The sequence below is a fragment of the Cupriavidus plantarum genome (genome assembly GCF_905397285.1).
GTDB classification, from domain to species: Bacteria; Pseudomonadota; Gammaproteobacteria; order Burkholderiales; family Burkholderiaceae; genus Cupriavidus; species Cupriavidus plantarum.
Genome location: NZ_CAJPUX010000002.1, coordinates 746,862 through 862,204, shown reverse-complemented (window position 1 = coordinate 862,204; position 115,343 = coordinate 746,862). Strand labels below are relative to the sequence as shown.

Annotated in this window: 98 protein-coding genes, 1 tRNA gene and 1 pseudogene (1 of these 100 only partly in view); 61 read left to right on the top strand and 39 right to left on the bottom strand. The window is 66.9% G+C overall.

Features of this window, described 5'->3' with window-relative positions:
• Nucleotides 1–19: 19 nt before the first annotated feature.
• The 4 genes from KHP16_RS12585 (at nt 20) to KHP16_RS12570 (ending at nt 2,550) form a co-directional block, all read left to right on the top strand.
• Nucleotides 20–238, top strand: a complete 219-nt coding sequence (locus tag KHP16_RS12585; protein WP_115953041.1) for a hypothetical protein — start codon at nt 20–22, stop codon at nt 236–238.
• A gap of 76 nt (nt 239–314) precedes the next feature.
• Nucleotides 315–770 carry a CesT family type III secretion system chaperone gene (locus KHP16_RS12580; protein WP_109583032.1) on the top strand — a complete coding sequence of 152 codons (456 nt, stop codon included), beginning with the start codon at nt 315–317 and terminating at the stop codon, nt 768–770.
• A gap of 26 nt (nt 771–796) precedes the next feature.
• A complete protein-coding gene (locus KHP16_RS12575; protein ID WP_109583033.1) occupies nt 797–1,300 on the top strand; it encodes a hypothetical protein in 504 nt (167 codons plus the stop codon).
• Between the two features lie 47 nt (nt 1,301–1,347).
• Nucleotides 1,348–2,550 (top strand): NAD(P)/FAD-dependent oxidoreductase, encoded by a 1,203-nt coding sequence (locus KHP16_RS12570; protein ID WP_244835776.1) that lies wholly within the window; start codon nt 1,348–1,350, stop codon nt 2,548–2,550.
• Here the strand turns inward: KHP16_RS12570 and glgX are convergent.
• From glgX to KHP16_RS12550, 4 genes are all read right to left on the bottom strand, one after another.
• A complete protein-coding gene (glgX, locus tag KHP16_RS12565; protein ID WP_211960291.1) occupies nt 2,547–4,727 on the bottom strand; it encodes a glycogen debranching protein GlgX in 2,181 nt (726 codons plus the stop codon). The two genes, KHP16_RS12570 and glgX, sit on opposite strands and share 4 nt — an antisense overlap.
• 162 nt (nt 4,728–4,889) lie before the next feature.
• The gene (locus KHP16_RS12560) at nt 4,890–5,471 is read right to left on the bottom strand and encodes a lipocalin family protein (protein ID WP_109583037.1); all 582 of its coding nucleotides are present in this window, start codon (nt 5,469–5,471) and stop codon (nt 4,890–4,892) included.
• A 25-nt stretch (nt 5,472–5,496) separates the two neighbouring features.
• Nucleotides 5,497–6,597 (bottom strand): mechanosensitive ion channel family protein, encoded by a 1,101-nt coding sequence (locus KHP16_RS12555; RefSeq protein ID WP_109583039.1) that lies wholly within the window; start codon nt 6,595–6,597, stop codon nt 5,497–5,499.
• 87 nt (nt 6,598–6,684) lie between these two features.
• On the bottom strand, nt 6,685–7,575 hold the full coding sequence (locus KHP16_RS12550) for an AraC family transcriptional regulator (protein WP_109583041.1): 891 nt from the start codon (nt 7,573–7,575) through the stop codon (nt 6,685–6,687).
• A gap of 169 nt (nt 7,576–7,744) precedes the next feature.
• Here KHP16_RS12550 and KHP16_RS12545 point away from each other — a divergent pair, with 169 nt between their 5' ends.
• Entirely contained in the window at nt 7,745–8,512 is a 768-nt protein-coding gene (locus KHP16_RS12545; RefSeq protein ID WP_109583043.1) for an SDR family NAD(P)-dependent oxidoreductase, read from the top strand.
• Nucleotides 8,513–8,545: 33 nt separating this feature from the next.
• Here KHP16_RS12545 and KHP16_RS12540 read toward each other — a convergent pair whose 3' ends face one another.
• The 3 genes from KHP16_RS12540 to gudD all read right to left on the bottom strand — a co-directional run bounded on the left by KHP16_RS12540 (nt 8,546) and on the right by gudD (nt 12,114).
• Nucleotides 8,546–9,577 carry a LacI family DNA-binding transcriptional regulator gene (locus KHP16_RS12540; RefSeq protein WP_115953046.1) on the bottom strand — a complete coding sequence of 344 codons (1,032 nt, stop codon included), beginning with the start codon at nt 9,575–9,577 and terminating at the stop codon, nt 8,546–8,548.
• A gap of 77 nt (nt 9,578–9,654) precedes the next feature.
• Complete coding sequence (locus tag KHP16_RS12535; protein ID WP_218891889.1) at nt 9,655–10,701, bottom strand: Bug family tripartite tricarboxylate transporter substrate binding protein; 1,047 nt, start codon at nt 10,699–10,701, stop codon at nt 9,655–9,657.
• Nucleotides 10,702–10,767: 66 nt separating this feature from the next.
• Nucleotides 10,768–12,114: a glucarate dehydratase gene (gene gudD, locus KHP16_RS12530; RefSeq protein WP_211960290.1), complete on the bottom strand. Its 1,347-nt coding sequence runs from the start codon at nt 12,112–12,114 to the stop codon at nt 10,768–10,770.
• A gap of 238 nt (nt 12,115–12,352) precedes the next feature.
• Here gudD and KHP16_RS12525 point away from each other — a divergent pair, with 238 nt between their 5' ends.
• Nucleotides 12,353–13,507, top strand: coding sequence for an acyl-CoA dehydrogenase family protein (locus KHP16_RS12525; RefSeq protein WP_109583047.1), 1,155 nt, complete (start codon nt 12,353–12,355; stop codon nt 13,505–13,507).
• Here KHP16_RS12525 and gcvA read toward each other — a convergent pair.
• The 3 genes from gcvA to KHP16_RS12510 form a co-directional block, all read right to left on the bottom strand.
• Nucleotides 13,504–14,409 carry a transcriptional regulator GcvA gene (gcvA, locus tag KHP16_RS12520; protein ID WP_211960289.1) on the bottom strand — a complete coding sequence of 302 codons (906 nt, stop codon included), beginning with the start codon at nt 14,407–14,409 and terminating at the stop codon, nt 13,504–13,506. The genes KHP16_RS12525 and gcvA overlap by 4 nt on opposite strands.
• 95 nt (nt 14,410–14,504) lie before the next feature.
• Complete coding sequence (locus KHP16_RS12515; protein ID WP_109583049.1) at nt 14,505–15,281, bottom strand: aldolase; 777 nt, start codon at nt 15,279–15,281, stop codon at nt 14,505–14,507.
• Between the two features lie 53 nt (nt 15,282–15,334).
• Nucleotides 15,335–16,324 (bottom strand): Bug family tripartite tricarboxylate transporter substrate binding protein, encoded by a 990-nt coding sequence (locus KHP16_RS12510; RefSeq protein WP_244214554.1) that lies wholly within the window; start codon nt 16,322–16,324, stop codon nt 15,335–15,337.
• Between the two features lie 182 nt (nt 16,325–16,506).
• Here KHP16_RS12510 and KHP16_RS12505 point away from each other — a divergent pair, with 182 nt between their 5' ends.
• The 10 genes from KHP16_RS12505 (at nt 16,507) to KHP16_RS12460 (ending at nt 25,679) form a co-directional block, all read left to right on the top strand.
• Nucleotides 16,507–17,109 (top strand): helix-turn-helix domain-containing protein, encoded by a 603-nt coding sequence (locus tag KHP16_RS12505; protein WP_109583051.1) that lies wholly within the window; start codon nt 16,507–16,509, stop codon nt 17,107–17,109.
• A 94-nt stretch (nt 17,110–17,203) separates the two neighbouring features.
• Entirely contained in the window at nt 17,204–18,370 is a 1,167-nt protein-coding gene (locus KHP16_RS12500) for a methyl-accepting chemotaxis protein (protein WP_109583052.1), read from the top strand.
• Between the two features lie 20 nt (nt 18,371–18,390).
• The gene (locus KHP16_RS12495; RefSeq protein WP_109583053.1) at nt 18,391–18,759 is read left to right on the top strand and encodes a response regulator; all 369 of its coding nucleotides are present in this window, start codon (nt 18,391–18,393) and stop codon (nt 18,757–18,759) included.
• Entirely contained in the window at nt 18,756–19,064 is a 309-nt protein-coding gene (locus tag KHP16_RS12490; protein ID WP_211960288.1) for an STAS domain-containing protein, read from the top strand. The genes KHP16_RS12495 and KHP16_RS12490 overlap by 4 nt, the downstream gene beginning before the upstream one ends.
• Nucleotides 19,061–21,082, top strand: a complete 2,022-nt coding sequence (locus KHP16_RS12485; protein ID WP_211960287.1) for a chemotaxis protein CheA — start codon at nt 19,061–19,063, stop codon at nt 21,080–21,082. The genes KHP16_RS12490 and KHP16_RS12485 overlap by 4 nt, the downstream gene beginning before the upstream one ends.
• Nucleotides 21,079–22,710, top strand: a complete 1,632-nt coding sequence (locus KHP16_RS12480; protein ID WP_167468455.1) for a methyl-accepting chemotaxis protein — start codon at nt 21,079–21,081, stop codon at nt 22,708–22,710. The genes KHP16_RS12485 and KHP16_RS12480 overlap by 4 nt, the downstream gene beginning before the upstream one ends.
• An 18-nt stretch (nt 22,711–22,728) precedes the next feature.
• Complete coding sequence (locus KHP16_RS12475; RefSeq protein WP_109583701.1) at nt 22,729–23,277, top strand: chemotaxis protein CheW; 549 nt, start codon at nt 22,729–22,731, stop codon at nt 23,275–23,277.
• Nucleotides 23,278–23,289: 12 nt separating this feature from the next.
• Nucleotides 23,290–24,096 (top strand): CheR family methyltransferase, encoded by an 807-nt coding sequence (locus KHP16_RS12470; protein WP_115953052.1) that lies wholly within the window; start codon nt 23,290–23,292, stop codon nt 24,094–24,096.
• Nucleotides 24,093–25,193 carry a protein-glutamate methylesterase/protein-glutamine glutaminase gene (locus tag KHP16_RS12465; RefSeq protein WP_211960286.1) on the top strand — a complete coding sequence of 367 codons (1,101 nt, stop codon included), beginning with the start codon at nt 24,093–24,095 and terminating at the stop codon, nt 25,191–25,193. The genes KHP16_RS12470 and KHP16_RS12465 overlap by 4 nt, the downstream gene beginning before the upstream one ends.
• Nucleotides 25,194–25,265: 72 nt before the next feature.
• Nucleotides 25,266–25,679: a PaaI family thioesterase gene (locus KHP16_RS12460; RefSeq protein ID WP_115953054.1), complete on the top strand. Its 414-nt coding sequence runs from the start codon at nt 25,266–25,268 to the stop codon at nt 25,677–25,679.
• Between the two features lie 36 nt (nt 25,680–25,715).
• On the opposite strand, the gene KHP16_RS12455 is transcribed toward KHP16_RS12460, so the two are convergent.
• The 7 genes from KHP16_RS12455 to KHP16_RS12425 all read right to left on the bottom strand — a co-directional run bounded on the left by KHP16_RS12455 (nt 25,716) and on the right by KHP16_RS12425 (nt 33,443).
• Nucleotides 25,716–26,420, bottom strand: coding sequence for a cysteine hydrolase family protein (locus tag KHP16_RS12455; RefSeq protein ID WP_115953055.1), 705 nt, complete (start codon nt 26,418–26,420; stop codon nt 25,716–25,718).
• Between the two features lie 106 nt (nt 26,421–26,526).
• On the bottom strand, nt 26,527–27,108 hold the full coding sequence (locus KHP16_RS12450) for a TetR/AcrR family transcriptional regulator (RefSeq protein WP_211960285.1): 582 nt from the start codon (nt 27,106–27,108) through the stop codon (nt 26,527–26,529).
• Between the two features lie 86 nt (nt 27,109–27,194).
• Nucleotides 27,195–28,019 carry an enoyl-CoA hydratase gene (locus KHP16_RS12445; RefSeq protein ID WP_121491470.1) on the bottom strand — a complete coding sequence of 275 codons (825 nt, stop codon included), beginning with the start codon at nt 28,017–28,019 and terminating at the stop codon, nt 27,195–27,197.
• 49 nt (nt 28,020–28,068) lie between these two features.
• Nucleotides 28,069–29,484, bottom strand: coding sequence for an aldehyde dehydrogenase family protein (locus tag KHP16_RS12440; RefSeq protein ID WP_244835775.1), 1,416 nt, complete (start codon nt 29,482–29,484; stop codon nt 28,069–28,071).
• On the bottom strand, nt 29,481–30,275 hold the full coding sequence (locus tag KHP16_RS12435) for an enoyl-CoA hydratase/isomerase family protein (protein ID WP_211960283.1): 795 nt from the start codon (nt 30,273–30,275) through the stop codon (nt 29,481–29,483). Before KHP16_RS12435 ends, KHP16_RS12440 begins: the two co-directional genes overlap by 4 nt.
• Nucleotides 30,272–32,452 carry an acetate--CoA ligase family protein gene (locus tag KHP16_RS12430; RefSeq protein WP_244835774.1) on the bottom strand — a complete coding sequence of 727 codons (2,181 nt, stop codon included), beginning with the start codon at nt 32,450–32,452 and terminating at the stop codon, nt 30,272–30,274. The genes KHP16_RS12435 and KHP16_RS12430 overlap by 4 nt, the downstream gene beginning before the upstream one ends.
• Nucleotides 32,445–33,443 (bottom strand): Bug family tripartite tricarboxylate transporter substrate binding protein, encoded by a 999-nt coding sequence (locus KHP16_RS12425; protein ID WP_211960282.1) that lies wholly within the window; start codon nt 33,441–33,443, stop codon nt 32,445–32,447. Before KHP16_RS12425 ends, KHP16_RS12430 begins: the two co-directional genes overlap by 8 nt.
• Nucleotides 33,444–33,571: 128 nt before the next feature.
• On the opposite strand from KHP16_RS12425, the gene KHP16_RS12420 reads away from it, so the two are divergent.
• Entirely contained in the window at nt 33,572–34,477 is a 906-nt protein-coding gene (locus tag KHP16_RS12420; RefSeq protein ID WP_211960281.1) for a LysR family transcriptional regulator, read from the top strand.
• A 28-nt stretch (nt 34,478–34,505) separates the two neighbouring features.
• Here the strand turns inward: KHP16_RS12420 and KHP16_RS12415 are convergent, their stop codons facing one another.
• Nucleotides 34,506–35,963 carry a PepSY-associated TM helix domain-containing protein gene (locus tag KHP16_RS12415; protein WP_211960280.1) on the bottom strand — a complete coding sequence of 486 codons (1,458 nt, stop codon included), beginning with the start codon at nt 35,961–35,963 and terminating at the stop codon, nt 34,506–34,508.
• A gap of 365 nt (nt 35,964–36,328) precedes the next feature.
• Between KHP16_RS12415 and KHP16_RS12410 the strand changes: the two genes are divergently transcribed.
• From KHP16_RS12410 to KHP16_RS12380, 7 genes are read left to right on the top strand one after another with little or no spacing between them, the layout of a single operon-like run.
• On the top strand, nt 36,329–37,711 hold the full coding sequence (locus KHP16_RS12410; protein WP_211960279.1) for an LLM class flavin-dependent oxidoreductase: 1,383 nt from the start codon (nt 36,329–36,331) through the stop codon (nt 37,709–37,711).
• A 42-nt stretch (nt 37,712–37,753) separates the two neighbouring features.
• Nucleotides 37,754–38,299, top strand: a complete 546-nt coding sequence (locus KHP16_RS12405) for a carboxymuconolactone decarboxylase family protein (protein WP_109583069.1) — start codon at nt 37,754–37,756, stop codon at nt 38,297–38,299.
• Between the two features lie 19 nt (nt 38,300–38,318).
• Entirely contained in the window at nt 38,319–39,563 is a 1,245-nt protein-coding gene (locus KHP16_RS12400) for an ABC transporter substrate-binding protein (RefSeq protein ID WP_109583070.1), read from the top strand.
• Nucleotides 39,564–39,574: 11 nt separating this feature from the next.
• Entirely contained in the window at nt 39,575–40,390 is an 816-nt protein-coding gene (locus KHP16_RS12395) for an ABC transporter ATP-binding protein (protein ID WP_208648227.1), read from the top strand.
• Entirely contained in the window at nt 40,387–41,121 is a 735-nt protein-coding gene (locus KHP16_RS12390) for an ABC transporter ATP-binding protein (RefSeq protein WP_109583072.1), read from the top strand. Before KHP16_RS12395 ends, KHP16_RS12390 begins: the two co-directional genes overlap by 4 nt.
• Nucleotides 41,118–41,987 carry a branched-chain amino acid ABC transporter permease gene (locus tag KHP16_RS12385; protein WP_211960278.1) on the top strand — a complete coding sequence of 290 codons (870 nt, stop codon included), beginning with the start codon at nt 41,118–41,120 and terminating at the stop codon, nt 41,985–41,987. The genes KHP16_RS12390 and KHP16_RS12385 overlap by 4 nt, the downstream gene beginning before the upstream one ends.
• Nucleotides 41,984–42,925 carry a branched-chain amino acid ABC transporter permease gene (locus KHP16_RS12380; RefSeq protein WP_109583074.1) on the top strand — a complete coding sequence of 314 codons (942 nt, stop codon included), beginning with the start codon at nt 41,984–41,986 and terminating at the stop codon, nt 42,923–42,925. The genes KHP16_RS12385 and KHP16_RS12380 overlap by 4 nt, the downstream gene beginning before the upstream one ends.
• Before the next feature lie 180 nt (nt 42,926–43,105).
• Here KHP16_RS12380 and KHP16_RS12375 read toward each other — a convergent pair whose 3' ends face one another.
• A complete protein-coding gene (locus KHP16_RS12375; protein ID WP_109583075.1) occupies nt 43,106–43,489 on the bottom strand; it encodes a hypothetical protein in 384 nt (127 codons plus the stop codon).
• Nucleotides 43,490–43,747: 258 nt separating this feature from the next.
• Between KHP16_RS12375 and KHP16_RS12370 the strand changes: the two genes are divergently transcribed.
• Nucleotides 43,748–44,020, top strand: a complete 273-nt coding sequence (locus KHP16_RS12370) for a hypothetical protein (protein WP_146208430.1) — start codon at nt 43,748–43,750, stop codon at nt 44,018–44,020.
• Between the two features lie 94 nt (nt 44,021–44,114).
• On the opposite strand, the gene KHP16_RS12365 is transcribed toward KHP16_RS12370, so the two are convergent.
• Nucleotides 44,115–44,459, bottom strand: a complete 345-nt coding sequence (locus KHP16_RS12365; RefSeq protein ID WP_109583077.1) for a DUF4148 domain-containing protein — start codon at nt 44,457–44,459, stop codon at nt 44,115–44,117.
• Nucleotides 44,460–44,745: 286 nt separating this feature from the next.
• On the opposite strand from KHP16_RS12365, the gene KHP16_RS12360 reads away from it, so the two are divergent.
• The 3 genes from KHP16_RS12360 to KHP16_RS12350 are packed head-to-tail and all read left to right on the top strand — an operon-like array spanning nt 44,746 to nt 47,266.
• Nucleotides 44,746–45,840: an acyl-CoA dehydrogenase family protein gene (locus tag KHP16_RS12360; protein WP_211960277.1), complete on the top strand. Its 1,095-nt coding sequence runs from the start codon at nt 44,746–44,748 to the stop codon at nt 45,838–45,840.
• Nucleotides 45,837–46,556, top strand: coding sequence for an SAM-dependent methyltransferase (locus KHP16_RS12355; protein WP_167468419.1), 720 nt, complete (start codon nt 45,837–45,839; stop codon nt 46,554–46,556). Before KHP16_RS12360 ends, KHP16_RS12355 begins: the two co-directional genes overlap by 4 nt.
• A complete protein-coding gene (locus KHP16_RS12350) occupies nt 46,553–47,266 on the top strand; it encodes a glycosyltransferase family 2 protein (protein WP_179593755.1) in 714 nt (237 codons plus the stop codon). Before KHP16_RS12355 ends, KHP16_RS12350 begins: the two co-directional genes overlap by 4 nt.
• A 54-nt stretch (nt 47,267–47,320) precedes the next feature.
• On the opposite strand, the gene KHP16_RS12345 is transcribed toward KHP16_RS12350, so the two are convergent.
• Nucleotides 47,321–48,316 (bottom strand): LacI family DNA-binding transcriptional regulator, encoded by a 996-nt coding sequence (locus KHP16_RS12345; RefSeq protein WP_109583080.1) that lies wholly within the window; start codon nt 48,314–48,316, stop codon nt 47,321–47,323.
• A 201-nt stretch (nt 48,317–48,517) separates the two neighbouring features.
• Between KHP16_RS12345 and KHP16_RS12340 the strand changes: the two genes are divergently transcribed.
• The gene (locus KHP16_RS12340) at nt 48,518–49,669 is read left to right on the top strand and encodes an L-talarate/galactarate dehydratase (protein WP_179593757.1); all 1,152 of its coding nucleotides are present in this window, start codon (nt 48,518–48,520) and stop codon (nt 49,667–49,669) included.
• 41 nt (nt 49,670–49,710) lie between these two features.
• Nucleotides 49,711–50,676 (top strand): Bug family tripartite tricarboxylate transporter substrate binding protein, encoded by a 966-nt coding sequence (locus tag KHP16_RS12335; RefSeq protein ID WP_109583082.1) that lies wholly within the window; start codon nt 49,711–49,713, stop codon nt 50,674–50,676.
• Between the two features lie 102 nt (nt 50,677–50,778).
• Here the strand turns inward: KHP16_RS12335 and KHP16_RS12330 are convergent, their stop codons facing one another.
• Nucleotides 50,779–51,795: a 1-aminocyclopropane-1-carboxylate deaminase gene (locus tag KHP16_RS12330; RefSeq protein WP_109583083.1), complete on the bottom strand. Its 1,017-nt coding sequence runs from the start codon at nt 51,793–51,795 to the stop codon at nt 50,779–50,781.
• A gap of 168 nt (nt 51,796–51,963) precedes the next feature.
• Between KHP16_RS12330 and KHP16_RS12325 the strand changes: the two genes are divergently transcribed.
• The 6 genes from KHP16_RS12325 (at nt 51,964) to KHP16_RS12300 (ending at nt 70,229) form a co-directional block, all read left to right on the top strand.
• Nucleotides 51,964–52,473 (top strand): Lrp/AsnC family transcriptional regulator, encoded by a 510-nt coding sequence (locus KHP16_RS12325; protein WP_121491481.1) that lies wholly within the window; start codon nt 51,964–51,966, stop codon nt 52,471–52,473.
• A gap of 105 nt (nt 52,474–52,578) precedes the next feature.
• On the top strand, nt 52,579–53,805 hold the full coding sequence (locus tag KHP16_RS12320; protein ID WP_211960276.1) for an NAD(P)/FAD-dependent oxidoreductase: 1,227 nt from the start codon (nt 52,579–52,581) through the stop codon (nt 53,803–53,805).
• A gap of 375 nt (nt 53,806–54,180) precedes the next feature.
• Nucleotides 54,181–65,286: an Ig-like domain-containing protein gene (locus KHP16_RS12315; protein ID WP_211960275.1), complete on the top strand. Its 11,106-nt coding sequence runs from the start codon at nt 54,181–54,183 to the stop codon at nt 65,284–65,286.
• 173 nt (nt 65,287–65,459) lie between these two features.
• On the top strand, nt 65,460–66,755 hold the full coding sequence (locus KHP16_RS12310) for a TolC family protein (protein ID WP_115953072.1): 1,296 nt from the start codon (nt 65,460–65,462) through the stop codon (nt 66,753–66,755).
• Nucleotides 66,756–66,771: 16 nt separating this feature from the next.
• Complete coding sequence (locus tag KHP16_RS12305; RefSeq protein WP_211960274.1) at nt 66,772–69,060, top strand: type I secretion system permease/ATPase; 2,289 nt, start codon at nt 66,772–66,774, stop codon at nt 69,058–69,060.
• Nucleotides 69,057–70,229, top strand: a complete 1,173-nt coding sequence (locus tag KHP16_RS12300; RefSeq protein WP_211960273.1) for an HlyD family efflux transporter periplasmic adaptor subunit — start codon at nt 69,057–69,059, stop codon at nt 70,227–70,229. Before KHP16_RS12305 ends, KHP16_RS12300 begins: the two co-directional genes overlap by 4 nt.
• Nucleotide 70,230: 1 nt before the next feature.
• Here KHP16_RS12300 and paoC read toward each other — a convergent pair whose 3' ends face one another.
• The 5 genes from paoC to KHP16_RS12275 all read right to left on the bottom strand — a co-directional run bounded on the left by paoC (nt 70,231) and on the right by KHP16_RS12275 (nt 75,458).
• Nucleotides 70,231–72,432 carry an aldehyde oxidoreductase molybdenum-binding subunit PaoC gene (gene paoC, locus KHP16_RS12295; RefSeq protein WP_115953075.1) on the bottom strand — a complete coding sequence of 734 codons (2,202 nt, stop codon included), beginning with the start codon at nt 72,430–72,432 and terminating at the stop codon, nt 70,231–70,233.
• A 3-nt stretch (nt 72,433–72,435) separates the two neighbouring features.
• Nucleotides 72,436–73,386, bottom strand: a complete 951-nt coding sequence (locus KHP16_RS12290; RefSeq protein WP_179593763.1) for an FAD binding domain-containing protein — start codon at nt 73,384–73,386, stop codon at nt 72,436–72,438.
• On the bottom strand, nt 73,383–74,081 hold the full coding sequence (paoA, locus tag KHP16_RS12285) for an aldehyde dehydrogenase iron-sulfur subunit PaoA (RefSeq protein WP_211960272.1): 699 nt from the start codon (nt 74,079–74,081) through the stop codon (nt 73,383–73,385). The genes KHP16_RS12290 and paoA overlap by 4 nt, the downstream gene beginning before the upstream one ends.
• Nucleotides 74,082–74,272: 191 nt before the next feature.
• Nucleotides 74,273–75,028, bottom strand: coding sequence for an SDR family NAD(P)-dependent oxidoreductase (locus KHP16_RS12280; RefSeq protein WP_211960271.1), 756 nt, complete (start codon nt 75,026–75,028; stop codon nt 74,273–74,275).
• 34 nt (nt 75,029–75,062) lie between these two features.
• A complete protein-coding gene (locus KHP16_RS12275; protein ID WP_211960270.1) occupies nt 75,063–75,458 on the bottom strand; it encodes a tautomerase family protein in 396 nt (131 codons plus the stop codon).
• Nucleotides 75,459–75,573: 115 nt separating this feature from the next.
• Between KHP16_RS12275 and KHP16_RS12270 the strand changes: the two genes are divergently transcribed.
• Nucleotides 75,574–76,455 (top strand): LysR substrate-binding domain-containing protein, encoded by an 882-nt coding sequence (locus KHP16_RS12270; RefSeq protein WP_211960269.1) that lies wholly within the window; start codon nt 75,574–75,576, stop codon nt 76,453–76,455.
• 18 nt (nt 76,456–76,473) lie between these two features.
• Here the strand turns inward: KHP16_RS12270 and pip are convergent, their stop codons facing one another.
• On the bottom strand, nt 76,474–77,427 hold the full coding sequence (gene pip / locus KHP16_RS12265) for a prolyl aminopeptidase (RefSeq protein WP_211960268.1): 954 nt from the start codon (nt 77,425–77,427) through the stop codon (nt 76,474–76,476).
• Between the two features lie 192 nt (nt 77,428–77,619).
• On the opposite strand from pip, the gene KHP16_RS12260 reads away from it, so the two are divergent.
• The 4 genes from KHP16_RS12260 (at nt 77,620) to KHP16_RS12245 (ending at nt 81,288) form a co-directional block, all read left to right on the top strand.
• Nucleotides 77,620–78,042 carry a mechanosensitive ion channel protein MscS gene (locus tag KHP16_RS12260; protein WP_109583097.1) on the top strand — a complete coding sequence of 141 codons (423 nt, stop codon included), beginning with the start codon at nt 77,620–77,622 and terminating at the stop codon, nt 78,040–78,042.
• A gap of 171 nt (nt 78,043–78,213) precedes the next feature.
• Nucleotides 78,214–78,738: a cytochrome P460 family protein gene (locus tag KHP16_RS12255; protein WP_115953079.1), complete on the top strand. Its 525-nt coding sequence runs from the start codon at nt 78,214–78,216 to the stop codon at nt 78,736–78,738.
• Between the two features lie 169 nt (nt 78,739–78,907).
• Entirely contained in the window at nt 78,908–79,546 is a 639-nt protein-coding gene (locus tag KHP16_RS12250) for a biliverdin-producing heme oxygenase (RefSeq protein WP_244835773.1), read from the top strand.
• Nucleotides 79,543–81,288 (top strand): PAS domain-containing sensor histidine kinase, encoded by a 1,746-nt coding sequence (locus KHP16_RS12245; protein ID WP_244214559.1) that lies wholly within the window; start codon nt 79,543–79,545, stop codon nt 81,286–81,288. The genes KHP16_RS12250 and KHP16_RS12245 overlap by 4 nt, the downstream gene beginning before the upstream one ends.
• Before the next feature lie 39 nt (nt 81,289–81,327).
• On the opposite strand, the gene KHP16_RS12240 is transcribed toward KHP16_RS12245, so the two are convergent.
• Together KHP16_RS12240 and KHP16_RS12235 are read right to left on the bottom strand one after the other, a co-directional pair.
• Nucleotides 81,328–81,765 carry a response regulator gene (locus KHP16_RS12240; RefSeq protein ID WP_109583100.1) on the bottom strand — a complete coding sequence of 146 codons (438 nt, stop codon included), beginning with the start codon at nt 81,763–81,765 and terminating at the stop codon, nt 81,328–81,330.
• Nucleotides 81,740–84,190, bottom strand: coding sequence for an ATP-binding protein (locus tag KHP16_RS12235; protein ID WP_244835772.1), 2,451 nt, complete (start codon nt 84,188–84,190; stop codon nt 81,740–81,742). Before KHP16_RS12235 ends, KHP16_RS12240 begins: the two co-directional genes overlap by 26 nt.
• Before the next feature lie 178 nt (nt 84,191–84,368).
• On the opposite strand from KHP16_RS12235, the gene KHP16_RS12230 reads away from it, so the two are divergent.
• Nucleotides 84,369–85,478 carry an SGNH/GDSL hydrolase family protein gene (locus KHP16_RS12230; RefSeq protein WP_211960267.1) on the top strand — a complete coding sequence of 370 codons (1,110 nt, stop codon included), beginning with the start codon at nt 84,369–84,371 and terminating at the stop codon, nt 85,476–85,478.
• Between the two features lie 34 nt (nt 85,479–85,512).
• Here KHP16_RS12230 and KHP16_RS12225 read toward each other — a convergent pair whose 3' ends face one another.
• Nucleotides 85,513–85,983 carry an RrF2 family transcriptional regulator gene (locus tag KHP16_RS12225; protein ID WP_109583706.1) on the bottom strand — a complete coding sequence of 157 codons (471 nt, stop codon included), beginning with the start codon at nt 85,981–85,983 and terminating at the stop codon, nt 85,513–85,515.
• A 215-nt stretch (nt 85,984–86,198) separates the two neighbouring features.
• On the opposite strand from KHP16_RS12225, the gene fdnG reads away from it, so the two are divergent.
• From fdnG to KHP16_RS12165, 12 genes are all read left to right on the top strand, one after another.
• Nucleotides 86,199–89,264 (top strand): formate dehydrogenase-N subunit alpha, encoded by a 3,066-nt coding sequence (fdnG, locus tag KHP16_RS12220; RefSeq protein WP_147306188.1) that lies wholly within the window; start codon nt 86,199–86,201, stop codon nt 89,262–89,264.
• Between the two features lie 8 nt (nt 89,265–89,272).
• Entirely contained in the window at nt 89,273–90,253 is a 981-nt protein-coding gene (fdxH, locus tag KHP16_RS12215) for a formate dehydrogenase subunit beta (RefSeq protein WP_109583104.1), read from the top strand.
• Complete coding sequence (locus KHP16_RS12210) at nt 90,237–90,887, top strand: formate dehydrogenase subunit gamma (protein WP_109583105.1); 651 nt, start codon at nt 90,237–90,239, stop codon at nt 90,885–90,887. The genes fdxH and KHP16_RS12210 overlap by 17 nt, the downstream gene beginning before the upstream one ends.
• 82 nt (nt 90,888–90,969) lie before the next feature.
• Entirely contained in the window at nt 90,970–91,947 is a 978-nt protein-coding gene (fdhE, locus tag KHP16_RS12205) for a formate dehydrogenase accessory protein FdhE (protein ID WP_109583106.1), read from the top strand.
• Nucleotides 91,937–93,382, top strand: coding sequence for an L-seryl-tRNA(Sec) selenium transferase (gene selA / locus KHP16_RS12200; RefSeq protein WP_244835771.1), 1,446 nt, complete (start codon nt 91,937–91,939; stop codon nt 93,380–93,382). The genes fdhE and selA overlap by 11 nt, the downstream gene beginning before the upstream one ends.
• On the top strand, nt 93,379–95,367 hold the full coding sequence (selB, locus tag KHP16_RS12195; protein WP_211960266.1) for a selenocysteine-specific translation elongation factor: 1,989 nt from the start codon (nt 93,379–93,381) through the stop codon (nt 95,365–95,367). Before selA ends, selB begins: the two co-directional genes overlap by 4 nt.
• Nucleotides 95,346–95,441: transfer RNA gene (locus tag KHP16_RS12190), tRNA-Sec, on the top strand. Before selB ends, KHP16_RS12190 begins: the two co-directional genes overlap by 22 nt.
• 147 nt (nt 95,442–95,588) lie before the next feature.
• Nucleotides 95,589–96,731, top strand: a complete 1,143-nt coding sequence (locus KHP16_RS12185; RefSeq protein ID WP_109583708.1) for a transglutaminase-like domain-containing protein — start codon at nt 95,589–95,591, stop codon at nt 96,729–96,731.
• On the top strand, nt 96,732–97,802 hold the full coding sequence (gene selD, locus KHP16_RS12180; protein WP_244835770.1) for a selenide, water dikinase SelD: 1,071 nt from the start codon (nt 96,732–96,734) through the stop codon (nt 97,800–97,802).
• A gap of 180 nt (nt 97,803–97,982) precedes the next feature.
• Complete coding sequence (locus KHP16_RS12175; protein WP_109583108.1) at nt 97,983–98,183, top strand: DUF3311 domain-containing protein; 201 nt, start codon at nt 97,983–97,985, stop codon at nt 98,181–98,183.
• Nucleotides 98,180–99,670 carry a monocarboxylate uptake permease MctP gene (mctP, locus tag KHP16_RS12170; RefSeq protein ID WP_109583109.1) on the top strand — a complete coding sequence of 497 codons (1,491 nt, stop codon included), beginning with the start codon at nt 98,180–98,182 and terminating at the stop codon, nt 99,668–99,670. The genes KHP16_RS12175 and mctP overlap by 4 nt, the downstream gene beginning before the upstream one ends.
• Nucleotides 99,671–99,844: 174 nt before the next feature.
• Nucleotides 99,845–100,714 (top strand): alpha/beta fold hydrolase, encoded by an 870-nt coding sequence (locus KHP16_RS12165; protein ID WP_115953086.1) that lies wholly within the window; start codon nt 99,845–99,847, stop codon nt 100,712–100,714.
• Between the two features lie 47 nt (nt 100,715–100,761).
• On the opposite strand, the gene KHP16_RS12160 is transcribed toward KHP16_RS12165, so the two are convergent.
• Nucleotides 100,762–102,756 (bottom strand): alkyl/aryl-sulfatase, encoded by a 1,995-nt coding sequence (locus KHP16_RS12160; RefSeq protein WP_211960265.1) that lies wholly within the window; start codon nt 102,754–102,756, stop codon nt 100,762–100,764.
• Between the two features lie 250 nt (nt 102,757–103,006).
• Between KHP16_RS12160 and KHP16_RS12155 the strand changes: the two genes are divergently transcribed.
• A complete protein-coding gene (locus KHP16_RS12155; RefSeq protein ID WP_211960264.1) occupies nt 103,007–103,771 on the top strand; it encodes a bestrophin-like domain in 765 nt (254 codons plus the stop codon).
• Between the two features lie 69 nt (nt 103,772–103,840).
• On the opposite strand, the gene KHP16_RS12150 is transcribed toward KHP16_RS12155, so the two are convergent.
• A complete protein-coding gene (locus tag KHP16_RS12150; RefSeq protein ID WP_167468421.1) occupies nt 103,841–104,278 on the bottom strand; it encodes a helix-turn-helix transcriptional regulator in 438 nt (145 codons plus the stop codon).
• On the bottom strand, nt 104,247–104,693 hold the full coding sequence (locus KHP16_RS12145) for a hypothetical protein (protein WP_211960263.1): 447 nt from the start codon (nt 104,691–104,693) through the stop codon (nt 104,247–104,249). The genes KHP16_RS12150 and KHP16_RS12145 overlap by 32 nt, the downstream gene beginning before the upstream one ends.
• A gap of 289 nt (nt 104,694–104,982) precedes the next feature.
• On the opposite strand from KHP16_RS12145, the gene KHP16_RS12140 reads away from it, so the two are divergent.
• Genes KHP16_RS12140 through KHP16_RS12130 form a run of 3 tightly spaced genes read left to right on the top strand, consistent with a single transcriptional unit; the run spans nt 104,983 to nt 107,829 of the window.
• Nucleotides 104,983–105,960 carry a Bug family tripartite tricarboxylate transporter substrate binding protein gene (locus tag KHP16_RS12140; protein WP_179593772.1) on the top strand — a complete coding sequence of 326 codons (978 nt, stop codon included), beginning with the start codon at nt 104,983–104,985 and terminating at the stop codon, nt 105,958–105,960.
• 38 nt (nt 105,961–105,998) lie between these two features.
• Nucleotides 105,999–107,033: an amidohydrolase family protein gene (locus tag KHP16_RS12135; protein WP_211960262.1), complete on the top strand. Its 1,035-nt coding sequence runs from the start codon at nt 105,999–106,001 to the stop codon at nt 107,031–107,033.
• 22 nt (nt 107,034–107,055) lie between these two features.
• Nucleotides 107,056–107,829 (top strand): IclR family transcriptional regulator, encoded by a 774-nt coding sequence (locus KHP16_RS12130; RefSeq protein ID WP_211960261.1) that lies wholly within the window; start codon nt 107,056–107,058, stop codon nt 107,827–107,829.
• Here KHP16_RS12130 and KHP16_RS12125 read toward each other — a convergent pair.
• Nucleotides 107,804–109,036: a lactonase family protein gene (locus tag KHP16_RS12125; protein ID WP_211960260.1), complete on the bottom strand. Its 1,233-nt coding sequence runs from the start codon at nt 109,034–109,036 to the stop codon at nt 107,804–107,806. The genes KHP16_RS12130 and KHP16_RS12125 overlap by 26 nt on opposite strands.
• Nucleotides 109,037–109,340: 304 nt before the next feature.
• On the opposite strand from KHP16_RS12125, the gene KHP16_RS12120 reads away from it, so the two are divergent.
• The gene (locus KHP16_RS12120) at nt 109,341–110,276 is read left to right on the top strand and encodes a Bug family tripartite tricarboxylate transporter substrate binding protein (RefSeq protein ID WP_211960560.1); all 936 of its coding nucleotides are present in this window, start codon (nt 109,341–109,343) and stop codon (nt 110,274–110,276) included.
• A gap of 82 nt (nt 110,277–110,358) precedes the next feature.
• Nucleotides 110,359–111,345 (top strand): Bug family tripartite tricarboxylate transporter substrate binding protein, encoded by a 987-nt coding sequence (locus KHP16_RS12115; RefSeq protein WP_211960259.1) that lies wholly within the window; start codon nt 110,359–110,361, stop codon nt 111,343–111,345.
• Between the two features lie 21 nt (nt 111,346–111,366).
• Here the strand turns inward: KHP16_RS12115 and KHP16_RS12110 are convergent, their stop codons facing one another.
• From KHP16_RS12110 to KHP16_RS12100, 4 genes and pseudogenes are all read right to left on the bottom strand, one after another.
• Nucleotides 111,367–112,176 (bottom strand): amidohydrolase family protein, encoded by an 810-nt coding sequence (locus KHP16_RS12110; RefSeq protein WP_211960258.1) that lies wholly within the window; start codon nt 112,174–112,176, stop codon nt 111,367–111,369.
• Nucleotides 112,107–112,250, bottom strand: a pseudogene (locus KHP16_RS28620) (amidohydrolase family protein); the annotation flags it as partial. The pseudogene KHP16_RS28620 and the gene KHP16_RS12110, both read right to left, overlap by 70 nt.
• A gap of 33 nt (nt 112,251–112,283) precedes the next feature.
• Nucleotides 112,284–113,507 (bottom strand): alpha-hydroxy acid oxidase, encoded by a 1,224-nt coding sequence (locus tag KHP16_RS12105; protein WP_183084757.1) that lies wholly within the window; start codon nt 113,505–113,507, stop codon nt 112,284–112,286.
• A gap of 263 nt (nt 113,508–113,770) precedes the next feature.
• Entirely contained in the window at nt 113,771–114,658 is an 888-nt protein-coding gene (locus KHP16_RS12100; RefSeq protein ID WP_244835768.1) for an IclR family transcriptional regulator, read from the bottom strand.
• Nucleotides 114,659–114,785: 127 nt separating this feature from the next.
• Here KHP16_RS12100 and KHP16_RS12095 point away from each other — a divergent pair, with 127 nt between their 5' ends.
• Nucleotides 114,786–115,343, top strand: the 5' portion of a protein-coding gene (locus KHP16_RS12095; RefSeq protein ID WP_211960257.1) for an alpha/beta fold hydrolase. The gene runs 447 nt beyond the window's last position; the window shows 558 of its 1,005 coding nt (coding positions 1–558); it begins with the start codon at nt 114,786–114,788; its stop codon lies off the right edge, out of view.

The following is a 115,343-nucleotide window of genomic DNA, read 5'->3' as shown; positions in this document are numbered from 1 at the left end:
CACTACCAAGGAGTTTGTCATGGCAGACAAGATCAGCGGCGGCAACACGGCCTACAACGTCGGCGGTGCGGCCGGCGACTACGCGAATTCGAAGGTCGGCATGGACGGCAATACCGCCAGCGCCATCGCGCAGATCAATGCGGCGGCGGAAGCAATGAACGCCATCAACCTGGCGACCACGCTGGCCCAGCTGAAGGAAGCGGGGCCGAAGAACGCAAAGTCGCTCACGCAGGGCTGACGTCTTGCGATCGTCCCGGCGGCTTCGGCCTCCGGGACTCCCTTTCCAATTTCCAACCTTTCGCAACGAGCGCGTCATGAGCCTGGAACGCCGAAACGAGCTGATCGTCGATCTCTGCGAGGAACTCGATATTCCCGACGCCGACGCCATCGTCCAGGCCGGCGTGCTGAACGCGAACGGATTCGATCTCGCCATCGATTTCTTCGAGGAAGACCCTCAGGCGATCTACCTCAACTTTGACTACGGCATCGTCAGCAGCGGCCGCACGCTACGGATCTTCCGCCTGCTGCTCGAAGCCAATCTGACGATCTACGCGCAGGACCAGGCCCAGCTTGGCCTCGACCCCGACACGGGCGGCATCGTCCTGTTGCTGCGCGTCCCGTTGGGCGACGACGTGGATGGCGCCTATCTCGGCGAGCTCGTCGACCATTACGTCGAACACGGCCGCTATTGGCAGAACAATATCGTCGGCTCCTCCGACGAGATGTTCGAGAACCTCGCCAGCGGCGACTACATGTGGATCCGCGTTTGATCGCACCGTGCGCGCGGTACCGATGCATGAGACAACCACCAGAACAGACATCGCCTCCCGACGGCGAGGAAACACCGGAAGGCGAGGCGACTCCGGACAATCGGCTCCGCAAGCTGCGTCACGATGCCTTCCGCCTGCTCAGCGGCAGCGCCGAAGAAGCGCGCCATGCGAGCGGAGACGGCATGCTGATGGTGGATGGCGCCTTCGTCGCCGTCGCCCCGCGTGCGCGTCGTCATGGCGCCATCGCCCATGACGAGCCGGGCATGATGATTACCGCCGAGGCGAGCTACCGCGTGGAATCGGCAACGCTCCCCCGCGTCCGGGCCTCGCTGGCCCTCGCCGGGGAACTGCTGCTGCGCTTTGGCGCATCCATCGGCTGCAATGCACAGGGCGGCATCACGCTGAACCGCTGGCTCGCGGCCCGGCATCTGACAGTGGACCGGCTCGCGGCCGAGATCACGGCCACGCGCCAGCTGCAGCGCCTCATCGAAAGCGCGCCGGAGGGCGGCGACGGTTCATCCTTGCGCTGAACCCGTTGGCTCCTATGATGGGTGGGTTGGCGTCAGGGGAGCGGCACATGGACGGTATCGCGCGCATCGTGGTGGTGGGGGGCGGATTCGCCGGCCTGTGGAGCGCGGCCGCCGCGGCGCGGACCGCGGACGAACTGCGTGTGCCGGTAAGGATCACGCTAGTGAACCGGAACGACCAGCACAGTATTCGCGTGCGCAATTACGAGGCGGACCTCGCGGCGACGCGGGTGCCGCTGCATGGCGTTCTCGATCCGATTGGCGTGTCGCTGGTCGTTGGAGACGTGACCGACATCGATACGGCTCGGCATGCCGTGCATGTCGGGGATACCGTGTTGGCTTACGACAAGCTCATCCTTGCCAGCGGCAGCGAACTCGCGCGCCCAGCGCTGCCCGGCGCCGAGCACCTGTTTGATATCGACACGTACGCCGGCGCCATGCGCTTGCAGGCCCATTTTGCGGCACTGGCGGCACTGGCGGCACTGCCCGGGCCACACGCGCCGCCCGCGCGGCCGGGGCGATGGACGGTCGTGGTGGTCGGGTCCGGCGCGACGGGCGTCGAGCTCGCGTGCGAGTTGCCCGCCCGGTTGCGCGCGCTATTGGGTGAGGGCGAAGGCGAGGGTAAGGGTGAGGGTAAGGGCGAGCGTGCGTGCCGGGCCCTCGGCATCGAACTCATGCCGCGCACGTCGCTTGCCGCCGTCGCGGCGGATGGGGTCACGCTCACGAATGGCACGGTCATCGCCGCGGCCACGGTCGTCTGGTGCGCGGGCATGCGTGCGAGCGGACTCACCGCGCGCGTGCCGGGAGACCGCGACACGCAGGGACGCCTCCTGGTCGACGCGTATATGCGCGTGCAGGGCGTGCCCGACGTCTTCGCGGCCGGCGACGTCGCGCATGCCTCGATCGACGGCGTGCATCCCTCGGTCATGTCGTGCCAGCACGCAAGGCCCATGGGGCGCTATGCAGGGTACAACGCCGTTTGTTCGATTGCCGGGACCGCCATGCGGGCGCTCGATATCGATTGGTATACGAACATCATCGACCTCGGGCCGCTGGGCGCGGTGTACGCGCAGGGTTGGGATCGTGTCGTCGTGGACGATGGCATGCGCGCCAAGGCCACCAAGCAGGTCATCAACCGCGAGCGGATCTATCCGCCACGCGATGGGGATCGCGCGGCAATATTTGCCGCGGCCGCGGCGGAGGTACAGCGGCCCCCGGCGCTCAAGCCGCTGGGGCCCGACGCCGCACGTTAGCTCTTCAACTCACGCTCGAGCCGATCGAACACGCGCTGCGTGGATCCCGTTGCCTCCAGCGAGAAGACCAGCACGGAGCGGCCCGTCACCTGATAGACATCGCCCGACGTAAACGTCGGCAGCGTGTCCCGCACCGGCATATTGGTGTCGATCAGGCACGTCCACCGATCCGTCCCCGGAATCTCCGGCAGCTGAAAGTCCACCACGTCATGGTGCGCGTTGAACACGATCAGCACCGTGGCGTCAGACGCGGCGCGCCGGATGCCGGTGGCGCGCGCGCGGCCATCGAGCACCAGGCCGAAGCAACGCATGTTCGGATCGCCCCACTGTGCCTCCGTCAGGTCGCTACCGCCCGCATCGATCCACCGCACGTCGGCCACCTGCAACGCTTCGTCGAGCGTGCCATTGAGAAAGCGCGTCCGGCGCAGCACGGGCAGAGCCTGCCGCAACGTGATCATGTTCTGCACGAACGCCGTCAGCGCCGCGGCCGTCTCGGTGCGGTTCCAATCGACCCAGCTGATCTCGTTGTCCTGGCAGTACGCATTGTTGTTGCCCTGCTGCGTGCGCCCGAACTCATCGCCCGCGCAGATCATCGGCGTGCCCTGCGACAACAACAGCGTGGCGAGCATGTTCCGCTTCTGGCGCTCGCGCAGCGCGAGGATCTCGGGGTCGTCCGTCTCCCCCTCGGCGCCGCAGTTCCATGAAATGTTGTCCGAATGGCCGTCGCGGTTCTCCTCGCCATTGGCGTCGTTGTGCTTGTCGTTGTACGACACCAGATCGTGCAGCGTAAAGCCGTCGTGCGCGGTCAGGAAGTTGACGCTGGCCCATGGACGGCGTCCCCGATGATCGAACAGGTCGGCCGAACCAGTGATCCGCGTGGCCAGTTCCGGCACCACGCCCTCCTCGCCCTTCCAGAACTTGCGCACCGTATCGCGGTACTTGTCGTTCCATTCGGCCCATCCGGGCGGGAAGTTACCGACCTGATAACCGCCGGGGCCGCAGTCCCACGGCTCGGCGATCAGCTTCACGCTGGAGAGAATCGGATCCTGCCGGCACGCCTTGAGGAAGCCGCTTTCGTAGTCGAAGCCGTTGGGCTCGCGCGCGAGAATGGTGGCCAGGTCGAAGCGGAAGCCATCGACCTGCATCTCGGTCACCCAGTACCGCAGGCTGTCCGTTACCATCTGCAGCACGCGCGGATGCGAGAGGTTCAGCGTGTTGCCCGTACCCGTGTCGTTGATGTAATAGCGCTTCTGGTCGGGCATCAGCCGATAGTACGACGCATTGTCGATGCCGCGGAACGACAGCGTCGCGCCCCGCTCGTTGCCCTCGGCCGTGTGGTTGTACACGACGTCGAGCAGCACCTCGAGGCCCGCCTCGTGGTAGTTGTCGATCATCTGCTTGAGCTCGGCGAGTTCGCCCGCCTTGCGCGCGTCGTTGCGCGCGAAAAAGCGCGGATCCGGAGCAAAGAAGCCAATGGTGTTGTAGCCCCAGAAGTTAGTCAGCCCCTTGTCGAGCAAATGGCTGTCGTTCAGGTACGCATGGATAGGCAGCAGTTCCACCGACGTCACGCCGAGGCTGCGGATGTAGTCGATGACCGCGCGCTGTCCGAGCCCCTCGAACGTGCCGCGCAGTTTCTCAGGCACATCGGGATGCCGCATCGTATAGCCGCGCACGTGCGTCTCATAGACGATGCTGCGGTCCCAGGGCACGCGCGCGGCGAGCGGATGGCTCCAGCCGAATTCCTGATCGACGACCACGCACTTCGGCACGAAGGGGGCGCTGTCGCGTTCGTCGAAGGTCAGGTCTTCGCCCTCGGCGCCGATGGTGTAGCCGAAGACGGCATGGTCCCAAGTCAGTTGCCCGATATACGACTTGGCGTAGGGGTCGAGCAGGAGCTTGTTGGGATTGAAGCGATGGCCGTTCTCGGGATCGTACGGACCGTGCACGCGATAACCGTAGACGGTACCCGGCCCCAGGCCATCCACGCGCACATGCCAGACCTCGTCCGTGAACTCGGGGAGCTCGATCCGTTCGGTCTCGGTCTTGCCCTCCGGATCGAACAGACAAAGCTCGACGCGCGTGGCGTTCGCCGAGAACAACGCGAAGTTGACGCCACTGCCGTCCCACGTGGCGCCAAGGGGAAAAGGATGTCCTTCGCTGATGCGATGATCGCGCATGATGGGCTGTCGCTCGGTCGTTTGGAATGGAGGCCTTGAAGCACGACCCATGCCGGAGCGACGCCCATTGGATTCACCGGCTTTCGCGAGGTTCCCCCGCGCTGCAATTTGTACACGTTGCCGCCGGCTTTGCAAATTTTGCCGCAGCGCCGCATCAACGCCCTATTGCGCCGTCATGCGCAGCATCGAGGTGTCATAGCCCAGTGCCCGCGCGCGGTCGATCAGGGCCTTGCCCTCGGTGGCGGACGGTTTCGGCTGACGCGTGAGAATCCACAGGAAGCGGCCCGACGGTTCGCCGACGATCGACCACGAATAGTCGTCCGCGTGGTCGAGCACCCAGTAGTCGCCGACGTAGAACGGCCCGAAGAAGGACACCTCGAGCTTGGCATTGCCGCTGTCCGGCACCACGCGCGCGCGGCCTTCGGAGGTCTTACCCGTCTCGCCAGGACGGGCGCCGCACGTATTGCGCACGGACACCTTGCCGTCGTCGCGCTTGCCGTATTCCGCCGTGACATAGTCGCAGTCGCGCTCGAAGCGGTTCTCGTAGCGCGCGTACTCATACCACTTGCCAAGATAGCGTTCAAGGTCCACGGACTTGGCCGGCTGCGGGACGGCGTCATTGCCGCGCTTGCCGCCCGCGAAGGCGCCGCAGGCTTGCAGCAGGAGGGTGGTGCCAATCAAGGCGGCACCGAAGACGACGCCCCTTGCGAGCGTCGCGCCAAATCTTGTCGTTGGGCGTTGCATGGATTTGCTCCGTTGTTGTTAGTGTTCAAGCCGGGGCGCCTTCCGGACCCCGGGCGGGGCCGTTGGCGACGTCCCCTTTATGGTCGACGTCCCCTTCAATACGCAGCCGGGGCAGGAACTGCGGATACTCGCGCTGCATGAAATCGATGAGGCCCTCGCGGACCACGCAACGCAGGTCCCATGCCAGGCCTGACGATGCAGCCGTGCAGAGCACGCGCAGCTGCATCGTGCGCTCGGTCGTGTCGGCCACGACGAGGTTGAAGAAGCGCTGGTCCCACTCGGGCGCGGCGCGGACGATGCGCTCGAGTTCCTTGCGCAGCGGTGCCAGCGGCATGCCGTAGTCGACATAGAAGAAGACGGAGCCCATCAGCGCCGAGTTGTTGCGCGTCCAGTTCTGGAACGGCTTCTCGATAAAGTATTGCAGCGGAATGATCAGGCGCCGTTCGTCCCAGATCTTGAGAACGACATAAGTACCGGTAATTTCCTCCACCCTGCCCCACTCGCCCTCGACGATCAGCACGTCGTCGAGCCGGATCGGCTGCGTGAGCGCGAGCTGCAGGCCCGCGATCATGTTGCTGAAGACGGGCTTGGCCGCGAAACCGGCGATCAGACCGACGACCCCGGCCGATGCCAGCAGACTCGCGCCGACCTGCCTCGCGCCCGGAAACGTCATGAGGAGCATGGCGGCGCCCATCACCATCACCAGAGTCATCGCGATGCGCGATAGCACGCGCGTCTGCGTATGGATGCGTCGCGCGGCGACGTTGTCGGCCACGTCCACGGGATGCCTGAGCAGGATGCCTTGCGCGAAGCCCGCGATGATTCGCACGATCAGCCACGTCACCGCCGCGATCATCAGCAGGCCATTGACATGGCGCACGTTGTCGATCCAGCGGAGGTCGTCCGGCGCGGCCTGCCATACCGTCTGCAAGGCCAGCAGCGGCAGCACGAACTTCGCCGGCGTGCGGATCTTGGTCAGGATGGCGCCGAGTACCGGCGAATGGCGCGCGATGCGTAGCAGCAGCAGCCCGCCGAGCTTGTGCGCGATGAGCGCGACCACGACGGCGATGAGCGCGACGGCCCAAGTGTTGAACCACGGATGGTAGATGAGGAAATCGATGTCCATGATCTTAACGACACACCGGTGGCGTGGAAGTTTCGCGGCAAGGCCTACGTGGCGAACTGACTCGGCGCGAACTGAAGCGGGTCCAACCTAGGCGGCGGCCACGGCCCCGCGCAGCGTCTCGGCATCCCGGGCGGGCGGCAGCCCGAACATGCGGCGGTACTCGCGCGTGAACTGCGGCACGCTCTCGTAGCCGACCGCGAAGGCCGCATCGCTCGCGGTCAGGCCATCGGCGAGCATCAGCCGCCGCGCTTCGATCAGGCGCAACTGCTTCTGAAACTGCAAGGGCGACAGCGACGTGACGGCCCGAAAGTGCTGATAGAACGAGGACGGGCTCATGCCCGCCACGCTGGCCAGCCGCTCCATCGGCAGCGGCTGCGCGAATGCCTCGCGCAGCACGGCGACCGCCCGCGACACGCGGCGCGCATTGCCCTCGGGCCAGCCGAGCCGGCGGATCGCCGCGCCATGCCGCCCTTCGAGCAACCAGTAATGGAGTTCGCGCACGCGCTGCGCGTGGAGCACGGGCACGGCCTCCGGCCGTTCGAGCAAGCGCATCAGCCGGAGCGCGGCGTCAGCCACCTCGCCATCGGTGGGTTCGAAGCGCACGGCCAGACTATCGGACACCGGGGCGGATTGCATCTGCAGGCTCAGATCCGCGATCACCGCGGGGTCGAGGTCCAGCACGAGCGACAGATAGGGCCGCGCCGCGCTGGCGGCCGTCACCTGGCTCACGGTCGGCACGTCGGCGGTGATCAGCAGCGAGTCCCCGGGCCGGAACGTGAGCGTTCGCGCGCCCATGGTCACCTGTTTGGTCCCCTGTAGCACCAGGCATACGAGGGGACGCGCGATGGCATAGAGCAGCCCGCTCGGCGAGGTCGAGCGGATCGTGGTCAGGCCGGGCACGGGCGTGCGGGCCAGACCGTCGGCATCGGCGTACGTGTCCGTGTAACGGCGGACGGCATCGAGCAGGGCGTCGTTCATGCCAGCGATGGTAGCCCCATCCCGCGCGTCGTCGCTACCCCTCCCTCACCCCTCGGTGTCGTGGATTCGGAGGATCAGGCAAGCAAGGGAGAGGAATTGACTAAGGCTATCGGGCGGCGAACTCCAATAATTCGACGCACCAACCCGCAACCCTTTCAAGGAGCCAGACATGACCCAAGCCACCACCCCGATCGCCCTCGTTACCGGCGCCAGCCGCGGCCTCGGCCGCAATACCGCGCTCGCTATCGCCCGCAGCGGAAGCGACGTGATCGTGACCTACCAGCGCAACGCGGCGGAAGCCGGCGCCGTGGTCGCGCAAATCGAAGCCATGGGCCGCAAGGCGCGGGCGCTGCAGCTCGACGTGGGCAACGTCTCCACGTTCCCCGCCTTTGCCGCGCAGCTGCGTACCGCGCTGCGCGACACGTGGCGGCGCGAGACGTTCGACCACCTCGTCAACAACGCGGGGCACGGCGAATACGCGCTGATCGCGGACACGACCGAGGCCCAGTTCGACGGCCTCGTCAACGTGCACTTCAAGGGCGTCTATTTCCTGACGCAGGCGCTGCTGCCGCTGATCGCCGATGGCGGGCGCGTCGTCAACCTGTCGAGCGGCCTGACGCGCGTTTCCTTTCCCGGCTACGGTGCGTATGCGGCGGTCAAGGCCGCGGTGGAAGTGCTGTCGGTCTATATGGCCAAGGAACTTGGCGCGCGCGGCATTGCCGTGAACACCGTCGCGCCGGGCGCGATCGAGACGGACTTCGGTGGCGGCGCGGTGCGCGACAACCCCGAGATCAACAAGCTCTTCGCCGACATGACGGCGCTCGGCCGGGCTGGCGTGCCCGACGACATCGGGCCCATGATCGCGAGCCTGCTGTCGGAGAGCAATCGGTGGGTGAACGCGCAGCGGATCGAAGTGTCCGGTGGGCAAGGCATCTGAGCTTCGGTCGCGGCCTGAGGCCAGCGAGATGGCTCAGGTGCTTTCCCGTTCGACGATCGTGAAGCCGACGTCGATGATGCGTTCGTCGAGCGGTTCGCCGAGGGCACGGGTCACGATGCAATGGGCGGCGAGTTCGCCAATGCGCGGACCGTCGATGCGGACCGTGGTGAGGGCCGGGTCCAGCTGCGCGGAGAAATTGAGGTCGCCGAAGCCCACCACGGCGAGCCGCTTCGGGACGTCGATGCCCTGCGCGCGGGCTTCGATGAGCACGCCCAGCGCCAGCGCGTCGGAGCTGCAGAAGATGGCGTCTATGTCCGGGGCGTCGTCGAGCAGGGCGCGCAGCGTTTCTCTGCCGTGGGCAAGCGTTGTTGGCGCCGGGACGAAGCGGGCCACCGGTGCATCGGCACCCAGCGCGCGCGCGGATTTGGCGAAGGCGTTCCACCGGCGTTTCGACCGGACGTCATCGCCCCCGATCAGCGCCAGCCGTTTGCGGCCCTTGCCGACGAGAAAGCGGCTCACCTCGCGGCCGACGGCTTCATGCGAGAAGCCGATCAGCACGTCGAGCGGTTCGGGCGTCAGGTCCCATGTCTCGACGATAGGGATGCCCGATGCCAGCAGGCGGCGCCGGCCTTCGTCGGTATGCACCACGCCCGTGAGCACGATACCGTCCGGGCGGCGCGAGATGATGTCGGTGATGAGCTGGTCTTCCCCGATCGCGCTGTAGCCGCTCTGGCCGACCATGAGCTGGTATCCGCGTTGCGCCAGCGCCGCGGTGAGCGCGCCGATGGTGTCGAGGAACACCGAGCCCGTGAGCGTCGGGAGGACCGCGGCGATGAGCCGGCTCTTGCTCGAACGCAAGGCTTTGGCGGCGCTGTTTGGCACATAGCCCGTGCTCGCAATGGCTTCGCGCACCCTTGCCACCGTCGCGGCGGAGATGGTCTCCGGCGCGTTGAGCACGCGCGAGACCGTCATGGCCGACACGCCCGCCACGCTCGCGACGTCCTTGAGGGTAACGCGGATGTTGGCGCCGGGAGGATGGGAACGGGTGAGAGGGGTGCGGGACATGCGGTGATTGTAATGGAGGCGGGAGGCGGCGCCTCCCCTTCTTGCCACCCCCTCCGTCGATGCCCCAGGCCCCCTCATCACTCCATCGTAATCCCGCCCTTCTCGATCACTTCCTTCCAGCGCTTGAGTTCCTGCTGCTCGAACTGCGCGAATTGTTCGGGCGTGTTGGCCACGACCTCGAAGCCCTGTTCGCTCAGTTTCTTCTGCATGCCCTCTTCCTTCAGCGCCCCCACGATCGCGCCGTGCAGGCGGGTCTTGACGTCAGCCGGCAGGCCCTTCGGCGCCGCGGCAGCCTGCCACGAATACACTTCCACGTCCTTCACGCCGCCCTCGGCCATCGTCGGCACGTCCGGTAGCACCGCCGAACGTTTTTCCGACGTGACGGCCAGCGCCTTGAGCTTGCCCGACCGAATATGCTGCAGCACCGCGTTCACGTTCTGGAACGAGACGTCGACCTGACCGGCCAGCAGATCCGAGATCGCCGGCGCGCCGCCCTTGTACGGCACATGCAGCCCCTGCGCCCCACTCTTCTGCCAGAACAGCGCGGCAGTCAGATGGTCCGACGAACCCGCGCCCGAATTGGCGAACGTCACCTTTCCCGGGTTCTTCTTCATATAGGCGACGAGTTCGGGCAGCGTTTTGGCCGGGAAGCCCGGGTTGGCCACCAGCACGTTCGGCGCGCGCACCGCCACCGTCAGCAGATCGAAATCCTTCGCCGGATCGTAGGCAAGGTTCTTCTGCAGGAACGGGTTCACCGCATACACGCCGATGGACGCCACCATCATCGTGTAGCCATCCGCGGGCGCCCGCTTGACGAAGGTCGCGCCAATCGCACCGGTCGCGCCCGGGCGGTTATCGACGACGAACGGCTGGCCGAGCTTCTCGTTGAGCGGCTGCGCCAGCATGCGGGCGATTGTGTCGGTGGAACCGCCGGCCGGGAATGGCACCACGACCGACACGGCCTTGGTCGGCCAGTTCGTCGCGCCGGACGCCTGCGCACTACCAGCGAAACAAGCGGCGAAACCAACGGCGACAGCGCCGGCAATGCCAGCCACCCGCGTGGCGGCGGTGAGCGCGCGGCGGCGCAACGAGGGGTGGCGCAACGAGGGGTGGGAATTTTGCATCTTGTGTCTCCTGGATTGACTGAATTCTTGTAGAAGGCGGACCGTCTGCGGGTCGTCAGCGAGTCATTAGCGGACCATGCAGGGCGCCTTGTTGTTGAACTTCCAGTTGGGAATCAGGTACTGCATCGTGATCGCGTCGTCGCGCGCGCCGAGGCCCTTCTGCTTGTACAGTTCGTGCGCGCGGGCCAGCGCATCCATGTCGAGCTCCACGCCAAGGCCCGGGGTCTTGGGCACCTGCACCAGACCGCCCTCGATCCTGAGCGGGTCGCGCGTCAGGCGCTGCCCGTCCTGCCAGATCCAGTGCGTGTCGATCGCCGTCACGCGTCCCGGCGCGGCAGCCGCGACATGCGTGAACATCGCGAGCGAGATGTCGAAGTGGTTGTTCGAATGCGAACCCCACGTCAGGCCCCATTCGGCGCACATCTGCGCGACACGCACGGACCCCTGCATCGTCCAGAAGTGCGGATCCGCGAGCGGAATGTCGACCGAATGCAGTCGCACCGCGTGGCCCATCTGGCGCCAGTCCGTCGCGATCATGTTGGTCGCGGTCGGCAGCCCCGTGGCCTGGCGGAACTCGGCCATGATCTCGCGGCCCGAATAGCCCTCCTCGGCGCCGCAAGGATCTTCCGCATACGCCAGCACGCCGTGCTTGTCGCGGCACAGTCGCACGGCTTCCTTCAACGCCCACGCGCCGTTGGGATCGAGTGTGATGCGCGCCTTCGGGAAGCGCTCCGCCAGCGCCACGATGGCGTCCATTTCCTCGTCGCCGCCGAACACGCCGCCCTTGAGCTTGAAGTCATTGAAGCCATAGCGCTCGTACGCCGCCTCGGCCAGACGCACCACGCCTTCCGGGGTCATGGCTTCCTCGTTGCGCACACGGAACCACGCATTGTCGGCATCGGGCTCGGTGCGGTAGTCGAGCGGCGTGCGCTTGCGGTCGCCGACGTAGAACAGGTAGCCAAGCATCTCCACCGCGTCTCGCTGCTGGCCTTCGCCGAGCAGCGCCGCGACCGGCACCTGCAGGTGCTTGCCGAGGAGGTCGAGCAGCGCCGCTTCCAGCGCCGTCACGGCATGGATCGTGATACGCAGATCGAACGTCTGCAGCCCACGGCCGCCCGCATCGCGGCTCGCGAACGTCTCGCGCACCTTGTTCTGGATGGCCTGATACTGGCCGATCGGCTGACCCACCACGAGCGGCCGCGCATCCTCGAGCGTCTGCCGGATGCCCTCGCCGCCGGGCACTTCCCCCACGCCGACATTCCCCGCGCTGTCCTTCAGGATCACGACGTTGCGCGTGAAGTAAGGGCCATGCGCGCCGGAAAGGTTCATCAGCATGCTGTCCTGCCCCGCGACCGGTACGACGGTCAGTTCGGTCACGACTGGGGTAGCTTGATGCGAGGTCGGTTGCAGCACTGGAAACTCTCCGTTTGACGCTAGGTTTAACGATAACATTGCGGTTCGCATACTAGCACGTCGTGGGAGGAATGCACGGGCCGCCGGACTAGGGTTTTCCCCGGTCCGGAGCATGACGCGCGCTCGCGCCACGCGCTGTGGCATGAGAAAATCGCATGGCTCCCGCCCAAACATGAAGTTCACAAGGCACGCCCGATCGACGATCCTGCTCCGACTGAAACAGGACCGAGAGACCGACATGAATTTCGAACTCAGCGAAGAGCACCAGGCGTTTGCGGAATCGGTGCGACGCTTCGCTCAGGACAAGCTGGCCGCCGGCGCGCTCGAACGCGCGCACTCGCCGCATTACCCGTGGGACGCCGCGCGCATGATCGCGGAACAGGGCTTGCTCGGCATCGCGTTTTCCGAAGAGGACGGTGGCCAGGGCGGCACGCTCATGCATGCGGTCATCGCCATCCAGGAGGTGGCGCTGGTCTGCCCGAAGAGCGCGGACATCGTGCAGGCTGGCAACTTCGGGCCGATCCGCACGTTCGTCGAGTACGCCACGCCCGAACAGAAGCAGCGCTTCCTGCCCGATCTGCTTGCCGGCAGGAAACTGATCGCGCTCGGCATGACGGAACCCGAGGCCGGTTCGGCCGTGACCGAGCTGAAAACTTCGGCCCGGCTCGACGGCGACGAGTACGTGATCAACGGCAGCAAGATCTTCTCGACTCATAGCCCGGAAGCCGAACTGTTCCTGATCTACGTGCGCTTCGGCCCCGGCGTCGGCGGCATCGGGTCCGTGCTGGTGGAACGCGGCGCGCCGGGCTTCCAGGTCGGCGAGCCGTCGAAGTTCATGAGCGGCGAGGAATGGTGCCAGCTGTATTTCGAGGACTGCCGCATTCCGGCGAAGAACCTGCTGCTCGGCGAAGGCGGCTTCAAGCGCCAGATTTCGGGCTTCAACGTCGAACGGCTAGGCAACTCGTCGCGCTCGCTCGCGCTGGGCCGGCATTGCTTCAACATCGCCCGCGAGCATGCAAAGATCCGCAAGCAGTTCGGCCGTGACCTCTGCGAGTTTCAGGGCATCCAGTGGAAGTTCGCCGAGATGGCGCTCAAGCTCGAGTCGGCGCAGCTGCTGCTGTACCGCGCGGCCATGGAAGGCGAGCACGGCCTGCCCTCGGCACACAGCACCGCGATGGCCAAGCTTGCCTGCAATCAGGCCGGATGGGAGTGCGCCAATGAATCGCTGCAGGTGATGGGCGGCATGGGCTATAGCCAGGAATCGATCGTCGAATACTGCCTGCGCCGCACACGCGGATGGATGATCGCGGGCGGGTCGATCGAGGTGCTCAAGAACCGGATCGCCGAAGGCGTGTTCGAGCGAACGTTCCCGCAGCGCGCGCCGAAGGGTTAAGCGGACCGCGTTTTCCCCACGGTCTCCAGCAACCAATCGCGGAAGACGCCCACCTTCCGCGACTCTCGTTGCGCACGGGGACGGATGAGGTAATACGCCATCTCGCGGCGCAACGGCCGCGCGAACGGGCGCACCAGCCGCCCGGCATCGAGTTCGGCTTGCAGCATCGCCGACTGGCCGATGGCAATGCCGAGCCCGTCGAGCGCGGCCTGCCACGTCAGCACCGAACTGTTGAAGCTCATGCGCTCGGTGCGCTGTGCCGCGGACTCGAGACCGGCGAACGCGAGCCAGTCATCCCAATCGCGCCGGCGATAGTGCGAGACCAGCAGACGATGCTGCAGCAGCGCTTCGAGCTTGCCCCGCTTGCCGCGATGCTGTTCCAGATAGGCGGGCGTGCAAACGGGCTCCATCTCGTCGTCGAACAGATGATCGGCCACCACGCGCGGCCAGCGGCCATCGCCGAACTGGATGGCCACATCGGCCGGATCGCGATCGAAGTCGACGTCGGGCGTGGCATTGTCGATGCGCACCTCGATGCTCGGATACTGCCGCTGGAAGTCCGGCAACCGCGGAATCAGCCATTTGGCCGCGAACGTCGTGTACGTGCGCACGCGCAACGCACCTTGCGACGTACTGCGCAGCAGCCTGGCGGTGGCATTCGCCACCGCATCGAAGGCCGGCACGATTTCCTCAGCATACCCCTGCCCCACGCGCGTCAGCGTGACGCCATGCCGCTCGCGCCGGAAGAGCTCCACGCCGAGGTAGGACTCGAGCGTGGCGATCTGCCGGCTGACGGCGGACTGCGAGACATGCAGCTCCTGCGCCGCGAGCGTGAGGTTCTGCGTGCGCGCCACGACTTCGAAGACGCGCAGCGGGTTCATCGGGGGAATGCGCCGGGCCATGTCGGGTCGGGATAGGGATAGGATCGGGATGCAGAGGAGGAATGACTTTTTATTATATCTCCGCGCGACCTCCGTTCATGACTCACCCCACGGGCTCACCCCAGCGGCAGTTCGCGTCTCGCCCGGCGGGAGTAGTACGCGAACGTGGCCTCGAAGCGCTTCTGCGTGCTGGTCCAGCGCTGCGCCTCGCGGCCCAGTTCCGGATCGATCGGCTGGATGTCGCCGGCCGCCATCGCGAGCAGTTGCATGCGCGCCGCGCGCTCGAACATCACGCCAAGCACGCACGCTTCCTCGACCGACGCCCCCCCGACCAGCAGCCCATGGTGCGATAGCAGGATCGCCTTCTTGTCCCCGAGCGCGGTGGAAATGATCTCGCCCTCTTCGTTGCCAACGGGAATGCCGGGCCATTTGCCGAGGAACGCGACCTGGTCGTACAGCACGCAGGCGTCCATATGCGAGATCACCATCGGGACCTCGAGCATGGCCAGCGCGGACGCATGCGGCGCATGGGAATGCACGATGCAGTTGAGGTCCGGGCGCGCGCGATAGAGCCATGAGTGGAAGCGGTTCGCCGGGTTCGGCATGCCCGAGCCTTCCAGCACGCGCAGGTCCTCATCGACGAGCAGCAGATTGTCGGCGGTGATTTCGTCGAAGCCGAGACCCAGCCGCTGCGTCCAGTACGTGCCGGGCTTTTCGGCGCGCGCGGTAATCTGCCCGGACAGCCCGGAGTCGTGCCCGAAGGCGAACAGGATGCGACAGGTCTCCGCCACCGCTTCGCGCAGCGGCATCTTTTCCGCGCGCAGTTCGGTCTGCATTTTCTTGAGTTCGCCGGCGACGATCTCGCTCTTGCTCAGTTGCATGGTATCGGCCATGTCTCGCCTCGTTATGTGTGTGCTGGAGTGAAGGGATTCTAATGTCGTTGTGACTAGTTTTTCGCGTCCGGCTTGAGCAGCGCCGACCAGCGGCGATCCTCGTTGCCGATCATCTGCCGGAACTGCTCGGGCGTGGACGCCGTGGGCTCGGTGCCCTGTGCCACGAGCACGGCCCTGAACTTCGGATTCGCCACCGCGGTGACGATCGCCGTGTTGAGTTTCCTGACGACTTCCGCGTCCAGACCCGCCGGTCCCACCACGCCCGCAACGGAGCCGGACACGATCCCCGGATAACCGAGTTCAGCGGTGGACGGCACGTCGGGCGCCGTCGACAGGCGCTGCGGATTCGCCACCGCCAGCGCGCGCAGCTTGCCCGACGTCACAAATGGCATGACTTGGGGCGAAGCCTCGAACGTCAGGTCGACCTGCCCCGACGCCACGTTGGTTACCGACTCGGAGCCGCTCTTGAACGGCACGTGAAGAAACTGGACCTTCGAGCCCTCTTCCAGGATCTTCATGCCCTGATACGGCGAGCTGCCGACGCCGGCCGTGCCCACGCTCAGCGTGTCCGGCTTCGCCCTGGCGAGTTTGATCAGGTCCGGCAGCGTCTTCGCGGCGACGTTCGGGCCGACGACCAGCACATGGGGCGTGGAGCCGACGAGCGATACGTAGGTGAAGTCCTTCGCGCTGTTGAAGTTGACCTTGACGTCGGTGTGCGGATTCACCGCCAGCAGACCCACGGTCGCGAACAGCAGCGTATAGCCATCCGGTTTCGCGCGCCGCACGTAGTCGGCGGCGATATTGCCGCCCGCGCCGGGCCGGTTCTCGACGACGATGGGCTGGCTCAGTTGCTCCGACAACGCCTTGCCGGTAGCGCGCGCCACGAGGTCCGTAATGCCCCCGGCCCCGAACGGCACGACGAGCGTGATCGGGCGATCGGGGTACGCGCCTTGAGCGGCGGCGGCGCCACTCAGCGTGAAGGCGGCGCATGCCAGCGTGAGGGCCTTGGCAAGGGCGGGCAGACAGGGACGGTGGGGGCGCACTCGACTTCTCCTTCGATGGGTGGGGAATCTCGTCAATCGGGGGAAACTTCATCTGAAACGTCGGTGTCCATCATGACACCATAGTTTCCTAAAGGCAACCAAGTTGCCGAGATGGTGCGCGAACCTTACAATGCTGGTCTGCCCGCACCGATCCCGGGCATGGCCCAATCCGAAACGCCCTCATGACAAGCAAGCAGGATTCCGGCGCTGATACGAGCGCAGCCAACCTCGCCGAGCGACTTGCGGAACTGCGCAAGCTCAACGGCCTGACGCTCGAAGAGCTTGCCACGCGCGCGTCGCTGACCAAGAGCTATCTTTCCAAGCTGGAACGCGGGCTCTCCTCGCCCACCATCGCCACGGTGCTCAAGCTCGCCGAGGCACTTGGCGTGACGGTCGATCAGCTGATCGCCAAGCCCGACCGCGCGAACGAAATCCTGCACGTCACGCCCGCCGATCGCGTTCCCTTCAGTCCTTCGCTCGAACGTGACGGCTATCTCTATGAGGCCATCGCCACCGCGCGCGCGGACAAGACGATGAACCCGTTCCTCATGAGCCCGCCATTCACGATCGACGAGAAGCAACCGCTCGCGAGCCATGCGGGAGAGGAACTCATTTTCGTCGTGCAGGGCGAGATGGAAGTGCTCTTCGAACATCGCACGGTGCGCATGAAGGCCGGCGACTCGCTGTACTTCAACGCATCGATTCCGCATCGCTCACGCTCGGTGGGCAAGAAGCAGGCGCAGGCGCTCGTCGTCGTCGGCGATCGAAAAAGCAAGTCGCAGTGAAGTGAATATTTAAGTATCGAATCTCTCGGTCGTTAAGAGAGGCAATCGCACGGAAGCACAAGCTTCCCACGATGCTTCGACCCTCGAGATTCAAATGATCACTACTGCGCGGCTATTCCAGCCCGTTTATTTTCCCGCCGCGTTCGGCGCCCTGGGCGCGCTCGTCGCGGTCGGCGCATCCGGCGGCAGCGTGGCCGGCATCGCCGGCGCCATTCCCCTCCTTGCCATCGGCGGCGCGGCTTCCTGGCACGCAAGGCGCCAGCAGTCGAATGTCAACGACACCCGGCAAGCGCTACTCGCCGAGATGCATGACTTCAGTGCCGCGCTCTCGCCGGTGTGGGCCGCGCACATCGAATCCTCCCGCAGCCAGATGGAAGACGCGATTACCGCGCTCAGCGCGCGTTTCGCGGGCATCGTCATGCGTCTGGGCCAGACGCTGCAACAGTCGGGCGAAGCACAGGGGAGCACCGCCGACGGCGCCGCCCATGCGGTATATGCGGCGAGCCAGCAGCAACTCCAGGGCGTGGTCGACTCGCTGCGCGATGCGATGGCCGGCAAGGCGCACATGCTGACGAAGATCCAGGACCTGCAGGCCTTCATTGGCGAACTGCAGGACATGGCCGACGGCGTCTCCCGCATCGCGCACCAGACCAACCTGCTCGCGATCAACGCCACGATCGAGGCCGCGCATGCGGGCGAACTCGGCAAGGGGTTCAGCCAGGTCGCGCAGGAAGTGCGAGCGCTGTCGCGCATGTCCGGCGAAACCGGCCGCCAGATAGCGAGCAAGATCTCCGTGATCAATGCCGCGATCGAAGAGACGCGCAAGGCGGCCGATACGTCGCGTACGCAGGAAGATCACGTCATGACGGACTCCGAGCAGCGCATCCAGGACGTGCTGAACCGGTTCGACGGCCTCACCCATACGCTCGCGCAGTCGGCGGAGATGCTGCGCGAAGAGAGCCGCGGCATTCAGGTGGAAATCAATGAAGCGCTCGTGCAGCTGCAGTTTCAGGATCGCGTGAGCCAGATCCTCAGCCACGTGCGCGACAACATCGATCGCGTGCCAGCGGTCGTTCAGGAACACGTGGCGCAGTCCGAACGTGGCGATGAAGCGCCGCTGCGGGCCGATGGGCTGCTGCGCGAGCTCGAGGCGACGTACGCCATGGCGAGCGAGCGCGCTGTGCATCACGGAACGAAGGGCGCCGCACCGGCACCCGCGCCGGCCGCCGCCGCCCAGCACGACGACATTACTTTCTTTTGACGTACCAAGGACCACTCACCATGGCAAAGACCATCCTGATCGTTGACGACTCCTCCTCGGTTCGCCAGGTCGTGGGTATCGCACTGAAAGGCGCGGGCTACGCCGTGATCGAGGCCTGCGATGGCCGCGACGCGCTCGCCAAGCTCACGGGCCAGAAGGTGCACCTGATCATCAGCGACGTGAACATGCCGAACATGGACGGCATCACGTTCCTGAAGGCCGTGAAAGCCCTGCCCGCCTACCGCTTCACGCCGGTCATCATGCTCACCACGGAAAGCCAGGAAGCCAAGAAGCGCGAAGGCCAATTGGCCGGGGCCAAGGCATGGGTCGTCAAGCCGTTCCAGCCGCCTACCCTCCTCGGCGCGGTCGAGAAGCTCGTACTGCCATGAGCGACGCCATACGCTTCGCCCTCGATGGCGAACTGACGATCTACCGCGCGGCCGAGCTGCGCGAAGCGCTGCTGGGCGCTCTGGCCGCAGCACCCGAGTTACCCGCATCTCCATCCTCTACCTCGATGGTCATCGATCTTGCCGACGTCACCGAGATCGACAGCGCCGGCGTGCAGTTGCTGTTCGCCACGCAACGCGCGGGCGCCGCGCTCGGCGTGCCGGTGGCGTTTGCGGACGCCAGCCCCGCCGTGCACGAGGTCCTCGGCTTGTTCCACCTCTCCGCCGAACTCGGGGTGTCCGCATGAACATGGATCAGGCCCTGCAGGCCTTCATCGTCGAGAGCCGCGAGCTGCTCGAAGATATGGAATCCGCGCTGCTGCGCGTGACGCACGAGGCGGACGCGAGCGACTCGATCAACGAGATCTTCCGCGCGGCGCATACCATCAAGGGCTCGGCCGGCCTGTTCGGCCTCGACTTCATCGTCAACTTCGCGCACGTCGCGGAAAGCGTGCTCGATCGCGTGCGCGATGGCGCCCTGCCGATCGACGAAGCCGTGGTGTCGCTGCTGCTGGCGTGTGGCGATCATATTGCCCAGCTGGTGGGCCTTGCGGCCGAAGGCCGGACCTCGTCCACGCCTGAACTCGATGCCGAGGCCGCGCCGTTGCTGGCGCAGCTGCACGGGTACCTCGATGCGCCGGTCGTTGCGGCGGAGCCTGGCGACGGCGCCGCCGAATCCGTGGCGGAGGGCGCCATGCAGTCGTGGCGGATTTCGCTGCGGTTCGGGCCCGACGTGCTGCGGAACGGCATGGACCCGCTATCATTCGTGCGCTATCTGGGCAAGCTGGGCACCATCGCCTCGATCCAGACGTTGACCGATGCATTGCCGCCGCTGGCGGAGATGGACGCCGAATCGTGCTATCTCGGCTTCGAGATCGCGTTGCTGAGCGATGCGGGTCGCGCCGCCATCGAGGGTACGTTCGAGTTCGTCATCGACGACTGCGACGTCACCATCGTGCCGATGATCGACGGCGAGCCGGGCGACGCCGCACCGGACGCCAGCGTCGCCGGTCCCGCGCTCCCGCGGGTCGCGGCCGGCACCGCCGAAGCGATCGGCGAGCGCCCCGCGCGCGACGCCCGCGCGGGCGAGCGCCAGTCGGTGCGCGTCGATGCCGACAAGCTGGACCGGCTGGTCGACCTCGTGGGCGAGCTGATCACGGCGTCGGCCACCGCGATGCAGGCCGGCAGCAAATTGCAGAGTTCGGCGTTGCACGAAGCCCATTCGACGCTCATCGGCCTCGTGCAGGAAGTGCGCGACAGCGCGCTGCAGCTGCGCATGGTCAAGATTGGCGGGACGTTCAGCCGCTTCCAGCGCGTGGTACACGACGTATCGCGCGAGATCGGCAAGGACATCGTGCTCGAGATCAGCGGCGAGGATACCGAACTCGACAAGACCGTTGTCGAGAAGATCGGCGATCCGCTCACGCATCTCGTGCGCAACAGCATGGACCACGGGATCGAACCGGCGGACGTGCGCGCCGCACGCGGCAAGCCCGCGCGCGGCACCGTGCGCCTGAATGCCTACCACGACTCGGGCAGCATCGTGATCGAGGTAGGCGACGACGGTGGCGGACTTTCGCGCGAGAAAATTCTCGCCAAGGCCATCGACCGCGGCCTCGTCGAAGCCGGCAAGGTGCTCGGCGACCAGGACATCTACGCGCTGATCTTCGAGCCGGGCTTCTCCACGGCCGAACAGATCACGAACCTGTCCGGCCGCGGCGTCGGCATGGATGTGGTCAAGCGCAATATCGCCGCGCTACGCGGCACCGTGTCGATCGATAGCGAACCGGGCGTCGGCACCACGGTCTCCGTGCGCCTGCCGCTGACGCTTGCCATCATCAACGGGTTTCAGGTATCCGTCGGCAACTCCGTGTTCGTGCTGCCGCTGGAAGCGGTGGAGGAATGCGTCGAGTTCCGAGAGGACACCGGCCATGACTTCATGGAACTGCGCGGTCAGGTGCTGCCTTTCGTACGGCTGCACACGCTGTTCGATATTCCGGTCAGCGCGTCCGTGCGCCAGAGCGTCGTCGTCGTGCGGCATGCGGGACAGTGCTTCGGCATCATCGTCGACCGGCTCCTCGGCGAAGCGCAGACCGTGATCAAGCCGCTCGCGCCGATCTTCGCGCATCTCCGCGGCATCAGCGGGTCCAGCATTCTCGGCAGCGGCGATGTCGCGCTGATTCTCGACGTCCCCGCGCTCAACCAGATTCTCAGCGTCTCCTCTCGTACCGACATCAACAAGGAAAGATCGTGTTCGCCAACATGAAACTCGCGACGAAGCTGTTCGGCTCGTTCGTCATCGTGCTCGCCCTGATGATAGGGCTCGGCACCTACGCCATCGTGCAGCTGTCCACCGTGAACGCCTCCACCGTGGACATCGCCACCAACTGGATGCCCAGCGTGAAGGACGTGCTGCTGACACGCGGCAACCTGCACCGCGTGCGCGTGCTGGAACTGCGCACGATCCTGACCGACGATGCCAACGAGATCCGCGAGGCCATCTCCGAGTCCACCGACCGCATCGCCACGATGCGCAAGACGTGGGAGGAGTACGGCAAGCTGCTGGCCTCGCCCGAAGAGAAGCAGCTGTACGACCTGGCCAAGCAGGATCTGGACGGGTTTATCGCCGAGCACGACAAGATCGTGACGCTGGGCTCCCAGAACAAGAACGCGGAAGCCCGCGACGTGCTCAACGGCACCTCGCTCAAGCGCTACAACGCGTTCCGCGCCGCCACCGACAAGCTCACGGAGATCAACGTGAATGGCGCCGACGGTGCCGCGCGCACGGCCGCCGAAGTGTTCGCATCGGCGCGTTCGTGGGTGATCGGCACGCTGGTCGGATGCTCGATCCTCGCGCTGGCCATGGCCTTCGTGATTACCCGTTCGCTCGTGCGCCAGCTCGGCGGTGAACCCGTCTACGTGGCCGAGATCGCCAACAGCGTATCGAATGGCGACCTCACGCTGAACATCCAGACGCGTGCCGGCGACGACAGCAGCGTGCTCGCCGCGATGAAGAATATGGTGGGCAAGCTGTCCCATATCGTCAGCGAAGTGAATGGCGGTGCGGAAGCTCTGGCCGGCGCTTCCGAGGAAGTCAGCGCCACGGCGCAGTCGCTGAGCCAGGCGTCGAGCGAACAGGCATCGGGCGTGGAAGAAACGAGCGCGTCGGTGGAACAGATGACGGCGTCGATCTCCCAGAATACGGAGAACTCGAAGGTGACGGACAGCATCGCGACCAAGGCCGCCACTGAAGCGTCCGAGGGTGGCGAGGCCGTGCGCGCCACGGTGTCCGCGATGAAGCAAATCGCGCAGAAGATCGGCATCATCGATGACATCGCCTACCAGACCAACCTGCTCGCGCTGAACGCGGCGATCGAAGCGGCCCGGGCGGGCGAGCACGGCAAGGGCTTCGCGGTGGTCGCGGCGGAAGTGCGCAAGCTGGCGGAACGCAGCCAGGTGGCCGCGCAGGAGATCGGTGACGTGGCGGGCTCGAGCGTCGAGCTGGCCGAGCGCGCGGGCAAGCTGCTGGACGAGATGGTGCCGAACATCCGCAAGACCTCGGATCTCGTGCAGGAAATCACCGCGGCATCCGAAGAGCAATCGTCAGGCGTGAGCCAGATCAACGCCGCGATGACGCAGCTCAGCCAGACCACGCAGCAGAACGCCTCCAGTTCGGAAGAACTCGCCGCGACCGCCGAAGAAATGAGCGGCCAGGCCGAGCAGCTGCGCAACACCATCAGCTTCTTCCGCATCTCGGGCATGGCCGATGCACGCAAGGTACGGACGGCGACACGCAAGCCGGCCAAGCCCGCCGCGCGCAAGGCGGCGCCGGTGCTCGACCTCGCGATGGCGGACGGCGATCTCATCGACGAGTCGTCCTTCGCGCGTTATTGATCGATGGGGACGCAATCGATGACTACCGCAGTGACTCAACCCGTAGCATCGGCCGGTGGCCGGACCGAGACCACCCAGTACCTGACCTTCCAGCTTGGCGGCGAGATGTTCGCGATCGGCATTCTCGCGATCAAGGAGATCATCGAGTACGGCACGCCGACCGTCGTGCCGATGATGCCGCCAACCGTGCGTGGCGTGATCAACCTGCGCGGCGCGGTGGTGCCCGTCATGGACTTGCAGGCACGCTTCGGCGAGCCGTCGAGTCCGGTCGGCAAGCGCACGTGCATCGTCATCGTCGAAGTGCCGGCCGGTGACGAATGCCAGGTGGTCGGCGTGGTGGTAGACGCGGTGAACGAGGTCGTCGATATCGGGCCCGGAGACATCGAGCCCACGCCCTCGTTCGGCGCGCGCATCCGGACGGACTTTATCGAAGGCATGGGCAAGCGGATGGGCAAGGACGGCGCGAAGTTCGTGATCCTGCTCAACCTCGAACGTGTGCTGTCGCTCGACGAGATGACGACCCAGATGGCAGCGCTCGCGCAGCAGCCGCTGGAAGCCGCCGCCTGACCGATACGCGCCATGCAACAGTTCACGCTGTCCGATCAGGACTTCGGCAACTTCCAGCGCTTTATCTTCGAGGCGGCGGGCATCACGCTCTCCCCCGCCAAGAAGGCGCTGGTCTGCGGCCGGCTGGCCAAGCGCGTGCATGCGCGGCAACTGGACAGCTACGCGGCCTACTTCGACCTGCTGCGCAGCCGCCGCGATCTCAAGGAAGTGCAGGCCGCGGTGGATCTGCTGACCACCAACGAGACGTACTTCTTTCGTGAGCCGAAGCACTTCGACCTGCTGCGCGAGGTCGCCGCCGCGCATGACGGCACGCGCCCGTTCCGCATCTGGAGCGCCGCCTGCTCGAGCGGCGAGGAGGCGTACAGCATGGCCATGGTGCTCGGCGACTGCATGGCGGGCCGTGCGTTCGAGGTCATCGGCACCGACATCAGCACGCGCATGCTGGCCCGCGCGCGTACGGGACATTACCCCGACACGCGCGCGCGGCTGATTCCGCCGACGTACCTCAAGCGCTTCTGCCTCAGGGGCCAGGGCGAGCACGAGGGCACGATGCTCGTGGACCGCAGCGTGCGGGCGCGCGTGCGGTTCTCCCATGCCAACCTCAACGACCGGCTGCCCGATGTCGGCATGTTCGACATGGTGTTCCTGCGTAACGTGATGATCTATTTCAACGGCGCCACCAAGCGTCAGGTGGTGGCGCGCGTGCTCGGCCAGCTCCGGCCGGGCGGGCATTTCTGCATTGGCCATTCCGAGACCCTCAACGACGTGAGCGACGCGGTGGAGCAGCTGGCGCCGTCGGTCTATCGGAAGCCGCTATGACCGCGAAGGCAACGCCTATCCGCGTGCTGGTCGTCGACGATTCGGCCGTCGTGCGGCAGGTGTTGGTCGGCCTGCTGGCCGCCGCGCCAGGCATCGAGGTCCTGCACGCGGTCGCCGACCCCCTGCTTGCCATGGAACGCATGCGCGTGCAGTGGCCCGACGTGATCGTGCTGGATGTGGAGATGCCGCGCATGGACGGCATCACGTTCCTGCGGAAGATCATGGCGGAGCGCCCTACCCCAGTCGTCATCTGCTCCACCCTGACCGAAAAAGGCGCCAAGACCACGATGGAGGCCATGGCGGCCGGCGCGGTCTCGATCGTCACCAAGCCGAAGCTCGGGCTCAGGCAGTTCCTGCAGGAGGCGGCCGACGAACTGATCGCCACGGTCCGGGCGGCCGCACGCGCCAATGTGCGACGGCTCGTGCCGCGCGCGGCCCCCCCGGCGCCGCTCGTGCCGACGGTCAAACATTCGGCGGACGTGATTCTGGCCGCCGGCCTGCCACACGGCGCGTCGCGCGCGATGGCGCAGACCACCGAGCGCGTCGTGGCGATCGGCACCTCCACCGGTGGCACGCAGGCCCTCGAACAGGTGTTGACGGCGCTGCCGCGCGTGTCGCCGGGCATCGTGATCGTGCAGCATATGCCGGAGAAGTTCACGGCCGCGTTCGCGGCGCGGCTCGATGCGCTGTCGGCGATCAGCGTCAAGGAGGCGCAGACCAACGACCGCGTGGTGCCGGGCCGCGCGCTGATCGCGCCGGGCGGGCGACATATGCTTCTGCGGCGCAGTGGCGCGCAGTATTTCGTCGAGGTCGTCGATGGGCCCCTGGTGAACCGTCACCGGCCTTCGGTCGATGTGCTGTTCCGCTCGGTGGCCAAGTGCGCCGGGGCCAACGCGGTCGGCATCATCATGACGGGCATGGGCGACGATGGGGCCGCGGGGCTCCTCGAAATGCGCACTGCCGGCGCGCGAACCGTGGCGCAGGATGAGGACAGCTGCGTGGTGTTCGGGATGCCGCGGGAGGCGATCAAACGGGGCGGTGTGGATCGGACGGTGCCGTTGTCAGCCATTGCGCGGGAAATCGGCGCCGCGGCCTAGCGGCACGATAGCCGCGTACGGGGTCAGCGGTTTGGGTCAAAATACCGGTATTGGACAATGCTCCCTGTACCCATGACCGACCCCGCCGTGACCTACCCTACCGACAACCCGCTACTCGACGACCTCGGCATCCGCCTCACCAAGGTCAGCCACGGCGCCTGCGAGCTCGAACTCGATATCGAGCCGCGCCATCTGAACCGACAGGGTTCGCTCCAAGGCGGCGTGAGCGCGACGCTGCTCGATGCCGCCTGCGGCTACGCGGGCCTGCAGGACGAAGACGGCAAGATGGGCAATGCCGTCACGCTGATGCTGACCATCAGCTATCTGGGACGCGTCAGCACGGGCCGCGTCCGCGCCGTGGCGCACGTGACCCGCGCGGGCCGCAGCATCTATTTCTCGTCGGCCGAACTCACCGCTGACAACGGCGACCCCATCGCCACCGCGCAAGGCACCTTCAAGCGCTCACGCGAGCCGGCGATCCGCTGACTGCCCGCTCGTTTTGGCTTCCGGTTCGGCCTCCATTCAGGCTTCGAGCATTGCGACCACCTCGTCGGTGGTCCACAACCCGTTGGCGATGTAGCGGAAGTTGATGAGCGCGGCCAGATAGCCATCGCCCTCGGGCACCTTCGGGCCCGCGATCGCATCGCGCACCACGCCGACCTCGAAGCCCTGCTCGAGCAGATCGCGCAGATGCGACTCCACGCACAGGTTCGCGGCCATGCCGGTGAGGATGACCTGATCGACGTGGCGCTTGCGCAGTTGCAGCGTCAGGTCGTTGACCTGCGGGCCGTACAGCTTGTGCGTCGAACAGATGACGGTCTTGCCGTCCTCGATGTACGGCTTCAGCTCGGGAAGGAAGTCGGCGCCCGAATCGCGGAACCCTTCCAGCGTGAGCGCGCCGGGGCGGTCGAACATGCCGAGCGCATGTTGCAGGATTTCGCCCGGGCCCTGGAATGCGCTCTCATGGTCGTGCGGATAGTAATAGTGCGGCGACACGGCCACGGGCAGGCCGGCCTGCTTGGCGGCGCGGAACAGCCGCGCGAGATTCGGCACGAGGTTCTGCTCGGTCACGCTCTCGCCGACCACGGGCCATGCCGCGCCGTTGGGGCTCATGAAGTCGATCTGCGGATCGATGACGACCAGCGCGGCGCGCCGCGGGTCCAGCTTCATGGTGGGCTTGGGCAGCGCGGCGTTGGCGGGGGCGGCATATTGAGGCAGGTTGCACATGGGATTCTCCGGGTAGGAATACGGCCTGATTATAGATGACCGGTCGTCTTGCTAAAGGTTAAAAAAAGAGACGACATGACATGTCGCCTCACGGGTAGAACGTGAATCAGGCCAGAAGCTTCGGCAGTACGAGCCGCTCGAATCGCAGATACGGTTCGCGGTTCCGCTGCACCTTCGCCCGCAGCACCGCGCCCTCCCATGCTTCGATCAGCACGCCCGCCAGATCGCGTGCGCGGTTGCCGGTGCCGATATGCGACAGCGCGGCGACGCAGTCGGTCAGCGCGTCCTCCCAGCGCTGGAACAGCTGCATCAGCCGGCGGCGGGCGTCATCGCTGTCCGTCGCGAGTTCGAGCGACAGATTGCCGACGAGGCAGCCTTGCGCGTAGTGATGCTGGCCGTGGTCGTCGGCCAGCGCGCGGAAAAAGCGCGCGAGCCGCGTGGCGGGGGCTTGCGAGGCGTCGCGGAGCAGCGGGAAGTGACGGCTTTCGATATTGAGCCAGTACTGCTCCAGCAGTTCGATGGCAAAGGCTTCCTTGCTGTCGAAGTAGTTGTAGAACGAGCCCTTCGGCACGCCGGCCGCCGCCGTGATGTCCTGCACGCCGGAGCCGTTGAAGCCGCGGCTATGGATGACCTGACCGCCGGTGGCGAGCAGCCTGGCGCGCACGTCGGGGTTCGGGGGTCGTGGCATGAGACGCCTTGCTACGGTGGTGGGCAATGTTTAGCAAGATAGTTGGTCATGAATGGAAAGTCAACCCCGCCACCACCGCGCGCACGCTACCGTCCCGTGAACCGGGCGGGGCGGCGTTCGATGAAGTGCGCTACGCCTTCCGTGAAGTCCTCGCTCTGGATGCTCTCGAACATCTCCGCATTGGCCACGCGGGTGGCCTCGGCCAGCGACTGGAACGGTTGCTCCCACAGTTGCCGCTTCATCACGCCGATCGAACGCGGCGAGACGTTTTCGGCCAGGTCGTCCGCATAGGCAATGGTCTCGCGCATCAACGCATCGGCGTCATAGACCCGATCGACGAGCCCCATGCGCAACGCCTCGTCGGCGGGCACCTTGCGCGCCGAGTACAGCAGATCCGCCGCGTGGCCCGGCCCCACGACGCGCGGCAACAACCAGCCGATGCCATGCTCGGCAATCAGCCCCCGCCGCGCGAACGCCGTGCTGAATGCCGCGTTCGCACTCGCGAACCGCATATCGCTGTACAGCGCGAAGACCAGCCCGAGCCCGGCGGCGGCCCCATTGATCGCCGAGATCACCGGCTTCCGCAGCGCGGGAAAATAGCCATACCGCGTCTGATAGTCCGCGCGGCGGTTCATGTCGAACGGCCGCATCCACCGCGCCGCGCGAATGTCGTCAGGCGGGAGGATCTCCAGCGCGTTGATGTCCATCCCCGCGCAGAAGCCCTTGCCCGCCCCGGTCAGCACGATTACACGTACTTCCGCCTCCCGATCGAGCGCCTCCATGGCATCGCGCAGCTCCGTCTCCATGACCTGCGTCAGCGCATTGAGCTTGTCGGGGCGATTCATCGTGACAACGGCCACACGGCCGCTCCGCCCGGCCAGCGTGACGGTCAACTCCTGATACGTTTTCATCGTTTGCCTTCCTCGTTTGCGTCTTCGTTTGCGTCTTCGTTTGCGTCAATCAAGGCAACTGCACCGCACGCGGCTCGACGAACGCCTCGAGCCCATAGACGCCTCCCTCGCGGCCCATGCCCGACAGGCCAAATCCGCCAAATGGCGCCGCCGGATTGAATCGCGCGCCGTTGACATCGACCTGCCCCGCCCGCAAGGCATCCGCCACCGCGGCGCCGGTCGCATCGTCGGACGCCCATACCGTCGCGGCCAGACCGTAAGGCGTGCCGTTGGCCAGCGCGATGGCGTCCTCCACCGCGTCGTAGCATTGCACCGCCAGCACGGGGCCAAACACTTCCTCGTTGGCAAGCCGGCTATCCGCCGGCACATTGCCGTAGACCGTCGGCGCGACGAAGAAACCCCGCGCGGGGACCGGCGCATCGGGTCCGCCCGCGATGCGGTCGAACCCGGCGCGCTCGGCCTCCGCCAGGTGCGCGCGCACCCGCTCGCGTTGCGTCGAGGACAGCAGCGGCCCGATACGCGTATTGGCATCGGCGGGATCGCCGAGCGTCATGGCCGATACCGCCTGCTCGAGCAGCGCGCGGACTTCGGGATATGCGTCCCGCGCGACGATGAGCCGCGTCGTCGCGCTGCAGGTCTGGCCCGCGTTGAGGAAGCACGATGCCACGGTCGCCTTGACGGCCTTCTGCAGATCGGCGCCGGGCAGCACGACCGCGGCGGACTTGCCGCCCAGTTCCATCGACACACGCTTCATGTCGCCGGCCGCGATGGCGGCGACCTTGCGGCCCACGGCGGTCGAGCCCGTGAACGACACCATCCGTACGTCCGGATGCGACACCAGCGCGGTGCCGAGCGCGGCGCCCCCGCTCACGATGTTCAGCACGCCGGCCGGCAGCTTCGCGGCCTCGCAGGCGGCGATCAGATGCAGCGTTGCCGACGGCGCGAGCTCGGACGGCTTGAGCACGACCGTGCAGCCGGCAAGCAGCGCGGGGGCGAGCTTGCCCGTGATCTGATGCAGCGGATAATTCCACGGCGTGATGGCCGCGACCACGCCGGCGGGCGCCATCGTGATGCGGGAATGGCCCTCCTGCCGCACGAATGGAAAGCCCTCGGCGAGCGCGGCGGTGGCGCGCCACGCCGCGATCGGCGCATCCACCTGAATGCGGCGCGACAACTTCAGCGGCATGCCGACTTCGCGGGAGATGTCCTCGGCCAGTTCGGATGCGCGCGCTTCGAGCGCATCCGCCACTGCCAGCAGGTATCGGGCACGCGCTGCGGGCCGCAACGCCTGCCATGCGCGCTCGGCATGCGTTGCCGCACGCACGGCGGCGTCCGCATCCTCCGCCGGGCCGAGTCGCACGTCGACGCGCGGGGCTTCCGTGGCGGCGTCGAGTACGCGCACGAGCTCACCGCCCTCGATCTGACGGCGCGCGCCGTCTATATAGTGTTCCGACAATAGCTTCACTTGGACTCCCGGTTCGAGCGTTGTTCGAGGAATTGCGCCATCACGCGCTGCGGTTCCCCATCGGCATAGCATTCGAGTTGCGCGCGGATGCCCGCCACCACGGCTTCATCGAAGCCGGGCTGTGTCATTGCGCGGAGGCGCTGCTTGGACAGCCTCACCGCCGTCGGCGGCAATGCGGCGAGCGCGCGGGCGCGCTCCATTGCGGCCGGCATCAGGTCGGCTGCGGCGTGGAGCGACGTGACGAGGCCCATCTCGTACGCGCGCTGGCCGTCGACCAGATCGCCCGACAGCGACATCTGCGCGTTGTGCGTGTGGCCCACGTGAAGCGTCATCAGGTACGAGCCGACGATGCTTGCCAGTCCCGCCTTCACCTCGGGCTGGCCCCAGCGGCTGTCCGGCGTGGCGAGCCGGAAGTCGGCACACATGGCGATCTGGAACCCCGCGCCCGCCGCCACGCCTTGCACGGCCACCACCGACGGCGTGTCGAGATCGCGCACCGACTGGTACATCGCGGCTTGCCGCTCCAGCCAGGGGACGATCTGCTGCCAGTGCACTGCCGAGGCTTCGTCCAGGTCTTGCCCCGCGCAAAAGGCGCGATCGCCCGCGCCGGTCAGGATCAGCGCGCGGACGTTGAGGTCGGCGTTGAGCGTGTGTAGCGTGTCGATCAGCGCATTGCGCAGGGCGCTGTTGACCGCGTTCATGCGCGCGGGCCGATTGAGCGTGACGATGGCAATATCGCCGTTTCGCTCGACGCGTATGACGTCGTTGTTTGCGTACGCGGCTTCGTTCATGGCGTTTCTGCCTCCTGCGTTCTCGCATCTTGCAATTGGACAACCGCATCGACGGCGATAACGCCCTCGCCTGCCGCCATCAGCATCAAGGGATTGATATCGACCGAGCGGACCGCGTGCCGGTGGCGGAGCGCCCAGTTCCCGAGGGCGACGGCGGCCGATGCCAGCGCGTCGAGGTCGAGCGCGGGGACGTCGCGATAGCCCGTGAACAGCGGCGCGACACGTAGCCGCGCGCAGGCGGCCCTGACGTCGTCGACAGTGAACGGCGCAAGCAGCGTGACGATGTCCTTGCGCAGTTCGAGCAGCGTGCCGCCTTCGCCGATCATCACGAGGGGGCCGAACATGGGGTCGACGGATACGCCTAGCGCGAACTCGTGCCGACCCTTGACCATTTGCGCGACGACGATCCGGGGTTCGCGGACTTCGAGCTTGCGTAGCGTATCGAGGCAAGCCTGCGCGGCGGCCTCGGATTCGACGCGCGTCGTCAACCGCAGATGCACGAGCCCGTGCTCGCTCTTGTGCGGCACGGACGCCGCGCAGCCCTTCACCACGACGGCGGCACCCGCGCTGCTGGCACGCAGCGCCTCGAACGCCGCGCCCGCTTCGCTTGCGCTGCCGCATAGCCGGTGCGGCACCGTCGGCACGCCCGCCTCGGCGAGCAACGCAAGGCTGCGGGCCTCGTCCTGCAAGCCGTTCCCCGCGAGCGGGAGCGCTGCGGGAACGGCCGACGACGCCATGACCCGGGTGACGCGGGTGACGCGGGCCATGCGCTCCCGGTGCGCGGCGTACTGGGCCAGCGCGGCCACGGCGTCCGCCTCCGTCACGAACGTCGGCACCCCGTGCCGAACGAATACCTCCCGCACGCTTTGCTGCGGCGCGCTGGCCACCAACGGTTTGCGATGCCCGGCACTGAACGCCGCCGCGTCGCGCGCAAGGGCTTCCACGTCGTACCCAGGCCCCGCCACGGGAATGCCGACCATCACCATGTCCGCAGCCGGATCGGCGCCCAGCGCCTCCAGCACGCGCGGAAACATGTCGCCCTTGCCGAGCAGCGCCGCAGTCATGTCCAGCGGATTGTTCGCCGTTCCAAACTCCGGCAGGATCGCCCCAAGCGCGCGTAGCGTGTCGTCCCGCAACGCGGCCAGCGGCAAGCCATGCCGTTCGGCGAGATCGGCGGCCATGACGCCGACAGCGCCGCTATGACTCATCACCACCGTGCGTCCCGCCCCCGGCGCATGGTCCTGCAGATACAGCGGCACCGCCCGCACGAGCTCGCCGATATCCCCCGCGCGCCAGATGCCATGCGCAACCAGGAACGCGTCGATCGCCGCATCGTTGCCGACGAGCGCACCCGTATGCGATGCAGCCGCCTGCGCGCCGCGCGCGCTGTTGCCTGCCTTGATGGCGACGATGCTCGCCCCGCGCGCCCGCGCAATCGCCGCCGCCCGCGCCAGCGCGTCGGGATTCGAAATCGTCTCGAGGTAGACCAGGAGTAACCGCACGTCGGGATCGGCGGCCACAGCCGCCGCGATCGCGCAGGCATCGAGGTCCGCGTCGTTGCCCGTGGCCACGAGATAACGCACACCATGCCCCGCCTGACGCAGCAACGCGTAAGGCATCACGCTCGCGGCACCGCTCTGGCTGATGATCGCGATCGGTCCATCCTGCGGCGCCACCTCCATGAACATCGTCGAGAAGTTCAGCACCGCGCCCGCCGCAAAGTTGGCGGTCCCCTGCGCGTTGGGTCCGACGAGCCGCATGCCGCCCGCATTGGCAACGCGCACGAGTTCCTGCTGCCGCTCGCGGCCCTTCGCACCGGTCTCCGCAAACCCTGACGCCATGATCACGGCGGCCTTCACCCCGGCCTCCGCGCACAGCCTCACCTGTTCGAGCGTGGCATCCCCGGACACCGCGACGATCGCCGCCTCGGGCGTCTTGCCGCACGCAACGAGGTCCGCCACACCGGCATACGCGGGCAGTCCCTGGATGACGTCGCGAGCCGGGTTCACGGGCAGGATCTCGCCCGTATAGCCAAACGCCCGCATGTAGTGGATCGGCCGGCCGCCGACCTTGTTGGGATTGTCCGAAGCGCCGATGACGGCAACGGAAGACGGATGAAACAACGCCGCGAACGCATCGTGCGCCGCGTCGAGCGGCGCGAGCAGAGTCTCAGTCAACGGTCGCTCCCGATTGCTTCACCACGGGGCCCCACTTGGCCGCGTCATGCTGAATCAGCTTTGCAAAATCCGCGGGCGTGCCCGGCAGCGGGCGCGCGCCGAGCGCGGCCAGTTGCGTCTGCACGTCCGCCTGCTTCAGTACGGTTTGCAGTTCGGCGTTGAGCTTCTGGATCGCCTCGGCGGGCGTGCCCTTGGGTGCGGACAGCCCAAACCAGATCGTGACGTCGAACCCGGGCAGTCCCGCTTCCGCGACGGTCGGCACCTTCGGCAGCGCTTCCGAACGCGCGGTGCCCGTGACGCCAAGCGCCTTGACCTTGCCGCTGCCGATGTACTGCACCTGGCTCGACACCGTGTCGAACATCATCGAGATGCGGCCGCCGAGCAGGTCAGTGAAGGCCGCCGCCGAGCCCTTGTATGGCACGTGCACGATATCGATGCCGGCCATCGACTTGAACAATTCACCCGACAGGTGATTGGAGCTGCCGTTGCCCGCCGAGCCGAACGTCAGCGAGCCGGGCTTCTGCTTCGCGAGCGCGATCAATTCCTTCACGTTGTTTGCGGGCAGGCTGTTGGGCACCACGAGAACGTTGACGGTGGACGCGACCGAGCCCACCGCATCGAACGCCTTCACGGGGTCTACCTTCAGCGCGCGATACAACGACGGGTTGATCGCCATCGTGCCCGTGGTGGAGAAGAACAGCGTGTAGCCGTCCGGCGCGGCCTGCGCCACGGCCTCGGTGGCGATCGTGCCGCCCGCGCCGCCGCGATTGTCGATGACGACCGGCTGGCCGAGTTGCTGCGACAGATGCTGGCCGATGAGGCGCGCCATGGCGTCGGTGGGACCGCCCGCGGGAAATGGCACCACGAGGCGGATGGGCTTGACTGGGTAGGCGCCCGATGCGAACGCACTGCCTGCCATCGGCGCGGCGGCGATCAGCATGGCGCATAGCGGGCGGCGCCATGCGCGGAGCATGTGGGTGAAGCGCGGCATTCTTGTCTCCATATCGTTATGCCCTCCTGTTTTCCGGCGGGATGACATCAGTGTATGGAGCTTCCGTGCGATGCAAAAGCGTACAATCCGCGATATCTGATATCGATATTTCGCATGGGTTAGCGCCGATGAACCTCAAGCAACTGGAAACCGTGGCGCTCGTCGCCGAACTGGGCTCCCTGTCCCGTGCGGCGCGGGCGCTGGGGATCGCGCAGTCGCTGGTCAGCCGCGCGATCGCGCAGATCGAGAGCGAATGGGGGGACCGGCTGTTCGAGCGCACCGGGCGCGGCGTCGTGCTGTCCGAGTTCGGACAGCGGATCGTGCCGCACGTGCGGCTGCTGCTCGATCAGTCGGCGCGATTGCAGGACGAGGTCAAGGATGCGGCGGGGATTCCCGTGGGCCTGGTGAAGATCGGCGTGCTGCCTTCGATGGCGCCTCGGCTCGTGCCCGCGCTGTTCGAGGGACTGCGCGCGCAGGCGCCGGGGGTGCGGCTGCATGTGGCCGAAGGATTCAGCGGGCAGCTCGACGAGGCGCTGGAGTCAGGGCATATCGACCTCGCCCTGATCAACCGGTACGGGCCCGGGCCGCGGCAGGACGAGGATGTGCTGGCGCGGGTGCCGACCTACCTGATCTGCACGCCCGCGCATCCGTTCGCGCGGCTGACGCAGTTGCCGTTCCGCAAGCTCGATGGCATCCCGCTGGTGTTGCCGCCATCGCCCAATGGGTTCCGGTCGATACTGGACCAGCATGCGCGGCGGCTCGGCATCGCGCTCGACGTGGCGCTCGAGGTGGAGTCGCTGAGCACCATGCGCGAGGTGGCGCTATCGGGCTGCGCGCTGACGATCCTCCCGCGGCTTGCGGTGGCGCAGGACATGGAGGCAGGACGCCTCGCGGCCGTGGAAATCGTCGACCCACGCATGCCACGGGACATCGCCATGGGCGTCACGCGCCACCACCCCCTGTCGCGCGCGGCGCGGCTCGTGCTGTCACGTCTGCACGACCTTGTGCCAAGGGTGGCGAGCGGGGAGCTCTGACCTGGGAAGGTTGGCGCGCCCGGTTTGACTACGCGGCGACTCTGCGGGCCTGCCGCAGCATGACGCCCCGGTCGAGCAGCCAGACGGCCAGCATCGTCGCCCCCATCATCGGGAAGACGGCCCCGAGGATGCCGAGGCCCACCACCCATGCGCGCATCGGCGGCACCGACGCGGGATATCCCGGCGCGGCCAGCGCGCGGGCGGGCCGGCGCTTCCACCACATCACGAACCCGCTGATGGCCAGGCCCATCAGGCCGAGCGAGATCGCGGCGCACACGATCTGGTTGGCCACGCCGAAATAGCGGCCCATATGCAGCGACGTGCCATACGACACCGCGCGCGCGACGGGGCCGTAGTCCCCATAGGCAATATCGCGCACGATGCGGCCGTCGTGCGGGTCGATATGCAGCGTACGCTCGGCCCTGGGGTCGGCCGGGAAGCACGACACGGTATAAACTGCGCCCGGCTTCGTCGGCAACGCTACCTGACATCCGTTGCCCGTGCCAGCACCCTCTTCGCCCGCACCCTCTTCGCCCGCACCCTCTTCGCCCGCACCCACTTCACCCGCACCCTTTTTACCGGCAATCCGCACGACCTCATCGAGCGTGAGCATCGCGGGCTTGCCGCTGGCCTCCGGCACTCGCGTGAGGCCCGTGGCCCACGGGACCTCGGACAGCGGCAGGGATTCCATCGTGTGGCCCGCGTGCGGATCGTGACTGGAAAGCGCCTGACTGGCATGCGCGTGACTGGCAGGCGCGCCGGGAGCCGGCGTGGCCTGAGCGGGCGCATGCTCCTCATGTCCACCCCCAGCCGCCGGCCGGCCAAGATTGGCCTTCGTCGCCAGCGCCTTGAACTGCTGCCCCCATGACGCCGTCCACGGCAATCCGGACAACACGAAGCCGAGGGCACCGATAGCGAGCCACACGCCCAGCACGCTATGCAGTTCCTTCCACCACCCCCGCTTGCCCGCGGCGGGCGCCATCGCAAACGCCCGGCCGCCGGCCACCCGCAGCCGTGGCCACCACATCGCAAGACCCGTCGCGAGCATCACCAGCACCCAGCAACCGGCCAGCTCCATGAGCAACTCACCCGGCTTCCCGACGAGCAAAGCGCGATGCAGCATCCGCACCTGCTTCATGAATCGGTCTTCGACGCTCAACGTGCCGAGCCGGTCTCCGGTATAGGGATTCAGGTACACACTCTCGCTCCGCCCCGGCGCGAGGCGAAAGACGAATTCCGCACTGGCCCGCGGGTCCGCATTGATGGCATACGTCGTGGCCACCGCCCCCGCCGGCGCGCTGGCACGTGCGCCATCGAGCAACGTCTGCGCCGGCAACCGCTCGCCACCGGGCTCGACGCGCAGCAAGTGGGGATACAGCAGCGGTTCGATCTGCGGCTGAAAACAGTAGATCGTGCCCGTCACGGCCAGCACGACAAGAAACGGCATGACAAACAGGCCGGCATAGAAATGCCAGCGCCACAGCATGCGATATGCGGAAGACGAAGCGGAAGACGCCGAAGCGGAGGATGCCGAACCAGCGGCGGAAGAGTGGCGCGACAAGATACGAAAGCGTGCAGACGAATAATGCGTGGATGCGGGAGAACCAGCCTCTAGCCACCAAGCATACTCAGTTTCAGGTCAGATTTCGCCGTGCCCGAATGTCGCACCCGGCTCATGCGCCAGCAAGTCGCCGTGAGCCGCCGTGAAGCTCCGTGAGCCGCCGTGAGCCGCCCAGTCGCGGCGTCGATCGCATAACCGCATGCGAAAACCATCGTTCCGCTTTGGTGCGTGGCCCCGGACAATGGTTCGCTTTCGCCGAGCTTCAGCGGCCTCTTGCCTCGTTTTCCCGCATGTCACGCCAGATTCGCCTCAATGCCTTCACGATGAACTGCGTGGTCCATCTCGCCCCCGGGCAGTGGACCGCGGAGAGCGACCGGTCTACCGGCTATCTCGATACGGGCCATTGGGTCGAGCTGGCGAAGCTGCTCGAGCGGGGCCGTTTCGACAGTTTGTTTCTCGGCGACATCACCGGGATCTATGACGTCGCCGGAGGATCGGCGGAGATGGCGTTGCGCACGGCCGCGCAGGTCCCGATGAACGACCCCGCGCCGCTGATTCCGCTGATGGCGCATGCCACCGAGCATCTCGGGTTCGGCGTGACGCTGTCCGTGTCCTACGAACACCCCTATCCGCTCGCCCGCCGCCTGACCACGCTCGATCATCTGAGCAAGGGTCGCGTCGCATGGAACATCGTCACGTCGTACCTCGACAGCGGCGCGCGCAGCCTCGGTCTCGACGCGCTTGTCGAGCACGATGCGCGCTACGACCGGGCGGACGAGTTTCTCGACGTCTGTTATGCACTGTGGGAAGGCGGATGGGAGGATGGCGCCGTGGTGCGCGATCGCGAAGCGGGCGTCTATGGCGATCCCGCGCGTATTCACCGCGTGCGGCACGACGGAGAACACTTCCGTACCGATGGCGTCTTCCAGTGCGAGCCGTCGCCGCAGCGCACGCCGCTGCTGTTCCAGGCGGGCGGTTCCGATCGCGGCACGCGCTTTGCCGCGCGCCATGCCGAATGCATCTTCGTGGGCGCGCCGACGCCCGCGGGCCTGCGGCGCACCGTGGACCGGCTGCGCGATGCCCTGCGCCAGGCGGGCCGCGATCCGGCATCGGTGCGCATCTTCGCGATGTTCACGGTAATCGTCGATGAAACCGAGGCGCTCGCGAAGGCGCGGCACGACGCCTACCGCGCGCGCGTGAGCTACGACGGCGCGCTTGCGCTGCTCTCCGGCTGGACGGGCATCGACCTGAGCCGTTACGCGCCGGACGATACGCTGGCGTACGTCGATACCAATGCCGGCCAGTCCGCGCTGGCGTCGTTCAGCAAGCTCGACCCCAGCCGCACGTGGACCGTGCGCGATGCCGTGGAGTTTGTCGGGATCGGCGGGCGCGGTGGCGTCGCCGTGGGCGACCCCCGGCAGGTGGCGGACACGCTCGAGGCGTGGATGGACGAGACCGGCGTCGATGGCTTCAACCTTGCATCGGTCGAGATGCCTCGTACGTTCGAGGATATCGTCGCCCACCTCGTGCCCGAACTCCAGCGCCGCGGCGTCTACAAGACCGAATATGCGGATGGCACGCTGCGGGAGAAGCTCACCGGCACCGATGCGCAACCGGCTTCCGCCACGTTGCAGGCGCCGCATGTTGGCGCGGCGTTCCGGCGTCACACCTAGTCGCCGCCTTCCGACCCTAACCCCAGTATCCCCGGAGTTCCCATGCCCCGCGTTTCCGAGTTGTCCCCCGACACGTTCGATAGCGCCCGCCGCGCCCTGTTCGATGCGTTCACGGGCAATGGCCATCATTTTGCCGACCAGTTCTCGGTGCTCGCGCACGTCGGGCCCGCGGTCGATCATCTGCCGCAGATGCTGCTGGAGCTCAAGGCCCGCAGCGCGGTGCCCTATCGCTTTATCGAGATCGCGATCGTCGTCGTCTCGCTGCTCAACGACTGCGAGTACTGCGTGAGCAACCACGCACCGCGCCTCGCCGTGGAAGGCGTGAGCGAGGAAGGCGCGCGCCGGCTGCTCGATTATGCCGATCATCCCGAGCTTTCCGAGGTGGACAAGCTCGTCGTCGAGTACGCCATCGCGGTCACGCAGCAACCGCAGCGCATCCGCGACAACGTGTTCGAACGGCTGCGTGCCCATTTCTCGGAAGCGCAGATCGTCGAGCTGACGCTCCGCATCGCGCTGTGCGGATTCTTCAACCGTTTCAACCAGGCCCTGCAGATCGGCGAAGACGCCACTGCCGTCCATCCCCTCTAAGCATTCCGAAAGACCGTTCATGTCCCGTCTTCCCTCGGCCCAGCGCCGGGCCCTGCTGCGCGCGCTCGGCGCCGGCACGGCCGCCGCCTCCCTGTCCCAGTTCTCGTCCCTCGCGCTTGCGCAGGACGCCGGCCCGATCCGCATCGGCATTCTTGCGCCGCTGAGCGGCGGCGGCGGTGCCTATGGCGCCGGCATGGTCAACGCCGCGCGCAAGGCCGCGGCGTACATCAACACGCAGGCAGGCGGCGTCCTGGGCGGCCGCAAGATCGAGATCCTCGTCGAGGACGACGAAAGCAATCCGACCGCCGGCGTGGCCGCCGCGCGCAAGTTGCTGGACGTCTCGAAGGTGAGCGCCATCGTCGGCGTGTGGAGCAGCGCCGTGGCCATGGCCGTCAAGCCGCTGACCATCGAGCGCGGCATCCCGCTTCTCGTGACGGGCTCCGGCGACGAGGTCACGCAGGGCGACAACAAGGGCCTCGTCTGGCGCTTTCAGGCACGCGGCAGCGATTGGGGCGCGGTCTTCGCGCATGCCGCGCTGAAGGACGGCGCGCGCAAGGCTTCGCTGCTCGTGTTGCAGACGCCGTTCACGCTCAGCATGGTCGATCCGTTCGTCAACGCGTTCAGGAAGGGCGGCGGCGAAGTGCTCGACACCGTGTTCTACAACCCGAACCAGCCGTCGTACCGCGCCGAGGTGGAGAAGGTTTTCGGCCGCAAGCCCGATGCCGTGTTCATCCCGAGCTATCTGCCCGACCTCTCCGCGATCGCCCGGGAAGTCTATCGCGGCGGCTTCAGCGATACGCGCATTTACGCCAACTCGTCGTCGGCCGATGCGGAAGGCGCCTTCATCAAGAACGTCGGCAAACAGGTGGCCGAAGGCATCCACCATATCCAGTCGATCCCACCCGCGACCTCCACGGCTTACCGCACGTTCGCGAAGGAAGCGGAGATCGCGCCGGGCACGCTCGCCATCTTCCCGTCCAACGTATGGGACGAGATCTCGGTGCTCGCACTCGCCATCGAGCGCGCGGGCAGCGCGGATCCGAAGGTGTTCGCCAAGGCGATTCCCACCGTGGTGAACGGGCCGGGCACGGCGGTGGAGAACCCCGTCGATGGCCTCAAGGCCCTGCGCGCGAAGCAGCAGATCGCCTACAGCGGCGCGGGCTCGCAGTTCCGCTTTACGCCCACGGGCGACCAGCTCAATCGCGAGTACGGTCACTTCGTGATCCGCAACGGCGCGAACCAGCTCGTCGAAACGCTGCGGTGAGCGCGATAGCAGTGAACGCCAATCCAGCGCCGCTTGCCGATGGACTCCGCTGCGAGGACGTGCGCGTGGCGTTCGGCGGCCTCGTCGCGCTCGATGGCGTCTCGCTCGCGCTCGCGCCAGGCCGCATCACCGGCATCATCGGTCCCAACGGCGCGGGCAAGTCCACGCTGTTCAGCGTGCTCGCGGGCACGCTGCGGCCCGACAGCGGACGCGTGCGCCTGGGCGCCGACGATATTACGTCGCTGTCCGTACACCGCCGCGCGCGCCGCGGCGTGGCCCGCACGTTCCAGCTCGCGCGTGAGCTCGACAGCCTCACCGTGCTGGAGAACCTGCTGCTCGCGACGCCCGATCACCCGGGCGAGCGCCTGTGGCCGCTCGTCTTCGCGCGCGGCCGCGTGCGGCGCGCCGAGCGCGATGCGACGGACCGCGCCATGGGTCTGCTCGAACGCGCGCGCCTGCAGCGGCTTGCCAATTCTCCGGCGGGCGCCCTGTCCGGCGGACAGAAGAAGCTGCTCGAACTGTGCCGCGCGCTGATGGCGGATCCCGATATCGTGCTGCTCGACGAACCCGCCGCGGGTGTGAATCCCGTGCTGGTCGAATCGCTGGGCCACTTCATTCTCGATCTGCGCGACGAGGGCAAGACGTTCGCGCTCGTGGAACACAATATGGATCTGATCGCGGCGCTGAGCGACCACGTCGTCGTGCTCGCGCAAGGTGCGACGCTCGCGGAGGGATCGTTCGCGGCGGTGACCGGCGATGCGCGCGTTCGCGCGGCTTATCTTGGCGCGGAATTTGGGGACACCGAGTCCGGAGACGTCGCCGCATGACCGCGCCGCTTATTCTTCACGATGTCACCGCGGGCTACCATGGCAAGGCGATCGTCCATGGCGTTTCGCTCGACATTCCCGCCGGCGGCGCGCTGACCGTCATCGGCCCGAATGGCTCCGGCAAGTCGACGCTGCTGAAAAGCGTCGTCGGCCTCGTGCCGCTGATGTCCGGCCGCCAGCAGCTCGGCGGCCGCGAAATCGGCGCGCTCGATGCGCCGGCCCGCACGCGACTCGGCCTCGCCTACGTGCCGCAGGAACGCAACGTGTTCCCAAACCTCAGCGTGGCCGACAACCTGCGGCTCGGCTGGGAAGCGCTGCATGGCCGCGGCGACCGCGCGAAGGCAACACAGCGGCGCGATGCGGTGCTGGAACTGTTTCCTGAAATCGCCGATCGCCTCGCCACGCCCGCCGGCCTGCTCAGCGGCGGCCAGCGGCAGATGGCCGCGATGGCTGCCGCGCTGATGCAGAACCCCTCGCTGCTGGTGCTCGATGAACCGTCCGCCGGCCTGTCGCCCCGCAATGCCTCCCTGCTGTTCGATCGCATCGCCGATATCCGCAAGACGGGCATCACGCTGCTGATGATCGAGCAGAACGTCCGGCTCGGCCTGCGCGTGGCCGACCATGGCGTCGTGCTCGTCAACGGCGAAATCCGCCTGCGCGCGAGCGCACCCCATCTGCTGCACGAAGCCGACCTGCCGGCCTTGTTCTTTGGCCACGCCCTGCCCACATGACCGATACGCTTCAGATCCTGTTCAACGGCGTGGTGTCCGGCCTGCTCGTCGCCCTGCCCGCGCTTGCGCTCGCCCTCACCTTCAGCGTGCTGCGCTTTGCCAACTTCGCGATCGGCGCGATGCTGACGGCCGGCGCCTATGCGATCTACGCCTTCAATGCCGGCCTCGGCTGGCCGCTGTGGGCCTCGGCGCTCGCTGGTATCGTGCTCGGCGGCATCGTGGCGGTACTCGTCGACCGCGTGGTATTCCGGCCGCTGCGGGACCGCTCGCCGGTGACGCTGCTCGTCGCCAGCATGGGCGTGGCGTTCGTGCTCGAGAACCTCGTGCGGTTCATCGCCGGCAACGCGCCGGTAGGTTATGCGGTGGATCCCGCGCGGCCACTGCGGCTGGCGGGCCTGCGCGTCAATCACGAACAACTGCTGATCGTCGCGATCGGCGCCGCAAGCCTGGCGCTGGTGTGGGGCGTGTTCCGCTTCACCGCGCTGGGCCGGGCCATGCGCGCGGTGGCCGACAATGCCCCGCTCGCCGCCGCGCGCGGCATCGTGGCGGATCGCGTGATCGGCGCCACATGGTTCATCGCGGGCGCGCTGGCCACCACGGCCGGCATGCTGATCGGTCTCGATGCCACCCTCGACCCGCAGATGGGCTGGAACTACGTGATCCAGGTCTTCGCGGCGGCGATCCTCGGCGGCATCTCCCATCCAATGGCCGCTGTGGCTGGCGCGCTCGTACTGGGCGTCAGCGCTGAACTGTCGACCCTCGTCATCGCGCCGCACTATCGCCCGCTCGTCGCCTTCGCCGTGCTGACCCTTCTGCTGCTGATCCGCCCCTGGGGCATCTTCGGCACCGCCCGCCTCGCCAAATGACCAGCTATCTGTTCTCACTCCTCGTGCTGGTGTCGATCGCCGGCATCGCCGCCCTCTCGCTGAACCTCCAGTGGGGCCTGACCGGCATGGTCAACTTCGGTTTGTTCGGCTTCTACATGCTCGCGGCGTACGTTTACGCGCAGGTGGCCGCCAGCGGGGCATCGCCCTGGCTGGCGCTGGGCGCCGCCCTCGCGCTGACCGGCGTGGCGGGTGCGCTCACGAGCCTGATCTCGCTGCGGCTTGCCGATGACTATCTGGCCATCGTCACACTGGGCTTCGCGGAATGCCTTCGACTCGTGGCGATCCACGAGGAATGGCTCACGCGCGGCAGCCTTGGCATTGCCGATATCGCCCGGCCCGTGACTGGCGATGGCGCGTTTCTCGCGCTATGCCTTGCCGCGCTACTGTTGAGCTTTGGGTTGCTCGAGACGATCGCGCGCTCGCCGCTGGGACGCGCGGCGCGCGCGCTGCGCGACGACCCGCTCGTGGCGGCGACGGCCGGCAAGGACGTATTGTGGTTGCGCGTGAAACTGTTTGGCATCGGCGCGGCCGTCACGGGCGTCGCGGGCGCGCTGCATGCGAGCTACTACCAGTACATCGACCCGACGCAGTTCGGGCCGATCCTCACCGCCTACGCGTTCATGGGCGTGATCATCGGCGGCCGCGGCAGCAATCGCGGCGTGATCCTCAGTGCGTTCACCGTGATCCTGCTGCTTGAGGGCACGCGCTTCCTCAACGACCATGTCGGCTGGCTCGCGCCGGCGCAGCTCGCCGCGCTGCGGCTGATGCTGATCGGTGTGGGGCTGATTCTCGCGCTGATTTATCGGCCGCAGGGCCTCGTGCCCGAATATCGGCGCGAAGTGGGGCTGCCCGACGTGCGCCTGCCCGATGGCACGGCCGCCGCCGACGCCGCGCGGCCTGGCGAGCTCGCGCGCTAGGCGGCGCGCGAAGCACGTCCTCTGCCCTGCGGGCCAACTGCGGGCCAACTGCGGGTCAACTGTCGGCCACCTGCCGGCTACATTAGCGGACGTCCGCGCGGCTTGGCGGTTAATTGAAAATTCTCGGACGTGAGCGTGCGCCCCTGCGCGCCGTCTTAGCGCGCCGGCCTGGCGCGCCGCTTAACGCGCGGTCCCCGGCTTGCAGTCCTCGATGCGCCCGATCACCCGGCCCGTGCTCATCAGCGGATGCCATTCATCCGCGCTACGCACCTCGACGTTGGTACCGGCGCGCGCCTGCTGCAGGCTCACCACGTGGAAGTACTTCGACTCCGCCTGGCCGCCATCCGCGATGCGGATGTCCACTCTGCCCGGTTCCGGATAGGCGATCACCGTCGCGTCTTCCCTCAGCCAGCCCTTCAGGCACAACACGAGGTCGCTCACGCTCGCTCTGGACTGGATCACTTTGGGATCGCGCGCTTCGATGGCCGATGGGCCGTGACTGGCGCAAGCCACCAGCAAAGGGCTGGCGAGCGTGGCGATGAAGAATGCCCGGATGCCGTTCATGAAGTCTCCCTGGGATGAGGGCGACATGATATGACATCGCGCGCAGGGGTTTCGATTGCATACCGTGCGCGGCGTGTATCGCAATGTAAATGGCGTGCACGGCGACGACATTTTCATACAACGGGATACGTTGCGCGAAATACCGCCGATACAGGTTGGCAGTCAAATGGGATCAAACGAAAGCGATCGCATCACGCATGGAATAGATGGCGCATCGCGGACGTCCTACTGGACACCAACCGAATGAAGGAACCCATCATGAAACGCCTTGCTCTCTCCACGCTCGCCGCCACGCTGTTCTTCTCCGCCTTTGCCGCGACGGCGCAGGCGAACACGACCGCCAATGCCGCGCAAAACACGTCGCGCGCGTATATCGACGCGGATCTGGATGCCTATGTGAAGTCCGGCCTCTCCGCGCTCAATCGCGGCGATGGCTCGCCGTTCGTATTTGGCACGGAGTATCAGCGCCGTCAGGCGCTGTATCGGAAGCTCCGCGCCGAAAACTTCGCGAAGCTCCAGCAGCAACAGTAAGTATTACGTCTTCTGCTTCCCTGGCGGGGAAGCCTTCGCGCCGCGCGCGGCACGGGGTGTGCGCGCGCGGCGTGGAAGGATGACCGCATCGATATCAGGCCCCGTCGGTGTAGACGCTACGCGCATCGTCGATCCGATAGTGCTGATGGCCCGTGTTGGCGGCGACCAGCGTGAAGCCCGAACGTTGCGGCTGCACCGACGCCTGGCCCAGCGAAGCGACCTGCTGTGCGGCGACCTTTGCTTCGGCGCGCTGGATGTCGACCGGATAGTTGCCGTCCTGTCCCGGGCCGATGTGATAGCCGGCCTTTTCCACACGGATCAGATCTGCGCGGACTTCGGCGCGCGTCAGCGGACCGTTTTGATCCACCGTCTGGGCGAACGAGATGGCGGGGACAGCCAGGGTGCAGGCGATGAGCAGTGTGCGTGCAAGGGTTTTCATGATAGGTACCTCTCTCAAAGTGTTTTTGGTGGCCTTCGCTTCGAAGGTGCATTCATCGTGCGATGAACTTGTACGTAGTATTGGCGCCAGGCACTGTCCCGAGACTGACCGATTCATTACAAAATCGTCACTAACCGGTGTCGGCCGTTTTTGCGCCGCGCGCCGCTGAAAGTGGGATTCCGCTGACACGCGCGCGCGGCGCGCCGCTGCTGCCTGCGGCGTCGCAAGGCTCCTAAGCTCAACTTGATGCCTAAGGCCAAGGCGAGCCAGCCCAGTCGATACCGAAATGGATACCCGCGCGGACTCACCCTCTCCTCCTCTCTCCCTGCGCGCGCTGATCGAACGCTACGTGCCCGGTGCCGATGCGCCGCTGCCCGGATCGGGGCGCACGCTTCAACGCTGGCAACTGCTCGGCCGTGTCGCGCATGCGCATGGCGCGGTGGCGGTCAAGCTCTTCGAGTCGCACCTCGATGCGCTGGCCATCCTCGCGGAGCTTGCCGCGGCGCAGCCCGCAGTCTCCACGCGCTGGGCGGTATGGGCCGCCGAGCCGCCGTTCGCAACGGTGGAAGCAGAGGATGGCGAGGACATCGACGATGAGGTCGTGGATGCGTTGCGGCGCGATGCCGGACTGGCTGCCACCCGAACGGACGAGCCCGATGCCCTCGGTGACCGTGCCCGCGTTGCCACGCAGGCGACGCCCGTCCGGCTCTCCGGCCGCAAGGCATGGTGCTCGGGCGCGCGCGAGGTCACGCATGCGTTGATGACGTGCCGCGATACCGGCGGCGCGCGGCGCCTCGCCATCGTGCCAATCGAACGATCCCCCGGCATCGAGATCACCGACGAAGGCTGGACCGCCGTCGGCATGGCGCGGACGCAGAGCGGCGATGTCCTGTTCCACGACGCCCCCGCCCTCCTGCTCGGCGACGCCGACGCGTACCTGCATCGCCCGGGCTTCTGGCAGGGCGGCGCAGGTATCGCCGCATGCTGGTACGGCGCGGTGCTGCCATTCGCGGACGCATTGCGCGCGTCGCTCAATCGTCGCGCGGATCCTCATGCAGCCGCGCATCTCGGCAGCATCGACGGGCAGCTGCGCGCGGCGGCGGCGCTCTTGCGCGAGACCGCCGCATGGATCGATGCGCATCCCACCGGCGATGCGATGGCCCACGCGCTCCGTGCGCGCACGGTGGTGGAAGCCGCCGTTGCACACACCATGCACCACGCGGGGAATGCACTGGGCGCAGGGCCCCTGTGCCGCGACGCACGGCTCGCGGCGCTCCATGCCGACCTGCCCGTCTTCGTGCGGCAGAGCCACGCCGAGCGGGACCTCGCCGCACTCGGTTCTCAGCTAGCTGCCGATCGCATAACGGAGTGGGCACTGTGAACGCATCCAAACCGCACACCCCGCCGGACGTCGCGCAGCGGGCGGACAAGGCTACCGACAGCGCCACCGACAGGGACACCAACAGGGGCACCAACAGCGCCGCTGAGGCGGCCAGGCCGAAAGCGCCCAAAAACACCGAGTTCGAGGCGATCTTCGCGCTGCCCGACCCCTGGGGCTTCGAATCGCTCTGGTACGAAGCCCGCAAGCGCCATCTACTGCTCGCCGCCTTGCCCCACCGACGCTACGGGCAGGTATTCGAACCCGCTTGCGCGAACGGTCTGCTGACCGCGGCACTCGCCGAACGCGCGGACCATGTGCTCGCGATGGACATCGTGCCCCAGGCCATCGCGCTGGCGACGGAACGACTGGCCGCGCATCGCAACATCACGCTGCAGGTCGGCGCGCTGCCGCGAGACTGGCCCGCGCGGACATTCGACCTCATCGTGCTGAGCGAATTCGGTTACTACCTGTCCGCCGCGCAATGGCGGGACGTTGCGGCGCGCGCCGCCGAATCCGTCAGCGACGATGGCGTGATCGTGGCCTGCCACTGGGCCCGCAATTTTGAAGGCCGCACGCTGTCCACGCGTGCCCTGCATCGATGCATCGGCCGCCAGCCCCGGCTGCATCGCCATGCGCATCACCTCGAACCCGATTTTCAGCTCGACGTCTGGTCCCCCAATCCGCGTCCGCTCCGCAGCCGCGAGGAGGCCCAATGATTGGCGTCGTTGTCCCCATCCATAACGAAGAAGCGGATCTGGAAGCGTGCCTGCACGCTTTGCGAGAGGCTTCGTTGCATCCCGCGCTGAACGGCGAACCCGTGACCATCGTCACCGTGCTCGATGCCTGCGGCGACGGCTCGGCACAGATCGTCGAACGGCACATGGGCCCGTGGCTTGCCTGCCTGACCATCGACGCACGCAATGTCGGCGTGGCCCGCCACACCGGCGCCGAATACCTGATCGCGGCCGGCGCCCGCTGGCTCGCGTTTACCGACGCGGATAGCCGCGTCGCGCCGGACTGGCTCGTCTCTCAGCTCGCCGAGCGCGCCGATGCCGTCTGCGGACTCGTTACGGTGGATGACTGGAGCCACCATCCATCGTCGGTGGCAAGACGGTTTACCGCGCATTATCAGCGCCGCCGCGATCACCGCCATATTCACGGCGCGAACTTCGGGCTCACCGCCGAAGCCTACGCCAGGGCCGGCGGCTTCCCCGCCATCGCCACGAGCGAGGACGTCGCGCTCGTCGAACGCCTGCAGGCGATCGACGCCCATATCGCATGGAGCGCCGCACCCGAGGTGGTGACGAGCAGCCGCGCGACGGGACGTTGCCGTGGGGGCTTTGCCGATTTTCTGTGCCGATTGCGGGACGAGGCTGTGGAGTCTGTGCCCGTTGTGGGCGGGCTGATCGATCGGCCCGACATCTAGGCCAACACTGGTAGGCCAACACTGGTAGGCCAACGCCGCCGCGGCCATTGCGCGTCAGGTCGTGCCGCGTTCGACGATGCGGAAGCCCACATCCACCACGGGCTCCGCGATCGTCGCGCCGTTGCAGCGATCGAGCAGGAGCTTTGCCGCCATCGCGCCGATCGCCGCGCCGTCCACCTGCACTGTCGTCAGCGGCGGGTTCATGTGCGCGGCGAAGTCGGCGTCGCCGAAGCCGCAGATGGCGAGGTCCTCGGGCATGCGCAAACCGCGCGACTGGGCTTCCACCATCACGCCCTGCGCAAGCTGGTCGGAACTGCAGAAGATCGCCTCGATCTTCGGGTCCTGCTCCAGCAACCGCGCCAGCGCGCGGCGGCCGAGTTCCAGGCTGCTGGGCGCGGGGACGACGGCGGTGGGCACGTCGTGCCCGACCGTGGCGATGAAGCCTTCCCGGCGAACCGCGGCACGTTGGTCGTCCCCCGTGGCGATGCCCACTCTGCGGCGGCCCTGATTCAGGAAAAATCCCGCCACCGCGCTGCCGACCTTCACGTGCGAGAAGCCGACCGCCATGTCCACGGGGCGGTCGCTCAGGTCCCACGTCTCCACGACCGGAATGCCCGCGCGGCGCAGGCGGTCGCGGGAGACCTGCGAATGGATCAGCCCCGTGACCACGATGCCATCCGGCCTGCGGCTGATCATCGTGTTGAGCAGCGCTTCCTCGCGCGCATGGTCGTAGCCGGTCTGGCCGAGGATCAACTGGTATCCCGCGGCGTCCAGCGCGTCGGTGAGCGCCTTCACGGTGGGCAGGAACTGCGCGACCGCGATGTTCGGCACCAGCGCGGCGATCATCAGGCTCTTGCGCGACTTGAGTCCGCCCGCCATCAGGTTCGGAAAATACCCCGTGGCCTCGACAGCCTTCCGCACACGCGCGATCGTCTTCTCGGACACCATGCCCGGGTTGCCGAGGGCGCGCGAAGCGGTGATCAGGGAAACGCCCGCCTCGCGGGCGACGTCGTGCAACGTGACAGACTTGGGGGCCTTGTTATTGCTCATGGCTTGGCGATTCGACTCAGGGTAATTCTCTACGGGTACCGGGTTGGAACCGGTTGACCGACGGAAATGACAACGTTAGCATTCGAACCGTTGTCACCAGCAATCTGCGCCGATCGGAAGCTATGCCGATTATACGCCGCCTGAATTGCGCCACAAAATGACAACGTTGTCATACCGCACATCATAGAGAGTCTGCCAACCATGACCGTATCGCCCGCCACCGCCAGCCAGGACGCCATCAGCTGGATCCGCCTGTCCTCCTGCTACCTGCCGCTCGCAACGCCGATCAGCGATGCCAAGGTGCTGACCGGCCGCCAGAAGCCGATGACCGAAGTCGCCATCCTGTTCGCGGAGATCCGCACCGCCAATGGCCACGAAGGCCTCGGCTTCAGCTACTCGAAGCGCGCGGGCGGTCCCGGCCAGTATGCGCATGCGTGCGAGATCGCCCCCGCCCTCCTCGGAGAAGACCCGAGCGATATCGCGAAGCTATGGGACAAGCTTTGCTGGGCCGGGGCTTCGGTGGGGCGCAGCGGCCTGTCGACGCAGGCCATTGGCGCGTTCGACGTGGCGTTGTGGGATCTGAAGGCCAAGCGCGCGGGATTGTCGCTTGCCAAGCTGCTGGGGTCGCATCGCGACGCCGTGCGCTGCTACAACACGTCGGGCGGCTTCCTGCATACGCCGCTGGACCAACTGATGGTGAATGCCGCGGCTTCCGTCGAGCGCGGGATCGGCGGCATCAAGCTCAAGGTCGGCCAGCCCGATGGCGCGCTCGACATCAAGCGGGTGTCGGCGGTGCGCGAGCACCTGGGCGACGCGGTGCCGATCATGGTCGATGCCAACCAGCAATGGGATCGCCCGACCGCGCAGCGGATGTGCCGCACGTTCGAGGCGTTCAACCTCGTGTGGATCGAGGAACCGCTCGATGCGTACGACCACGAAGGGCATGCCGCGCTGGCCACCGCTTTCGATACGCCGATCGCCACCGGCGAAATGCTGACCAGCGCCGCCGAGCACTGGGACCTGATTCGCCATCGCGCCGCCGATTACCTCATGCCCGATGCGCCGCGCGTCGGCGGGATTACGCCGTTCCTGAAAGTGGCCGCGCTTGCCGAGCATGCGGGCCTGATGATCGCGCCGCATTTTGCGATGGAGCTCCATATCCATCTGGCCGCCGCATATCCGCGTGAGCCATGGGTCGAGCATTTCGACTGGCTCGAGCCGCTGTTCAACGAACGGCTCGATATCCGGGACGGCCGCATCGTCGTGCCGACGCGGCCCGGCATTGGCGTGAGCATGAGCGATCAGGCGCGGGGCTGGACGCGCGAACACGCGGAGTTTGGCGCGCGCGCCTGACCCGTTTCCATCCGACAACACAACAACACCGGAGACACACGATGAACAAGCTGCTTGCCACCTTTTGCGCGGGCGTCGCGCTTTGCACCTCGCTTGCCGCGCATGCGGCGTGGCCCGAGAAACCCGTGACCATGCTCGTGCCGTTCCCGCCGGGAGGCTCCACCGACAACGTCGCCCGCATCCTGAGCGCGAAGTTCGCGCAGCAGTTTGGCGGCAGCTTCGTTATCGACAACCGTCCCGGCGCGGCGGGGATGATCGGTGCCGCAATGGCCAAGCGCGCGCCAGCGGATGGCTATACGCTGTTCGTGTCGTCGCTGGGGCCGTTCGTCATCGGGCCGCATTTGACCAAGACGGCGGGGTATGACCCGCTGAAGGACTTCGACTACATCAGCGTGGCCGTGCAGGCGCCGAACGTGCTGGCGGTTCCCGTCAACTCGCCGCACAAGACGATTCAGGACGTGATTGCCTTCGAGAAGGCCAACCCCAACAAGATGACGTTTGCCTCGGCGGGCAATGGCACGAGCGACCATCTGACGGCCGAGCTGTTCTGGCAGCAGACGAACACCAACGGCATCCACGTGCCCTACAAGGGCGGCGCGCCGGCGCTGAACGACCTGATCGGCGGGCAGGTGGATGCGACGTTCATGAACATCAACACGGCGGTGCCGCACATCAAGGCGGGCAAGATCCGCGCACTGGCGATCACGAGCACCGCACGCTCGCCGATCCTGCCGGACGTGCCGACGATGGACGAGGCGGGGATCAAGGGCGTGACGGTCTACTCGTGGCAGGCGATTGCCGCGCCAAAGGGCATTCCTTCGGAGCTGAAGACGAAGCTGCAGGCAGCGGTGGTGTCGGCGCTGAACGACCCGTCGGTAAAACCGAAGCTGCTGGAACTGGGCTTCGAGATCGTGGCCAACACGCCGGAGCAGTTCACGGCCTTCCAGGCGAACGAGTATGCGCGGTGGAAGAAGGTGATCGAGGTGGGGAAGATTACTGCCGATTGATTACCGCGGATTAGTTACCGCGGATTAATGACCGCGGATCGATATTGCGGCGATTGACGAGAGAGCGGGGGCGATGCCCCCACTCTCCCCGCGTGATGCCGATCAACCGTCCTTGAACAGGAAGCTATACGCATTCAGCGCCGGTGCTCCGCCCAGATGGGCGTACAGCACCCGCGACCCCTCCGGAAACTCGCCCAGTCGTACCTTGTCGATCATCCCCTGCATCGACTTGCCCTCGTACACCGGGTCCGTCATCACCCCTTCCAGTCGCGCGCACAGGCGGATGGCCTCGAGCGTGCCGTCCGACGGCAGGCCGTACTCGGGTCCGCCATAGCGCGTATCCAGCACCACGTCCGCTTCGGTGATGTCGCGACCGAGGTCCACGAGGTGGGCCGTGTTCTGCGCGATCCGCAGGATCTGGTCGCGCGTCTGCTGCGGCTTGGCCGAGGCGTCGATGCCGATCACGCGGTCCGCGCGGCCGTCGGCGGCGAAGCCCACGACCATGCCCGCCTGCGTGCTGCCCGTTACCGAGCACACGACGATGTAGTCGAACTTGAAGCCCAGTTCCTTCTCCTGCGCCCGCACTTCCTCGGCAAAGCCGACAAAGCCCAGGCCGCCGAGCGGATGTTCCGAGCAGCCCGCGGGGATCGGATACGGCTTTCCGCCCGCGTCCCGCACGCTCTGCATCGCGTCTTCCCAGCTCGGGCGGATGCCGATGTCGAAGCCATCGGCGACCAGACGCACGTCCGCGCCCATCATGCGCGACATCTGGATGTTGCCGACGCGGTCATACACCGCGTCCGAATAGTTGACCCAGTTTTCCTGCACGAGCACGCACTTGAGGCCCAGGTGCGCGGCCACCGCGGCCACCTGGCGCGTCTGGTTCGACTGGATGCCGCCGATGGACACCAGCGTGTCGGCGCCCTGCGCGAGCGCGTCGGGAATCAGGTACTCGAGCTTGCGCGTCTTGTTGCCGCCATAGGCCAGACCGCTGTTGCAGTCCTCCCGCTTGGCATAGAGCTCGACCTTGCCGCCAAGATGTTCGCTCAGGCGCTTGAGCGGCTGAATGGGGCTGGGTCCGAACGTCAGCGGATGACGCGGAAAACGCTTGAGATTCATGGCAAATGCTCCGTGGGGGACAGGTTCGCTAAGGAGGCGTGGAGGCGAGTGGAATCGCTTTTCCGACAAGGGAAATGGTAGGCATTTGTCCGCGAAACGTGCTTGCAAAGATGGCGAACAAGACCGAACATTACATGTCAGCCTTCCACGGACTCCTTTCAAAATTCCATGGTAACCACCTCACGCGGAACAAAATTTCGTGCCCCGCCCGCCGAGCGGCCCGAGCTCGATCGCACCGACAAGGCCATCCTGCGCGCGCTGCAGAAAGACGCCTCGATCTCCAACGTGGCGCTCGCCGACAAGGTCAATCTGAGCCCGCCCGCATGCCTGCGAAGAGTGGAACGGCTCAAGGCCGGCGGGTTCATCCGTGGGATCGTCGCGCTGCTGGAACCTCGCATGCTCGACGTCGGCATGCTGGTGATCATCGGCGTGGTGCTGGACCGCTCCACCCCGGATTCGTTTGCCGCGTTCGAGAAGGCCGCGCAGAAGATCACGGGCTGCATGGAGTGCCACGAGGTAACCGGCGAGTTCGACTACTTCATGATGATCCGCACGCGCGACAACGACAGCTTCAACAAGCTGCACGCGGAGCAGCTGCTGTATCTGCCGGGTGTGCGGCAGATCCGCACGTTCATGGTGCTCAAGCAGGTCCTGTCCAACACGCAGCTAACGGTGTAAGGGGAAGAGGTAGTGGAGCAGTAGTGGGGTAGATATGGGTTCGGAGCGCGTCAGGAGCGCGTCGGGAGTGGGTCGGGAGCGGCGCCGTTGGTACACTCTCTCGCCATGCATACCTCCACCTCGCCCAATACGTTCGCAGGTCCCTCCCCCACCATCGCCGTGATCGGCGCCGGTATCGTTGGCTGCTGCATCGCGCTGGCGCTGCGCAAGCGCGGCGCCACGGTGACGCTGATCGACCGGCAAGGCCCCGCCGCCGGCTGCAGCTACGGCAACTCGGGTGCGATCAGCGAAAGCTCGGTCGCGCCGCTCGCGATGCCCGGCGTGCTCGCCTCCGTGCCGAAGATGCTGCTCGACAAGGATGGGCCGCTGCATCTGCCGCTCACCTATCTCCCCACCGCCGCCCCATGGCTCGCCCGCTTCGTGCTGTCCGCCACGCCGGGCCGCGTCGAACGCGCGGCCCACGCGCTCGCGGCGATGCATGAGGGCGCCATCGGCAAGCATGCCGCGCTCACGCGCGAGGTGGGCGTGCCTGAACTGTTCCTGCAACGCGGCCACCTTCATCTCTACCGCGACGCGGCCGCGCTCGACGACGATGCCGCCGCGTGGCGGCTGCGCGAGCGCTTCGGCTTCCGGTTCGAACGCCTCGACCGCGCGGGCATCGAAGCCCTCGAGCCGAACGTCGCCGCGCACTACACGGCCGCGATGTACCTGACCGACCATGCGACGATCCTGAACCCCGCGCGCTATACGCAGGCGATTGCCGATGCATTCGTCGCGCGCGGGGGCACGCTGGTACGCGACGACGTCCGCGGCCTGGCCCATCGCGGGACACAATGGACGCTCAGCGGCGCGCAGGACAAATACACCGTGGACCATGCCGTCGTCGCCGCGGGCGCGTGGTCGCGCAAGCTACTGGACCCGCTCGGCATCTCGCTGCCGCTGGAAAGCCAGCGCGGCTATCACGTGCAGTTCAACGGCACCCGCGACGTCGTGTCGCGCACCGTGGTGCTGACGGACCGCAAGATCTTTGTCACGCCGATGGAAGACGGCCTGCGCGTCGGCGGCACGGTGGAGATCGCGGGACTCACGCGCGCGCCCGACATGCGACGCTTCGACGGCCTGGCGGCGATCGCGCGCGATACCTTCGCGGGTCTGTCGAGCGCGACCACGACCTCGTGGATGGGTCATCGACCCTGCATGCCCGACTCGGTGCCCGTTGTCGGCGCCGCCCGCAATCAACCGGGCCTGTGGCTCGCCGTGGGCCACGGCCATCTCGGCCTGACCGACTCCGTCAACACCGCGGACCGTATCGCCGACGCGGTCTTCGCGTAATTCAAACGCCCTTTTGTTTTTCCTTTTAGCGTCAAATACGGCAATGTCAAAAATCGCCGTTTACGCTAAAGTCAAGCCGCAGTCTTTTAAGACACCCGGATCGTCCGATTTAAGAGGTATTTAATCGCAAATTAAATATCTCTTTCTGGACATCTTCCAGTCCTGCGACGTCCCGCGGATTGTCCCCGGACATGGCGCCGGGACTGGCTTTGCGGTGCGCGTCCCGTTGTATCGGGCGTTTGAAACATCGATCATAAAAAGTGCTGGCTTTATTTACCGATGTAATAAAGTCAATTCAAGGCACGGCAATTTTGCAAATGTTTCTTTTTGCTGCGGGGTACGGGATGGTCTGACGACACACCAAGGAGATCGCGCATGGCTTCGCCCGCCGCATTGAATGAGCACAAGGACCTCGCCGTCGCTGCCGGTACCAGCACGGTCACCGCGCCGGACGGACGGACGAACTTTCTCGTCTCAGCCAGCAAGGAGAGCGTTGCCAACTACGCGCGCGAAGGCAATGACCTGATCGTCAGCTTCAAGAACGGGCAGACGCTGCGCATCGAAGGTTTCTTCACGAACGGCGCGCAGTACAACAACCTCGTGTTCGTGCAGGAAGACGGCCGCTGGCTCGCATCGTTCGATCAGGCCATGGTCCCTGGCGGCGATGGCATCGCGGATGGCGCGGTCGCCTATCAGTCGATCGGCATGAGCACGGCGACGAAGGCGCTGCTCGGCGCGCTCGGGCTTGCCGCGGGTATCGGCATCGGTGCGGCGGCAGCCGGTGGTGGCGGCGGCGGTGACGGTGGAAATAATGGCGGCGGAGGCGGTGGCGGCGGGGGCGGTACCACGCCGCCCGGACAAGGCACGCCGCCCAGCCCACCCTCCGTCGCACCCGTGGGCAATGTGATTCCCGGCACCGGCACGCAGTTCACGCGCGATGCCTCGCCCACGCTGAGTGGCAATATCTCGCCGGCCAACGGCAGCGTCCTGATTGCGATCGATGGCCAGCCGCCGGTCCGCGTCACCGCCGACGCGAACGGCAACTGGAGCTATGCCGTGCCGCAGCTCGGCGAAGGCACGCATCAGATCGTGCTGACGCACGTGAACGCGGACGGCACGCAGAGCACGCCCATCGCCATCGACGTCATCGTCGACACCATCGTGCCCGACGCGCCGACGATCGACCCGACGTCCGGCGCGGCGCTCACGGGCACGGCCGAGGCAGGCAGCCTCGTCAGCATCGACCTCGACGGCGATGGCCGGCCCGACGCGACGGTCACCGCGGACGCCAACGGCAACTGGCGCTACACACCCGCGACGCCGCTCGCCAACGGCGCCGTAGTGTCCGTGACCGCGACCGACGCGGCCGGCAATACCAGCGCCGCCACGCCGGGCACCGTCGACGCGTCCGCGCCGGGCGCCCCGATCATCCTGCAGAGCGACACGTCCACGCTGGCCGGCACGGCCGAAGCCGGCAGCACGATCCACATCGACCTGAACGGCGACGGCACGCCGGACGCCACCGTCGTCGCCGATGCCGGCGGCAACTGGTCCTACACCATCGCCCCCCCCGTGGCCGCGGGAGCGGCCGTCAGCGTGACCGCGAGCGACGCCGCCGGTAACACGAGCCCGCCCGCGACGGCCACGCTGGCCGACGTCACGCCGCCTGCCCTGCCGACCATCGCGGCAACGAATGGCGCCTCGCTGAGCGGCACCGCCGAAGCCGGGTCGACGGTCGGCATCGACCTCGACGGCGATGGCGCGATGGACGTCACGGTGACCGCGACCGGCACCGGAAGCTGGAGCTACACCCCCGCCACACCGGTCGCCAACGGTACGGTGGTGACCGTGACGGCGCTCGATGCAGCCGGCAACGCGAGCGCGCCCGCGAGCATCACCGTCGATGCGGCCGCGCCAGATGCCCCGGTGCTTGGCAGCGTGACCGACGACGCCACCCCGGGCACCGGGCCGCTGACCACCGGCGCGAGCACCAACGACGCGACGCCGACGCTCGCCGGCACCGCCGAGGCCAACAGCACGATCGACATCTACAACGGCACCACGCTGCTCGGCACCGTGACGGCCGATGCCAACGGCAACTGGTCCTTCACGCCGGGCGCCGCGCTGCCCGACGGCACCTATGCGCTGACCGTGACCGCGACCGATGCCGTCGGCAATGTCAGCAATCCGAGCACGCCGTTCTCGCTGACCATCGACACCGCGCCACCGGCCGCGCCGACCATCGCCGCGACCAATGGCGGCGCGCTGTCCGGCACCGCGGCCGCGAACAGCACCGTGGCGATCGACCTCAACGGCGACGGCGTGCCGGAGGCGACGGTCACCGCCACGCCTGGCGGCACGTGGTCCTATACGCCCGCCCCCGCGCTCGCCAACGGCACCGTCGTCACGGTGACGACTGTTGACGCGGCCGGCAATGCGAGCACGCCCGCGTCCACGACCGTCGATGCGGCCGCGCCCAACGCGCCCGTGTTCGGCACGGTCACGGACAACGTCGCGCCCGGCACCGACCCTGTCGCGAGCGGCGGCAGCACCAACGATCCCACGCCGACGTTTACCGGTACCGCCGAGCCGGGCAGCACCGTCAACGTGTACAACGGCACGACGCTCGTTGGGACGGCCCTCGTCGACGGCAATGGAAACTGGAGCGTCACGCCCGCGAGCGGTCTGGCCGACGGCACCTACTCGTTCACGGCCACGGCCACCGATCCGCTCGGGAACGTGAGCCAGGCCGGGGGACCCTTCGCGCTGACCATCGACACCGCGCCACCCGCCACGCCGCTGATCACACAGAGCAGCGCGACCACGCTCGCGGGTACCGCGGTGGCCGGGAGCATCATCGCCATCGACCTGAACAACGACGGCACGCCGGACGTCACGGTCACGGCGACGCCGGAGGGCACGTGGTCCTATTCCCCCGGCACGCCGTTTGCAGACGGCACGACCATCGGCGTAAGCGCCGTGGATGCCGCGGGCAACAGCAGCACGCCCGCTACCGTGACGATCGATGCCGCGCCACCCGCGCCGCCAGTCATCGTGTCCGTCGCGGACAACGTGACGCCGGGCACCGATCCCGTCGGTAACGGCGGCAGCACCAACGACAACACGCCGACGATCGCGGGCACGGCCGAAGCCGGCAGCACCGTCCAGATCTTCAACGGCACCACGCTGCTGGGAACCGTCGTCGCCACCGGTGGCAACTGGACTTTCACGCCCCCAGCGGGCCTGGCCGACGGCACGTACACGATCACGGTCACCGCGACGGACGCGGCGGGCAATGTGAGCGCGCCGAGCGCGCCGTATACGATCGTCATCGACACCGCCCCGCCCCCGGCGCCCGTCATCACGGGCGCCAGCGACGACGCGCTGCCCGGTGTGGGCGCCATCGCCAATGGCGGCGCCACCAACGACACCACGCCGACGCTGACCGGTACGGCCGCGGCGGGCGCGGTCATCAACCTCTACAACGGCACCACGCTGATCGGCACGACCACCGCCGATGCCAACGGCAACTGGAGCGTAACGCCGACCGCGGCGCTAGCGGCCAACGCCACCTATGGCCTCACCGTGACGGCGACGGACGCAGCGGGCAACGAGAGCGCACCGAGCCTCGTCTACACGATTACCGTCGATACGGCTCCGCCGCCGACCCCGAGCGTGGCCGCGACGAACGGCACCACGCTGACGGGCACCGCGGAAGCAGGCGCCACGGTCAACATCGATCTCAACAACGACGGCACGCCCGATGCCACCGTCCAGGCGGACGGCAGCGGCAACTGGTCGTACCTACCGGCCACCCCACTGCCCAACGGCACCGTGGTGAGCGTCACGGCGACCGACGCGGCCGGTAATGCGAGCGGCGCCGCGACCACCACGGTCGACGGCAGCATCGTCGATACGACGCCGCCCGCGGCGCCCACCATCGCCGCGACCAATGGCACGGTACTGACCGGCACCGCGGAAGCCGGCAGCACCGTCAACCTCGACCTGAATGGCGACGGCACCGCCGACGTGACCGTGCAGGCGAACAGCGCCGGGACGTGGACCTATACGCCGGGCACACGCGTGCCCGACGGCACCGTGGTGAGCGCCACCGCGACCGATTCAGCGGGCAATACCGGGCCGGCAGGCGCGGCCATCGTCGATGGCGCGGCGCCCGCGCAACCGGCCGTCCTGTTCGCCACGGACCCGAGAGGCCCCATTCTCAGCGGAGGCAGCACCAACGACACCACGCCGACGCTGACCGGTACCGCGGAGGCCGGCAGCACCGTCAGCGTGTACGAAGGCACGACGCTGCTCGGCACCGTGGTCGCCACGGGCGGCAACTGGACCTTCACGCTGCCGACGGGCGCGAACGACGGCAGCCATACCTACACCGTCACCGCGACGGATGCCGTGGGCAACGTCAGCACGCCGAGCCCGGGATACACGGTCGTGGTCGACACCGCGGCACCGGGCGTGCCGACGATCGCGCCGACCAACGGCACGACGCTGACGGGCACCGCCGAAGCGGGCAGCACGGTCAACCTCGATCTGAACGGCGATGGCACGCCGGACACGACCGTCACGGCCACGCCGGGCGGCACCTGGACCTATACGCCCGTGTCGCCGCTCGGCAACGGCACCGTGGTCAACGTGACGGCCACCGACGCCGCCGGCAATACGAGCGGCGCCGCGACCCTCACCGTCGATCGCGCCGCGCCGGCGGCCCCGGCCATCACGAGCGTCACGGACAACGCGACGCCGGTGACCGGGCCCCTCCTCACGGGCGGATCGACCAACGACAACACGCCCACGCTGACCGGGACCGCGGAGGCGAACAGCACCGTCAGCCTCTTCAACGGCACCACGCTGATTGGCACCGCCAACGCGGACGCGAACGGCAACTGGAGCTTCACGCCCGCCACCGGACTGACCGATGGCACCTACACGCTGACCGCCACCGCGACCGATGCGGTGGGCAATGTCAGCGCGCCAACGCCCGCGTTCACGGTCACCATCGACACGGTGCCGCCCGGCGTGCCCACCATCGCGCCGACCAACGGCACCGCGCTCTCGGGAACGGCCGATCCCGGCACGCTCGTGCGCATCGACTTCAATGGCGATGGCGTGGCCGATGCGACGGTCACCGCCACGCCAGGCGGCACGTGGACCTTCTCGCCCGCGCCGCCCCTTGGCAACGGCACCGTGATCACCGTGACGTCCGTGGATGCGGCGGGCAACGTGAGCGCGCCCGCCAGCACGGCAATCGATTCGGCACCGCCGGCACCGCCGGTGTTCACGGGCGCGTTCGACGATGTCGGGCCCGTCACGGGCGCGATCGCGGCCGGCGGCGCAACCAACGATCCCACGCCGACGCTGACGGGTACCGCCGAAGCGAACAGCACGGTGAACCTGTACAACGGCACCACGCTGCTCGGCACGGTGACGGCGAACGGCTCGGGGGTGTGGACCTTCACGCCGACGGCCAACCTGCCCGATGGCACGTACGCCGTCACGGCGACGGCCACCGATGCGCTCGGCAACGCCGGCGCGCCGAGCGCGGCTTTCACCTTCACGATCGATACCGCCCCGCCCGCACCGCCCGTCATCGCGCCCAGCAACGGCAACGCGCTGACGGGGACGGCGGCGGCCGGCAGCACCATCGCGATCGACCTCAACGGCGACGGCACCGCCGATGCGCAGGTCACCGCGAACGCGAGCGGCAACTGGACGTACACGCCGGCCACGCCTCTGCTCAACGGCGTCACGGTATCGGCCGTCGCCATCGATGCCGCCGGCAATGCCAGCACGCCTGCCACGACCGTCATCGATCGCGCGGCGCCATCGGCCCCGATCATCACGGGCGCGACGGACGACGCCGCGCCGATCGTGGGGCCTGTCCCATCGGGCGGCGTCACCAACGACACCACGCCCACGCTCACGGGCACCGCCGAAGCGGGCAGCACGGTGCGGCTGTATAACGGCACGACGCTCGTCGGCACGGCCGTGGCCAATGGACTCGGCGCGTGGAGCATCACGCCCTCGCCCGCGCTCATCGACGGCAGCTACTCGCTGACGGCGACCGCGACGGATGCGGCCGGCAACGTGAGCGGCCAGAGCGCCGCGTTCAACGTCATCATCGACACCACGCCGCCTGCGGTGCCGACGATCAACCCCAGCAATGGCGCGATCGGCGCCGTCCTCACCGGTACCGCGGCAGCGGGCAGCACGGTCAATATCGACCTCAATGGGGACGGCGCCGCGGACGTGACCGTCACGGCCACGGCGGGCGGCACGTGGAGCTACACGCTCGCCGCGCCCATCGCCAACGGCACCGTCGTGAACGTCACCGCCACCGATGCCGCCGGCAATACGAGTACGCCGGCCAGCGTGACCATCGATGGCGTGGCGCCGGCCATACCGGTCATCGTCAGCGTGACGGACAACGCGGGTCCGGTGCTCGGCGCCGTGCTGGCGGGCGGCAGCACCAACGACACCACGCCGACGCTGACGGGCACCGCGGAGCCCAACAGCACGATCAACGTCTTCAACGGCATCACGTTGCTCGGCACGGTCACCGCCGATGTCAACGGCAACTGGACCTTCACGCCCGGCACCGCGCTGGCCGACGGCACCTATACGCTCACGGTCACCGCGACCGATGCCTCGGGCAATACCAGCACGCCGACGGGCACCTTCACGCTGATTGTCGACACGGTCGCACCGCCGCCGCCCATCGTCGCGGCAAGCAATGGCACGACCATCACGGGCACGGCCGCGCCGAACAGCACTATCGCGCTCGACCTCAATGGCGACGGCACGCCCGACGCCACGGTGACGGCGAATGGCGCCGGCGCATGGACCTATACGCCCGCCCCCGCGCTGGCCAACGGCACTACGGTCAGCGTCGTGGCGATCGACGCCGCGGGCAACACGAGCGCGCCCGCCACCACGGTGATCGATGCCGCCCCGCCCCTCGCCCCGGTCATCTCCGGCGTGGCCGACAACACCGCGCCCGTCACGGGGCCGGTGCTGTCGGGCGGCAGCACCAACGACACCACGCCGACGCTAACCGGCACCGCCGAAGCCAACAGCACGATCAACATCTTCAACGGCACCACGCTGGTCGGCACCACGAATGCCGACGCCAACGGCAACTGGACCTTTACGCCGGCGACAGGCCTGCCGGAAGGCACCTATACGCTCACGGCCACCGCGACCGACGCTGTCGGCAACACCGGCGCGCCGAGCGCGGTCTTCACGGTGACCATCGACGTCACGCCGCCCGCGGCGCCCGTCATCGACATCAATACCGCCGCCACGCTCGGCGGTACCGCCGTGGCGGGCACGACGATCGGCCTCGACCTCAACAACGACGGCACCGTCGACACCACCGTCACCACGGACGCCAGCGGCAACTGGACCTACACGCCGGCCACGCCGCTGGCGAACGGCGTGGTCGTCAACGTGACCGCGATCGACGCGGCCGGCAACAGCAGCCCGCCGGCCACCGTGACGATCGATGCCGCGGCGCCGGCCGCGCCGGTGCTCGTGAGCGTGACGGACAACGTCGCGCCCGTCACCGCGCCGATCCTGTCGGGCGGCAGCACCAACGACGGCACGCCGACGCTGACGGGGACCGCGGAGGCAGGCAGCACGATCGACATCTACAACGGCACCACGCTGATCGGCACTGTGACCGCCACGGGCGGCGCGTGGACCTTCACACCGCCGGATGACCTGGCCGACGGTACCTACACGCTCACGATCACCGCGACCGACGCGGCCGGCAACGTGAGCGCGCCGAGCACGCCGTTCGTGCTGACGATCGACACCGCCCCGCCGGCCACGCCGATCATCGTCAGCGTCACCGACAACTTCGGTCCGGTACTCGGCGCGGTGGCGCCCGGCGGCTTCAGCAACGACAACACGCCGACGCTCGCGGGTACCGCCGAGGCCAACAGCACCGTCAGCATCTTCAATGGCGCCACGCTCGTCGGCACGGCCGCCACGAATGCTTCGGGCAACTGGACGTTCACGCCGGGGACGGGCCTGGCGGATGGCACGTACACGTTCACCGCCGTGGCCACCGACGCCGCGGGCAATCCCAGCGGCGCCAGCACGAGCTTCACGGTGACCATCGATACGGCGCCACCGCCGCCGCCGACGATCGTGCCCACCGACGGCATTGCGCTGTCGGGCACCGGCGAAGCGGGCAGCTTCGTCAATATCGACCTCAATGGCGATGGCGTCGCCGACGCCACGGTCGGCGTCAACGCGAGCGGCAACTGGTCCTATCAGCCGGCCACGCCGCTCGGCAATGGCGTGGTGGTCACGGTCACGGCCACGGACCGCGCGGGCAACGCGAATCCGACGGGCGCCTCGACCACGGTCAACGTCAACCTCAACGACACCACGCCGCCTGCGGTGCCCACGATCGCGGCGACCAACGGCACGGTGCTGGCCGGGACCGCCGAGGCGGGCAGCCGCGTCAATATCGACCTCACCGGCGACGGTGTGGCAGATGTGTTCGTGACGGCGAGCGCGGGGGGCGCGTGGACCTATACGCCGCCCGTCCGGCTCGGCAACGGCATCGTGGTGACCGTGACCGCGACCGACGCCGCGGGCAATACGAGCCCTTCCGCCTCGACGACCGTCGACGCGGCGCCGCCGGCCGCGCCGGTGCTGCTCACGGTGACCGACGACGCGGCGCCCACGCTGGGGACGATTCTCGCGGGCGGCGTGACCAACGATACGACGCCGACGCTCACGGGCACGGCCGAGGCCGGCAGCATCGTCAACGTCTACAACGGCGCCACGCTGCTCGGCACCGTGACGGCCACGGGCGGCACGTGGACCTTTACGCCGCCCGCGCTGGCCGACGGCACGTACACGATCACCGCGACCGCAACGGATGCCGTGGGTAATACGAGCGTCGCCAGCGGCGGCTTCACGTTCCGCGTGGATACCGCCGCGCCCGCGCTGCCCACCGTGGGCGCCAGCAACGGCGCCACGCTGTCGGGTACCGCGGAGGCCGGCAGCCTCGTGGGCCTCGATTTCAATGGCGATGGCATCGCCGACGCCACGGTCACCGCCACCGCCGGCGGCACGTGGACCTATACGCCCGCGTCGCCGCTCGTCAACGGCACCGTGGTCGCCGTCACCGCGACCGATGCCGCCGGCAACGTGAGCGCGCCCGCAAGCACGACCATCGATCGCCTGGCGCCCGCGGTGCCGATCATCGTGAGCGTGAGCGACGATGTGGCGCCTGTGGTCGGCGGCATCGCCCTCGGCGGCCGTACCAACGACACGACGCCGACGCTCGCCGGCACGGCCGAGGCCGGCAGCACGGTGAGCGTCTTCAACGGTGCGACGCTGCTCGGCACGGTCGTCGCGGACGCCAATGGCAACTGGTCGTTCACGACACCCGCCCTCGCCAACGGAACCTACGCGCTGACGGTCACCGCCACCGATGCGGTCGGCAACGTGAGCGCGGCGACCGCGCCGTACGGCTTCACCGTCGATACCATCGCGCCGGTGGCGCCGGTCATAACGCGCGCCAGCGGCACCACGCTCACGGGCACGGCGGAGGCCGGCAGCATCGTTGCCATCGACCTCAACGGCGATGGCGTGGCCGATGTTTCCGTGACCGCTACCGCGGGCGGCACGTGGTCCTTCTCGCCCTCGCCGGCGCTGGGCAATGGCGTGGTCGTCGGCGTGACGTCGATCGACGCGGCGGGCAACACGAGTCCGCGCGTCACGGCCACCGTCGATGCGCTGGCGCCGACGGTGCCGGTCATCACGAGCGTCGTCGATAACGTCGCGCCCGTGACCGGCACGCTGCTCAGCGGGGCGAGCACCAACGACACCACGCCGACGCTCAACGGCACCGCCGAAGCAGGCTCCCTCATCAGCGTGTTCAACGGCACGACCCTGCTCGGCACGGTGCTCGTCGATGGCACCGGCAACTGGAGCTTCACGCCGACCGCCCTCGGTAATGGCACCTACGCGCTGACGGTCACCGCCACCGATGCGTCGGGCAATGTGAGCGCGCCCACCGCGGCGTTCAACCTGACCGTGGATACGGTGGCGCCGACGGTGACCACCGCCATCACGACGGTCACCGACGACACCGGCACGGTCGGCGACTGGGTCACCGGCGACACCACGCCCATCGTCGCCGGCACGCTCAGCGCGGCCCTCGGCGCGGGCGAGGTCCTGCAGGTCAGCCTCAATGGCGGCGCCACGTGGACCGATGCCATCGTCACGGGCAACACGTGGACGTGGTATTCGAGCGGCGTGCTGGCCAATGGCAGCTACACGATCAGCACGCGCGTGGTGGATGCGGCCGGGAACATCGGCGGTATCGCGAGCCAGGCGCTGACCATCAACCAGAACGTGGCGCCGCAGGTGACGGTGCGCGATGCGGGCGGGCTGCTGGGCATCGCCGATGCGAATGCGCTGGGGCTGATCGAGCTCGGGCAGCAGCAGTTCTTCGCGGCGAGCGACTACAACGACAACATCCAGCGGGTGCAGATCTCGTTTGGCGGGGTGCTCGATCTGCTGGCGTTGCAGACGCTCAATGCCAACCAGACGCTGGCGGCCGAGCTCGGGTTGCGGTTCACGGTGGTCAACAACCCCGGCGTCCTCGGTGTCGGCGCCTCTTCGCTGCTGACGATCACGTCGCTCGATGGCGGACCGATCGACAACCTGCATCTCAACGAGCTGCTGGGGTCGGTCACGCTGAGCAACGGGCTGCTCGGGATCAACGTCGGGCTGCTGAATTCGCTGACGATCACCGCAACGGATACCACGGGGCTGACTTCCACGAGCAACGCGAGCCAGCTGCTGAGCGCCGGCGTGCTGAGCAATCTGCTTGGCGGCTCCCAGTCCTCCTCGATCATCGAGGGGACGACGGCGGCCAACACGCTCAATGGTACGGCCGGCGACGACCGGATGTACGGCTATGCGGGGAACGACACGCTCAATGGCGGAGGCGGGAACGACCTGCTGCGCGGCGGGGCGGGGAACGACACGCTCAATGGCGGCGCGGGCAACGACATCCTGATCGGGGGCAGCGGGAATGACACGCTCACGGGCGGTGCCGGCGGGGATGTGTTCCTGTGGGAGGTCAACGGCACGGACAACACCGCCGGCAACGGCAGCGACGTCATCACGGACTTCGTCGTGGCCTCGGGCGCGAACCAGGCGGGCGCCGACCGTATCGACATCTCGGCGCTGCTGGTCGGCTACCAGGCGGACGCCGACGGTCCGGCCCATTACGTCAACGGCGTGGCAACCATCGACGCCGGGGACGCGATTCGCAATTTCGTGAGCGTGACGAACGTCAACGGCAATACCGTCATCGCCATCGACCGCGACGGCACCGGCGCGGCATTCTCGTCGCAGACCGTGGTGACGCTGAACAACGTGACGACGAATCTGGAGACATTGCTGGCGAATCATCAACTGGTGGTCTGATGTTTGTTTTCCCCGCCTCTCCGTGGGGAGGGGCGGCTCGGGGTGAGGGCAACCACCCCCTAACGCACGGATCCATATAACCATTGCCCATCATCCGCCTACGACATGCCGTGGCCTCCGGTGCGCTCGCGTTAGCGGGCGCCACCGTCAGCGCCGCTCCGCCACAACCCTACATGCTCCCCGCGACCGCCCCGCTGGCCGCCCCGCCCACGCCCGCCGCCACCGTCGATGGCACCGGCGGCATGCGGCATATCCAGGTGCAGGGCATCGGCATCCGCGAAGCGATCGGTATCGCGATATCGCGGCATCCCGACATCAGCCGCGCCAACGCCGTCGTCGCGCAAAGCACGTCGGAGATCGCGGTGGCCAAGGCGGCGTGGTATCCGAAGCTCGAGTACGGCGTGCGCCCAGGCTACGGTGGCACGTATGGCACCGGCGGCAACCTCGCGGGCGTCCGGAGTTCCGTCGGCGTCAGCCAGCTCGTGTACGACTTCGGCAAGACGCAAAGCCGCATCGCCGCCGCGGATGCCACGCTCAACCGCAATCGTCATCTGCTCTCCGACACGATGGAGACCATCGCGCAAAACACCGCCGCCACGTTCGTCGAGCTCGCCGCTAGCCAGGAGATCGTCGCCGCCGCCCAACGGCAGGTCGAAGCCCTGACGGCAACGAGATCCAAGATCGGCGACCGCGTCAGAGCCGGCCTGTCGGTGAACTCGGACCGCAACATGGCCGACATCGCCATCCAGCGCGCAAAATCGGACGAACTCCGCGCCCGCAGCCGCTTCGACGTGGCGGCGTCGCGGCTCGCCGAACTCATCGGCGTCAAGCCCGACCAGGTGGAAGACCTCACCCGCACCGACGGCGACATCCGCAACCTCGGCGACGAGATGGGCAACGTCGAACAGACCCCCGCCGTGCTCGCCGCCGGCGCCGCCGTGGAAGCCGCGCAGGCCCATGTCTCTCAGGCGGAAGCCGAGCGATTCCCGTCGGTCAGCGTCGGCGTCAGCCGCTCGGTCTCCACGGGCCCCGCCAACGCGCTCGACGACACGTGGGTCGGCGTATCGATCTCCGGCGACTTCTCGCTTGGCGGCCTCAATCAGCATCGCATCGCCGCCGCGCAGGCCGAACGCCGCGCCGCGCTGGACGCGCTCGACAACCAGCGCCTGATCGCCCGCACGGCCCTGCGCGCGTCGTCGACCGAAGCCGCCGGCGCGATGGCAAGGCGCGAAAGCTACGAGCAGATGATCAGCCTGCTGCGCGCGTCCCGCGATCTGTACTGGCAGGAGTACATCCTCAACAAGCGCACGCTGACGGACGTGCTGAACCCCGAGCGCGAGATCTTCATCGCCGAGCAGGAATGGGTCAGCGCCATGGCCGATGCGACGGTCGCGCGCGTGCGCGCGCATGTGGCGGTAGGCCGCTTCGTCGACCTGCTGCGCGAACAGGAACTGGGAGCAGGCCAATGACCATGCGAGCCGACACATGAGCGCGATTCCCGACAACATTCCGCCGGAAGCCCAGCCGGAAGCCGACGGCGTGCCCCTCGAACGCTGGACCGAAGCGATCCTCATGGCCGCCCGCCACCTCGGGCTGACGAACTCGCCGGAGCTGATCCGCGGCGCGTCCGCCTGGGCCGACCGCGCGGACGGCGAACGTACCGTGATCGAGATGGCCGCGGCCGCCGGCATCGCGGCGCAGTTCGCCGACGTGCGTCCCGAAGACCTGTCCGACGTGCTGCTGCCCGCGCTGGTGCCGATCGACGCGCGCCACGTCGGCCTTATCGTCTCGGTATCGCAAGGCAAGGCGATGGTGCAGCTCGCCACGGATGCCGGCAGCGTGGAACGCACGCCGATGCTCGAGTCGCTGGTGCAACCGCATCGCGGCGGCCACCAGCAAGGCAAGCTGCGCGTCCTGCTGCTGCGCGAACGGGAAGCCCCGCGCAGCGACCGCCTCGACGCATACATCGCGATGCAGCCCAAGTCATGGCTGACGGGCGCGTTCACGGCCAACTGGCGCACGATGCTGGAACTGGGCCTCGGCTCGCTGTTCGGCAACCTCCTCGCGGTGGCTACATCGCTGTTCGCGATGCAGGTATGGGACCGCGTGGTCCCCGCGCGATCGACAAATACGCTCTGGGTGCTGACCGCGGGTGTCGCGCTTGCCCTGTTGCTCGAACTCGCCATCCGCACCGCCCGCGTCGCCATCGCCGACCACTTCGGCAAGCAGGTCGACCTCAAGCTCTCCGCGATGTTCTTCGCCCGTGTGCTCGACATCCGCAACGACGCGCGCCCCCAGTCGCCCGGTACGCTGATCTCGCAGTTGCGCGACCTCGAGCAACTGCGCGAACTGCTGACCTCGAGTTCGCTGGGCGTGCTGATCGACCTGCCGTTCGTGCTCGCCTTCCTGTTCATCATCTGGCTGCTTGGCGGCTGGCTCGTACTCGTGCCGCTCGCGGCGATCCCGCTGCTGATCCTGCCCGGCATCCTCGCGCAGGTTCCGCTGGCCCGCCTTTCCACAGAAGGCATGGCGGAATCCGCGCTGCGCAACGCGATCCTCATGGAATCGATCTACCGCGCGGAAGACATCAAGTCTCTGCAGGCCGAGCCGCGCTTCCGCAAGCTGTGGCAGCACGTGAACGAGGTCAACGGCGAGATCGGCCTCAAACAGCGTTTTTACGCCGGCCTGCTCGTCAACTTCTCGCAGACGATCCAGCAGGTGGCCTACGTGGGCGTGATCGTCGGGGGCGTGTATGGCATCCTCGACGGCAACCTGTCGTTCGGCGCGGTGCTCGCCTGCTCGATCCTCACCAGCCGCACGATCGCCCCGCTCTCCCAGATTCCCGCCGTCCTCGGCCGCATCCAGAACGCGCGCGTAGGCAAGAAGGCGCTGGACAAGCTGCTCGACCTGCCGCTCGACCACGAGCCCGGAAAGGACGCGTATCACCGCCCCGCCCTCGTCGGCCGCTATCGCTTCGAGAGCGTGGTCTACGGGTTCGACCCGCAGGAGAAGCCCGCGCTGGTCATTCCGCAGCTGCGCATCGAGCCCGGCGAACGCATCGCGATCCTCGGCCGCGTGGGCGCCGGCAAGTCCACGATGCTGCGGCTGATGGCTGGCCTGGCCACGCCCGTGCAGGGCCGCGTGGTGTTCAACGAGACGCCGATGGGCCTGATCGACACCGCCGATATCCGCCGCGACGTCGGCGTGGTCATGCAGGAATCCAATCTGTTCTACGGCACGCTGCGTGACAACCTGCGCATCGCGGACCCCCTCGCCACGGACGAGGCGCTGCTGGAAGCGCTGCGCCTCGCTTGCGCCGACCAGATGCTGCTGAACCAGCCGCATGGCCTCGACCTGCGTATCAGGGAAAACGGCGTGGGCCTGTCCGGCGGACAGCGTCAGGCCCTTGTCCTTGCGCGCACGCTGCTGCGCGCACCGAATGTGCTGCTGCTAGATGAACCGACCGCATCGCTCGACGAGGCGACCGAGCACAGCATCATCGAACGCGTCGGCGGCTGGCTCGGCAATCGCACGCTGGTCGTTGCGACCCATCGCTATGCGGTACTCGGCCTTGTCGACCGGCTCATCGTGCTGGACGGCGGCCGTATCGTGCGCGACGGCCCCAAGGACGAAGTGCTCGCGAGCCTGCGGCACAACGCGACCCGCAACGCGACCCACAACGCGACCCACAACGCGACCCATAACGCGGCAAGATCGTCCGGTTCCCCTGCTGCCCACAGGCGGCCCGCGCCGGCCGCCGGAGGTATCGCATGAACACGTACACGATGTGGATGCGCACGGGCCAGCCCGCCACGGGGCCGCGCTACCTGTTGTGGCTCATCGTCGGTGCCATGGCGATCTTCCTCGCCTGGGCCGGCTTCGCGGTGCTGGACGAGGTGGCTGTCGGCGAGGGCAAGGTCACGCCCGCGTCGAAGGGCCAGATCATTCAGAGCCTGGAGGGCGGCATCGTGTCGGAGCTATCCGTGCGGGAAGGTGACGTGGTGCAGGCCGGGCAGCAACTCGCCACGCTCGACCCGGTGCTCGCGCGGTCGTCCATGGAAGAAGCGCTCGAGAAGATTGTCGCGCTGCAGGCCCGGGCGGCCCGGCTGCGGGCAGAGATGAACGACGCGGCAAGCGTCAGCTTCCCGCCCGAGCTGGCGAAGGAGCAGGCCGTCGTCGAGCGCGAGCGGCAGGCGTTCGAGACCAACCGCCGCGCGTTCCGCGAGAACGTCTCGAATCTGCAGAAGCAGCTGAAGCTCGCGCAGGACGAGCTGCAGATCGCCCTGCCCCTGTTGCGGACCGGAGCAACCAACGAAGTGGAAATCCTGCGGCTGCGTCAGAAAGCCGCCGAACTATCGACAAAGCTCTCCGCGACGCAAAGCGAGTACTACGTCGCGCTGAAGTCGGACTACGCCACGACGATGGGCGACCTCGGCCCGCTGCTCAAGGTGCGAGAAGGCCGGGAAGACCTGCTGCGGCGCACGTCCATAACGTCGCCCTCGCGCGGCATCGTCAAGGACATCCGCATCTCCACCATCGGCGGCGTGGTCAGCCCCGGCGGCGTGCTGATGGAGATCGTGCCGCTCGGCGACCAGCTGCTGGTCGAAGCGCGCCTGAGTCCGCGCGACATCGCCTTCATCCATCCGGGCCAGCCCGCCACCGTCAAGATTTCCGCGTACGAGTCGTCGGTCTACGGCACGCTGCCTGCGAAGGTAGACCGCATCTCGCCGGACACGATCGAGGATCAGGTCGACAAGCGCGTGTACTACTACCGCGTCTATGTGCTCACCGATCATGCCTATCTGGAAACGAGCGATGGGAAGCGGCATCCGATCCTGCCGGGCATGGTCGCCACGGCTGAGATCCAGACCGGACACCGCACGGTACTGCAATACCTGCTGAAGCCGCTCAACCGCGCGGCCGAGGCATTGAGAGAGCGTTAGGCTACAACGCCGATCCGCCCATGCCCGCAAGCACCTTGTCGAGCGTAATCGGGTACTGCCGTACCCGCACGCCGCTGGCGTTGTAGATGGCATTGGCCACCGCCGCTCCCACCCCGCAGATGCCCAGTTCCCCAACGCCCTTCGCCTTCATCGGCGACGACATCGGGTCCACCTCGTCGAGGAAGATCACCTCCTGATGCGGAATGTCCGCATGGACGGGGACCTCATAGCCCGCCAGATCGTGATTGACGAAGAAGCCGCGCCGCTTGTCGATGGCGAGCTCCTCCATCAGCGCGGCGCCCACACCCATCGTCATGGCGCCAATCACCTGGCTGCGCGCGGACTTGGGATTCAGAATGCGGCCGGCGGCGCAGACCGCCAGCATCCGCCGCACCCGGATCTCGCCTGTAGCCGCGTCGACGCCCACTTCGACGAAATGCCCGCCGAACGTGGACTGCTGGTACTTCTTGTCGAGGTCGCCGTACTCCATCTTGTCCTCGCCGACCAGCTCGCCATCGGAGACGATCGACGCCAGCGGCACCGCGCGTCCCGCCGACGAGACCTGACCGTTGGCGAACACCGCGTCGGCGGGATTCAGGCCGGCTCGCTTCGCGATCGCCTCGCGCAGCTTGACGCAGGCCGCATACACGCCCGCGGTCGAGCTATTGCCGCCCCACTGCCCGCCCGAACCGGCCGACACCGGATAGGCCGAATCGCCCAGCCGCACCGCGACCTTCTCGATCGGCAGGCCGAGCATTTCGGCCGCCGTCTGCGCGATGATCGTGTAGCTGCCCGTGCCGATATCGGTCATGTCGGTCTCGACGATGGCCATGCCGGACTTGTCGAGCCTGACACGCGCGCCGGACGTCATCACGAGGTTGTTGCGGAACGCCGCCGCGACGCCCATACCGACAAGCCATTGCCCGTCGCGCACCGCGCCGGGCTGCGGCTTGCGCGCGCTCCAGCCGAAGCGCTCGGCGCCCATGCGCAGGCATTCGGCGAGCCGGCGCTGCGAGTATGGCCGCTGCGGATGCTCGGGATCGACCTGCGTGTCGTTGGCGATGCGGAACGCGATCGGGTCCATCCTGAGCTTTTCCGCCATCTCGTCGATCGCGATCTCCAGCGCCATCAGGCCCGGCGCTTCGCCCGGCGCGCGCATGGCGTTGCCTTCGGGCAAGTCGAGCGTGGCAAGCCGCATGGCCGTCATGCGGTTCGCGCCCGCGTAGAGCAGCCGCGTCTGCTGCACGGCCGTCTCGGGCTGGCCGCCGGGAAGGTCTCCCGACCAGCTCTCGTGGCCGATCGCGGTGATCTTGCCGTCCGGCGTACTGCCGATGCGGATGCGCTGGATCGTCGCGGGACGGTGCGTCGTGTTGTTGATCATCATCGGCCGCGCGAGCGCGACCTTCACGGGCCGCTTCGCCGCGCGCGCCCCCAGTACGGCGAGCAGCGATTCGGCGCGGAGGAACAGCTTGCCGCCAAACCCGCCGCCGATGAACGGCGAGATGATGCGGACCTTCTCCTTTGGAATCCCGAGCGTGGCGGCCATGTCCTGCCTGCCCCAGTCGATCATCTGGTTCGCGGTCCACACAGTCACCTTGTCGCCATCCCATGCGGCAAGCGAGGCATGCGGTTCCATCATCGCGTGAGACTGGTCCGGCGTCGTGTAGACGGCATCGAGCTTCACGGGCGCCTTGCCGAACGCCTCGATGAAATTGCCGACGGCGGTATCGGCCTCCTCGGACTTCGGCTTGACGGCATTCGTGCGCGCATTCTGCAGATCGAAGGCACCGGGCCGGGCGTCGTACTTCACGCGCACGAGGTTCGCGGCCGCGCGGGCCTGCTCGAACGTCTCTGCCACGACGAGCGCGACGGCCTGATGGTAGTGCGCGATGTCGGGCCCACCTAGCAGCGGCGCGGTATTGCGCTTGCCCTTGCCCAGCTTGCCGGCATTCTCGGCCGTGACGATCGTGATCACGCCCGGCGCGCGGCGCGCCTCGGCGAGGTCCATCGACACGATGCGGCCCTTGGCGATGCCGGCGTGCACGATGTACCCATAGGCGGCGTTCGGCGCCACGTCATGGCGTTCATACGCATACGGGGCCTTGCCGCAGGCCTTCATCGGACCATCGATGCGGTCCAGCGGTTTGCCGACCACCTGCAGGCGGTCGATCGGATTTTCTGTCGCGGGGGAATCGAATTTCATGGGTCAGGTCCTCGCTTGCGTGAGTACGGCGCCGAGCGTGCGCTGAGCCAGCACGATCTTGAAGCGGTTCTCCTCGGTCGGCATCGCGTCCGCGAACAGCTTGTCGCTGGCGGCCTTGGCCCCGCGCGAAAGTTCGGCGTCGGCGGCCTCCACGCGCCACGGCTTGGGCGCGACGCCGCCGAGCGCCACGCGTCCGGTGCCGTCGCGCTGCACGATGGCCGCCACGGACACCAGCGCGAACGCGTATGACGCGCGATCGCGGACCTTGCGATAGATATGCGTGCCGCCGATCGGCGCGGGCAGCGTGACGGCGGTGATCAGTTCGCCGGGCAGCAGCGACGTTTCCACGTGCGGCGTATCGCCGGGCAACTTGTGCAAATCGACGATCGGGATCACGCGGCGCGTGCCGTCGGGGCGCACGGTCTCGACGCTGGCGTCCAGGACGCGCATCGCCACCGCCATATCGCTCGGATGCGTCGCAATGCACGACCGGCTGCCGCCGACCACCGCGAGCTGCCGGCTCACGCCGCCCAGCGCGCCGCAGCCGCTGCCTGGCTGACGCTTGTTGCAGGGCTGGTTCGTGTCATAGAAGTATGGGCAGCGAGTGCGTTGCAGCAGGTTGCCGGCCGTCGTCGCGCGATTGCGCAACTGGCCGGACGCGCCCGCCAGCAGCGCGCGCGACAGCACGCCGTAGTCGCTGCGGACGCGGGTATCGGCTGCCAGATCTGTATTGCGCACGAGCGCGCCGATGCGCAGGCCACCCTGCGGCGTGGGTTCGATCTTGTCGAGCCCGAGGCCGTTCACGTCGATCAGATGCGTGGGCTGCTCGATCTCCAGCTTCATCAGGTCCAGCAGGTTCGTGCCGCCGGCAATGAAACGCGCGCCCGGGGTGCGCTGCGCGGCAGCGGCCGCCGCGGCGGGGTCCTGCGCGCGTTCGTAGGTAAAGGCTTTCATGTGCGGCTCCCTTCGGCGCGGCTATCTGCGGGATTTGCCGGCGTGGCGCCCGCGGTTTCCATGATCGCTTCGACGATGTTGGAGTACGCGCCACAGCGGCAGATGTTGCCGCTCATGCGCTCGCGCACCTCGGCCTCCGTGAGTTGCGGGCGCGCGGTCAGGTTCGCGCTCACGTGGCTCGGGATGCCGGCGCGTATCTCGTCGATGACCGCCACGGCCGAACATACTTGCCCGGGCGTGCAGTAGCCGCATTGGTAGCCATCGTGCTTCACGAAGGCGCGCTGCATCGGATGCATGCGCTGCGGGGTGCCAAGGCCCTCGACGGTGGTGACCTTCGCGCCCTCGTGCATGATCGCGAGCGTCAGGCACGCGTTGATGCGGCGGCCATCGAGGTGGACCGTGCAGGCGCCGCATTGACCGTGGTCGCAGCCCTTCTTGGTACCGGTGAGGTGAAGATGCTCGCGCAGCGCGTCGAGCAGCGTGGTGCGGGTATCGAGGTCGAGCGTGACACGCTGCCCGTTGACCTCGAGTGTGACCTGGGACATCGCGGGTTGGCTCCTGCTGGGTTGATTGATCGCGGGCGCGGGGGCGCCCTGTGCGGCAGCCAAAGGCGGAATGGCCGCGGCGGTGGCGGCGGTCGCGCTCGCCTTGAGCACGTCGCGCCGCGTACAGCGAAACATGGGGACGTCGTCCATTGTTCGTATCCTTCTTCCAGACGGAGATCGATCGGAACAGATGGCTTGCCAGGCTTTTGTGGGGTGTGGGGTCAGGCGGGGGGTCCCGCCCGGCATGCCAGGACGGGATGGCACGCAAGAAGCGTGCGGAGGGGAGAACGACGGTGATTCGTGGCGTTTAGGGCGGGAGCGCGGGCTCCCCCCTGTAAAAATTACTGGCCCGAGCGATGAATCGACAACGGTCCGAACGACTGCGTGACGGGCATCAGCTCGATGACGTTGATGTTCACGCGCGCCGGCAGCGTTGCCGCCCAGAACACGGTGTCGGCGATATCTTCCGGCGTCAGCGCGTCCGCACCCTCGTAGACCTTGGCCACGCGCGACTGGTCTCCGCCGAATCGCACCGACGAGAACTCGGTCCCGCCGACGAGCCCCGGCGCGACGTCGGTCACGCGGACCCTGGTGCCCGTCAGATCCGCGCGGAGGTTCAGCGAGAACTGGCGCACGAACGCCTTCGTGCCGCCGTAGGCGTTGCCGCCCGGGTAGGGATACTCGCCCGCCGTGGAGCCGATGTTCACCACGTGGCCGCGATTGCGCGACACCATGCCCGGCAGCACCGCGCGCGTCATGTACATCACGCCCTTGATGTTGGTGTCTACCATCTGGTCCCACTTGTCGAGGTCCGCCGCGTGCGCGGGCTCGAGGCCGAGCGCGAGGCCCGCGTTGTTCACCAGCAGGTCGATCTCGGCGAACGGCGCCGGCAGTCCGTCGATCGCCGCCTGCACGGCCTCGCGGTCGCGCACATCGAGCACCAGCGGCAATACCTTGTCGCGGCCCAGTTCGTCGGCCAGCGCGGCCAGCCGGTCCTCACGGCGGCCCGCGGCGATCACGCGATGACCCGCGGAGGCGAAGCGACGCGCGATGGCGATGCCGAATCCAGCGGTGGCGCCCGTGACTAGTACATTCATATCCGTTTCCTGCTGTGCTTGTTGTAGTGGAAATTCACGCATCGCCCTCTTTCACGTATTGCGCGATGCCGTTGCCGAACGACCAGTCCTCGCGCCCGTTGGGCGACAGCTGGATCTGGACGTCCTCCCGCCGCAGCCCCGGGCTTACCGCAAGGCGGTCCGCCACAGCCCGATACAGCGCCTGCTTGGTCTTCGTATCCCGCCAGTTGCTCTGCAGGATATGGATGAAGACCACATCGTCGCTCCGTTGTACGCCGAGATAGTCCGCATCGTAGAGGAAATCGTCGGGATCGTGCTGATGGATCAACTGGAAGCGGTCGTCGGGTGGGACGTGAAACGTCTCGACCAGCGCCGCGTGAACGCCGTCGGCGATGGCGCGGATATGGTCTTTCGACTTGCCTTTCAGCAGGGAGATGCGGACCAGCGGCATGGTGGGCTCCTGTGTATTCGGTGGTTGACGCCTCCAAGATAGCCGCCAATAATGGTTCTGAAAATCGGAAAGATTAAAAATATTACTTTCGTTTTATCGAACTGTTACGCTTGATATGCGCACCAACCTCGACATGGACGTGCTCCGGACCTTCGTCACGGGCTTCGAACTGGGCAGCTTCGCCCGCGCGGCCGACCGGCTGGGCCGCTCACAGTCGGCGGTCAGCACGCAGCTACGGAAGCTTGAAGATCAGATCGGCCTGCCGCTCGTCCAGAAGTCCGGGCGCGGGCTGGCGTTGACCACTGCGGGGGAGACGCTCCTCAGCTATGCGCGGCGGCTGCTCGAGCTCAACGACGAGGCGGTAGACACGGTACGCGGCGCGGATCTCGAAGGCTGGGTGCGGCTCGGGCTGCCGCAGGATTTTGCCGACACGCTGCTGCCGGCGGTACTGGGCCGCTTTGCGCGCGCGCATCCGAAGGTACGGGTTGAGGTACAGGTCGATCGCAGCGTGCCGCTCGCGGAGAAGACCTTGCGCGGCGAGCTGGACATGGCGCTGCTCTGGGGCGATCTTGCGAACTTTCCCAACGGCGAACGCGTGGCGGACGTGCCCATCGCGTGGGTCGGCACACAGGACTGGGCAACGCGCCGGCAGTCGACGTCCGATGAACCGCTACCGCTGATTGCCTTCATCCCGCCCTGCACATTCCGCGCGGCGGGCATCGCGGCGCTGGACGCGGCAGGCATGCCATGGCGGTTGGCCTTCACCAGCCCCAGCCTCTCCGGCCTCTGGGCCGCCGCGGAGGCGGGGCTCGGCGTGACACCTCGCACGACGGTCAGCCTGCCAGGCACGCTGACGGCACTGGACCCATCGATGGCCGGCCTCCCCCCGCTTCCCACGGCCCCGCTCTCCCTCCACCGCGCCGAAGCAGATCCGGGCGCGGCGGTTCAACGGCTGACGACGATCGTGTTGGAGACGGTACGGGAAGCGCTGGCATAGCGGGCCAATCGCTTCCCCTCATACTTCACCCGCAAACCGATCCGTCGCCGCCACCAACTGATCGAGAATGCCTGGCTCCGTCCAGGCATGGCCCGCGCCTTCGATGACATGCAGCGTCGCCGCGGGCCATGCCTCGTGAAGTGCGTAGGCATACCGCACGGGGCAAGGCATGTCATATCGCCCATGCACGATCACGCCGGGGATCTTCGCCAGCCGGTGCGCATCCCGCAGGAGCTGCCCGTCCTCGAGCCAGCAGCGGTGCGTGAAGTAATGGTTCTCCAGCCGCGCAAATGCCAGCGCAAAATGCCCGTCATCGTGCTTGGCGGTGTTGTCCGGATTCGGCAGCAGCGTGATCGTCTGCCCTTCCCAGACGCTCCATGCCCGCGCCGCCTCCACCTGCTTCGCGACATCGTCGCCCGTCAGCAGTTTCCGGTAGGCGGCGATCATGTTGCCGCGCTCGGCCTCCGGCACGGGCGCCTGGAAACGCGCCCACTTTTCCGGATGCATCTCCGAGACGCCGTATTGGTAGTACCAATCGAGCTCCGCCTGCGATACGGTGTAGACGCCGCGCAGCACCAGTTCCGTCGTGCGCTCGGGAAACTTCTCCGCGTAGGCGAGCGCGAGCGTGGAGCCCCACGATCCGCCGAACACCAGCCACCGTTCGACCCCGGCGAGCACGCGCAGCCGCTCGATGTCATCAACGAGATGCCACGTCGTGTTGGCCTCCAGTCCCGCATGCGGCGTGGACCGTCCGCAGCCGCGCTGGTCGAACAGCATCACGTCGTAGCGCGCGGGATCGAACAGGCGCCGATGATCGGGAGAGATGCCGCCGCCCGGCCCGCCATGCAGGAACACGGCAGGCTTGGCGCCTCGCGTCCCGACGCGCTCGTAGTAGACGGTGTGACCGTCGCCGACATCGAGCGTGCCGGTCTCATAGGGTTCGATGGCGGGATAGAGCGTACGCAGGGTCATGGCAGGATTCCGGCTTGACGATGCTCGAAATTCTACGCGTCGCCGCGCATCTGGCGATTATTACAGCCGCGCTTACAGCCATTTACATCTGCTCACCAAGCCATAACCCACTGTAATCGTTAGTGGTGCATCATGAACTCCATCAACAAAGGCCTGCGAATCTGGCCGACCACAGCCCCGAAGGAGCTCACCATGCGCAAGTCGATTCGTTATACGGGCATTGCCCTGCTCAGTGCCGCGCTGCTGGCCGCAGGCCCGGCATCGGCGCGCGATTACGGCCGCGACCGCGGTCACTATCACGGTGGGCACGGCGGTGGCGGCGGCAACGGCGTGGCGCTCGCCATCGGCGCCATCGCGGGCCTCGCGCTCGGCGCCGCGGTGCTGAGCAGCACCACGGCGGTCGCCGCGCCCGCGCCGGTATATGCGCCGCCGCAGCCGGTAGGCTACGTGGAACAGGGGTACGTCGAGCAGGGCTACACGTCGTATCAGCAGCCCTACCCGCAGCAGCAGGTCCAGCCCTACTCGCAGGTGCCCCCGGGCTACTGCTACCGCAGCAGCGACCGCGCCTACGTCCCGTGCGCACAGCCCGCACAGGTCAACTACTACGGGTACTGATCCGGTTGCCATCCGGTTGCGGATTTGCACACGGCGTTTCGCACACGCCGTGTCGCGACCGGGGCAGCTCCGCTTATACACATTGAGATACAAGCCGAAGGGGTCGCCAACATACGTCGGATACATCGTCAGGGACAAATAGCGACATCCCCTGTCCCGTAGGAAACAACGATGAAAACGACCCTCTCCGGCCTCACGTCCCTTGCGCTCGCCGCCGCCGCCGCGCTCTTCGCGTATCCGGCCCTCTCCGCCGACAAGGCGCCCGCCAAAGCCGATCCCAATGCCTCCCCGATCTACGGCGTGACGATCCCCAAGGGCTATCGGCAGTGGGAATTCGTCGCCCCGGCGCTCGAGAAGGAACCGCTCAACGAACTGCGCACCGTCGTCGGCAACAAGATCGCGATGGACGCGTACAAGAAGGGCAAGCTCCCCTTCCCGGACGGTTCGATCCTGGTCAAGCTCGCGTACAAGTACACCCAATCCCCCGACTTCGAATCGGCCCTCGTGCCGGACCACGCGACGACCGTGCAGGTCATGGTCAAGGACTCCAGGAAGTACGCCGCGTCGGGAGGCTGGGGCTACGGTCGATTCATCGACGGCAAACCCGTTGACGCGGCTCAGCATCAGACCTGTTTCGCATGCCACGCCGCACGCGTGAAGGACCGCGATTACGTATTTACGAAGTTGGTCCCATAACCGCGAAAAACCCACTCCGGAACGTGTAAAAACGACAATTTCTGCGCATAAAGAGGCGCCCCCGTCCGCTGCCCGCATCCTGTAACATACGAGTTCTCCGCAGCCTTCCGACATCCCGTCGGCGGCTGCGTTTTGACTCGTTGAACACACGGACCAACGCGGGCATTGCGTGACTGCACCACAGACACCTACAGAGATTCAGGCTCGGACTCAACCTGAAGGGCACGGCAATCGCGACGACATCCTCGCCGCCCTCCGCGCCGCGACCTCCGCGCGGCACGCGACGCTCGACCGCGCGATGCCGCTGTCGCAGCCCGAGCCGACCCTGCGCGACTATCGCGACCACCTGCTGCTCATCCGCGCCTGGCTCGCCCCGCTCGAAACGTGGTTCACGCAATTCGACGACGGCCCGCAAGACCCGTCGCGGCTACCGACGGTGCATCGCGTGCCCACGCTGGATGCCGATCTGGCTCACCCCGCGATCCCGCCGGGCGGCCCACGCGTCGAACCCGTGGACACGGCATCGCTACGCACGGATGCCGCCTATCGCTGGGGCATCGCGTACGTCATCGAAGGATCGCAACTCGGCGGCGCCGTGCTGTATCGCCAGCTCGCCGAGCGTTTCGCCCCGCATCCGTTGCAGTATCTGGGCCCGCAGCCGCCGGGCCCGCGCTGGAAGCAGTTTCTCGACGCGCTGCGCGCCAGCGTACGCGCGCCCGCGGACATCGACGCCGCATGCGAAGGCGCATGCCGCGCCTTCGACGACCTGCTGGCGCGCACCGCCGCCCTGGACGGAATCGCCCCGTGAGCAGCGCGTTCCATGACGCCGGCAACGAACCGAGGCGCGAGGGCCGCGGGGGAGACGGCGCCGCCCACGATCAGGCGCGGGCCTCCGCCAACGATGGCGCCCTGCTGCCCGTCGATACCGCCTATCTGTTCGAGGTCCTTCCCGACGCGTACCTGATTCTCGACGGCCGCAACGTGGTGCTGCACGCCAACGCGAAATACCGCGCGATGACGGGCCGCACGCTCGCCGAAGTGGTGGGCCGATCGGTCTACGACATCAATCAGACCGGTTCCGCCGCGCAGCGCGCCGCGCGCGCCGAATGGCTCGACGCCACGCTGCGCGACCTCGCGCAGGGCGAGGAGCGCCTGTCGTCGCTGATCCGTTACGACATGACCACGGACGGCTCGTCCGCCGAGCACTACTGGCAGGTCCGCGTGTCGCGGGCGCCGTCTCCGCCGGCCGCGTCCAGCGTCGCGCCCGGCGGCCTGTTGCTGCTCCAGCTGATGGACGTCACGAACCAGGTCGTCACGGAGGAACAGACGCGCCGCGAGCACGCCAAGCTGCGCTCGCAGGCGCGCCTGCGCCAGGTGCTGGTCGAGGAAGCCAATGAAGAGTTGCGCCAGAACCAGGCGCGGCTCGACGAGGTACTGGCCTTTGCGCGCGTCGGCGCCTGGGAACTCGACCTGGCAACGGGCTACATGGTCTGCACCGACCAGTGCAAGGCCAACATGGGCCTGAAGCCAACCGACATCCTCAACGAAGCGCGCCTCTTCACCGAGCTGATTCATGCGGACGACCGCGAGCGGGTGCGCGCGGCCATCGACGCGAGCGTCGCCGCGCGCGCGCATTTCGAGGTCGAGTATCGCGTCGTGTGGGCGGACGGCAGCACGCACTGGCTGATGTCGCGCGGCGCCGGCCGCCACCTGGGCGACGGCTCCGCGCAGTCGCTCATCGGCTTCACGATCGACATCACCGCGCGCAAGACCAGCGAGCTGCGCAGCCAGGCCTACGCGGCGGAACAGCAGCGCGCGCGCGAACACAGCGACCGTGCCGTCCGCGCGATGGACCATTTCGTCGCGGCGGTGAGCCACGAGTTACGGTCGCCGCTGCATGCCATCCTGTGGTGGACCACGCTGTTGCAGCGCGCCAAGGACATGGCGCACGTGGAACGCGCGACGGAAGTCATCGAGCGCAATACGCACCAGCTCGCGCGCATGGTCGATGACCTGCTCGACAGTGGCGCCATCGCCACCGGCAAGCTGTCCGTCGAACTGCGTCCGCTGGACCTGGCCGCGCTTGCCAGCGTCGTCGCGGAAGATATCCGCGTCGGCGCGGAATCGAAGGGACTTGTCGTGCGTGTCGAATCTTCGACGACCGCGGTCGTCCTCGGCGACGAGAGCCGCATGCGCCAGATCGTGTGGAACCTGCTGACCAACGCGGTCAAGTTCACCGACCGCGGCAGCATCGGGCTCGCCGTCGCCATCGAGGCATCGCGCGCGGTGCTGACCGTGCGCGACACCGGCGCGGGCATCGAGACCGAGGCGCTGGAGCGGATCTTCGAACGCTTCGAACAGGCGCGCGGAGAAGGCACCGGCCGCACCGCCGGGCTGGGCCTGGGACTCTGGATGGTGAAGAATCTGGTGCAGGTGCACCGGGGCACCGTCAGCGCGCACAGCGACGGCCCCGGCAAGGGCGCGCTGTTCCGCGTGGAGCTCCCGCTCGCCACGCCGGACGATATCCGGCGCGCGGCCGCGCAGGACTGACGCGGGTTAGCGCTCGGTTAGCGCTCGGTTATCTCTCGGTTAGCGCTGATAAGGGGGCGGTTCGTTGAGGACCGCCCAGAACACGCCAAGATCGTTGATCGCCGCCATGAAGTCGTCGAACTCCACGGGCTTGACCACATAGGCATTCACGCCGAGATCGTAGCTGCGCAGCAGATCGCGCTCCTCCCGCGAGGACGTGAGCATCACCACGGGAATGCGGCGCAGCCGCTCGTCGTCGCGCACGGCCTTGAGCACCTCGTGCCCATCGATCTTCGGCAGCTTCTTGTCGAGCAGAATCACCGCCGGATTCTCTTCCAGGCGCGTTGCCCAGTTGCCTTCGCGGCGCAGGTAATCGAGCGCTTCCGCGCCGTCGCGCACGGACACCACCGGATTGGCGAGCCGTGAGCGCTCGAGCGCGATCAGCGTCAGCTCGATATCGTCGGGATTATCTTCAACCAGCAGGATCGGCCTCAGCACGATCGTCCTCCACTTTCTTCGTATCTTTGAACACCGGCCGGTACGGCTGGCCGGATGACACCGCCGCCAGTCGCGCGGCCGTCTCGGTCACGGTCTCATGGACCGGCACCGTCTCGGGCGCGACGTCTCGCGGCAGCGAAAATGCAATGGTAGCGCCCCGGTCCAGCTGTCCTTCGGCCCAGGCCGTTCCGCCGTGGCGCTCGACGATACGCCGGACGCTAGCCAGACCGATCCCTGTTCCCGGGAAATCCTCGAACCGGTGCAGCCGCTGGAACACGCCAAACAGCTTGTCCGCGTAGCGCATGTCGAAGCCCACGCCGTTGTCCTGCACCGTGATCACGTCCTGTCCGGGAAGCCGGCGGTCCCCTTCCAGGCGCTCGCCTTCCGTGCGCGTGATCGCGATGCGCGCCGGTGGCTGGCCATCGGCGCCAGTACGCGTGCCCGTGAATTTTATCGCGTTCGAGATCAGGTTCCGCAGAACCACGACCATCAGCACCGGATCGGCATTGACGATGCCCAGCTTGCCGATCTCCCACTCGATGCGGCGGTCGATCTGCCGATCCCCGAGGTCGCGCGTCTCGTCGGCGATCACACGCGACACCAGTTCGTCCAGGTCCAGCGGCTGCGCGCGCAGCGCGGCGCGGCCCATCTGCGAGAATGACAGCAGATCGTCGACGAGCTTGCCGCCGAAGCGCGCCTGCGCAATGATCCGCTCGACGAAATGCCGCCCGCGATCGGACAGCCGGGCCTGCTCCATCTCGCGCAGCAGGTCCGCGTAGCCGACGATATGGCGCAGCGGCGCGCGCAGGTCGTGCGACACCGTATAGGAAAAGCCTTCCAGCTCGCGGTTCACGCGACCGAGCTCAAGCGCCAGCTGCGCCAGTTCTTCGGCGCGTCGCAGCACCAGGTTGAGCAGCGCGCCGCGGAATTCGCCGGCGATTTCGATCTCGGCCTGGCGCCACGGGGCGGACCGGTTCCGCACGGTCTGCGTCCACACTTCGAAACTTTCGCGCGGGGACAGCGATGGCGACAGCTTTGACAGCTTGGCGCGCGGATCGCCGGCCCAGCGAATGGTGCGCACGACTTCGGGCCGGAACCAGATGACATAGTTGCGGAACAGCCGCGACAGCGACACCGCGAGCAGGCCCGACGTCGAGGGCGATAGCGTGGCCGCCTCCGGCCATGCCTCCGCGAGGTTGTCGGTGGCGTAGACGTCTTCGGTCCGCTTGTCGAACCACCCCACGAGACGCTCGATCACGTCGGTGGGCGGCGCTTCGCCCATGCGTACCACGCGGCCTTCGAAGATCACGGCCGCGCCCGTGGCGCCCGGCAGGTCCAGCAGGTCGCGCGGGTCCGCGGCGATCGCGTCGATGAAATCTTCCGAATTGGCCATCGACGCCAGCAGCCGCGCCTGGCGGCGCCGCAGTTCCAGCCGGTAGTCCGCTTCCGCGTGGTCTTCCTTTGCCTCGATCTGCAGCGACAGCACCTGCGCGATGTGTTCGCATGCGGTGCGCACTTCGAACGGCGGGACGCGCGCGGTATCGTGGTGGCACGAGATCAGGCCCCACAGACGGCCGCGCACGACGATGGACATCGACATCGACGACCACGTTCCCATGTTCTTCATGTATTGCACGTGCACGGGCGAGATGCTGCGCAGCGAGGCATACGTGAGGTCCGTGGTGCGGCCGGTGGCTGGATGCAGCGGCGGGACCAGCGGCGAGGCCACATAGTCCGCGTCGGCGATCAGCCGGATGCGGTTTCGCACGTACAGCGCGCGCGCCTGCGGCGGAATATCCGATGCGGGAAAGCGCTGACCGAGGTAGCCGGCATAGCCCGGCGACAGCGACTCGGCGATGACGTGGCCGTGGCCGTCGTCGTCGAACGAGTAGACGAGCGTGCGGCCATAACCGGTGATGCGATGCACCTCGCGCGCGGCGAGCACGGCGAGTGCGTCGGCATCGTCGACGTCCTGCAGGCTGTTGATGAACGTGCGGACCAGCGGGTACATCGACGCGAACACGTCCGAAGTGTCGCGCGCGGGCTCGAGCTCGACGATCGTGGCGCCATCGTATCGATGCACGACGATCGCAAGCGGCGCGTGCATGTTGCCGCGCGGGTCGTCGATCGATCCCGCGTACAGCGGGATGCCTTCGGCATCAAGGTCGCGTAGCGCCGTGGCCACGAGTTGCGCGCCGCGTTCGCCGAGCACCGACGCCAGCGGCTGGCCGAGTACCGCGTCGGCATCCGCGTGCACGAGCGCGCCGATATTGGCGCTCACCTGCACCACGATGCCGCCCTCGCCCACACTCAGCAGATATCCGTGCGGTTGGATCCCTCCGGGAATGTGGATGGGCTCGCGCGCGCAATCTGCTTCTACGGCATTCGTGGCAATCGTCGGGGCACTCATCGAGCTGTCAGCCATGTCTGCTCCGTCAAAGAGAGCCCGATTCTCTCACACCGCACTCGCCCCCGGTGGTTTGAAAGAATTACCCGCGAAAGAATTACCCGCAAAAGAATTACCCGCGACATCGCGCTCGATTCGGTCATGCATCCCGCAATTGTTCCGCTATGCTCGAAAGGCCCACAACGATGCGAACGCCATGACCACGCAACCACTCCGACGCCGATTCTTCCGCAACCTGGCCGCGCTGGCGCTCACCGGTCTGCTTGCCGCCTGTGTGTCCGACGGGGACGATGACGGCAGCCTGCCGCCCGCCGACACCCCCGGCGGGGTCCGCCTGCAGATCGTCTCGTTCGGCGACAGCCTTTCCGACGTCGGCACGTACGCCCCGTTCGCGAACACGCTCGGCGGCGGGCGCTTCACGACGAACCCGGGACAGGTGTGGACGCAGCGCGTGGCGACGTACTACGGCGACACGCTGGTGGCGGCGCAGACGGGCGGTTTTTCCGTGCCCGTTGTGAACAACCCCAACGGCTACGGCTACGCGCAAGGCGGTGCGCTGGTCAGCGGCACGCAGGGCAACAACTGGGCGCCAAACGGCACGGCCGCCCTCACCGTACCGGTGGCCACACAATTCCAGAACTATCTTTCCGCCCACGGCAACTTCCGGAACGACCAGCTCGTGCTCATCCAGGGCGGGCCCAACGACGTGATCCAGGCCGCGAACAGTGTCGCCGCGAACCCGACGGACCTCACCGCGCCCGCGGCGGCCACCACGGCGGTCCAGTCGGCCGGCGTCGCGCTGGCCAGGGTAGCGCAGAACGCGATCCGCAACGGCGCGCGGCATGTGGTCGTCGTCAACAGCCCCAACCTCGCGGAGACCCCACTGACGATCCTGTCGGTGAGCCCGACCGCGACGGGCGCGTTGTTCAACTCGCTGGTGCAGGCGTTCAATACCGCGCTCGCCACGCAACTGACCAATGACGGCACGATGCGCCAGGTCGTCTATATCGATGCCGCGGCGTGGTTCCACGACACGCTCGCCAGCTACCAGTCGCAGGGATTCACGGTGTCCAACACCGCCACGGCATGCAACCTCGCCGCCATGGCCCTGCGGCCGCCGCCCGCTTTCCAGTCGAATCCGCTCGGCTATGCCACGTCCCTGTTCTGCTCGCCCGCGAACTTCACGGTGGCCGGCGCCGATCAGACCTACATGTTCGCGGACCTCGTCCACCCGACCACGCACCTGCACGCACTGTTCGCCCAGAACGTCCAGCGCGCCATCGCCGCCTCCGGCCTCGGGCGCTGACCCGCGCCGGCAATATGGCCTGGGCGCTTCGGTATCAGGCGGGCGCGGTCTTGATGGGCAGGCGGACGAGGGCCGCCCGGTCGTCGAGGACGCGTTGCAGGGCGTGGGGCTTGCGGACAAGGTCTTCGAGCGTGTGACGGTCCAGGACGTCGAAGTACGCCTGTAGCGCTTCGTGCAGGACGCCGCGCAGGCCGCAGACCGGCGTGATCAGGCATTCGTTGCCGGTGCGGAAGCATTCGACGATGCCGAAATCCGGCTCCATCGTGCGGATGACCGCGCCCACGCCGATCTGCGACGCGGGGCGCGCCAGCTGGATGCCGCCCGACCGGCCGCGCAGCGTCAGCAGGAAGCCCTCCTGCCCCAGCCGGTGGACGATCTTGATCAGGTGGTTCTTGGGGATACCGAAGCTGTCGGCAATCTGCTGGATCGTCACGAGCCCGTCCGGGTGCACGGCGATATAGATCAGCGTTCGCAGCGCATAGTCGGTGTAGTCGGTCAGTTTCATGGGAACGGTCGCGGGGACGTAGCGGATTAACGTATGCGAAGCATACATGTTTAATCGCCCTGTCACGATGCCCCATTAAAGTGCATTGTCCAGCACCCTGGACGCTATGTTCCACGCTGCACATTTCACGGACGTTTGCAGGCGGCATTGCCTATACTCCGAGTTGTCTTCACACAAGCCCAAGAGTCCGGGATAACCCGGCAAGGAGTGTCCTCATGGTTAAGATGAACCGCCGACAGTTCCTGAAGATCACGGGAGCTTCGCTGGCGGGTTCCAGCCTCGCGTTATTGGGGGTCGCCCCCGAGACCGCGCTGGCGGAGGTGCGCACGTACAAGCTCGCGCGCACCACAGAGACCCGCAATACCTGCCCCTATTGCTCGGTCGCCTGCGGGCTGCTGATGTACAGCCTGGGCGATGGCGCGAAGAACGCGACCAAGTCCGTCATCCACATCGAGGGCGATCCCGACCACCCGGTCAATCGCGGCACGCTGTGCCCGAAGGGCGCCGGCCTGATCGACTTCATCCACAGCCCCGGCCGCCTGAAGTACCCCGAGTACCGCGCCGCGGGCTCGGACAAGTGGGAACGCATCAGCTGGGACGACGCGCTCGACCGCATCTCGAAACTGCTCAAGCAGGACCGCGACGCGAACTTCGTCGAGAAGAACGAGAAGGGACAGACCGTCAATCGCTGGCTGACCACGGGCATGCTTGCCGCGTCGGCCGCGAGCAACGAGGTCGGCTATATCACGCACAAGACTGTCCGCAGTCTTGGCATGCTGGGATTCGACAATCAGGCGCGTGTCTGACATGGCCCGACGGTGGCAGGTCTTGCCCCGACGTTTGGCCGTGGAGCGATGACGAACCATTGGGTCGACATCAAGAACGCGGACGTTATCCTGATCATGGGCGGCAATGCCGCCGAGGCACACCCGTGCGGCTTCAAGTGGGTCACCGAAGCGAAGGCACACAACAAGGCGCGGTTGATCGTCGTGGATCCGCGCTTCACGCGCTCGGCCTCGATCGCCGACTATTACGTGCCGATTCGCACCGGCACCGATATCGCCTTCCTGGGCGGCGTGATCAACTATCTGCTGACCAACGACAAGATCCAGCATGAATATGTGAAGTCGTACACGGACTTCTCGTTCATCGTGCGCGAGGACTTCAAGTTCGAGGACGGCATCTTCTCCGGCTACGACGCGGAGAAGCGCTTCTATGACAAGTCCACGTGGGAGTACGAGCGCGGCGAGGACGGCTATGTGAAGACGGACCCGACGCTCGCCCACCCGCGCTGCGTCTACCAGCTCATGAAGGCGCACTACGCGCGCTACACGCCGGAAGTCGTCGAAAAGATCTGCGGATCGCCGAAGGACAAGTTCCTCAAGGTATGCGAGATGATGGCCTCCACGGCCACGCCCACGCGCGCCATGACGATCATGTACGCGCTCGGCTGGACGCAGCACTCGATTGGCTCCCAGAACGTGCGTTCCGGCGCGATGGTGCAGCTGCTGCTGGGCAACATCGGCGTGGCGGGGGGCGGCATGAACGCGCTGCGCGGCCACTCCAACATCCAGGGGCTGACCGACCTCGGGCTGCTGTCCAACTCGCTGCCGGGCTACCTGACGCTGCCCGGCGAGGCCGAGCAGGACTACCAGAAGTACATCGAGGCGCGTTCGCCGAAGCCGCTGCGTCCCAACCAGCTCAGCTACTGGCAGAACTATCCCAAGTTCCACGTCAGCCTGATGAAGGCGTGGTGGGGCAATGCCGCCACGGCCGAGAACAACTGGGCGTACGACTATCTGCCGAAGCTGGACAAGCCCTACGACATGCTCCAGATGTACGAGCTGATGACGCAGGGCAAGATCAACGGCTACATCGCTCAGGGCTTCAACCCGCTGGCGGCCGCGCCGAACAAGAACAAGCTGCTGCGCGCCTTCTCGAACCTGAAGTTCATGATCGTGATGGATCCCCTCGCGACCGAGACTTCGGAGTTCTGGCGCAATGCCGGGGAGAGCAACGACGTCGATCCCAAGAAGATCCAGACCGAGGTGTTCCGCCTGCCGACCACCTGCTTCGCCGAAGAAAACGGCGCGCTCGTGAACTCGTCGCGCTGGCTGCAGTGGCACTGGCAAGGCGCGGATCCTCCCGGAGAGGCCCGCAGCGACATCGAGATCATGTCGGACATCTGGCTGCGCATGCGCAAGATGTATCAGACCGACGGCGGCAAGTATCCCGACCCGATCGTGAATCTCGCATGGCCGTATGCGGTACCGCATTCGCCGACGCCGGACGAGCTCGCGAAGGAATACTCGGGCCGCGCGATCACGGACCTCGTCGATCCGAAGGACCCGACCAAGGTCATCCGCAAGGCCGGCGAGCAGCTCGACAGCTTCGGCCAGTTGCAGGCCGACGGCAGCACGAGCAGCGGGTGCTGGATCTATTGCGGCGCGTGGACGCAGGCCGGCAACCAGATGGCCAAGCGCGACACGGCGGATCCGACCGGCATCGGCCAGACGCTCAACTGGGCATGGTCGTGGCCCGCCAACCGGCGCGTGCTGTACAACCGCGCGTCGTGCGACGTGAATGGCAAGCCGTTCAACCCGGACCGCAAGCTCATTGCATGGAACGGCAAAAGCTGGACCGGTTTCGACACGCCCGACTACAAGCTCGATGAAGATCCGGCCAGCGGCATGGGTCCGTTCATCATGCAGCCGGAAGGCGTGGCGCGGTTCTTCGCGCGCGGCAACATGGTCGAGGGGCCCTTCCCCGAACACTACGAGCCGTTCGAGAACCCTCTCGGCTACAACGTCCTGCACAAGAACAAGCAGGCGGTCAGCAATCCGGCCGCGCGCGTGTTCAAGGACGACTGGCAGCAGTTCGGCAAGGCGGATGCGTTCCCGCACATGGCCACGACGTACCGGCTCACCGAACATTTCCACTTCTGGACCAAGCACGCGCGCATCAACGCGGTGCTGCAGCCGGAGCAGTTCGTGGAGATCGGGGAAGACCTGGCCAGGCAGGTGGGCGTGAAAGCCGGCGACCGCGTCAAGGTCTCGTCCGCGCGCGGCTACATCAAGGCCGTGGCGCTCGTCACCAAGCGCATCAAGCCGTTCGCGATCGATGGCAAGACCGTGCACATGGTCGGCGTACCGCTGCACTGGGGTTTCACCGGCCTGACCAAGCCCGGATTCATCACCAACACACTGACGCCATACGTGGGCGACGGCAATACCCAGACGCCGGAGTTCAAATCGTTCATGGTCAAGGTTGAAAGGGCATAGGGGGCGCGATGGCACTACAGTCTCTCGATATCGTCCGGCTGTCGGCTACCACCACGCCCATGCCGAGCGTGCGGCAGCCGATCACCGGCAGCGTCGCCAAGCTGATCGACACCACCAAGTGCATCGGCTGCAAGGCCTGCCAGGCGGCGTGCATGGAGTGGAACGACCTTCGGGGCGATGTGGGCGTGAACGTCGGCGTCTACGACAACCCGGCCGACCTCGACGAACATACGTGGACGCTGATGCGGTTCTCGGAATACGAGAATCCCAACGGCAACTTCGAATGGCTGATCCGCAAGGACGGCTGCATGCACTGCGAGGATCCGGGCTGCCTCAAGGCCTGCCCCTCGCCGGGTGCGATCGTGCAGTACGCGAACGGCATCGTGGACTTCCACGAGGAGGCGTGCATCGGCTGCGGCTACTGCGTGGCCGGCTGCCCGTTCAACATTCCGCGTATCTCCAAGACCGACCACAAGGCGTACAAGTGCACGCTGTGCTCGGACCGCGTGGCCGTGGGCCAGGAACCGGCCTGCGTCAAGACGTGCCCCACCGGCGCGATCGTGTTCGGCACCAAGACGGACATGATCCAGCATGCGGAGGAACGCATCGTCGACCTCAAGTCGCGCGGCTTCGACCAGGCGGGCCTGTACGACCCGGCCGGCGTCGGCGGCACGCACGTGATGTACGTGCTGCACCACGCGGACCAGCCGAAGCTGTACCACGACCTGCCCGAAGATCCGAAGATCAGCCCGCTGGTGAGTCTGTGGAAGGGCATCGCCAAGCCCCTCGCGGTTGCGGGCATGGCGTTCGCGGCGCTGGCCGGGTTCTTCCACTACATCCGCGTGGGTCCGAACGAGACGGGTCCCGAGGACGAAGCGGCGGCCGAGGACGAGATCGTGCGTTGGGGCCGCGACAATCCGAAGCCGCAGGGCATGCCTGCCGGCGCCAAGCCACCCGAGGAGGAGGTCCGCGATGAGGAACGTCGATAAACACCGCCCCGCGGTGATCCACCGCTATTCGGCCGGCGAGCGCACGAACCACTGGATCGTCGCGTTCACGTTCGTCTTGCTCGCCTTGTCGGGGCTCGCGCTGTTCCATCCGTCGATGTTCTGGCTCTCCGCGCTGTTCGGAGGCGGCACGTGGACGCGCATTCTCCATCCGTTTATCGGCGTGGTGATGTTCGTCTGCTTCGTGGTGCTGGCGCTGCGGTTCTGGCACCACAACCTGCTGACGCGCAGCGACGCGGAGTGGCTGCGCCATGCGGACGACGTGGTCAACAACCGGGAAGAGAACCTGCCCGAGGTCGGCCGCTACAACGCCGGCCAGAAGCTGCTGTTCTTCATGATGGTCGGCTGCCTGCTGTTTCTGCTGCTCAGCGGCATCGTGATCTGGCGCGCGTACTTCGCGATGTACTTCCCGATCTGGGCGATCCGCCTGGCGGCGGTGGTCCATGCCGTTTGCGCCTGGGGCCTGATTTGCGGCATTATTGTGCACATCTATGCGGCCGTCTGGGTCAAGGGTTCGGTGCAGGCCATGACGCGCGGTACCGTGACGCCGGGCTGGGCGTGGAAGCACCATCGCGCATGGTTCCGCGAGACCTTCCGGCCGAGCGACAAGACGTAGCCACAAGACGTAGCGGCAAGACGTAGCGACACGACATAAGTAGCCCTGAGAGCGTGGCGACGCTCTCCTTTCAGGACAATCGATGGTGCAACGCATTCTGCAGCCGCTGGAAATCGAGTCAACCGATCACGTCTCGATCGCCCGCCTGCGGCTTCCCGAGCGGTCGGAGGTGTTTGCGCTCCGCGCGCAGCGGCTTCGCAAGCTGTCGGTCGACAATCCGCTGGGCCAGGCCTTCGGGCCTTATCTCGCGCTGATGGCGGGCGTGGCCGAGGCCCAGCATGCCATCGCGGGCACGCTTGAACTGCCGATGCCTTCCGACGCCGCCATCGACCGGGCGCAATCGCATCGCATGCCGATTCTCGCGGCGATGGACGAAGAGGCGCTGGCGGGCTGGCAGCCGGTGGCGCAGCGGCTGATCGCGGATCTGATCGCCCATGGCACCCTGCCGCCCGACGCCCTGGCCGCGCTGCGGGCGTTGACGCCCGACACCCTCGACGAACAGGCGCAGGCCATCCTCGGCATGCGGGATCTGCCCGTCGATGGCATGAGCGCGCCGTTCATCATGGCCGCGCTACAGCTGCATCGCACGGTACTGGCGTCCCAGTTGCGCGAGTCGCAGGTGCCGACGCTCGACGTCGCCACGGTGTGCCCGTGCTGCGGGTCGCTGCCGGTGGCGAGCGTCGTGCGCATCGGCGGCCGTTACCAGGGCCTGCGCTATCTGCAATGCGGACTATGCGCGACGGAATGGCATATGGTGCGCGTCAAGTGCAGCCACTGCGAGTCGACCGAAGGCATCAGCTATCACGTCGTCGAGGAGCATCACGAGGCATTGAAAGCCGAGACCTGCGACCAGTGCCATCACTACCGCAAGATCGTCTACATGGAAAAGGACGCGACCGTCGAGCCGCTGGCCGACGACCTCGCCTCCCTCGCGCTCGATGTCATGATGGCCGAGGCGGGCTACGGACGCGCGAGCGGGAATCCGCTGCTGTGGCTCGGCGAGGGGGATGACGAGCGGGGTGACGAGGGTAGCGACGCGGACGATGCCGATGAACGATAGCGTGTCGGCCGCCGCCCGGCCCGCGGACATCCCCTCGGTCGATCGCCTGCTGAACCAGCCTTTCCTGCAACCGCTGATCGCGCGCCATGGCCGCGCGCCGGCCACCGCCGCGCTGCGGCGTCTGCTCGACGGCCTGCGCGCCGAAGCCGTGGCCGGACGCCTCACGCGGCAGGCGCTGGAGGATGCCGCGCTGCATGACGCGCTGGCGGAAGCGCTGGCCCGCGACAGCGCGCCGCGCCTGCGCGCGGTATTCAATCTGACCGGCACCGTCCTGCATACCAATCTCGGCCGCGCGCTGCTGCCCGAGAGCGCCGTGCAGGCGGTCATGCGCGCGATGACGAGCGCGGCCAACCTCGAGTTCGATCTCGACGATGGCGGCCGCGGCGATCGCGACGACCTGATCGACGATCTGCTGTGCGAGCTCACGGGCGCGGAGGCCGCGACCGTCGTCAACAACAATGCCGCCGCGGTGCTGCTCGTGCTCAATACGCTGGCGCAGCGGCGCGAAGTCGTGGTGTCGCGTGGTGAGCTCGTGGAGATCGGCGGGGCGTTTCGGATTCCGGACGTCATGCAGCGGGCGGGGGCGAAGCTCGTGGAGATCGGCACGACCAATCGCACGCATCCGCACGACTATGCGAATGCCGTGGGCGCGCGTACCGCGATGCTGATGAAGGTGCATTGCAGCAACTACGAGATCACGGGCTTCACGCGAAGCGTGGAAGTCGCCGAGGTCGCCAGTATCGCCAGGCCTCACGGTGTGCCCGTGGTCGTGGATCTTGGCAGCGGCACGTTGTGCGACCTCACGCGGTGGGGCCTGCCGCGCGAGACGACGGTGCGCGAGACCGTTGCGGCGGGCGCGGACCTTGTCACGTTCAGCGGCGACAAGCTGCTGGGCGGGCCGCAGGCCGGACTGATCGTCGGCCGCAAGGACCTCATCGCGAAGATCAAGAAGAACCCGCTGAAACGCGCGCTGCGGGTGGGCAAGATCACGCTCGCGGCGCTGGAACCGGTGCTGCGGCTGTATCGCGATCCGGAGACGCTGACGCAGACGCTGCCCACGCTGCGGCTGCTCACGCGCCCTGTTTCTTCGATGGCCACCATGGCCGAGCGCCTGCTGCCGCGACTGCAACCCGTGCTCGGCGAGGCATGGCGCGTGGATGCGGTGCCGACCGTGAGCCAGATCGGGAGCGGTGCGATGCCCGGCGGGCGGTTGCCGAGTTACGGCCTCGCGATCGCGCCGTCGGGTGCCGCCGGTGGCAAGCGTGGCGGTCGTCAACTGCAGCGGCTCGAGGCGGCCCTGCGCGGACTGCCGCGCCCGGTGATCGGGCGCGTGGGCGACCAGGCGTTGTGGCTCGACCTTCGTTGCCTCGAAGATGCCGACGAAGCGGAATTCGTCGCGCAGTGGGCACAGCTGGCTGACGCACTGCGCTCATGATCGTCGGCACGGCCGGACACATCGATCACGGCAAGACCACGCTGGTTCGCACGCTGACCGGCGTCGATACCGATCGCCTCAAGGAAGAGAAGGCGCGCGGGATCTCGATCGAGCTCGGTTACGCCTACACGCCGTTGCCCAATGGCGATGTGCTCGGCTACATCGACGTGCCGGGGCATGAGAAGCTCATCCATACGATGGCCGCCGGCGCGAGCGGCATCGACCTGGCCCTGCTGGTCATCGCCGCGGACGATGGCGTCATGCCGCAGACCCTCGAACATCTTGCGATCGTGCAACGGCTGGGCGTGACGCGGGCGGTTGTGGCGCTGACCAAGGCGGACCGCGTGGACGATGCGCGTTTAGCCGCGGTCGGGCGGGAGGTGGCCGCGTTGCTGGCGGAAACGCCCTATGCCGATGCGCCATGCTTTCCCGTCAATGGCACCGATGTCGCGCATGCTGGCGTGGTGGCCTTGCGGGCGTACCTGCACGATGCGGCCATGCGCCTGCCCGCGCGTCGCGAGTCGGGGCTGTTTCGGCTCGCGGTGGACCGCGTGTTTACGCTCGCCGGGCATGGCACGGTGGTCACGGGCACCGTGTTCAACGGGCATGTCGCCGTGGGCGACGCCATGCAGCTGGCGCCGGCCGGCCTCCCGGTACGGGTGCGCAGCATCCACGCGCAGCAGCGGCCGGCCGAGGTTGGGGTCGCGGGCCAGCGCTGCGCGCTGAATCTCGCAGGCATCGACAAGGACGCCATCCGGCGCGGCGACTGGATCGTGGCCCCCGCGCTGGTCTCCCCTTCACCGGTCAAGCGTCTCGACGTATCCATCACGCTGAGCCCCGATACCGATGCGCGGCTTGGCCACTGGACGCCGGTGCACGTGCACCTCGGCGCGACGCACCGCACCGCCAACATCGTCCTGCTGGACCGCGACACGCTGGCCCCAGGCATCACCGGCGCCGCCACGGCGGCCAATGATGCCGGCCATGCAACCGGTAGCGCGCTCGCGCAGCTGGTGTTCGCCGCGCCCGTCTGCGCGCAGGCCGGGGACCGGCTCATTCTCCGCAACGCGCAGGCCACGCAAACCATTGGCGGCGGCACGGTACTCGACAACGTCGCCCCGGAGCGCCACCGCCGTACTCCCGCGCGCCTCGCGTGGCTGCGGGCCATCGAGGCGATGCTCGCGGGTGAGGGCCTTGCCCCGCTGCTCGCGCAGGCGCCGCACGGCATCGCCCACGCCCGGCTCGTGCGCCTGACCGGACTACCGCCCGACGCATGGGACGTGCCGCCCGACGCGATCTCGTTCGGCAAAGAGGACCGGTGCCTCATCCTTGCCTCGTCGCTGCAGTCCCTGCGCCAGAAGATCCTCGACACCCTCGGCGCGTTCCACGCGCGTCTGCCCGACGAGCCCGGGCTCAATGCCGGCTCCCTCAGGCGACTGGCATTCGCCGGCGCCACGGTGCCGGATGCGCTGTGGACCGCGCTGCTCGACGCGCTTATCGGCGAACGCGCGGTGGAGCGGCACGGCGGCTGGCTCAGGCTGCCCACGCACGAGATCGTCATGACCGCCGCCGAGCGCGCGCTCGCCGACGCGTTGCTGCCGCGCGTGCTGGCGGGCGGCTTCGATCCTCCCTGGGTCCGCGATCATGCCGCCGCATTGAACGCCCCGGAGGACGCCGTGCGCGCCCTGCTGCGCAAGCTCGCCAGACAGGGCGCGATCCATCAGGTCGTGCGCGACCTGTTCTACGCCGAGGCATCGATTGACGCTTTGGCGACCCACGTCGCCACGCTGGCGACGGACCATCCCCGCGTCGAAGCCGTGCATTTCCGCGATGCAGTGGGGTTAGGCAGAAAACGGGCGATCCAGATTCTGGAATTCTTCGACCGCGCGGGATACACTCGGCGCGTTGGTAACGGGCGGATGCTGCGCCCGGACAGTCATTGGCATTCATCCAGCACGACCACGGAAGGCACGCGTATCCGGTGATGCGGCCGGACTTCAAATCCGGTTGGGGGCGTCAGACGTTCCCAGGTAGGTTCGACTCCTGCTGCTTTCCGCCAGTTTTTTCGTAGTAGATCGTTGTAGCACCACATTGCCGCGCCGCAGCATCCTCTGCCCCGCGGTTCTCCCGCCAAACCTCGCTCGCACGACCTACCATGCAGCGGCAGCCGTTGGGCAAGTTTCGAGTCTCGAACAAGGGGATCATCATGGATCGACGCAATTTCCTGCGGCTCGGCGCCGCGTTACCCGTCTCCGGCATGGCCGGCATCCTGCCCGCCCACGCGGCCCAATCCGCATCCGGCTCGCTCCCAGGCGCAAGCGCCAAAGACATCCAGAGCGCGAGCGGCTGGCGCGTGTATGAAATGACCACCGAGGTCACGCTGCCCCCGGCCGCCGCCCCGGCACGCGTATGGCTACCGGTCACCGCCCAGCAGGTCGGCGACTACCAGCGCACGCTGGCCACCGAATGGAACGCCCCGGGCGCCCATACCCGCGCCGCCACCGCTGACGGATACGACGTGCGCATGGTCGCCATCGACTGGCCCTCCGCTCCGGATGGCGCGCCGCTGAAGGCCACGCTGACCAACAAGGTCGCCATCCGCGACCGCGACGTCGACCTCGGCGCCGCCCCCTCCGCCCGCGCGCCGCGCGAATCCGCGGCCACGTTGCGCGAGTATCTGCGTCCAACAGCGTTGATGCCCACCGACGGCATCGTGCGCGACACCGCGCTCAAGATCACCGCCGGTCTCGACGACGACATGACCCGCGCCCGCGCCATCTACCAGTGGGTCGTCGACAACACCTGCCGCGACGCCAGCGTACGCGGCTGCGGCACCGGCGACGTGGTCACGATGCTCAAGACCGGCGGCCTCATGAACGGCAAGTGTGCCGACATCAATGGCCTGTTCGTCGCACTCGCGCGCGCGGCCGGTATCCCCGCGCGCGATGCCTATGGGGTGCGCGTCGACACGTCCTCGCTGGGCTTCAAATCGCTCGGCAAGGCTGGCGATATCTCGAAGGCCCAGCACTGCCGCTCCGAGTTCTATGCGGCGGGCTACGGCTGGATCCCGGCCGATCCGGCCGACGTCCGAAAGGTCGCGCTCGAAGAAAGTCCCGGCGGCCTGCCGATGACCGACAGCAAGGTCCGCGCCGCGCGCGCCATGCTGCTCGGCGCATGGGAAGGCAACTGGGTGGCCTACAACCACGGCCACGATGTCGCGCTGCCCGGCAGCCATGCCGCTCCCGTGCCGTTCCTGATGTACCCGAACGGCCAGACCGTGGCCGGCACGCTCGATAGCCTCGACCCGGACAAGTTCGGCTATCGCATCACGTCGAAGAGGATCGCGTAAATGGCGGAAGTTGCAATGCGCGACGGACAGCCCCGGCTGACGTCGCTCGCCCACGGCGGCGGCTGCGGTTGCAAGATCGCGCCCGCCGTGTTGTCGGAAATCCTGCGCAACGCCCGGCTTTTCCCCGCGCCGCCACCACCGCCGCAACTGCTGGTCGGCATCGAGACCAGCGACGACGCGGCGGTCTACAAGCTCAACGACACGCAGGCCCTCATCGCGACCACGGACTTCTTCATGCCCGTGGTCGACGACCCGTTCGACTTCGGGCGCATTGCGGCGACGAACGCCATCTCCGATGTGTACGCGATGGGTGGCACGCCGATTCTCGCGCTGGCGCTCGTGGGCATGCCCGTCGACAAGCTCGCACCGGAAGTCATCGGCAAGATCCTCGAAGGCGGCGAATCGGTCTGCGCGCAGGCCGGCATCGCCATCGGCGGCGGCCATACGATCGACTCCGTGGAGCCGATCTATGGCCTCGTCGTGATGGGCCTCGTCCATCCCGACCGCATCAAGCGCAATCGCGATGCGCGCGCGGGCGACGTACTGGTCCTCGGCAAGCCGCTCGGCGTCGGCGTGTATTCGGCGGCGATCAAGAAGGAACAGCTCGACGCCGAGGGCTATCGCGAGATGATCGCCAACACCACGCGGCTCAATACACCCGGCAAGACGCTCGGCGACCTGCCCGGCGTGCATGCGTTGACCGACGTCACGGGCTTCGGCCTGCTTGGGCATCTGCTGGAGTTCTGCCGCGGCAGCGGTCTCACGGCGCAGGTCGACATGGCGCGTGTGCCATTGCTGCCAGGCGTGGCGGCGCTCGCCGAGGCCGGTCATGTCACGGGCGCGTCCAGGCGCAACTGGGCGAGCTATGGCGGCGACGTCTCGCTCTCTCAGGACATCTCCGCGGTCCAGCAGGCGTTGCTGACCGATCCGCAGACCAGCGGTGGCCTGCTCGTCGCCTGCGCGCCCGACGCGGCGGAAGCGGTGCTCGCGCTGTTCCGCCGCGAAGGCTTCGACCACGCGGCCGTCATCGGGCAAATGGTCGAGGGCGGTGCGAACGTGATAGTGCGATAGCAGGTTTTTTTCGTAATCGCCCCCTTTCGACCGCAACTTCCGGCTTTGTACCGGCGTTGATACAAAGCCGGAAGAACACGACACAAACCAGACAACGCCTCCCGTCAGAATCGTGCTCCGGGGCCGACCATGCGCGCTTTGCCCGCATGTCACGGCTTTGTACATTCCCTGGAGAACACGATGGAGACTTCCCAGCAAAGTGGAGGCGGCGGCTGGACGCGCCTGCTTCTGCTCGCCCCCTATATCGCGCTGCTATGGCTGCCGTTCTATAACGACACGCAGCCGGCGTTTCTCGGCTTTCCCTTCTTTTACTGGTACCAGTTCCTCTGGGTGCCCATTACCTCGCTGCTGCTGTTCATCGTGTATCGGAGCATGAAATGACCGAGCCGACCGCGATCGACAGCACCGCCATGGCGGTGTTCATCTTCTTCTTCGCACTCGTGACGGTGCTCGGTTTCGTGGCCGCGCGCTGGAAGCGTGGCGACCTGACGCAGCTGCACGAATGGGGTCTCGGCGGACGGCAGTTCGGCACGCTGATCTCGTGGTTCCTCGTCGGCGGCGACTTCTACACGGCGTACACCGTCATCGCCGTGCCCGCGCTGGTCTACTCCGTGGGTGCATACGGCTTCTTCGCGCTGCCGTACACGATCATCGTCTACCCGTTTGTGTTCGCGGTCATGCCCAAGCTGTGGGAGGTATGCCATCGCAACAACCACATCACCGCGGCAGACTACGTGCATGGCGAATTCGGCGGCAAATGGCTGCCCGCGGCCGTGGCCCTGACGGGCATCATCGCGACGCTGCCGTACATCGCGCTGCAGCTCGTTGGCATGCAGGTCGTGATCAAGAGCCTCGGTGTCACGGGAGAACTGCCGCTGGTGGTCGCATTCGCGATCCTCGCGGTGTACACGTACTCGAGCGGCCTGCGCGCGCCGGCGATGATCGCCTTCGTCAAGGACATCATGATTTACATCGTGGTGATCGTTGCAGTGTCGATCATTCCGAGCAAGCTCGGTGGCTACGGGTCGCTATTCGAGTCCGCGGACAAGTTCTTCCAGGCCAAGGGCGGCGCCACGGGCATCATCCTGCAGCCGTCGCAGTTCATGGCGTATGCCACGCTCGCGCTCGGCTCCGCCCTCGCCGCGTTCATGTACCCGCATACGATGACGGCGGTGCTGTCCTCCTCCTCGGCGAAGACCGTACGAAAGAACGCGATCGTGCTGCCCGCGTACACACTGCTGCTCGGCCTGATCGCGGTGCTCGGCTATATGGCGATCGCGGCGAACGTGCACGTGACGTCGGCCTCTGACGTGGTGCCCACGCTGTTCCTCACGCTGTTCCCGTCCTGGTTCGTCGGCTTCGCCGCCGCGGCCATTGCGATCAGCGCGCTGGTTCCGGCGGCCATCATGTCGATCGGCGCGGCCAATCTGTTCACGCGCAACCTGTATCGTCCGCTGGTGAACCCGAACATCTCGCCCGAGAAAGAAGCGAAGAGCGCCAAACTCTTCTCGCTCGTGGTCAAGTTCGGCGCGCTGCTGTTCATCATCGTGCTGCCCACGCAGTACGCGATCGACCTGCAGCTGCTCGGCGGCGTCTGGATCCTCCAGATCTTCCCCGCGGTGGTGTTCTCGCTGTACACGCGACGCCTGACCACCACCGGCCTGTTCGCGGGCTGGATCGTCGGCATCGTGCTTGGCACGAGCCTCGCGTCGGTGATGGGCCTCAAGCCCGTGTACACGCTGCATATCGGCGGCAGCGCTTACCCGACGTATATCGGCCTGATCGCGCTGGCGGCGAACATCGTCGTATCGTTCGTGGTGTCCGCCCTCACGCAGCGGCAACGCGCCGTCGCGCACGCGGCGCAGTGATACTCGTCTGTCTCAGGAGGCAGCCCCCTTCTCCTCGTGGAGAGGGGGGCGGCCTCAACATGTATCGAGCGTGCAAACAAGTGTAATCCCGGCCCGTCTTAAAGCACGCTCCCGCGGCATCTCCTACAGTCCGGCTCTTGCAGGGCCCACGACAACACAACGAGGAGATCGTTCATGCCGCAGCTTCGAATCCATCATCGCCTCAAGCCGCTGTTCGCCGCCGTCGTCATGATGGCCACCGCGCACTGCGCCCACGCACTGGAACGCTGGCAGACGCTGCCACCCACGCCCACGCCAGTGAAATGGGCGCAGGAGCGGCATAGCGAACTGCGCGGCATCCGTCTCTACAACGCCGAGGTCGGCAAGGGCTCGCCCGTGATCGTGCTGCATGGGGGCCTCGCGAATTCCGACTACCTCGCCCATCAGATCCGCACGCTCAGCGCGAACCACCGCGTGATCGCCGTCGACTCGCGCGGCCACGGACGCAGCACGCGCGATGCCACGCCGTATGGCTACGACCTGATGGCGGATGACGTCATCGCCCTCATGGACGAACTGAAGATCCCGCGCGCCGATATCGTCGGCTGGAGCGACGGCGCCATTCAGGCGCTGGACATCGCCATCCGTCATCCGGAACGCGTCGGCAAGATCGTTGCCTTTGGCGTGAACACCAGGACCGACGGGCTGATTCCCGCATTCGACCAGAACCCGGTGTTCGCCGCCTATATCGAACGCGCGGGCAAGGAGTACACAAAGCTGTCGCCGACGCCGAACGACTACGACGCGTTCCTCGCCCAGATCGGCAAGATGTGGGAAACCGAGCCCAACTGGACGGACGCGCAGCTGAAAACGATCCAGTCACCGGTGCTCGTCATGGACGGCGACCACGACGAAGGCATCAAGCGCTCGCACACGGCCTACATCGCCCGCACGATTCCCCATGCGCGCATGCTGATCCTGCCGAACGCCAGCCACTTCGCGTTCATGCAGGATCCGAAGGGATTCGACGCGGCGATCGTCAAGTTCCTCGACGGGAAGCACTGAGCGAATGGCATCGAGCGGCCCCTGTGCTTGCGACTTGCGGGGCCTCTTCATGGCGTCACGATGTTGAACCAGAACGGAAAGGCGTCGAGCAATGCCAGAAACTCGCCGAGCGCCTCGCGACGGCCCGCCACCTTCATGTCGCCGCTCGCAATGGCATTCTCGATGGTCGTCTGCTTGAGCTGGATGGCGTCCAGCGTCGCTTTCGACAGCGTGATGCTGGCATCCGCTTGCGGCAATGGCTTGCCGTAGTTCAGCACCGCGTTCTCGACCGCCAGCCCATATTGCTTCTTCAGGTCGGTGAAGTCGAGGTTCAGCGCGATTTTCTTGCCGGCCGCCTTCGGTCCGTTCAGCCGCACGGACAGATAATCGAAGAGCATTTCGGGCGGCATGGCTCTGATGGTGTCGGGACTCGCGACATCGGTGCCGCCCGCCTTGGGTACGCCGTTGCGCAACTCGTATGCGCCCATCAGGTACACGCTGCGCCATGGACCGCTTTCCGCCTGGTACCCGAGCTGTTCCAGCGAATCCGCCAGCAGATCCTTGCCCGCCTTGCCACCGGGGTTGGCGAACACGACATGCTTCAATGCCTCGGCGGTCCAGCGGTACTCGCCCTTGTCGAAGTCCGCCTTCGCCCGCCGCAGCACGGCCGCCTCCCCGCCCATGTACTCGACGTACTTCTTCGCGGCCATCTCGGGCGGAAGATTGTTGAGGTCGGACGGATTGCCGTCGTACCACCCCATATAGCGTTGATACACCGCGCGCGAGTTGTGCCGGAGCGTGCCGTAGTACCCGCGGTTCGGCCAGAACTTGTCCAGTTCGGGCGGCAGCTGGATCAGCTCGGAGATCTCTTCGCCGGTGTAGCCCTTGTTCATCAGGTTGACCGACTGGTCATGCGTGTACTTGTAGAGATCGCGCTGCTTCTTCCAATAGTCGATGATCTTCGCGTTTCCCCACATCGGCCAGTGGTGGGCCTGAAACTTGAACTCCACGTCTTTGCCATAGAGGTCGATGGTCTCGTTCAGATAGCTCGACCATTTCAGCGCGTCACGCACCTGCGCCCCGCGCAGCGTCAGGATGTTGTGCATGGTGTTGGTGGTGTTCTCCGCCATCCACATGCCCTTGAACTGCGGAAAGAACGTATTCATCTCCGATGGCGCCTCGGTGCCTGGCGTCATCTGGAATACCATCCTCACGCCATCGACCGTGATCTCCGTGCCCGTCTTGCCAACGAGGTCGGTCGGCACGATCAGGCCCGCGGTCCCCGTCGACACGGTCTGCCCAAGCCCACCGTTGACGCCGCCACGGTCGTTGCGTGGCAGCAGCGCGCCATACATGTACACGGCGCGACGGCCCATCGCATTCCCGGCAATCACGTTCTCGCTGACCGCATGTTCGGTGAAGCCCTCCGGCGCGAAAATCTTCACCTTGCCCGATCGGACATCCGCTTCGTTGACGATGCCGCGCACCCCGCCGTAGTGATCGATATGCGAATGGCTGTAGATCACGGCGACCACGGGGCGCTGGCCCAGCTGCTGGCTCGCGAACTCGTAAGCGGCCTTGGCGGTTTCCTCCGAGATGAGCGGATCGAGCACGATCCAGCCCGTATCGCCCTGGACGAACGTTACGTTGGACAGATCGAAGCCTCGCACCTGATAGATGCGGTCCGATACCTTGAACAGGCCGTTCTGCATCGTCAGTTGCGCATTCCGCCAGAGGCTGGGGTTCACGGTATCGGGCGCGGGCTTGTCGACGCCGATGTATTGCTTGTATTGCTCGAGATCCCAGACCACATCGCCTTTGGCATTGCGGATGGTCAGCTTGTCCGGCTTTGCCACGAGCCCACGCTGCGCATCGTCGAAATCGGCGCGGTCGTTGAACGGCAACTCCCTCTGCACGGCCGCATTTGCGGCACGTGTCGCGGCGGTGGCGGGCTTGCCGCCTATGGGCTGCGGCTGCGGCTGGGGCTGCGGCTGCGACTGTCCCCAACTCCATGTCGGCAAGGCCGACGCAAGCGCAACGACTCCTATGAGTACGACTCTCATGGCGGCATCTCCGGTGGAAGCTCCGAATGATGTTCCCTCACCCACACACCGCATTGAAGTGAAACGTTTTGCATCGGAAGAAAACATTTTCGCAATAACGGCGTTCGACATGACGGCATTCGACATATTTGCGCCGCCCCCACGCTTCTGCCGGATCTAATTCTGTTACATCGGGCGATCAAAAGATTCACTTCTGCCAGACCGTCACCACTGCGAGCATGCCGAAGGAATCATTGTTCGGCATCCCCGCATGGAACAGATCATTCGTCATCCCGCCGTGCTGTTCGTCCTGCTGCTGATACTGTTGATGGCGGCAACGGCCATCGGGGCGCAGGGCCTCCGCAGGTACCGCCCCATCCGCAGCGAGGGCCGCGACGACTTCAGCATCATCCAGGGCGCGACGCTGACGCTTCTCGCGCTGCTGATCGGCTTCACGTTGTCGATGGCGGTCAGCCGCTATGACCAACGCAAGAATCTCGAGGAGGAGGAAGCCAATGCCATCGGCACGGAACTGCTGCGCGCGGAGCTGCTCGAGGCGGCGGACGCCGACAAGGTCAAGGCTTTGCTGGTACGTTATCTCGCGCAGCGCGTCACCTACTACGAGACGCGCGACCGCGAACGGCTACGCGAGATCGAGGCGGCCACCGCGGCCATCGAGGACGCGCTATGGAAAACCGTCCGTGACGCGGCGCGCGACAAGCCGAACCCGATCACGGCACTCGTCGCCGCCGGCATGAACGACGTCATCAACTCGCAGGGCTACGCCGACGCTGCGTGGCGCAACCGCATTCCTGTCGCGGCATGGTGCCTGATGATCATCATCGCGTTCTTCAGCACGCTGATGCAGGGCTACGGCGCCCGCACAGAGGCCTCCCGGGCCTTCCTGTTGTTGGTGCTGCCGCTAACGGTGTCCCTGTCACTGGCCCTGATCGCCGACATCGACAGCCCCCGCGGCGGCCTGATCCGCGTGAAGCCACAAAACCTGCATAGCCTGCAGGCATCGCTGCGGCCGTGAGGCATGCGAACTAGCGCGGCATGACTGGAGGATGGGGCCTCTTACACCTGCGAACGCCACTCGCCGCGATCACTCCCCCGAGCGATACGTAGCGGGCGGCAAAATCCGCCGAAGATCGTCCAGCCCAATATTCAGCGCATCGGCCAGCCGGATGGCCGTGTCCAGATACAGCCTCACCTGCCCCGCCTCGATCTTCGCGATGTGGGACTGGCTGGTGCCGAGCTGCTCCGCCAATTGGGTCTGCGACAGCCCCCGATGCAGTCGCAACGCCTGCAGCGAAGCCACGCCACCGCGCTCGATGGCCTTTGCAAGCGCCTTGCGCGCGGCCGTCAGCCGCCGTGCATAGTCATGATCGGCACGCTCGCGTTCGGCGCTCAATTGATTGCGAGGCAGCTTGCCAGAGCGCACGGAGCGCGGACCGGGCGCGGCGCTGGTCGGCAGAGGTGCGGCGTCTTCGCCCGCACGTGCCGCGCCGTCACGGGAGGCGCGGGATTCTGAGAAGGTCATACTCATCGCGTACTCGCTGAGAAATGGGGTGGGTCGGTTCATAGCCGTAGCTATCCGCGTCGATCGCCGCCGGCGCGTCGTGGTGCTTCTTGCTGACAATGGCGAGCACGTGGAACTCGTCCATCGGTGCATCGAATGCATAGAGGACGCGATATCGCCATAGCAGCTTCAGCGGCCGGATGCGATAAACGTTGTATCCGTCTGCATGGCAGCAATCGATAGCCCTGACACTGAACAGTGGGTCGGGGTGCTCTGCTTGCCAACGAGACAGCGCCCATATCGCATGCTGGCTTTCCGCGACTTCGTTCAGGAATGCATCGAGAAGATCCGCATCCTCCGGCACCTTGCTGCGAATCCGCTCAAGGTCAGCAGCAACATGGGCCCCATCGTAGAGTGAGAGTGTCATATCACGCAAGATATATTTTCAGCCTGAGATGCATCGTGGCAACAACGTTGCGCCAGATCAAGAAGCACAACGCCCTGGGACCCGCATCACGTCCTTCTATGCCGTCCGCTCATCCGAGACCTTATCGCTCTGCGCCGCTCTCCGAAATGCGACGATTCTCAAAATGGCTCTGTTCCAATGCAGCCCAGGAGGAATCCTTCACCGTTTCACGTGACGAAACGCTGCCTGCGCTCCTCGTCATCCGCCCTAGAATGGCCGCGCCAACAATCGCCGGCGACGACCGGTCAGGAGACAAATCATGCGCAGCATTTCCCTCGTTCGCCCTGCCCTTGGCTGTATCGCCGCCCTTCTCGCCGCATGCGCTTTCGCGCAGTCCGGCGGTTATCCCGGCAAGCCCGTCAAGATGGTCGTGCCGTTTGCGGCCGGTGGGCCCGCCGATGTGGTCGCGCGGGAAGTGGGCGTGGCGCTCGGCAAGGAACTTGGGCAGCCGTTCGTCGTGGACAACCTCGGCGGCGGCGCGGGTCTGCCGGCGATGAACGCGGTCAGCCGCGCGAGCGCCGATGGTTATACGCTCCTGTTCGCGGCGTCGGGCAATATCGTGATTCAGCCGCTGCTGACGAAGAGCGTCGCCGAAGCGGCGAAGAACCTGACGCCCGTGGGCATGGTATCCACCAGCCCGCACGTGCTCGTGGTCAGCGCAAAACTCCCGGTGCACACTGCGCAGGAACTCATCGCCTATGCCAAGGCGCATCCAGGCAAGGTCAACTTCGGTTCGGCCGGCGTGGGCGGGCTCGCGCACCTGGGCATGGAACAGTTCAAGTCCACCGCGAAAATCGATATCAACCACGTGCCCTACAAGGGGACCTCGATGGTGGTGAACGATCTGGTGTCGGGGGAGATTCAGGGCCTGTTCAGCAGCTTCCCCTCGCTGAAGGGCATGATCGACAAGGGCGCCATCCGCGCCATCGGCCTGACCGCACCGTCCGCATCGCCGAGCCTCAGCAAGATTCCGGTGATATCGGCCTCCGGCCTGCCGGGCTTCCAGTACACCACGTGGTATGGCCTTTACGCGACCGCGGGCACCCCGAACGACGTCATCGCGCGCCTCAATGCCGCGCTCGTGAAGATCGGCAACGACAAGACCCTGCGCGAGCGCCTCGACGTGCAAGGTGTGGATCTCCACGTGACTTCGGCCGAAGAACTGGCAAAGCAGGCCCGTCAGGAAACCGTCCAGTGGGACCGCGTCATCCGCAGCGCGAACATCTCGCTGAACTGAGTTTGATGAACCGAGCCCACCGTCACCCAGGAGAAGGCATGATCATCGATTGTCACGGGCACTACACCACCGCCCCGAAAGCGCTCGACCAATATCGCGCGCGGCAAACCGCAAGGCTGCTCGAGCCGGGCGCACCGCCACTGGCACCGGATTTTCACATCGGCGACGACGAGATCCGCGACAGTCTCGAGCGCAATCAATTGCGCCTGCAACGCGAACGCGGCGTCGATATGACGATCCTGTCCCCCAAGGCAAGCGCCATGGCGCACCATGTGGGCAATCCCACCACGAGCCTGCACTGGGCCCATGCCTGCAACGATCTGATCCATCGCGTGGCAACGCTGTACCCCCTGCAGTTCACGGCGGTGTGCCAGCTCCCACAGTCGCCGGGACATGGCCTCGATGCCAGCATCGCGGAGCTGGAGCGTTGCGTCAACGACCTCGGATTCATCGGCTGCAACCTCAACCCCGACCCTTCCGATGGCCACTGGAACGGCCCGCCGCTGACGGATCGCTACTGGTACCCGCTGTACGAGAAGATGGTCGAGCTTGACGTTCCCGCGATGATCCACGTGAGCTGTTCGTGCAATCCAAACTTCCACCACACCGGCGCCCATTACCTGAACGCTGATACGGCCGCGTTCATGCAGCTCCTGCTGTCCGACGTATTCGTGGACTTCCCCACGCTGCGCCTGATCATTCCGCACGGAGGCGGCGCCGTGCCCTATCATTGGGGACGCTACCGCGGCCTGGCGCAGCAGATGGGCCGGCCGCCATTGAGCCAGCTCATGCGAAACGTCTACTTCGATACCTGCGTCTATCATCAGCCCGGCATCGACCTGCTGCTGCGGGTCGTGTCGCCGGAGAACATCCTGTTCGCGTCCGAGGCCTTCGGTGCCGTACAAGGCGTCGATCCGGAGACGGGCTTCAATTTCGATGACACGCGGCGGTACATCGACGCCGCCACGGGACTGTCGGACACCGCGCGCGGGCAGATCTATGCCGGCAACGCGCTACGCGTGTATCCGCGGCTGCGCGCATGGGCGGCGCGCTTTGCGAGCGCGGCCCACTGAGGCCGTTGCGACGGGGAGAGACATGGAACGCGGCAGCCCGAATTCCGAGTCGTCGGCGCCCGGGCTCGTCCAGGCGGTCTCGCGCGCGCTCTCGCTGCTGACGTGCTTCTGGGGCGACGAGGTCTATGTCCCGCTGCATGTGCTCGCCAGGCGCTCGGGGATGCCCAAGCCCACGACCCTGCGGCTCGCGCGAACCCTGGCCGCTTCGAGGTTCCTCGTGCAGCGCGAGGACGGTGCGTGGCGCCTGGGCCCCGCCGCGGCATTGATCGGGTCCCGTTATCAGGCGCAATTCGACGCGCACGCCGTCATCGAGCCCGTACTGCAGGAGCTTGCAACGGCCTCGGGCGAAAGCGCGTCGTTTTTCATCTATGAAGAGGACATCCGCTCCTGCCTGATGCGATGCGAAGGACCGCAGGGCCTGCGGCGCCATGTGCGATTGGGCGAGTTGCTGCCGCTCGATAAAGGCTCGGCTGGCAAGGTCATCCTTGCCGCGCTGGGGCGCCCCGGCGCGACGTATGAAAGCATTCGCGAACGCGGCTTCTGCGTGACGCGCGGCGAGCGCAGCCCGGACGCCGCAAGCGTCTCGGCGGCCGTGATGGGGGCCACGATGGGTGCCAACATCGCCCCCCAAGGGACGGTCCTGGGGTCCGTCAGCATTTCGGGTCCCGCGCTGCGATTGACGGCCACAAAGCTGCAGAAGCTGGCTCCCCACGTCCTGCGCGCCGCGGCGAAGCTCAGCTATTCGCTGAGCGGCATGCCGGCGGCGTCCATCAGGTCGACGTGGTATCCGGCATAGTGCCCGCCCAAAAGATCTGGTTGTCTCCGACATCGATGGGATGATGACGCACTAGCGATAGCCGGCCATCCGGCCCCACGCGGAACATGCTCAATCCCGCGGGACAGCGCTCGATGCGGGCCGCCGCAATCCCACGAATCCCTTCCACCCGCCGCATGCTGGACTGGCGTATCGCCGCGACCAGCAGTGTGCCGCCGTGCGCAAAGTCGATGCAGCGCGCGTGCAATCCATCGATCCGCGCATGCTGCAGAAGGCTCGGTTCGCCCGTATCGGCGTCCAGCGCGAAGACGGCGATGCTGTTCTCGCCGCCCGCCCAGACGAGCGCGTCGCCGTCCCGCACCACGGCATGCGAGCGATTCACGGCATACGCAAATCGTCCGCTGGGATGCAATGCCAGCGCGCCGCCCAGTTGCGGCCGCACGATCGCATCCGGGCGCTCCAGCAAAGCGACCGCACCCGAAGGCTCGGGCGCGATGCCTTCGGGCCGCATCCGGAACCATGCCAGCCGGTTTTGCCGCTCCAGCACCGCATAGAGCCACGGCGCCGTCGGATGGAAGGCGCAGTTGCGCGGCCCGAAGCCGAAACCGCCCCGCGGCGCGACGACCTGCACGAGCGTCAACCGTTGCGGCTGTGCGCCCTCGACGCGACGGACGCGCAGTACGCGCAACGACCCCGGGTTTTCCGCATGGCCCGCGGTGGCGTCATCGCCTCGGCACGTCAGCAGCATGGCGTCGGTGCCGGGCATCGGCAGTATCTGGTGCGGGAACCAGCCGGGAAGGTTCTTCCCTTCCTCTTCCCCTCCCTCGCCCTCCCCGACCGCCATGCATGTCGCTGCCTGCGCGCAGGCGGACTCGCCGTCGAGCGCGTGCACAGACACCGCCGCCGGCAGGTTGTACGCGACGAGCAACCGGCCTCCTGCTGGATCGATCGACGCGTGAATGGGCCGATACGGCAGTGCGACGGGTTCGCCCACGACACGCAGGGCAGTCTCCCGCACCGCGACCGTCAACAACCAGTGCGTATCGCCACGGCTTCCCACCCCGCCGTTGCTGCATAGCACGTACAGCAGGCCGCGGCGCGCATCCGCGCAGGCGTATTGAATGTTGCACGGCATGCCGAGGGTACCGGTCTCTCGCAGCCCACCATCGGCCGACAGGTCATGGCGGCACAGCATGCTGCCGATCGATAGAAAAAACTGCTGCGTCACGTCCATGCTCCGTTTGCCAGATGGCACCGCCGCCGATGATCCGCGACCTTCCGGCACTTGCCAACCCGTTACGCATGGCGTAACCCACCCCGTTCGCGCATGGCGTAACCCACCCCGTTACGCATGGCGTAACCCCCCCCCATTACGCACCCTAACGAGCCTGCTGACAGCGTTACGCCCTGCGTAACGCGTTGCGGGTCACTGCGATCCGGGGTTTCAATGCCACCTAAACAAGCATCGATACAAGCGATACAACACAGGAGACAACTTGGCCAAGCCACTCGACGCCCTTTTCCGCACGGCCATGGCCGCCTGCGCATTGGCATGGACCTGCGCCGCACATGCGGCATGGCCCGAGCGGCCCATCACACTTGTCGTGCCTTACGCGCCCGGCGGCGCGGCCGACGCGCTGGCGCGTGTGGTCGCCAACCGCATGGGGGCGAAGCTCGGTACCAGCGTCATCGTCGACAACCGCGCGGGCGCCAGCGGCACCATCGGCGCGGGATACGTTGCCAAGGCGGGGCCGGACGGCTACACCGTGCTGTACGACGCCACCCCCTACTCGATCAACCCGCACCTCTTCGCCCGCATGCCCTACGCGGCCGGTTCGCTGCAACCGCTGGCACTGGTGTCGCTCGCCCCCAACATCCTCATCGTCCGCGCGGACGCTTCCATCAAGGACGTGCAGGGCCTCATCGCAAAGGCCAAGGCAAAGCCGGGCACCGTCAATTTCGCGTCGGGCGGCAGCGGCACCGTGCAGCGGCTGGCGTCGGAACTGTTCCGGCAGCGGCTGGGGCTGGACATGGTGCACGTGCCGTACAAGAGCGGCGGCCCGGCGATCACCGACGTCATGGCAGGGCAGGTGGACTTCATGTTCAGCACGGTGGCCGCTTCCCAGCCTCTCGTGACCAGCGGCAAGCTCCGCGCGCTTGCCATCACGTCGCCGCAGCGTTCGCCCCGCATGCCCGATGTCCCCACGGTGGCAGAGACAGTGATACCGGGTTTCGAAGTCTACGAGTGGAACGGCATGTTCGTGCCAGGCGGCACCCCCGCGGCCATCGCGGACAAGCTGCATCAGGCGGTCGTCGATGCGCTGCGGGACCCCGAGGTCCAGCGCCGCTTCAACGACGTGGGTGCGCGCCCCGTGGGGTCCACGCCAGCGGAGTTTGCGGACTACCTCGCGAAGGAAGACGCCAAGTGGGCGGAGGTGATCCGCAAAGGCGCGATCAAGGCCGACTAAACCCCGCCGACTAAACCCCGCGGACTAAACCCGGCGGACTGAGCTCGCACCCACACTACCATCATCAAAGGAGACTGACACAATGCGTACCGCCATCACCCGCCGCACCGCCATCGCAGCGGTCCTCGCGACAGCCATCGCCCCCACGATCGCATGGTCGCAGACGGGCGCGTATCCGACCCGACCGGTCAAGGTCATCGTGCCCTTCGTGCCGGGCGGCAATGCGGACAGCACCGCGCGCATTTTCGCGGAAGCCTATGGCCAGCGTCTGGGGCAGCCATTCGTGGTCGACAATCGCGGCGGCGCGGGCGGCATGATCGGTGCCTCTGCCATGGTGCGGTCGGATCCGGATGGGTACACGCTGCTCGTGGGCACGACCGGTCCGATCGTCGCGAGCTGGCAGCTTGCCGGCAAGGCGGCGAACTATAGCCTCAAGGACATGCGGCCGATCGCCCTGCTCTCCCTCGTGCCGGGCGTGCTCGTGGTCAACGCGTCATCGCCGGTCAAGACCTATCAGGATTTCGTGAAGAACGCCAAGGCACAGAACGGTGGCGTGCGCATCGGTCATCCGGGCAACGGCACGGCGGGCCACGTGAATATCCTGCAGCTGCAGAAGGCGCTGGGCACAAAATTCGTCGTCGCCGGATACAAGGGTGCGGGACCCGCGGTGCAGGATCTTCTCGGCCAGCAGCTCGACGCCGTCGCCACCGACCTGCCGTCGGCACTGCAGCTGATCAAGGGCGGAAAGCTACGCGCGCTGGCGGTCGTCTTCCCGCAACGCGTCCCGCTGCTCGCCGATGTGCCGACCATGGCCGAGGTGAAACAGCCCGAAGTGGATATCGCCCCGTTCACCGCCGTCATGGCGCCTCGCGGGCTGCCGCAGGCCATCGTCGACAAGCTCGTGCAGACCAACGACGCCGTGCTGACCGATGCCGCGACGCGCAAGCGCGTCGAAGAGATCGGCGGCGTCCCGACGCACATGACACCCGCCGAGTTCGAGAAGCTGCTGGCGCGACAGGAGTCGACCTACGCGGGGCTGATCAAGTCCGGGGTGCTCACCGCCGAGTAGGGGAACTTGCGAGCCGCGGCGTCAAAACCCGTACAACGCCGCGGCATTCTGCGTGAGGACGCGGTCCATGACCGCATCCGAGCCGCACCACTCGCGTAGCAGGTCCACGAGGTCGGCGTCGTTGACGCCATCGCCGGCGCCGGCGGTATGCGGCCAGTCGCTGCCCCACACCATGCGCTCCGGCGCGGCCGCGGCCAGCGCGCGGCCCACCGGCACCGTGTCCCGATACCCCGGCGCACCCGAAGCCGAGCACATATACGCGCCCGACAGCTTCATCCAGGTGTTGCCGCCATCGAGCAGCCGCCGGATCACGTCGTACGCATCGGAGGCCGTGCCCACGGAGGGGTCGATCTTGCCGAGATGATCGATCACGAGCGGCACCGGCAGGCGCGCCAGATGCGGCGCCAGTTCGACGATCTGCGCCGCATGGGCAAAGACCTGGATATGCCATCCCAGGCGTTGCACCCTGGCGGCCAGCGTGTTCAGCATCTCGGGCGTCGTGCGCCCCCAGCTCTGCGGCGTTACGAAGTTGACCCGTAACCCGCATACGCGCTCACGCGCGAGCGCGTCGAGTTCCTCGTCCAGCCTGTCCCCAGCTCGTCGGCATTGACCACCGCGACGCCACGCGCCTGCTCGCCCAACTGTCGCAGCGCATCGATCGTGCAGGCATTGTCCGTGCCATAGGTCGATGGCGTGACGACAACGGTGCGCGACGTGCCGATACGCGCCTGCAATTGCCGATATGCCGAGACGGGCGCGACGGGCGGCGTGCGGGTCCAGTGCGGGGACGGCGCGAAACGCGGGTCGAAAATATGCATGTGCGCATCGCATGCATCGGGCGGAAGTGACCTCGATGGCCGGTTCGTGCCCAATGAATGCGGGGCGGTCGCTTGTGTGTGTTCCATGGCAGTTGTGTGGTGGCGATGAATGCCGTCGGACTACCTGAGCACGAGCCGGTCCGGCCCCAGCTCGTCCAGACGATTGACGCCGAGCAGCGCCATGTCGCGGTGCACCTCGTCCTTGAGCAACTGGATGGCATGCGCAACGCCAGCCTCGCCCTGGATCGCCGCGGCGTAGACCATCGGCCGTCCGACAAAGACATGATCGGCGCCCAGGCTGAGCGCCTTGATGACGTCGGTGCCACGGCGCACGCCGCTGTCGAGCATCAATGCCATGGCACCCTTGGCCGCGACCGCATCGGGTAGCGCGGCAAGCGGCGCGATGGTGCCATCCAGCTGGCGTCCGCCGTGATTCGACAGGATGACGCCGTCGGCGCCGTGCTGTTCCGCGCGCCTGACGTCGTCCGCGGCCGTGATGCCCTTCACGACGAGGCGTCCCTTCCAGAGCCGGCGCATGAGCGCGAGGTGATCCCACGACAAATGGTCGCGCAATCCGAACTGGCGGACCACGCTGCCCGAGATGATCGGCACGCCGCGCGTGGCGCCCGCGTTCTCGAAATGCGGCATTCCCTTGGTCAGCAGCGTGCGCGCGAGCGTGCCCAGCAGCCAGTGCGGCCGCACGATGCCGTCCCATGCGAGGCGGAGGCTCGGCCGCAGCGGCGTCGAGAAGCCGACGCGCACGTTGTTCTCGCGATTGGCCAGCGTGGCGGTGTCCACCGTCAGCACCAGCGTCTTGAAGCCTGCCGCCGTCACGCGCGCGACCAGCGCCTCGATATGCGCGGGCTCGCCCGGAATGTACGCCTGAAACCAGCCGCACGTGGGCGCGGCCGCCGCCACGTCTTCCATGCGCGTCAGCGATGCCCCGCTGAGCACGTACGGAATGCCCGCTGCTTCCGCCGCGCGCGCCATGACCACGTCGCCGTCAAAGGCCGACAGCGCGCAGATCCCCATCGGCGCGATACCGAACGGCGCCTGATAGGACTGTCCCATCAGCGTCGTCGCCTGCGTCCTCATGGAGACGTTGACGAGGACGTTCGTGCGGAGCATCCATCGGGAGAACGCCGCGCGATTCTCGGAGACGGAGACATTGTCTTCGACGCCGCCCCGGATGTAACCGAAGATGGGGCGCGGCAGATGGCGCTGCGCCGCGGCTTCGAAATCATCGAGGGATAACACGTGGCGCAGTCGGCGCGGGAGGTGCTTGCGGGCATTGGGGGCAGGCCCGACTTGCTGGCGGGCCGGTGCCTGGGGCATTGTGGTCATCGTGTCTCGCATGGCTTCTGGCCGGCAAAGATTGCCGTAGCCTCTGGCGTTGCGGCGACTTTACGAATCGCGCGGATTCTGCGCAAGGCGTTACGCTGTGCGTAACACCTTCCCTTACGCTGTGCGTAACACCTTCCCTTACGCTGTGCGTAACACCTTCCCTTACGCTGTGCGTAACACCTTCCCTTACGCTGTGCGTAACACCTTCGCTGTGCTTAACACCCCCGCTCCGCCGTGCGTAACACGTGCCCGGTCGGGACGGCTCAGTTTGGATGCCAGGTCGCCCGCAGGGCCGTGGCCGGCATGGCCCCCAGGCTGACCCCGAGTTCCCGGGCGGCGGCGATCGTCGCGGGCGCCAGCGCCTTGAGCCGTTCTTCCGTCAGCCGCTCGATCGGCCCCGAGGTACTGATGGCCCCCAGCACGGCGCCGTGTTCCCCCCGGACCGCCGCCGCCACGCTCGAAACGCCGGACGCTCGCTCTCCTCGCGTGAAGTGATAACCGTTGCGGCGGATCTTTTCGTAAAGCGCGCCCGGCTCGCCGAGCGCCGCGAGGATGACGCGCCCCGGCGCGCCGCGATGCAACGTCAGCACTTCGCCGGAACGCACATGATCGAGGACGGCCGCGGGCCCATCGCATCGCATCAGGCAACTACGGAGGTCGCCCTCGTACACGTAGAACGAAGCGCTCTCGCGGGTCGTCTGGGACAGGCGCCGCAAAATCGGCTCGATCGCAAAGTTGAGATCGAACTGCGCCTGGTAGTTCGAGCCGATCAGCCCCGCGGCGGGCCCGAGGCGCCACGCGCCATCGTCTCGCCTCACCAGAAACCGGGATGCCACCAGCGTCCGCGCGAGCCGCAGGACGGTGGGCTTGTGCATGCCCGTGCGCCGCGCAAGCTCTGCAAGACTGAGATAGATCTCCGCACCCGTGAACGCGGTGAGCACCGATAGCGCGCGCGTGACGGCGTGGACGTGAGAGCGTTCCTCGGACGGCAGGCGCCCAGCGGGTGCAAGCAGTACGGCGAGCGCCGCGTTGCTGTCCTGCTTCCGCTCCCTAGCGCCTTGCATGCCGGCCACGTCGGCCGCGCCGGTCACGCCGACACCAGGCCGCATCGATTTGGGCGAGGGAGAAACCTGCTTCTTCTGAACTGGCATGGATGAGCCAAAAGGGACGACAGCGTTACGCACAGCGTAACACACCGCCCCGGGCATCCCGCTTGCATGCATAGCGGATCCAGCCAACCGTGCCGTGGCATTTCCATGGCCGACACGAGGACTGCTCATGACTGCCAAGCTCCGTTCCCCGCACACGCCATCCCCTTCCGGCAATGCCACGACGCTCGCCGCCACCGCCGTGGCTGTGGCTGGCGCCGCCACCGCGCTGTGGGTCAATCATCGCGCCCGCGTAGCGGAAAGGGAGCATCCGCCGATCGGCCGCCTCATCGATGTCGATGGGGTGCGGCTGCATTTTCTGGAACGCGGTGCCGGATCTCCAGTCGTGCTGTTGCATGGGAACGGCGTGCAGCTGGAAGACTTCATCGCATGCGGCCTGTTCGACCGGCTCGCGCAGCGTCACCGTGTGATCGCGTTCGACCGGCCCGGATTCGGCCATAGCAGCCGCCCGCGCAACCATATGTGGACGCCGGGCCTGCAGGCGCTCTGGCTCGGCAAGGCATTGACGCAGCTGGGCGCGACACGGCCCGTGGTCGTGGGGCACTCGTGGGGAGCGCTCGTGGCGATGGCCATGGGATTGCAGGTCCCGGAGGACGTTGGCGGCCTTGTGCTGCTATCCGGCTACTACTACCCCACCGCGCGCCTCGATGTGCCGATGAATCTGCCC

Bases quoted from the DNA above. Each gene is read 5' to 3' on its own strand.
- KHP16_RS12585 (WP_115953041.1), top strand. From the start codon at position 20: ATGGCAGACAAGATCAGCGGCGGCAACACGGCCTACAACGTCGGCGGT.
- KHP16_RS12580 (WP_109583032.1), top strand. From the start codon at position 315: ATGAGCCTGGAACGCCGAAACGAGCTGATCGTCGATCTCTGCGAGGAA.
- KHP16_RS12575 (WP_109583033.1), top strand. From the start codon at position 797: ATGAGACAACCACCAGAACAGACATCGCCTCCCGACGGCGAGGAAACA.
- KHP16_RS12570 (WP_244835776.1), top strand. From the start codon at position 1,348: ATGGACGGTATCGCGCGCATCGTGGTGGTGGGGGGCGGATTCGCCGGC.
- glgX (WP_211960291.1), bottom strand. From the start codon at position 4,727: ATGCGCGATCATCGCATCAGCGAAGGACATCCTTTTCCCCTTGGCGCC.
- KHP16_RS12560 (WP_109583037.1), bottom strand. From the start codon at position 5,471: ATGCAACGCCCAACGACAAGATTTGGCGCGACGCTCGCAAGGGGCGTC.
- KHP16_RS12555 (WP_109583039.1), bottom strand. From the start codon at position 6,597: ATGGACATCGATTTCCTCATCTACCATCCGTGGTTCAACACTTGGGCC.
- KHP16_RS12550 (WP_109583041.1), bottom strand. From the start codon at position 7,575: ATGAACGACGCCCTGCTCGATGCCGTCCGCCGTTACACGGACACGTAC.
- KHP16_RS12545 (WP_109583043.1), top strand. From the start codon at position 7,745: ATGACCCAAGCCACCACCCCGATCGCCCTCGTTACCGGCGCCAGCCGC.
- KHP16_RS12540 (WP_115953046.1), bottom strand. From the start codon at position 9,577: ATGTCCCGCACCCCTCTCACCCGTTCCCATCCTCCCGGCGCCAACATC.
- KHP16_RS12535 (WP_218891889.1), bottom strand. From the start codon at position 10,701: ATGCAAAATTCCCACCCCTCGTTGCGCCACCCCTCGTTGCGCCGCCGC.
- KHP16_RS12525 (WP_109583047.1), top strand. From the start codon at position 12,353: ATGAATTTCGAACTCAGCGAAGAGCACCAGGCGTTTGCGGAATCGGTG.
- gcvA (WP_211960289.1), bottom strand. From the start codon at position 14,409: ATGGCCCGGCGCATTCCCCCGATGAACCCGCTGCGCGTCTTCGAAGTC.
- KHP16_RS12515 (WP_109583049.1), bottom strand. From the start codon at position 15,281: ATGGCCGATACCATGCAACTGAGCAAGAGCGAGATCGTCGCCGGCGAA.
- KHP16_RS12505 (WP_109583051.1), top strand. From the start codon at position 16,507: ATGACAAGCAAGCAGGATTCCGGCGCTGATACGAGCGCAGCCAACCTC.
- KHP16_RS12500 (WP_109583052.1), top strand. From the start codon at position 17,204: ATGATCACTACTGCGCGGCTATTCCAGCCCGTTTATTTTCCCGCCGCG.
- KHP16_RS12495 (WP_109583053.1), top strand. From the start codon at position 18,391: ATGGCAAAGACCATCCTGATCGTTGACGACTCCTCCTCGGTTCGCCAG.
- KHP16_RS12490 (WP_211960288.1), top strand. From the start codon at position 18,756: ATGAGCGACGCCATACGCTTCGCCCTCGATGGCGAACTGACGATCTAC.
- KHP16_RS12485 (WP_211960287.1), top strand. From the start codon at position 19,061: ATGAACATGGATCAGGCCCTGCAGGCCTTCATCGTCGAGAGCCGCGAG.
- KHP16_RS12480 (WP_167468455.1), top strand. From the start codon at position 21,079: ATGAAACTCGCGACGAAGCTGTTCGGCTCGTTCGTCATCGTGCTCGCC.
- KHP16_RS12475 (WP_109583701.1), top strand. From the start codon at position 22,729: ATGACTACCGCAGTGACTCAACCCGTAGCATCGGCCGGTGGCCGGACC.
- KHP16_RS12470 (WP_115953052.1), top strand. From the start codon at position 23,290: ATGCAACAGTTCACGCTGTCCGATCAGGACTTCGGCAACTTCCAGCGC.
- KHP16_RS12465 (WP_211960286.1), top strand. From the start codon at position 24,093: ATGACCGCGAAGGCAACGCCTATCCGCGTGCTGGTCGTCGACGATTCG.
- KHP16_RS12460 (WP_115953054.1), top strand. From the start codon at position 25,266: ATGACCGACCCCGCCGTGACCTACCCTACCGACAACCCGCTACTCGAC.
- KHP16_RS12455 (WP_115953055.1), bottom strand. From the start codon at position 26,420: ATGTGCAACCTGCCTCAATATGCCGCCCCCGCCAACGCCGCGCTGCCC.
- KHP16_RS12450 (WP_211960285.1), bottom strand. From the start codon at position 27,108: ATGCCACGACCCCCGAACCCCGACGTGCGCGCCAGGCTGCTCGCCACC.
- KHP16_RS12445 (WP_121491470.1), bottom strand. From the start codon at position 28,019: ATGAAAACGTATCAGGAGTTGACCGTCACGCTGGCCGGGCGGAGCGGC.
- KHP16_RS12435 (WP_211960283.1), bottom strand. From the start codon at position 30,275: ATGAACGAAGCCGCGTACGCAAACAACGACGTCATACGCGTCGAGCGA.
- KHP16_RS12425 (WP_211960282.1), bottom strand. From the start codon at position 33,443: ATGCCGCGCTTCACCCACATGCTCCGCGCATGGCGCCGCCCGCTATGC.
- KHP16_RS12420 (WP_211960281.1), top strand. From the start codon at position 33,572: ATGAACCTCAAGCAACTGGAAACCGTGGCGCTCGTCGCCGAACTGGGC.
- KHP16_RS12415 (WP_211960280.1), bottom strand. From the start codon at position 35,963: ATGCTGTGGCGCTGGCATTTCTATGCCGGCCTGTTTGTCATGCCGTTT.
- KHP16_RS12410 (WP_211960279.1), top strand. From the start codon at position 36,329: ATGTCACGCCAGATTCGCCTCAATGCCTTCACGATGAACTGCGTGGTC.
- KHP16_RS12405 (WP_109583069.1), top strand. From the start codon at position 37,754: ATGCCCCGCGTTTCCGAGTTGTCCCCCGACACGTTCGATAGCGCCCGC.
- KHP16_RS12400 (WP_109583070.1), top strand. From the start codon at position 38,319: ATGTCCCGTCTTCCCTCGGCCCAGCGCCGGGCCCTGCTGCGCGCGCTC.
- KHP16_RS12390 (WP_109583072.1), top strand. From the start codon at position 40,387: ATGACCGCGCCGCTTATTCTTCACGATGTCACCGCGGGCTACCATGGC.
- KHP16_RS12385 (WP_211960278.1), top strand. From the start codon at position 41,118: ATGACCGATACGCTTCAGATCCTGTTCAACGGCGTGGTGTCCGGCCTG.
- KHP16_RS12380 (WP_109583074.1), top strand. From the start codon at position 41,984: ATGACCAGCTATCTGTTCTCACTCCTCGTGCTGGTGTCGATCGCCGGC.
- KHP16_RS12375 (WP_109583075.1), bottom strand. From the start codon at position 43,489: ATGAACGGCATCCGGGCATTCTTCATCGCCACGCTCGCCAGCCCTTTG.
- KHP16_RS12370 (WP_146208430.1), top strand. From the start codon at position 43,748: ATGAAACGCCTTGCTCTCTCCACGCTCGCCGCCACGCTGTTCTTCTCC.
- KHP16_RS12365 (WP_109583077.1), bottom strand. From the start codon at position 44,459: ATGAAAACCCTTGCACGCACACTGCTCATCGCCTGCACCCTGGCTGTC.
- KHP16_RS12360 (WP_211960277.1), top strand. From the start codon at position 44,746: ATGGATACCCGCGCGGACTCACCCTCTCCTCCTCTCTCCCTGCGCGCG.
- KHP16_RS12350 (WP_179593755.1), top strand. From the start codon at position 46,553: ATGATTGGCGTCGTTGTCCCCATCCATAACGAAGAAGCGGATCTGGAA.
- KHP16_RS12345 (WP_109583080.1), bottom strand. From the start codon at position 48,316: ATGAGCAATAACAAGGCCCCCAAGTCTGTCACGTTGCACGACGTCGCC.
- KHP16_RS12340 (WP_179593757.1), top strand. From the start codon at position 48,518: ATGACCGTATCGCCCGCCACCGCCAGCCAGGACGCCATCAGCTGGATC.
- KHP16_RS12335 (WP_109583082.1), top strand. From the start codon at position 49,711: ATGAACAAGCTGCTTGCCACCTTTTGCGCGGGCGTCGCGCTTTGCACC.
- KHP16_RS12330 (WP_109583083.1), bottom strand. From the start codon at position 51,795: ATGAATCTCAAGCGTTTTCCGCGTCATCCGCTGACGTTCGGACCCAGC.
- KHP16_RS12325 (WP_121491481.1), top strand. From the start codon at position 51,964: ATGGTAACCACCTCACGCGGAACAAAATTTCGTGCCCCGCCCGCCGAG.
- KHP16_RS12320 (WP_211960276.1), top strand. From the start codon at position 52,579: ATGCATACCTCCACCTCGCCCAATACGTTCGCAGGTCCCTCCCCCACC.
- KHP16_RS12315 (WP_211960275.1), top strand. From the start codon at position 54,181: ATGGCTTCGCCCGCCGCATTGAATGAGCACAAGGACCTCGCCGTCGCT.
- KHP16_RS12310 (WP_115953072.1), top strand. From the start codon at position 65,460: ATGCTCCCCGCGACCGCCCCGCTGGCCGCCCCGCCCACGCCCGCCGCC.
- KHP16_RS12305 (WP_211960274.1), top strand. From the start codon at position 66,772: ATGAGCGCGATTCCCGACAACATTCCGCCGGAAGCCCAGCCGGAAGCC.
- KHP16_RS12300 (WP_211960273.1), top strand. From the start codon at position 69,057: ATGAACACGTACACGATGTGGATGCGCACGGGCCAGCCCGCCACGGGG.
- paoC (WP_115953075.1), bottom strand. From the start codon at position 72,432: ATGAAATTCGATTCCCCCGCGACAGAAAATCCGATCGACCGCCTGCAG.
- KHP16_RS12290 (WP_179593763.1), bottom strand. From the start codon at position 73,386: ATGAAAGCCTTTACCTACGAACGCGCGCAGGACCCCGCCGCGGCGGCC.
- paoA (WP_211960272.1), bottom strand. From the start codon at position 74,081: ATGGACGACGTCCCCATGTTTCGCTGTACGCGGCGCGACGTGCTCAAG.
- KHP16_RS12280 (WP_211960271.1), bottom strand. From the start codon at position 75,028: ATGAATGTACTAGTCACGGGCGCCACCGCTGGATTCGGCATCGCCATC.
- KHP16_RS12275 (WP_211960270.1), bottom strand. From the start codon at position 75,458: ATGCCGCTGGTCCGCATCTCCCTGCTGAAAGGCAAGTCGAAAGACCAT.
- KHP16_RS12270 (WP_211960269.1), top strand. From the start codon at position 75,574: ATGCGCACCAACCTCGACATGGACGTGCTCCGGACCTTCGTCACGGGC.
- pip (WP_211960268.1), bottom strand. From the start codon at position 77,427: ATGACCCTGCGTACGCTCTATCCCGCCATCGAACCCTATGAGACCGGC.
- KHP16_RS12260 (WP_109583097.1), top strand. From the start codon at position 77,620: ATGCGCAAGTCGATTCGTTATACGGGCATTGCCCTGCTCAGTGCCGCG.
- KHP16_RS12255 (WP_115953079.1), top strand. From the start codon at position 78,214: ATGAAAACGACCCTCTCCGGCCTCACGTCCCTTGCGCTCGCCGCCGCC.
- KHP16_RS12235 (WP_244835772.1), bottom strand. From the start codon at position 84,190: ATGGCTGACAGCTCGATGAGTGCCCCGACGATTGCCACGAATGCCGTA.
- KHP16_RS12230 (WP_211960267.1), top strand. From the start codon at position 84,369: ATGACCACGCAACCACTCCGACGCCGATTCTTCCGCAACCTGGCCGCG.
- KHP16_RS12225 (WP_109583706.1), bottom strand. From the start codon at position 85,983: ATGAAACTGACCGACTACACCGACTATGCGCTGCGAACGCTGATCTAT.
- fdxH (WP_109583104.1), top strand. From the start codon at position 89,273: ATGGCACTACAGTCTCTCGATATCGTCCGGCTGTCGGCTACCACCACG.
- KHP16_RS12210 (WP_109583105.1), top strand. From the start codon at position 90,237: ATGAGGAACGTCGATAAACACCGCCCCGCGGTGATCCACCGCTATTCG.
- fdhE (WP_109583106.1), top strand. From the start codon at position 90,970: ATGGTGCAACGCATTCTGCAGCCGCTGGAAATCGAGTCAACCGATCAC.
- selA (WP_244835771.1), top strand. From the start codon at position 91,937: ATGAACGATAGCGTGTCGGCCGCCGCCCGGCCCGCGGACATCCCCTCG.
- selB (WP_211960266.1), top strand. From the start codon at position 93,379: ATGATCGTCGGCACGGCCGGACACATCGATCACGGCAAGACCACGCTG.
- KHP16_RS12185 (WP_109583708.1), top strand. From the start codon at position 95,589: ATGGATCGACGCAATTTCCTGCGGCTCGGCGCCGCGTTACCCGTCTCC.
- selD (WP_244835770.1), top strand. From the start codon at position 96,732: ATGGCGGAAGTTGCAATGCGCGACGGACAGCCCCGGCTGACGTCGCTC.
- KHP16_RS12175 (WP_109583108.1), top strand. From the start codon at position 97,983: ATGGAGACTTCCCAGCAAAGTGGAGGCGGCGGCTGGACGCGCCTGCTT.
- mctP (WP_109583109.1), top strand. From the start codon at position 98,180: ATGACCGAGCCGACCGCGATCGACAGCACCGCCATGGCGGTGTTCATC.
- KHP16_RS12165 (WP_115953086.1), top strand. From the start codon at position 99,845: ATGCCGCAGCTTCGAATCCATCATCGCCTCAAGCCGCTGTTCGCCGCC.
- KHP16_RS12160 (WP_211960265.1), bottom strand. From the start codon at position 102,756: ATGAGAGTCGTACTCATAGGAGTCGTTGCGCTTGCGTCGGCCTTGCCG.
- KHP16_RS12155 (WP_211960264.1), top strand. From the start codon at position 103,007: ATGGAACAGATCATTCGTCATCCCGCCGTGCTGTTCGTCCTGCTGCTG.
- KHP16_RS12150 (WP_167468421.1), bottom strand. From the start codon at position 104,278: ATGACCTTCTCAGAATCCCGCGCCTCCCGTGACGGCGCGGCACGTGCG.
- KHP16_RS12140 (WP_179593772.1), top strand. From the start codon at position 104,983: ATGCGCAGCATTTCCCTCGTTCGCCCTGCCCTTGGCTGTATCGCCGCC.
- KHP16_RS12135 (WP_211960262.1), top strand. From the start codon at position 105,999: ATGATCATCGATTGTCACGGGCACTACACCACCGCCCCGAAAGCGCTC.
- KHP16_RS12130 (WP_211960261.1), top strand. From the start codon at position 107,056: ATGGAACGCGGCAGCCCGAATTCCGAGTCGTCGGCGCCCGGGCTCGTC.
- KHP16_RS12120 (WP_211960560.1), top strand. From the start codon at position 109,341: ATGGCCGCCTGCGCATTGGCATGGACCTGCGCCGCACATGCGGCATGG.
- KHP16_RS12115 (WP_211960259.1), top strand. From the start codon at position 110,359: ATGCGTACCGCCATCACCCGCCGCACCGCCATCGCAGCGGTCCTCGCG.
- KHP16_RS12110 (WP_211960258.1), bottom strand. From the start codon at position 112,176: ATGCGATGCGCACATGCATATTTTCGACCCGCGTTTCGCGCCGTCCCC.
- KHP16_RS12105 (WP_183084757.1), bottom strand. From the start codon at position 113,507: ATGACCACAATGCCCCAGGCACCGGCCCGCCAGCAAGTCGGGCCTGCC.
- KHP16_RS12100 (WP_244835768.1), bottom strand. From the start codon at position 114,658: ATGCCAGTTCAGAAGAAGCAGGTTTCTCCCTCGCCCAAATCGATGCGG.